Annotated in this window: 93 protein-coding genes and 3 tRNA genes; 46 read left to right on the forward strand and 50 right to left on the reverse strand. The window is 53.4% G+C overall.

Annotated features, from left to right (window positions below; all coding sequences use genetic code 11):
* Positions 1 to 416: 416 nt before the first annotated feature.
* Genes purT through Q4606_RS16850 form a run of 4 tightly spaced genes read right to left on the reverse strand, consistent with a single transcriptional unit; the run spans position 417 to position 2,983 of the window.
* Entirely contained in the window at positions 417 to 1,613 is a 1,197-nt protein-coding gene (gene purT, locus Q4606_RS16835; RefSeq protein WP_303597178.1) for a formate-dependent phosphoribosylglycinamide formyltransferase, read from the reverse strand.
* Positions 1,614 to 1,665: 52 nt separating this feature from the next.
* A complete protein-coding gene (locus Q4606_RS16840) occupies positions 1,666 to 1,848 on the reverse strand; it encodes a DUF1289 domain-containing protein (RefSeq protein ID WP_303608195.1) in 183 nt (60 codons plus the stop codon).
* Between the two features lie 12 nt (positions 1,849 to 1,860).
* A complete protein-coding gene (locus tag Q4606_RS16845; protein ID WP_303608196.1) occupies positions 1,861 to 2,388 on the reverse strand; it encodes a gamma carbonic anhydrase family protein in 528 nt (175 codons plus the stop codon).
* 13 nt (positions 2,389 to 2,401) lie between these two features.
* Positions 2,402 to 2,983 carry a CoA pyrophosphatase gene (locus Q4606_RS16850; RefSeq protein ID WP_303608197.1) on the reverse strand — a complete coding sequence of 194 codons (582 nt, stop codon included), beginning with the start codon at positions 2,981 to 2,983 and terminating at the stop codon, positions 2,402 to 2,404.
* 96 nt (positions 2,984 to 3,079) lie between these two features.
* On the opposite strand from Q4606_RS16850, the gene Q4606_RS16855 reads away from it, so the two are divergent.
* On the forward strand, positions 3,080 to 3,643 hold the full coding sequence (locus tag Q4606_RS16855; RefSeq protein WP_303597182.1) for an NUDIX hydrolase: 564 nt from the start codon (positions 3,080 to 3,082) through the stop codon (positions 3,641 to 3,643).
* Here the strand turns inward: Q4606_RS16855 and Q4606_RS16860 are convergent.
* Positions 3,638 to 3,949 (reverse strand): YqfO family protein, encoded by a 312-nt coding sequence (locus tag Q4606_RS16860; protein WP_303597183.1) that lies wholly within the window; start codon positions 3,947 to 3,949, stop codon positions 3,638 to 3,640. The two genes, Q4606_RS16855 and Q4606_RS16860, sit on opposite strands and share 6 nt — an antisense overlap.
* A gap of 415 nt (positions 3,950 to 4,364) precedes the next feature.
* On the reverse strand, positions 4,365 to 8,270 hold the full coding sequence (purL, locus tag Q4606_RS16865) for a phosphoribosylformylglycinamidine synthase (RefSeq protein WP_303608198.1): 3,906 nt from the start codon (positions 8,268 to 8,270) through the stop codon (positions 4,365 to 4,367).
* Positions 8,271 to 8,597: 327 nt separating this feature from the next.
* On the opposite strand from purL, the gene mltF reads away from it, so the two are divergent.
* Positions 8,598 to 10,079, forward strand: a complete 1,482-nt coding sequence (gene mltF, locus Q4606_RS16870; RefSeq protein WP_303608251.1) for a membrane-bound lytic murein transglycosylase MltF — start codon at positions 8,598 to 8,600, stop codon at positions 10,077 to 10,079.
* A 3-nt stretch (positions 10,080 to 10,082) separates the two neighbouring features.
* Here mltF and Q4606_RS16875 read toward each other — a convergent pair whose 3' ends face one another.
* A complete protein-coding gene (locus Q4606_RS16875) occupies positions 10,083 to 10,568 on the reverse strand; it encodes a regulatory protein RecX (protein WP_303608199.1) in 486 nt (161 codons plus the stop codon).
* Positions 10,569 to 10,776: 208 nt separating this feature from the next.
* On the opposite strand from Q4606_RS16875, the gene Q4606_RS16880 reads away from it, so the two are divergent.
* The gene (locus Q4606_RS16880) at positions 10,777 to 13,245 is read left to right on the forward strand and encodes a DUF349 domain-containing protein (RefSeq protein ID WP_303608200.1); all 2,469 of its coding nucleotides are present in this window, start codon (positions 10,777 to 10,779) and stop codon (positions 13,243 to 13,245) included.
* A 3-nt stretch (positions 13,246 to 13,248) separates the two neighbouring features.
* On the opposite strand, the gene Q4606_RS16885 is transcribed toward Q4606_RS16880, so the two are convergent.
* Positions 13,249 to 13,512, reverse strand: coding sequence for a late competence development ComFB family protein (locus Q4606_RS16885; RefSeq protein ID WP_303608201.1), 264 nt, complete (start codon positions 13,510 to 13,512; stop codon positions 13,249 to 13,251).
* A 209-nt stretch (positions 13,513 to 13,721) separates the two neighbouring features.
* Here Q4606_RS16885 and Q4606_RS16890 point away from each other — a divergent pair, with 209 nt between their 5' ends.
* From Q4606_RS16890 to Q4606_RS16905, 4 genes are all read left to right on the forward strand, one after another.
* Positions 13,722 to 14,930 carry an acetyl-CoA C-acetyltransferase gene (locus Q4606_RS16890; protein ID WP_303608202.1) on the forward strand — a complete coding sequence of 403 codons (1,209 nt, stop codon included), beginning with the start codon at positions 13,722 to 13,724 and terminating at the stop codon, positions 14,928 to 14,930.
* A 32-nt stretch (positions 14,931 to 14,962) separates the two neighbouring features.
* Positions 14,963 to 17,113, forward strand: coding sequence for a 3-hydroxyacyl-CoA dehydrogenase NAD-binding domain-containing protein (locus tag Q4606_RS16895; protein WP_303608203.1), 2,151 nt, complete (start codon positions 14,963 to 14,965; stop codon positions 17,111 to 17,113).
* 303 nt (positions 17,114 to 17,416) lie between these two features.
* A complete protein-coding gene (locus Q4606_RS16900) occupies positions 17,417 to 19,534 on the forward strand; it encodes a carboxy terminal-processing peptidase (protein WP_303597415.1) in 2,118 nt (705 codons plus the stop codon).
* Positions 19,534 to 20,322 carry a helix-turn-helix transcriptional regulator gene (locus Q4606_RS16905; RefSeq protein WP_303597190.1) on the forward strand — a complete coding sequence of 263 codons (789 nt, stop codon included), beginning with the start codon at positions 19,534 to 19,536 and terminating at the stop codon, positions 20,320 to 20,322. Before Q4606_RS16900 ends, Q4606_RS16905 begins: the two co-directional genes overlap by 1 nt.
* On the opposite strand, the gene mtnA is transcribed toward Q4606_RS16905, so the two are convergent.
* The gene (mtnA, locus tag Q4606_RS16910) at positions 20,311 to 21,414 is read right to left on the reverse strand and encodes an S-methyl-5-thioribose-1-phosphate isomerase (RefSeq protein WP_303608204.1); all 1,104 of its coding nucleotides are present in this window, start codon (positions 21,412 to 21,414) and stop codon (positions 20,311 to 20,313) included. The genes Q4606_RS16905 and mtnA overlap by 12 nt on opposite strands.
* Before the next feature lie 137 nt (positions 21,415 to 21,551).
* On the opposite strand from mtnA, the gene Q4606_RS16915 reads away from it, so the two are divergent.
* The 8 genes from Q4606_RS16915 to rdgC all read left to right on the forward strand — a co-directional run bounded on the left by Q4606_RS16915 (position 21,552) and on the right by rdgC (position 27,300).
* Positions 21,552 to 22,892 (forward strand): TRZ/ATZ family hydrolase, encoded by a 1,341-nt coding sequence (locus Q4606_RS16915; RefSeq protein ID WP_303608205.1) that lies wholly within the window; start codon positions 21,552 to 21,554, stop codon positions 22,890 to 22,892.
* 35 nt (positions 22,893 to 22,927) lie between these two features.
* Positions 22,928 to 23,644, forward strand: a complete 717-nt coding sequence (gene ubiG, locus Q4606_RS16920; RefSeq protein WP_303608206.1) for a bifunctional 2-polyprenyl-6-hydroxyphenol methylase/3-demethylubiquinol 3-O-methyltransferase UbiG — start codon at positions 22,928 to 22,930, stop codon at positions 23,642 to 23,644.
* Entirely contained in the window at positions 23,619 to 24,296 is a 678-nt protein-coding gene (locus Q4606_RS16925; protein WP_303597194.1) for an HAD-IA family hydrolase, read from the forward strand. The genes ubiG and Q4606_RS16925 overlap by 26 nt, the downstream gene beginning before the upstream one ends.
* Before the next feature lie 66 nt (positions 24,297 to 24,362).
* The gene (locus Q4606_RS16930) at positions 24,363 to 25,112 is read left to right on the forward strand and encodes a YciK family oxidoreductase (RefSeq protein WP_303608207.1); all 750 of its coding nucleotides are present in this window, start codon (positions 24,363 to 24,365) and stop codon (positions 25,110 to 25,112) included.
* Entirely contained in the window at positions 25,112 to 25,345 is a 234-nt protein-coding gene (locus Q4606_RS16935) for a glutaredoxin family protein (RefSeq protein ID WP_303608208.1), read from the forward strand. Before Q4606_RS16930 ends, Q4606_RS16935 begins: the two co-directional genes overlap by 1 nt.
* 13 nt (positions 25,346 to 25,358) lie before the next feature.
* Positions 25,359 to 26,129: a peroxide stress protein YaaA gene (gene yaaA, locus Q4606_RS16940; RefSeq protein ID WP_303608209.1), complete on the forward strand. Its 771-nt coding sequence runs from the start codon at positions 25,359 to 25,361 to the stop codon at positions 26,127 to 26,129.
* Between the two features lie 24 nt (positions 26,130 to 26,153).
* Positions 26,154 to 26,354: a DUF2788 domain-containing protein gene (locus tag Q4606_RS16945; RefSeq protein WP_303597198.1), complete on the forward strand. Its 201-nt coding sequence runs from the start codon at positions 26,154 to 26,156 to the stop codon at positions 26,352 to 26,354.
* Between the two features lie 19 nt (positions 26,355 to 26,373).
* Positions 26,374 to 27,300, forward strand: a complete 927-nt coding sequence (gene rdgC, locus Q4606_RS16950; protein ID WP_303597199.1) for a recombination-associated protein RdgC — start codon at positions 26,374 to 26,376, stop codon at positions 27,298 to 27,300.
* 45 nt (positions 27,301 to 27,345) lie between these two features.
* On the opposite strand, the gene Q4606_RS16955 is transcribed toward rdgC, so the two are convergent.
* On the reverse strand, positions 27,346 to 30,090 hold the full coding sequence (locus Q4606_RS16955; RefSeq protein ID WP_303597200.1) for a GNAT family N-acetyltransferase: 2,745 nt from the start codon (positions 30,088 to 30,090) through the stop codon (positions 27,346 to 27,348).
* A 158-nt stretch (positions 30,091 to 30,248) separates the two neighbouring features.
* Between Q4606_RS16955 and Q4606_RS16960 the strand changes: the two genes are divergently transcribed.
* The gene (locus Q4606_RS16960; protein ID WP_303597201.1) at positions 30,249 to 31,175 is read left to right on the forward strand and encodes a histone deacetylase family protein; all 927 of its coding nucleotides are present in this window, start codon (positions 30,249 to 30,251) and stop codon (positions 31,173 to 31,175) included.
* 35 nt (positions 31,176 to 31,210) lie between these two features.
* Here Q4606_RS16960 and Q4606_RS16965 read toward each other — a convergent pair whose 3' ends face one another.
* A complete protein-coding gene (locus Q4606_RS16965; protein ID WP_303608210.1) occupies positions 31,211 to 32,128 on the reverse strand; it encodes an OmpA family protein in 918 nt (305 codons plus the stop codon).
* Positions 32,129 to 32,335: 207 nt separating this feature from the next.
* Here Q4606_RS16965 and pyrC point away from each other — a divergent pair, with 207 nt between their 5' ends.
* Both pyrC and rnt read left to right on the forward strand, forming a co-directional pair.
* The gene (pyrC, locus tag Q4606_RS16970; protein WP_303597203.1) at positions 32,336 to 33,367 is read left to right on the forward strand and encodes a dihydroorotase; all 1,032 of its coding nucleotides are present in this window, start codon (positions 32,336 to 32,338) and stop codon (positions 33,365 to 33,367) included.
* A gap of 43 nt (positions 33,368 to 33,410) precedes the next feature.
* Entirely contained in the window at positions 33,411 to 34,067 is a 657-nt protein-coding gene (gene rnt / locus Q4606_RS16975; protein ID WP_303597204.1) for a ribonuclease T, read from the forward strand.
* 84 nt (positions 34,068 to 34,151) lie between these two features.
* On the opposite strand, the gene Q4606_RS16980 is transcribed toward rnt, so the two are convergent.
* A complete protein-coding gene (locus tag Q4606_RS16980) occupies positions 34,152 to 36,137 on the reverse strand; it encodes an SDR family oxidoreductase (protein ID WP_303608211.1) in 1,986 nt (661 codons plus the stop codon).
* A gap of 371 nt (positions 36,138 to 36,508) precedes the next feature.
* Here Q4606_RS16980 and Q4606_RS16985 point away from each other — a divergent pair, with 371 nt between their 5' ends.
* Positions 36,509 to 36,808 (forward strand): hypothetical protein, encoded by a 300-nt coding sequence (locus Q4606_RS16985; protein WP_303597206.1) that lies wholly within the window; start codon positions 36,509 to 36,511, stop codon positions 36,806 to 36,808.
* Positions 36,809 to 36,887: 79 nt separating this feature from the next.
* On the forward strand, positions 36,888 to 39,740 hold the full coding sequence (locus Q4606_RS16990; protein ID WP_303608212.1) for an insulinase family protein: 2,853 nt from the start codon (positions 36,888 to 36,890) through the stop codon (positions 39,738 to 39,740).
* A 9-nt stretch (positions 39,741 to 39,749) separates the two neighbouring features.
* Here Q4606_RS16990 and Q4606_RS16995 read toward each other — a convergent pair whose 3' ends face one another.
* Together Q4606_RS16995 and Q4606_RS17000 are read right to left on the reverse strand one after the other, a co-directional pair.
* Positions 39,750 to 40,391: a TIGR04282 family arsenosugar biosynthesis glycosyltransferase gene (locus Q4606_RS16995; RefSeq protein WP_303608213.1), complete on the reverse strand. Its 642-nt coding sequence runs from the start codon at positions 40,389 to 40,391 to the stop codon at positions 39,750 to 39,752.
* Complete coding sequence (locus Q4606_RS17000) at positions 40,378 to 41,085, reverse strand: TIGR04283 family arsenosugar biosynthesis glycosyltransferase (protein WP_303608214.1); 708 nt, start codon at positions 41,083 to 41,085, stop codon at positions 40,378 to 40,380. The genes Q4606_RS16995 and Q4606_RS17000 overlap by 14 nt, the downstream gene beginning before the upstream one ends.
* An 86-nt stretch (positions 41,086 to 41,171) precedes the next feature.
* Here Q4606_RS17000 and Q4606_RS17005 point away from each other — a divergent pair.
* Positions 41,172 to 41,248, forward strand: a tRNA-Arg gene (locus Q4606_RS17005).
* A 219-nt stretch (positions 41,249 to 41,467) separates the two neighbouring features.
* On the opposite strand, the gene Q4606_RS17010 is transcribed toward Q4606_RS17005, so the two are convergent.
* The gene (locus tag Q4606_RS17010) at positions 41,468 to 42,604 is read right to left on the reverse strand and encodes a hypothetical protein (protein WP_303597213.1); all 1,137 of its coding nucleotides are present in this window, start codon (positions 42,602 to 42,604) and stop codon (positions 41,468 to 41,470) included.
* A 280-nt stretch (positions 42,605 to 42,884) separates the two neighbouring features.
* Here Q4606_RS17010 and Q4606_RS17015 point away from each other — a divergent pair, with 280 nt between their 5' ends.
* Together Q4606_RS17015 and Q4606_RS17020 are read left to right on the forward strand one after the other, a co-directional pair.
* The gene (locus Q4606_RS17015; protein ID WP_303608215.1) at positions 42,885 to 44,678 is read left to right on the forward strand and encodes a sensor histidine kinase; all 1,794 of its coding nucleotides are present in this window, start codon (positions 42,885 to 42,887) and stop codon (positions 44,676 to 44,678) included.
* Positions 44,675 to 46,456 (forward strand): ATP-binding protein, encoded by a 1,782-nt coding sequence (locus Q4606_RS17020; protein ID WP_303608216.1) that lies wholly within the window; start codon positions 44,675 to 44,677, stop codon positions 46,454 to 46,456. The genes Q4606_RS17015 and Q4606_RS17020 overlap by 4 nt, the downstream gene beginning before the upstream one ends.
* 80 nt (positions 46,457 to 46,536) lie before the next feature.
* Here the strand turns inward: Q4606_RS17020 and Q4606_RS17025 are convergent, their stop codons facing one another.
* Together Q4606_RS17025 and Q4606_RS17030 are read right to left on the reverse strand one after the other, a co-directional pair.
* Positions 46,537 to 46,932 (reverse strand): response regulator transcription factor, encoded by a 396-nt coding sequence (locus tag Q4606_RS17025; RefSeq protein WP_303597216.1) that lies wholly within the window; start codon positions 46,930 to 46,932, stop codon positions 46,537 to 46,539.
* A 109-nt stretch (positions 46,933 to 47,041) separates the two neighbouring features.
* Positions 47,042 to 47,716 carry a response regulator transcription factor gene (locus Q4606_RS17030; protein WP_303608217.1) on the reverse strand — a complete coding sequence of 225 codons (675 nt, stop codon included), beginning with the start codon at positions 47,714 to 47,716 and terminating at the stop codon, positions 47,042 to 47,044.
* Positions 47,717 to 48,002: 286 nt separating this feature from the next.
* Between Q4606_RS17030 and Q4606_RS17035 the strand changes: the two genes are divergently transcribed.
* From Q4606_RS17035 to Q4606_RS17060, 6 genes are all read left to right on the forward strand, one after another.
* The gene (locus tag Q4606_RS17035; protein WP_303608218.1) at positions 48,003 to 48,410 is read left to right on the forward strand and encodes a YidH family protein; all 408 of its coding nucleotides are present in this window, start codon (positions 48,003 to 48,005) and stop codon (positions 48,408 to 48,410) included.
* Positions 48,407 to 49,144, forward strand: a complete 738-nt coding sequence (locus Q4606_RS17040) for a hypothetical protein (RefSeq protein WP_303608219.1) — start codon at positions 48,407 to 48,409, stop codon at positions 49,142 to 49,144. Before Q4606_RS17035 ends, Q4606_RS17040 begins: the two co-directional genes overlap by 4 nt.
* Positions 49,145 to 49,162: 18 nt before the next feature.
* Positions 49,163 to 49,546: a hypothetical protein gene (locus Q4606_RS17045; protein WP_303597220.1), complete on the forward strand. Its 384-nt coding sequence runs from the start codon at positions 49,163 to 49,165 to the stop codon at positions 49,544 to 49,546.
* 152 nt (positions 49,547 to 49,698) lie between these two features.
* Positions 49,699 to 51,135 (forward strand): anaerobic sulfatase maturase, encoded by a 1,437-nt coding sequence (locus Q4606_RS17050; protein ID WP_303597221.1) that lies wholly within the window; start codon positions 49,699 to 49,701, stop codon positions 51,133 to 51,135.
* An 81-nt stretch (positions 51,136 to 51,216) separates the two neighbouring features.
* Entirely contained in the window at positions 51,217 to 52,701 is a 1,485-nt protein-coding gene (locus tag Q4606_RS17055; RefSeq protein WP_303597222.1) for an arylsulfatase, read from the forward strand.
* 108 nt (positions 52,702 to 52,809) lie between these two features.
* Entirely contained in the window at positions 52,810 to 54,078 is a 1,269-nt protein-coding gene (locus tag Q4606_RS17060; RefSeq protein WP_303608220.1) for a bifunctional 2-polyprenyl-6-hydroxyphenol methylase/3-demethylubiquinol 3-O-methyltransferase UbiG, read from the forward strand.
* A gap of 23 nt (positions 54,079 to 54,101) precedes the next feature.
* Here Q4606_RS17060 and Q4606_RS17065 read toward each other — a convergent pair whose 3' ends face one another.
* The 5 genes from Q4606_RS17065 to Q4606_RS17085 all read right to left on the reverse strand — a co-directional run bounded on the left by Q4606_RS17065 (position 54,102) and on the right by Q4606_RS17085 (position 59,208).
* A complete protein-coding gene (locus Q4606_RS17065) occupies positions 54,102 to 54,833 on the reverse strand; it encodes an ABC transporter permease (RefSeq protein WP_303608221.1) in 732 nt (243 codons plus the stop codon).
* Positions 54,833 to 55,780 carry an ABC transporter ATP-binding protein gene (locus Q4606_RS17070; RefSeq protein ID WP_303597225.1) on the reverse strand — a complete coding sequence of 316 codons (948 nt, stop codon included), beginning with the start codon at positions 55,778 to 55,780 and terminating at the stop codon, positions 54,833 to 54,835. The genes Q4606_RS17065 and Q4606_RS17070 overlap by 1 nt, the downstream gene beginning before the upstream one ends.
* Positions 55,777 to 56,922 (reverse strand): ABC transporter permease, encoded by a 1,146-nt coding sequence (locus tag Q4606_RS17075; RefSeq protein WP_303608222.1) that lies wholly within the window; start codon positions 56,920 to 56,922, stop codon positions 55,777 to 55,779. The genes Q4606_RS17070 and Q4606_RS17075 overlap by 4 nt, the downstream gene beginning before the upstream one ends.
* A 33-nt stretch (positions 56,923 to 56,955) precedes the next feature.
* Complete coding sequence (locus Q4606_RS17080) at positions 56,956 to 57,828, reverse strand: ABC transporter substrate-binding protein (RefSeq protein ID WP_303597416.1); 873 nt, start codon at positions 57,826 to 57,828, stop codon at positions 56,956 to 56,958.
* A gap of 249 nt (positions 57,829 to 58,077) precedes the next feature.
* On the reverse strand, positions 58,078 to 59,208 hold the full coding sequence (locus Q4606_RS17085; protein WP_303608223.1) for an aminotransferase class V-fold PLP-dependent enzyme: 1,131 nt from the start codon (positions 59,206 to 59,208) through the stop codon (positions 58,078 to 58,080).
* Positions 59,209 to 59,585: 377 nt separating this feature from the next.
* Here Q4606_RS17085 and rnk point away from each other — a divergent pair, with 377 nt between their 5' ends.
* Positions 59,586 to 59,969 carry a nucleoside diphosphate kinase regulator gene (rnk, locus tag Q4606_RS17090; protein ID WP_303608224.1) on the forward strand — a complete coding sequence of 128 codons (384 nt, stop codon included), beginning with the start codon at positions 59,586 to 59,588 and terminating at the stop codon, positions 59,967 to 59,969.
* Positions 59,970 to 60,019: 50 nt separating this feature from the next.
* On the opposite strand, the gene Q4606_RS17095 is transcribed toward rnk, so the two are convergent.
* Complete coding sequence (locus Q4606_RS17095; protein ID WP_303608225.1) at positions 60,020 to 61,636, reverse strand: methyl-accepting chemotaxis protein; 1,617 nt, start codon at positions 61,634 to 61,636, stop codon at positions 60,020 to 60,022.
* A 193-nt stretch (positions 61,637 to 61,829) separates the two neighbouring features.
* Here Q4606_RS17095 and Q4606_RS17100 point away from each other — a divergent pair, with 193 nt between their 5' ends.
* Positions 61,830 to 62,492, forward strand: a complete 663-nt coding sequence (locus Q4606_RS17100; protein WP_303608226.1) for a hypothetical protein — start codon at positions 61,830 to 61,832, stop codon at positions 62,490 to 62,492.
* A gap of 3 nt (positions 62,493 to 62,495) precedes the next feature.
* Here the strand turns inward: Q4606_RS17100 and Q4606_RS17105 are convergent, their stop codons facing one another.
* Positions 62,496 to 63,119, reverse strand: a complete 624-nt coding sequence (locus tag Q4606_RS17105; RefSeq protein ID WP_303597231.1) for an L-threonylcarbamoyladenylate synthase — start codon at positions 63,117 to 63,119, stop codon at positions 62,496 to 62,498.
* Positions 63,116 to 63,502 (reverse strand): BolA family transcriptional regulator, encoded by a 387-nt coding sequence (locus Q4606_RS17110; RefSeq protein ID WP_303597232.1) that lies wholly within the window; start codon positions 63,500 to 63,502, stop codon positions 63,116 to 63,118. The genes Q4606_RS17105 and Q4606_RS17110 overlap by 4 nt, the downstream gene beginning before the upstream one ends.
* A gap of 137 nt (positions 63,503 to 63,639) precedes the next feature.
* On the opposite strand from Q4606_RS17110, the gene Q4606_RS17115 reads away from it, so the two are divergent.
* The 4 genes from Q4606_RS17115 to Q4606_RS17130 all read left to right on the forward strand — a co-directional run bounded on the left by Q4606_RS17115 (position 63,640) and on the right by Q4606_RS17130 (position 70,890).
* Positions 63,640 to 65,787: a DNA topoisomerase III gene (locus Q4606_RS17115; protein WP_303608227.1), complete on the forward strand. Its 2,148-nt coding sequence runs from the start codon at positions 63,640 to 63,642 to the stop codon at positions 65,785 to 65,787.
* A gap of 131 nt (positions 65,788 to 65,918) precedes the next feature.
* Positions 65,919 to 66,659: a response regulator transcription factor gene (locus Q4606_RS17120; protein ID WP_303608228.1), complete on the forward strand. Its 741-nt coding sequence runs from the start codon at positions 65,919 to 65,921 to the stop codon at positions 66,657 to 66,659.
* Entirely contained in the window at positions 66,652 to 68,289 is a 1,638-nt protein-coding gene (locus tag Q4606_RS17125) for a FecR domain-containing protein (RefSeq protein ID WP_303608229.1), read from the forward strand. The genes Q4606_RS17120 and Q4606_RS17125 overlap by 8 nt, the downstream gene beginning before the upstream one ends.
* 33 nt (positions 68,290 to 68,322) lie before the next feature.
* Positions 68,323 to 70,890 carry a CHASE2 domain-containing protein gene (locus Q4606_RS17130; RefSeq protein WP_303608230.1) on the forward strand — a complete coding sequence of 856 codons (2,568 nt, stop codon included), beginning with the start codon at positions 68,323 to 68,325 and terminating at the stop codon, positions 70,888 to 70,890.
* A 7-nt stretch (positions 70,891 to 70,897) separates the two neighbouring features.
* Here the strand turns inward: Q4606_RS17130 and Q4606_RS17135 are convergent, their stop codons facing one another.
* From Q4606_RS17135 to Q4606_RS17155, 5 genes are all read right to left on the reverse strand, one after another.
* Complete coding sequence (locus tag Q4606_RS17135) at positions 70,898 to 71,113, reverse strand: fibronectin type III domain-containing protein (RefSeq protein ID WP_303597237.1); 216 nt, start codon at positions 71,111 to 71,113, stop codon at positions 70,898 to 70,900.
* Between the two features lie 520 nt (positions 71,114 to 71,633).
* Positions 71,634 to 72,479 carry a hypothetical protein gene (locus Q4606_RS17140; protein WP_303608231.1) on the reverse strand — a complete coding sequence of 282 codons (846 nt, stop codon included), beginning with the start codon at positions 72,477 to 72,479 and terminating at the stop codon, positions 71,634 to 71,636.
* Positions 72,469 to 73,713, reverse strand: coding sequence for a hypothetical protein (locus Q4606_RS17145; RefSeq protein WP_303608232.1), 1,245 nt, complete (start codon positions 73,711 to 73,713; stop codon positions 72,469 to 72,471). Before Q4606_RS17145 ends, Q4606_RS17140 begins: the two co-directional genes overlap by 11 nt.
* Positions 73,713 to 74,348: a hypothetical protein gene (locus tag Q4606_RS17150; RefSeq protein ID WP_303597240.1), complete on the reverse strand. Its 636-nt coding sequence runs from the start codon at positions 74,346 to 74,348 to the stop codon at positions 73,713 to 73,715. The genes Q4606_RS17145 and Q4606_RS17150 overlap by 1 nt, the downstream gene beginning before the upstream one ends.
* Complete coding sequence (locus Q4606_RS17155; RefSeq protein ID WP_303608233.1) at positions 74,341 to 78,066, reverse strand: ATP-binding protein; 3,726 nt, start codon at positions 78,064 to 78,066, stop codon at positions 74,341 to 74,343. The genes Q4606_RS17150 and Q4606_RS17155 overlap by 8 nt, the downstream gene beginning before the upstream one ends.
* Positions 78,067 to 78,271: 205 nt before the next feature.
* Between Q4606_RS17155 and Q4606_RS17160 the strand changes: the two genes are divergently transcribed.
* On the forward strand, positions 78,272 to 78,505 hold the full coding sequence (locus Q4606_RS17160; protein ID WP_303597242.1) for a DUF2061 domain-containing protein: 234 nt from the start codon (positions 78,272 to 78,274) through the stop codon (positions 78,503 to 78,505).
* A gap of 124 nt (positions 78,506 to 78,629) precedes the next feature.
* The gene (locus tag Q4606_RS17165) at positions 78,630 to 79,055 is read left to right on the forward strand and encodes a GFA family protein (RefSeq protein WP_303597243.1); all 426 of its coding nucleotides are present in this window, start codon (positions 78,630 to 78,632) and stop codon (positions 79,053 to 79,055) included.
* 53 nt (positions 79,056 to 79,108) lie between these two features.
* Here Q4606_RS17165 and Q4606_RS17170 read toward each other — a convergent pair whose 3' ends face one another.
* The 12 genes from Q4606_RS17170 to pedF form a co-directional block, all read right to left on the reverse strand.
* Positions 79,109 to 80,857 carry a NahK/ErcS family hybrid sensor histidine kinase/response regulator gene (locus Q4606_RS17170; protein ID WP_303608234.1) on the reverse strand — a complete coding sequence of 583 codons (1,749 nt, stop codon included), beginning with the start codon at positions 80,855 to 80,857 and terminating at the stop codon, positions 79,109 to 79,111.
* Positions 80,841 to 82,004 (reverse strand): alcohol dehydrogenase-like regulatory protein ErcA, encoded by a 1,164-nt coding sequence (gene ercA / locus Q4606_RS17175; protein WP_303597417.1) that lies wholly within the window; start codon positions 82,002 to 82,004, stop codon positions 80,841 to 80,843. Before ercA ends, Q4606_RS17170 begins: the two co-directional genes overlap by 17 nt.
* A gap of 71 nt (positions 82,005 to 82,075) precedes the next feature.
* Entirely contained in the window at positions 82,076 to 83,833 is a 1,758-nt protein-coding gene (locus Q4606_RS17180) for a prolyl oligopeptidase family serine peptidase (protein WP_303608235.1), read from the reverse strand.
* A 97-nt stretch (positions 83,834 to 83,930) separates the two neighbouring features.
* Positions 83,931 to 85,088, reverse strand: a complete 1,158-nt coding sequence (gene pqqE / locus Q4606_RS17185) for a pyrroloquinoline quinone biosynthesis protein PqqE (RefSeq protein ID WP_303608236.1) — start codon at positions 85,086 to 85,088, stop codon at positions 83,931 to 83,933.
* Positions 85,085 to 85,378, reverse strand: coding sequence for a pyrroloquinoline quinone biosynthesis peptide chaperone PqqD (pqqD, locus tag Q4606_RS17190; RefSeq protein ID WP_303608237.1), 294 nt, complete (start codon positions 85,376 to 85,378; stop codon positions 85,085 to 85,087). Before pqqD ends, pqqE begins: the two co-directional genes overlap by 4 nt.
* A complete protein-coding gene (pqqC, locus tag Q4606_RS17195) occupies positions 85,378 to 86,133 on the reverse strand; it encodes a pyrroloquinoline-quinone synthase PqqC (RefSeq protein WP_303608238.1) in 756 nt (251 codons plus the stop codon). The genes pqqD and pqqC overlap by 1 nt, the downstream gene beginning before the upstream one ends.
* The gene (gene pqqB, locus Q4606_RS17200) at positions 86,130 to 87,065 is read right to left on the reverse strand and encodes a pyrroloquinoline quinone biosynthesis protein PqqB (protein WP_303608239.1); all 936 of its coding nucleotides are present in this window, start codon (positions 87,063 to 87,065) and stop codon (positions 86,130 to 86,132) included. The genes pqqC and pqqB overlap by 4 nt, the downstream gene beginning before the upstream one ends.
* Before the next feature lie 56 nt (positions 87,066 to 87,121).
* The gene (pqqA, locus tag Q4606_RS17205; protein WP_007153157.1) at positions 87,122 to 87,193 is read right to left on the reverse strand and encodes a pyrroloquinoline quinone precursor peptide PqqA; all 72 of its coding nucleotides are present in this window, start codon (positions 87,191 to 87,193) and stop codon (positions 87,122 to 87,124) included.
* 264 nt (positions 87,194 to 87,457) lie between these two features.
* Positions 87,458 to 88,978, reverse strand: a complete 1,521-nt coding sequence (locus tag Q4606_RS17210; RefSeq protein WP_303608240.1) for an aldehyde dehydrogenase family protein — start codon at positions 88,976 to 88,978, stop codon at positions 87,458 to 87,460.
* Between the two features lie 182 nt (positions 88,979 to 89,160).
* Positions 89,161 to 90,936, reverse strand: coding sequence for a PQQ-dependent methanol/ethanol family dehydrogenase (locus Q4606_RS17215; protein ID WP_303597251.1), 1,776 nt, complete (start codon positions 90,934 to 90,936; stop codon positions 89,161 to 89,163).
* A gap of 211 nt (positions 90,937 to 91,147) precedes the next feature.
* Entirely contained in the window at positions 91,148 to 92,101 is a 954-nt protein-coding gene (locus Q4606_RS17220) for an ABC transporter substrate-binding protein (RefSeq protein WP_303608241.1), read from the reverse strand.
* 76 nt (positions 92,102 to 92,177) lie between these two features.
* Complete coding sequence (gene pedF / locus Q4606_RS17225) at positions 92,178 to 92,630, reverse strand: cytochrome c-550 PedF (RefSeq protein ID WP_303608242.1); 453 nt, start codon at positions 92,628 to 92,630, stop codon at positions 92,178 to 92,180.
* 357 nt (positions 92,631 to 92,987) lie between these two features.
* Here pedF and Q4606_RS17230 point away from each other — a divergent pair, with 357 nt between their 5' ends.
* Positions 92,988 to 94,844, forward strand: a complete 1,857-nt coding sequence (locus tag Q4606_RS17230; RefSeq protein ID WP_303597254.1) for a methanol/ethanol family PQQ-dependent dehydrogenase — start codon at positions 92,988 to 92,990, stop codon at positions 94,842 to 94,844.
* 73 nt (positions 94,845 to 94,917) lie between these two features.
* Positions 94,918 to 95,571, forward strand: a complete 654-nt coding sequence (locus tag Q4606_RS17235) for a pentapeptide repeat-containing protein (RefSeq protein WP_303608243.1) — start codon at positions 94,918 to 94,920, stop codon at positions 95,569 to 95,571.
* Between the two features lie 35 nt (positions 95,572 to 95,606).
* Here Q4606_RS17235 and Q4606_RS17240 read toward each other — a convergent pair whose 3' ends face one another.
* Positions 95,607 to 96,263, reverse strand: coding sequence for a response regulator transcription factor (locus tag Q4606_RS17240; protein ID WP_303608244.1), 657 nt, complete (start codon positions 96,261 to 96,263; stop codon positions 95,607 to 95,609).
* Positions 96,260 to 97,489 carry an ATP-binding protein gene (locus tag Q4606_RS17245; protein ID WP_303608245.1) on the reverse strand — a complete coding sequence of 410 codons (1,230 nt, stop codon included), beginning with the start codon at positions 97,487 to 97,489 and terminating at the stop codon, positions 96,260 to 96,262. Before Q4606_RS17245 ends, Q4606_RS17240 begins: the two co-directional genes overlap by 4 nt.
* 216 nt (positions 97,490 to 97,705) lie before the next feature.
* On the opposite strand from Q4606_RS17245, the gene Q4606_RS17250 reads away from it, so the two are divergent.
* From Q4606_RS17250 to Q4606_RS17270, 5 genes are all read left to right on the forward strand, one after another.
* Positions 97,706 to 98,863: an ABC transporter substrate-binding protein gene (locus Q4606_RS17250; protein WP_303608252.1), complete on the forward strand. Its 1,158-nt coding sequence runs from the start codon at positions 97,706 to 97,708 to the stop codon at positions 98,861 to 98,863.
* A 42-nt stretch (positions 98,864 to 98,905) separates the two neighbouring features.
* Positions 98,906 to 99,880 carry a YVTN family beta-propeller repeat protein gene (locus Q4606_RS17255; protein WP_303597258.1) on the forward strand — a complete coding sequence of 325 codons (975 nt, stop codon included), beginning with the start codon at positions 98,906 to 98,908 and terminating at the stop codon, positions 99,878 to 99,880.
* The gene (locus tag Q4606_RS17260) at positions 99,877 to 100,602 is read left to right on the forward strand and encodes an ATP-binding cassette domain-containing protein (protein WP_303608246.1); all 726 of its coding nucleotides are present in this window, start codon (positions 99,877 to 99,879) and stop codon (positions 100,600 to 100,602) included. The genes Q4606_RS17255 and Q4606_RS17260 overlap by 4 nt, the downstream gene beginning before the upstream one ends.
* Positions 100,599 to 101,402: an ABC transporter permease gene (locus Q4606_RS17265; protein WP_303608247.1), complete on the forward strand. Its 804-nt coding sequence runs from the start codon at positions 100,599 to 100,601 to the stop codon at positions 101,400 to 101,402. The genes Q4606_RS17260 and Q4606_RS17265 overlap by 4 nt, the downstream gene beginning before the upstream one ends.
* A 271-nt stretch (positions 101,403 to 101,673) precedes the next feature.
* Positions 101,674 to 102,351 carry a response regulator transcription factor gene (locus Q4606_RS17270; RefSeq protein ID WP_303597419.1) on the forward strand — a complete coding sequence of 226 codons (678 nt, stop codon included), beginning with the start codon at positions 101,674 to 101,676 and terminating at the stop codon, positions 102,349 to 102,351.
* 7 nt (positions 102,352 to 102,358) lie between these two features.
* On the opposite strand, the gene Q4606_RS17275 is transcribed toward Q4606_RS17270, so the two are convergent.
* The 3 genes from Q4606_RS17275 to Q4606_RS17285 form a co-directional block, all read right to left on the reverse strand.
* Positions 102,359 to 104,638, reverse strand: coding sequence for a hybrid sensor histidine kinase/response regulator (locus Q4606_RS17275; protein WP_303608253.1), 2,280 nt, complete (start codon positions 104,636 to 104,638; stop codon positions 102,359 to 102,361).
* Positions 104,622 to 105,896 carry a nitric oxide-sensing protein NosP gene (gene nosP / locus Q4606_RS17280; RefSeq protein ID WP_303597261.1) on the reverse strand — a complete coding sequence of 425 codons (1,275 nt, stop codon included), beginning with the start codon at positions 105,894 to 105,896 and terminating at the stop codon, positions 104,622 to 104,624. The genes Q4606_RS17275 and nosP overlap by 17 nt, the downstream gene beginning before the upstream one ends.
* Before the next feature lie 124 nt (positions 105,897 to 106,020).
* On the reverse strand, positions 106,021 to 107,118 hold the full coding sequence (locus Q4606_RS17285; protein ID WP_303597262.1) for a porin: 1,098 nt from the start codon (positions 107,116 to 107,118) through the stop codon (positions 106,021 to 106,023).
* Positions 107,119 to 107,406: 288 nt separating this feature from the next.
* Between Q4606_RS17285 and Q4606_RS17290 the strand changes: the two genes are divergently transcribed.
* On the forward strand, positions 107,407 to 109,527 hold the full coding sequence (locus Q4606_RS17290) for a NosR/NirI family protein (protein WP_303608248.1): 2,121 nt from the start codon (positions 107,407 to 107,409) through the stop codon (positions 109,525 to 109,527).
* A 153-nt stretch (positions 109,528 to 109,680) separates the two neighbouring features.
* On the opposite strand, the gene Q4606_RS17295 is transcribed toward Q4606_RS17290, so the two are convergent.
* Positions 109,681 to 109,757 (reverse strand) — tRNA-Met (locus tag Q4606_RS17295).
* Positions 109,758 to 109,848: 91 nt separating this feature from the next.
* Positions 109,849 to 111,186, reverse strand: a complete 1,338-nt coding sequence (locus tag Q4606_RS17300) for an acetyl-CoA C-acetyltransferase (RefSeq protein ID WP_303608249.1) — start codon at positions 111,184 to 111,186, stop codon at positions 109,849 to 109,851.
* A gap of 235 nt (positions 111,187 to 111,421) precedes the next feature.
* Here Q4606_RS17300 and Q4606_RS17305 point away from each other — a divergent pair, with 235 nt between their 5' ends.
* Complete coding sequence (locus tag Q4606_RS17305; RefSeq protein ID WP_303608250.1) at positions 111,422 to 112,828, forward strand: 3-oxoacyl-ACP reductase; 1,407 nt, start codon at positions 111,422 to 111,424, stop codon at positions 112,826 to 112,828.
* Positions 112,829 to 112,870: 42 nt separating this feature from the next.
* Here Q4606_RS17305 and Q4606_RS17310 read toward each other — a convergent pair.
* Positions 112,871 to 112,946 (reverse strand) — tRNA-Val (locus Q4606_RS17310).
* Between the last annotated feature and the right edge of the window lies 1 nt (position 112,947).

Consider the following 112,947-nt stretch of genomic DNA (forward strand, 5'->3'; position numbering starts at 1 on the left):
ATTTGTTAAAGAGCGTTTGAGCCGTTGCTCAATCAGGAGGCGTATTCTACATCGTCTCGCCACCTTGTCAACCGTTTTTTCGATTTGTTTCAGAAGCTTTGCTTCTGAAATCACCGATACTCGCCGGCTGGTACTGCTTGTTTCGAGGAGGCGTATTCTACATCGAACCACCATCCTGTCAACCGTTATTCTAAAGAAAGATTAAATCGTTTTTCTTCAGTATTTTTAAACAGTTAACTCTCTTAAAGCACTCCGTTGTTCCGGTGCACCCCTCAAGCGAGATGCGCATTCTACAGACCTGAGTAATGGTGTCAACGGAGTTACGAAACTATTTCCAAATTGTTTCATCACTCTACTTTGTTGGGAAACACCACCCTGTGAAAAGCCCAGACCCGATGAGGCATCAAACCACCCAGTTATAGGTGGACATCAATCGTATTGGCTGCTGCGACGGCTTTAGCCTTGGCCTCTTCAATGTTAGCCCCCAAAGCCAGAGCAACGCCCATCCGGCGCCGGCCCGAAAGTTCCGGTTTACCAAACAGCCTCAGCTGTACATCCTGCTTGGAGAGCGCCACTTCCAAACCCGAAAATGACACCTCCTTGGAATCCCCCTCAGGCAGGATTACTGCAGAGGCACACGGGCCCAGCTGCCGGATTGCAGGAACCGGAATACCGAGTATGGCTCTCGCATGTAGAGCAAACTCTGACAAATCCTGGGATACCAGCGTCACCAAGCCCGTATCATGAGGCCTGGGAGACACTTCCGAGAAGTAAACATCATCACCATGAATGAACAATTCCACTCCATATACGCCATAGCCGCCGAGATTTTCCGTTATTTTCAAGGCAACTTCACGAGACCGCTCCAGCGCCTTGACACTCATCGGCTGCGGCTGCCAGGACTCGCGATAATCACCGTCTTCCTGGCGATGGCCAATGGCATCACAAAAACTGACCCCACCCGAATGCCTGACAGTCAGCAACGTAATTTCATAATCAAATTTTACAAATCCTTCTACAATAACCCTGCCTTTGCCCGCACGACCACCCGTCTGCGCGTAGTCCCAGGCTGCATCAATCTGACTCTTATCCGTTACCGTAGACTGGCCTTTGCCGGAGGAACTCATCACCGGTTTTACAACAACAGGCAAGCCAATCTCGTTGACTGCATCAATAAACAACTCTTTCGTGTCGACAAACCGATAAGGGGAAGTGCTCAGCCCAAGCTCCTCTGCAGCCAGGCGCCGGATCCCCTCTCTATTCATTGTGAGATCAACTGCTCTGGCCGAAGGAATGACTCTGTAGCCTTCCCGCTCAAGTTGAACCAACTCGGCTGTGGCGATTGCTTCGATTTCCGGGACAATAAGGTCGGGCTCTTCCAATTCAACAATGGCACGCAGCGCCTGTGCATCTAGCATATCGATCACATGGCTGCGATGAGCAATCTGCATTGCCGGCGCATTGGGATAGCGATCTGCTGCAATGACCTCAACCCCAAATCTCTGCAATTCGATAGCCACTTCTTTGCCAAGCTCACCCGAGCCACATAGAAGTACCTTATAGGCATTCGCTTTCAGCGGTGTGCCTATGGTTACACTGGCAACATTATTCAAACTATATCCTCCAGCAGGAGCCGATCCATATCAGGGATCTTCGCGCCTGATTCTAAAGTGCAATTTTCTGTTCCCGCTCAGCAACCTTTACAAGCACGGCTTTGCGCTCACAACTAGACATTGAGGTCCAACGCAAAATCTCGTCACTGGTGCGCTGGCATCCAATACATACATCATGCTCATCCAGAGCACATATACTCACACAGGGCGAGCGAACTTTATCTTCATCAGCCATATCGAGTCTGTCTCAGCTTTTTACGGGCTTCAGGCTTTTCACATAGCGGCTTGCATTGTGTACGTAATGTGCAGCGCTCAGCTCAAGCATATTCTGCTGCTGCTCTGAAAGCTCTCGCTTGATTTTGCCCGGAGCACCCATCACCAATGACCCATCGGGGATGACCATCCCCTCAGGGATCAAAGTGTTTGCACCTATCAGACAATATTTCCCTATTTTTGCGCCATTGAGAACCACGGCATTAATACCGATCAGTGAATAGTCCCCCACTTCACAGCCATGAAGCATGGCTTTATGGCCAACAGTCACACCTCTGCCCAGAGTTAACGGTATTCCCGGATCTGTATGCAAAACCGATCCGTCCTGCACATTTGTCTCGGGGCCAATTGTTATAAGCTCGTTGTCTCCACGGATCACAACGTTAAACCAGACACTGCTTTTATCGTGAAGGGCGACGTTTCCGATCACGGTTGCGTTATCAGCAACAAACTGGCGATCTCCGCATAATTCGGGTGCACGACCTTCGAGCTCATAAAGCATTGTATTTTCCTCATCAGGTTCGGGGTTCAAGCAAATCTATGCCGGTATCGTACACAGCATTCAAAAAATCGACCAGAACCACTGCAGACAGACCCCAGATCTCATAACGCTCCCACCGATAGCACGGAACATGAAAGGTATGGTTCTGAAAGTGTAAGGCATCTGTTCGCTCGCGACGGTCTTCGAGAAAGAAGGAGAGTGGTACACGAAACACACTTTCAATCTCATCCGGGTTAGGATCCAGCGGATGCGCCTCAGGCACAATACCAACATAAGGGGACACAAGAATGCCGTAACGTGACATCACTTGGCCAAGCGGCGCAATGAGTTCAACCTGATCCGGTGGCAGACCGATTTCTTCGTGGGTTTCACGCAGCGCGGTTGCAGCCAAAGACGCATCACCGGCGTCCCGCTTCCCACCTGGGTAGGCCACCTGCCCGCGGTGAGTACTCAGATTTGACGAGCGCAACGTAAATATCATTTCAGGATTGCCGGGGTCATCCGTAACAGGCACGAGAATGCCGGCTTCGGGATAATCGAGATCGATACTCCTCGGTGCATAGCCTGTTAAACGCTGAACAAGTAAGTCGCGCAAATCGGAACTCCTGAGCAAATCCGGTGTTGAATGAGACAGAAACAGCTAGGATCATTAAACTGAATGCTTTACCAATTCAAGTATACGGGGAAAATCATGAAGTACTGCAGCACATGCGGCCATCCGGTTACACAACGCATCCCCGAGGGAGACAACCGCCACCGCTATGTGTGCGTGAACTGCAGCACGATTCACTACCAGAACCCGCGCATCGTTGCGGGGACTGTGCCCGTGTGGGAAGGGCAGATTCTACTTTGTCGCCGAGCTATTGAGCCCCGATATGGATATTGGACACTTCCCGCGGGATATATGGAGAATTCGGAAACCACAGTGGAAGCTGCGGAGCGTGAAACCCTGGAGGAAGCTCTGGCCGACGTGCATATTGAGGGGCTTTACTCCATTGTTGATGTTCCGCATATAAATCAGGTTCATATGTTTTATCGGGCTACCCTTAAAGACGGACAGTTTGGTGCTGGTGAAGAATCCCTTGAGAGCCGCCTGTTTGCCCTGGATGACATCCCATGGGAAGACATTTCATTCCCGACGGTACGCAAGACTCTGGAATTTTTTATTAATGACCTGAAAAACAATTCATTCGGCGTTCACGTAAGTGCCATTCGGCATCCGATGGCAGCTACCCGAAGCAAGGACGATCTATAACAACTCCATCCGGTAAATCTCATATGCAGGCTCTTCGTAAGGGTGAGCCTTCTTGAGCGCAACAACTGCCTGACTGATCAGATCATTGCTGCAGACAAGTTCAACCTTGAACTCATCAACAGTCTCCAGCTCACCCTGTACTCCTAAAAAAGGGTCGCTTCCATCCAAGGGGCGAAACTGTCCTTGCCCGCGACACTGCCAAGCACAAGAGTCGTAATCGCCGATGCACCCGGCACCAACATCGAATAGCGCCTGTTTGGTTTTTTCCAGATGCGTCTCCGGGACGAAATAACAAATTTTGTACATGAAACCACCGTTAAAAGAGGATATTTTTTGTACAGATTAATAGGTTAGCTACTTACCCACAGAATCTGTGGATAACTCTGGGGAAAGTTTTAGGGAACCCCCCGCTAAACCCCGTATTTACTGCCCTCACGTTAAATTGGCGACAAATTCACCCGATATCTTTTTATAAACGTTTTCAATAGGTTATGCAAGACGATCAAAAAACGCACCCTTATGATTCTCATTGTTCACGGAACACACAGAGAAGCACCTGAAATGTGCATAAACAAATTGAGTCAAGGGCTATTTTTGCAATATGACGATTTTTTTCACTTGAAAAACCCAAAATTTTCCATTTCGCAGCCATAAAAAAACCGACTCAGGAAAGTCACCCTTTCAGGCCCCTCCAAAGTCGGCTTTTTCAGACAGGGTTCGGCTAGCCGAACCAACGCCTTGCATTCCTGAACATGCGAATCCAGGAGCCATCTTCCTGCCAGTCCTTCGGGCGCCACGAATGCTGAACTGCGCGGAACACGCGTTCAGGGTGCGGCATCATAATCGTGATGCGCCCATCGCGAGTGGTCGCCCCGGCGATACCATCCTGGGAACCGTTCGGGTTGTATGGATAACGAACCGTTACCTCGCCCCGGTTATCCACGAAGCGAAGCGCTACTCGTTCACTTTCTGCCAAATCCGCGGCAGACGCACTTGCCGGAAACTCTACCCTGCCCTCGCCATGAGCAACGGCGATGGGCATACGCGAACCTGCCATACCCTCGAGGAAAGCTGACGGTGATGGCATCACTTCAACCATTGCCAATCGTGCTTCAAACTGCTCAGACTGGTTACGGACAAAGCGTGGCCAGCCCTCGCTGCCAGGAATCAGTTCGTGCAAATTGGACAGCATCTGGCAGCCATTACACACCCCAAGGGCAAGAGTATCCTGACGATTAAAGAATGCTGCAAACTGATCACGAACACGATCATTGAACAGTATGGACTTTGCCCAACCCTCACCGGCGCCTAGCACATCCCCATAAGAGAATCCGCCACAAGCTACGAGGCTATTGAACGCTTCCAGGCTAACCCGACCGGACAGTAGATCACTCATGTGCACGTCAACAGATTCGAAACCGGCCCGGTCGAATGCTGCAGCCATCTCAACCTGACCGTTGACACCCTGCTCACGCAGAACAGCAACTTTAGGGCGGGCACCTTTGTTAATGAAAGGTGCAGCAATATCTTCATTTAAATTGTACGAAAGCTCGGCGTGAAGCCCCGGATCGTCTGCATCCAGCAGATTGTCAAACTCCTCAAGGGCGCAGTCAGCATTGTCCCTGATAGACTGGATACGGTAGCTGGTCTCTGACCAGATGCGCTGAAGCTCTGCCCGAGGGTGACCTACGACAGTCTCACCCCCAAACACCAAACGCAGACAATCCTGGTTATTGAGCGTTCCGATAACGCTGACATGGTCACCCAAGCCGGCACCCGAAAACTGCTGTAGCACAAAGTCGGTATCCTCTCTGCGCACCTGAATAACCGCACCCAGTTCTTCATTGAACAGTTCCCGTGCAAACTGACTGCGTTCGTCTGCCAGACCATCCAGCTTGATATCTGCACCGGTACGACCGGCGAAGCACATCTCCGCGAGCGTCACATAAAGGCCGCCGTCGGATCGATCGTGGTACGCGAGCAGCTTGTTATCTGTATTCAGCCCCTGAATGACAGCAAAAAACGCTTTGATGTCTTCCGGATCGTCAAGATCTGGCGCAACAGCGCCAACCTGGCTGTATACCTGAGCAAGTGCCGATCCGCCCAGGCGATTCTGCCCTGCAGCCAGATCAATAAGGATCAGGTCGGTTTCGCCTGCATCCTTGATTAGCTGGGGCGTTAGCGTACGTGAAACGTCGGTAACCGGAGCAAAGCCACTAATGATCAACGACAGAGGTGCGGTAACACTCTTCTGTTCTCCGTTATCCTCCTCCCACATGGTCTTCATGGACATGGAGTCCTTGCCCACGGGAATCGTAATTCCGAGTTCCGGGCACAGCTCCATACCAACAGCTCGCACGGTTTCGTACAGGTTTTCGTCCTCACCCGGATGGCCTGCTGCCGACATCCAGTTAGCCGACAAGCGAATATCGGACAGCTTGCCAATCGCCGCAGCAGCCAGGTTCGTAATTGCCTCGCCCACTGCCATCCGGCCAGAAGCCGGCGCATCAATGGTTGCTACCGGTGTGCGCTCCCCCATAGCCATGGCTTCACCCGCAAGCACATCGAATGAACTTGCAGTCACCGCAACATCGCTAACAGGAACCTGCCAAGGACCAACCATCTGGTCGCGGGCAACAAGCCCGGTAATCGTGCGGTCACCAATCGTTATAAGGAAACTTTTGGAGCCTACCGAAGGCAGCCGAAGTACCCGGCGGATAGCATCGTCAAGATTGACTTGAGTGGAATCAAAGACCGGCTTGGTGAACGATGACCGTTTAACACTCCGATGCATCCTTGGGGGCTTGCCAAAGAGCACTTCCATCGGCAGATCGACCGGTTTGTCATTGAAGTAGGAGTCGCTCAGTTCCAGATGGTGAGCTTCTGTTGCTTCACCAATCACGGCATACGGGCAACGTTCCCGGCGACACAGTGCGTCGAAAAGTTCCAGGTTTTCAGGAGCTACGGCCATAACGTAGCGTTCCTGAGATTCGTTACACCAGATCTCCAACGGAGACATGCCTGGCTCGTCGCTGGCAATATCCCGCAGCTCGAACTTTCCGCCACGACCACCGTCCTTGACCAGTTCCGGCATAGCGTTAGACAGGCCGCCCGCACCCACGTCGTGGATAAAGCACATGGGGTTTTTCTCCCCCATCTGCCAGCAGCGGTCAATCACTTCCTGACACCGGCGCTCCATCTCAGGGTTATCCCGTTGAACGGAAGCAAAGTCGAGATTTTCGTTACTGGTGCCCGAGTCCATGGAAGAAGCGGCGCTGCCCCCAAGGCCGATAAGCATGGAGGGGCCACCCAGCACAATGAGTTTGGCGCCCACTGGTATCTCGCCTTTTTCCACATGCTCCGCTCGAATATTACCAAGACCACCGGCAATCATGATGGGCTTGTGATAGCCCCGGACTTCATTACCCGCCGAGCCTGCAACCTTCTCTTCGAAAGTCCGGAAGTAGCCAGCAATATTGGGGCGACCAAATTCATTATTGAATGCTGCTCCCCCGATCGGGCCCTCAATCATGATATCCAGAGCGGAAGCGATCCGGTCAGGCTTACCGTAATTGATTTCCCAAGGCTGGGGGTCATCCGGCAAATTGAGGTTGGAGACCGTAAAGCCTGTAAGCCCTGCCTTCGGTTTAGAACCGCGACCTGTTGCTCCCTCATCACGGATTTCACCGCCAGAGCCTGTTGCTGCGCCTGCAGCCGGCGCAATCGCAGTGGGATGGTTGTGCGTCTCCACCTTCATAAGAATGTGGATGTCTTCCTGATTATAACCGTATATACCGGTTTCAGGGTCCGGGAAGAAGCGGCCGCCACGACTACCCCGAATAACTGATGCGTTGTCTTTATAAGCAGACAGAACGCCTTCGCTATTCATTTCGAAGGTGTTACGGATCATGGCAAACAGGGACTTTTCCTGGCCTTCGCCATCGATGTCCCAGGAAGCATTGAATATCTTGTGCCGACAGTGCTCAGAGTTTGCCTGGGCAAACATCATTAACTCAACATCGGTCGGATCGCGCTCAAGGCCAACAAACGATTTCACCAGGTAATCAATTTCGTCGTCTGCCAACGCAAGGCCCAAACGCCGGTTTGCATCTACCAACGCTTTGCGCCCACCCGCCAAAACTGAAACCCGCTCAAGGGGGCGCGGCTCTTCATGACTGAACAGCAGCTGGGCGCCACCCATTTCATGAAAGACTTTCTGAGTCATGCGATCATGCAGCAGGGCAGCAACTTTTTCGCGCTGATCCAGGCCGAGTTTCTTGCTGGCCTTGATATAAAAGGCTGTGCCGCGTTCGATGCGCTGAATCTGGCGCAACCCGCAATTTCGGGCAATATCAGTTGCCTTACTGGACCAGGGAGAAAGTGTTCCCGGTCGAGGCACAACGAGGAACAGTACGCCGTCCGGCTCTTCACTTGGCACACTGGGGCCATATGTCAGGAGTCGTTCAAGGATGGCCTGCTCGGAGTCAGAAAGTGAACCATCAAGGTCCACAAAGTGCATAAATTCGGCATAAACATGCTCAATCTCGGGCGCGATGGCCTGAATTCTGGCGTACAGTTTATGAGAGCGGAATGGCGAAAGCGCGGGTGCGCCGCGAAGTTCAAGCATGATATCAACCTGTATCGCGCGAAACGGGGAAGTCCGGGTGCATTCTGAGAAGGCGCATATCATACTTGAAAGCGATGCCGGGATACAGCTCGGAAACGTTATTCCCCGTGCGTACAATTGACATTGTTTTGCATAACAATTGATCAACTTTATTGACCCCCCTCTGCACAGCGGGGATTATTAGAGCGTGGACAAGGAGACCACACCCGAATAGACACCGGATGCCGCCAGCCAGTATGCGTGCATCCCGATGATCCAGCGGTAACGGAGAACAGGGACTTGCCCAGAATTCTGACTGCATATGGAGCAGCGACGGCATATACATCCATGCTCGCCTGCACACTGACCTTGACCCTGCTGACCCTGACCGGGTGCAGCCAGCCAAGTACGTTGCAGGAAATCCGTAACGAGGGCGTGTTGCACGTTATTACCCGGGTTGCGCCGTCTATTTATTATGAAGGTCGCAATGGACCAACCGGCTATGACTACGAGCTGGTCAAACTTTTCGCTGAAGAACTCGGTGTTGAACTGCGGCTGCGGGTGGCCGATGACAACACAGATGTGCTTTCTGTACTTTCGAGAGACTTCGCCCACATCGGGCTGGCAGGTCTCTCTGCTCAGCCATTGTTCGAACGTCAGTTCAAGGCCCTTCCTACCGGCATCGAAGCCCAGTCAGTCGTTGTTTACAATCGCGATCTAGAACGCCCCGAGGCCCTCGAAGATCTAATCGGTCAAACCCTGCACCTGGTTTCCGACAGCAATCACGAATACCAACTGCAAGCCCTCACAGGCGCAGTTCCGGATATTCTTTGGGAGGTTCATCCTGGTCTGGATGCCGCTGGAATTCTTGCTCGGGTGGAAACCGGCGAAGTTTCTTACGCAGTAGTCTCCTCCAACGAACTCGAGCTCAATCACGTATTTTTCCCCCAGGTTAAGCAAGCGTTTGCGCTGGGTGACGCCACGGAGCTGGCATGGTTATTCCCGGCAAACCAGGACGACTCGCTGGTCAATGCTGCAAAAACATTCTTTGAAAAGGTGACGGCAGACGGGACCGTTGCGCAACTGTCCGAACGCTTCTACGGTCATCTGGACCACTTGAACTACGTGGGTGCACGCACCTTCATGCATCATGTCGAAAACCGCCTGCCCGACTACAAAGCGCTGTTCATGGACAACGCCTCTGTATTCAACATGGACTGGCGCCTGCTTGCCGCCATTGGCTACCAGGAATCACACTGGCGCCCCAACGCGGTATCACCAACCGGCGTTCGCGGCCTGATGATGCTGACGCGTAATACGGCAAACTACATCGGGATCAATAACCGGTTAGACCCTGAAGAGAGCATTCAGGGCGGCGCCAAATATTTCCGTATGGTTCACGAGAGAATACCCGAACGCATTGCGGAACCCGACCGCACCTGGTTCGCTCTGGCCTCCTATAACGTGGGATACGGACACCTTGAAGACGCCCGCAAGCTAACCGAAGGCGCCGGCAAAAACCCGGATCGCTGGATGGACGTAAAGGAATTTCTGCCACTACTGGCACAGAAAGAATGGTACAAAAAAACCCGCTTCGGTTACGCCCGAGGGCACGAGCCGGTGCTGTATGTGCAGAACATTCGGCGTTACTACGATGTGCTCGCACGGATGATGGAGTCAACCGAAGATATAGCGGCCGCCACAGATTCACCATTCGTCGGCATAGAACAGGGATCTAGCGGGGATCAAGCAGACGGGCTGTCTGCAGAAGGTGCCGACATGCGAGCCAGCCTGCCGTCAGAGCTTGGAATAATACCACCAACGCTCTGACGCCTAGCCCTCCAAAGAGTCCGACTCGCTGACTGCAAGCACGCGATCCACTTGACCTCCAGTAAATCCGCGCCGAGTAAAAAACCGAGCCTGGCGTACTTTTTCGTCCCAGTCATCGGCCAGGTCAAAGAGGCCAAAGCGTTTTTCCCGCAGTAAAAGTGCATTGCGAACCCAGTCGGCGTCAGAGAGTTCATCAAGGCAACCGGGAGCCTGATGAATGCCACGCTGCTGCAGCTCCGACAAAATCCTCAAAGGCCCGTAACCCAGATCCATACGCTGCCGCGAGTATATATCCGCAAACCGGGCATCATCCAACCAACCCTCATTCTCATAGTCATCCAGAACCATCGAGATAAGCGAGCCATCAAGTTTGCGCTGCTTTAATTTCAGCGTTAGCTCCTGCCGACTGTGCTCGCGGCGGGCAAGCAGCCTTAAAGCGACCGAGCGTGCCTTATACTCCTGGTCGTCACTATTTTCCTGTTTTGCCATTCAACCCTTCCCGCAAACGCTCACAAAACGCTAGACTAGCCCCGATTTAATGCCGTCGGGGTCGATGCCTCAATCACCTAGACGACAGTATCCGGCTTTCTGATACCGGCGATGCAAATATGCCGATCGGATACAGAGCGCCGATGGCCGATGCCGGGTTCACTTTGCCCGACACCGTTGACTGGTTTCAATCCCAAAGGACATCTTCATGGCTGCATTCCTCCAGAAACTATTTAAATCCCGCAAATCCACTTCCGCACCCGACCGCAAGGCAAAAGCTCAGGCGCAACCAGTTGCTGCCCCGGTAGAGGATAAGCGAGCAGAACTGAGGGAAGAACAGCTTAAGGCATTAAACGCGGCACAGACTCAAGAAGCCGTTGCCGGCCTGGCGATTGAAGGCTTGACTGCGGACATCCGGCTCAAAGCCGTCAGCCAACTTGAGGACGCTGAGCTTCTTCAGCGCGTCCAAAAGCAAGCAAAAGGTCGTGACAAAGGTGTATACCAGGTGGTGCGGCAAAAGCTGCAGGTGATCCGGGATGAACAGGCTCGCCAGGAGGCAGTGTCCGAAACCATCGCGACACTGATCAGCAATGCCCGCGACCAGGCCAAAAGCGAAGATACAAAGCTCTATTCCGCCCGTCTGGACACACTTTTGAGTCAATGGGCGACCGTGGAGCCCGGTGCAACGCCAGATCAGCTCAGCGAGTTCCTTCAGTCGGTACATAGCTGTCGGGAGAGAATTGCCGGCATGAAGGCAGCCAGGTTGGAAGAAGAGCGACAACGGGAAAAACAACTTCAGCAGGAAGAAACTCTGGCACTTATGGCCCAGACCCTTGAAGACCTCCGCCATCAGCCTGCTGAAGAGATTGCCTCCCTTGCCTCACTTGACGCCCTCCAGAAAACCCAGGAAAACCGGTGGCTGGAAGCAACTCGCGATACTCAGGTCGAAAAGCAGCAGCAAAAGACCTACGAAACGTCCATGATGGCTCTGCGCAACTACATTGCTGCAATTCGCCATATCAATCAGGCAAAAGAGTCACTGCTCGCCCTATCGTCAGCTGTTGAGCAGGAAAAGGCCGGCCCCGAAGACCGGGAAAATGCCGTGGCCTTGCTGAAGGAAATAAACTGGCCCCAGGGCTTCCCTGCTCCGGAGTTGCTCGAGCCCGCGCGCAAACTGGCTGGAAAACCCAAGGCCCCGATTGAAAAAAGCGATGATCTTAAACAGCAACAGGCCTCAGCGGACAGCCTGCAAAAAACACTGGATCACCTGGAAGAGGCTCTTGAGGCCAAACAGCTTAAAGACTCCAGGCAACTTATGAAAACCGCACAGCAGCATTTCAAAGCTCTCGACCATCGCCTGAGCAAGGGCTTTCAGGCGCGTATGCAACTGCTTACCGCACAACTCCGAGATCTCACTGACTGGCAGGGATTTGCGACCGAGCCAAAACAGGTAGCTCTTTGCGAACAAATGGAACACCTCGCAGAGCAGCCCATTGAACCAGAAGTAAAATCCGAACGCATAAAAGAGCTGCAACAGGAGTGGCGAGACCTGGGCGGGTCTTCAGACCGCACACTGTGGTCTCGCTTTAAAAAGGCATCAGACAAGGCCTATGAACCCTGCAAAGCCTACTTCAAGGCCAAATCTGGTTTGAAACAGGCGAACCTCGAAAGGCGCAAAGAAATTTGTGCCGAATTGGAGCTCTTTGTTAACGGTGCAGACTGGAGCACGATAGATTGGAAAGCTGTCGATCGCATTCTGCAGACCGCCCGCCAGGAATGGAAAGCGGCCTGGCCCATAGAATTCCGGGACAACCGACAAGTACAAAAACAGTTCGACGAACTACTCAAAAAACTTGAAGCGCCAATTAACGAAGAACAACGGAAAAACGAGGCTCTGAAACAAGCAATCGTAGAGCAGGCTCAGGCGTTGACCGAACACCAGCCTCTGCAAGAGGCCATGAACAAGGCCAAGGCGCTGCAATCAGACTGGAAAGCCGTCGGAATCACCCGCCATCGGGAAGACCGCAAGCTGTGGCAAGCGTTCCGCAAAGCCTGTGATGAAATTTTTGCGCGCCGGGACTCTGAGCGCTCGGAGCAGCAACAGGCAACAAAAGAAGCTGACACAGCAGCAGAGGACGTGTTGCAACAAGTTGTCAGCGTGGATTCCGACCAAGACGCTGCAGCATTGGAGCAGGCGGCCGCCACACTACGTAGCCTTGATGAGGCTCAGGTTTCCGCAACAGTAAAAGAACAGATACAGAGGGAAAAACAGAGGCTTAGCCAGGCCGTTTCTGCACAAGAACTCAAAGCGGGCATTTCGGAATGGCAAGCGCTTGTGCTTGCACGGACAGACGCCACGGCTCCTGTACCTGGCTCGTTACCAGGCTCATGGGCCGGGCTCGCAGAAAGGCTGGGCGACCTGAACGATCAGGAACTGGTCATTCGAGCTGAGATCCTTGCAGGTGTGCCATCGCCTGAGGAAGATCAACAAAAACGCATGGAGATCCAGGTTCAGCGCCTGGCACAGGGAATCGGCTCGGGCGAAAAAACCGACAACGCCCTCCAGAGTGTTGAAGCTCTGGTCGCAAGTTGGTGCTCTCAACCAGCAGACCACCCAGCTGACCCGTCTCTCGCAAGCCGCTTGAGTCATGCCCTGGACAAACTGATCACGAACTGATCGTTATTCCCGCTGATGCTCTCTGACAAACTCCCTGGCGTCCCGAACGGCGACCAGGGATCTGTCTTTCATTCCCCTGAGCTCTTCATCCGCCAGATAAAACATCATATCAATGGTGTGCCTGTAATACCGGGGCGGTAATCGATTCAGAGCGACACACATAACATCGGTCAAGAAGTCCGCGGTATCACCCGGCTCTCTCGTCGCGTTGATAGCGTCCATCACCAGGCGTTCGTAAAAATTATCAATAGCATCTCTGAAAGACATGATTCTGCGCCTCCTCCATCAGCGCGGGAGCTGTAGATAAGCCCCTGCCATCTCTTAAACATAGAACTCCTGGCCTCGCCTGTCATTGCCCCTGAGCAATTTCGCCAATCCGATTGGCAGGCCGCGTCATTACACACAGTGCAGTCAAAGGGCTATGGTGGTGTTTCTATAAGATAAATCACAAAGCAACAATCACGAGAGGAAAAGCAATGACCACCGAGGCGTACATCTTCGACGCGGTCCGCACTCCGAGAGGGCGTGGAAAAAAAGACGGCTCACTTTACAGTGTCAAACCCGTTACGTTACTGACCACGGTGCTCAATGCGCTGCAGCAAAGAAATAACCTGGATACCTCCGAGGTAGACGATATTGTTCTCGGTTGTGTTTCAGCCGTTGGTGACCAGGGCGCAGATATCGCCAAAACAGCGGCGCTCGCAGCAGATTGGGACGAGAAAGTAGCCGGCGTTACTCTCAACCGCTTCTGCGCTTCAGGCCTGGAGGCCGTAAATCTCGCTGCTATGAAAGTCCGTTCGGGCTGGGAAGATATGGTTGTTGCCGGCGGCGTAGAATCCATGTCACGCGTACCTATGGGTTCCGATGGAGGCGCCTGGGCAATGGACCCACATACCAATATGCATACCGGATTCATGCCCCAGGGTATTGGCGCTGATCTTATCGCAACCCTGGAAGGTTTCAGCCGGGAAGACGTTGACGGATTTGCCGTAAAATCCCAGCAAAAAGCCGCAAATGCCTGGAAAAATGGGTACTTTGAAAAATCCATCGTCCCTGTGACCGACCAGAACGGCGTTGTCATTCTCGATCGCGATGAACATGTACGCGGCGACACCACCGTTGACTCCCTCTCCAGCCTGAAGCCCTCCTTCCAGATGATGGGCGAGATGGGCTTTAACAGCGTGGCTCGTGAAAAGTACCACTATGTTGAAAGGATCACTCACGTGCACCATGCAGGCAACTCCTCCGGCATGGTCGACGGCGCAACCGGCATGCTGATTGGCAGTGAAGCGAAGGGGAAGGCCCTCGGCCTGAAACCCCGCGCACGGATCGTTGCTACGGCGGTTACCAGCACCGACCCAACCATTATGCTCACCGGCCCGGCTCCAGCAACCCTGAAAGCACTGGGGAAAGCTGGCATGACCGTTGATCAGATTGATCTGTTTGAAGTAAACGAAGCCTTTGCCTCCGTGGTAATGCGCTTCCAGAAGGAACTCTCGGTTCCCGATGAAAAAGTAAACGTGAATGGCGGAGCAATCGCTATGGGCCACCCGCTCGGAGCTACGGGCGCAATGATTCTGGGCACCTTGCTGGACGAACTGGAGCGCCGCGAGCTGCGCTTTGGTCTGGCGACGCTTTGCGTCGGCGGCGGCATGGGTATTGCCACCATCATTGAGCGGGTCTGAAACCCACACTTTTTCTGACAGGAGAACCGATTATGAGTGCCATCCGTTACGAACTGGGTTCAGATCAGATTCTGACCCTCACTATCGATATGCCGGGCCAGTCCGCCAATACGATGAACAAGGCTTTTCGTGAAGCTCTCGAAAAGACCGTCACCAAGGTTAAGGGCGACCTGGAAAACATTCGCGGAATTATCGTCACCTCCGCCAAAAACACATTTTTTGCCGGTGGCGACCTCAACGAACTCCACAAAGTCACTCGTGACGATGCCGGTTTTTTTGAAGACATGGTCAACGGCATGAAGGCGCAGATGCGTGCGCTGGAAACCTGCGGTAAGCCAGTGGTCGCAGCCATCAATGGCACGGCGCTTGGTGGTGGTTTTGAAATTGCCCTCGCCTGTCATCACCGAATAGTGCTGGACAACAACAGCATTCAGTTGGGACTTCCGGAAGTCACCCTCGGCCTGCTACCCGGCGGCGGAGGTACTCAACGCCTGCCTCGCATGATTGGGCTTGAAGCAGCGTTCCCGCTTCTTATGGAAGGTAAAAAGCTTCGCCCTTCTGGCGCACTGAAAGCCGGTATTATTGACGAACTGGCCGATTCACCAGAAGACATGATGGCAAAGGCACGAGCGTTTATCGATGCAAACCCCAAGTGCCAACAACCCTGGGACAAGAAGGGCTTCAAACTCCCCGGTGGAGCTCCCCACCATCCGGCCATGGCACAAAAACTGGCGATTGCACCCGCAATGCTGAAACAAAAAACCAAAGGCTGTTACCCAGCGCCTGAGCGCATTATGGCCGCAGCAGTTGAAGGCGCCCAGGTAGACTTCGATAACGGCAGCTTGATTGAAACCCGCTACTTTGCTGAATTGGCGATTGGCCAGGTGGCCAAAAACATGACTGGCACTTTCTGGTTCCAGCTGAACGATATCAACGCAGGCGGAAGCCGCCCTGAAGGCGTAGAAAGAGAAACCTTCAAAAAGGTTGGTGTGTTGGGTGCCGGCATGATGGGAGCGGGCATTGCCTACTCCACTGCAAGTAGCGGTGTCGAGGTCGTACTTAAAGATGTCTCTCTCGAAAACGCCGAAAAAGGCAAAAACTACTCCGAAAACCTGCTGGCGAAAAAAGTGAGCCGCGGTCGTATGACCGAACAGAAAAAAATGGAAGTGCTGGGCCGAATCACAGCGACCGACTCTGTCGCCGACCTGGAAGGTTGCGATCTGGTGATCGAAGCTGTATTCGAGGATAGCAAACTAAAGGCCAGGGTTACGGCCGAGGCCGAACCAAAGTTGGTCAACAACGGTATCTTCGCCTCCAACACATCTACCATTCCGATAACTCAACTGGCAGAGGCCTCCGCCACGCCGGAAAACTTCATCGGGCTGCACTTTTTCTCACCCGTCGACAAAATGATGCTAGTGGAAATCATTGTGGGCGAAAAAACCTCCGATGAGACTTTAGCGCGCGCGTTCGATTACGTTCAGCAAATTGGCAAGATTCCGGTGGTTGTGAACGACAGTCGCGGTTTCTTCACTTCTCGCGTTTTCGGTACCTTCGTGAACGAGGGAATCAGCATGCTGGCCGAGGGAGTTCACCCCTCCAGCATCGATAATGCCGGTTTGCTCGCAGGCATGCCGGTAGGACCCCTTACGATCTCCGATGAAGTCAGCCTCACCCTGATGCAGCACATCCGCAGCCAGAGTAGAAAGGACCTGGAGGCAGCGGGTGGCACCTGGCAACCACACCCGGCAGAAGCGATCATCGATCAGATGGTTAACGATCACGGGCGCAAGGGCAAGGCTGCTGGTGCTGGTTTCTACGAGTACCCCGCCAAAGGCAAGAAGTACCTTTGGCCAGAGCTTGAAACACTCTATGTGGACAGCGAAAAAGCCCGCCGTGTGAAACTGCAAGATCTTAAAGACCGGATTCTGTTTATCCAGGCTATCGAAACCATTCGTTGCCTGGAAGAAGGCGTATTACGTACGGTGGAAGATGCCAACATTGGCAGTATTTTCGGTATCGGATACGCGCCCTGGACTGGCGGTGCCGTACAATTCGTCAACCAATACGGTGTGAAAGCCTTTGCTGAGCGAGCAACCGAGCTGGCTGCAGCCTACGGCGAGCGTTTTTCGCCACCGGCCCTGCTGCTGGAGCACGCGGAAACGGAAAAACCCTTCAGCTGACCTCTCTGAATGGCCGGGGGGCGAGCCCCCGGCTACGGAACAGAATTGCCTGCCAAACCGACACTAACATACTGATATTAAATATATCTTTAGCAGCAGCCCGCCGAATTCATGGACAGATTGTCACGAACCGATACGCTATGCCTATAGCAACGGGTGTAGCCCTTGCCTACAATAAATTAAACAGCCCACGGGTTAACCCGCTACAGCTACATCTGGCAGGTACCCAGCATCACCAGGTATGCCTATATGACCATCGCGGAAAAAACATCTGTCCGTCGCGCGCCAAACAAAGCTGGCAGAATGGGCGTGTGCAAAGCGCTTTCCATTGCATTGCTGCTGTCTGCACCGCTCGGAATACAGGCGAAAGTGGTCGAGCCAGAAGCCTATTCTCCGGTTGCGCCTACGATTGACCAGGCTCGAGCCAATATTCTTATAGCCAGGCAACTGCAGTTTACTCACTTCCGCGATCTCGGCATTAGCGACAAGCTTTCCGGTGATGTATTTGATGCTTATCTGAACTATCTCGACAGCCAGCGGGTCTATCTGACCGGCAATGATGTCCAGGCACTCGATAACGTGAGAAGTCGACTAGGGTCAGCCCTCAAAACGGGCCAGCTACAACCGGGGTTTGATATCTATAACCTGGTTCAGCAGCGTATTATCGAACGTCTTCAGTTTGCGCTGAAAACCATCGACGATGGCATTGGTAATCTGGACTTCAACACCGATGAAAGCATTCTGCTTGACCGCTCAGAAGCAGAATGGGAGCCTGACCAGAAAGCGCTTGATGAACTCTGGGTAAAACGCATCAAAAATGCAGTGCTCGCACAAAGGCTCAACGGCACCGACGACGAAGCAATCACCGACAGCCTGAAGCGACGTTATGAAGGTCAGCTCAAGCGCGCCTACCAGGCTCGTAGCGAAGATGCTTTCCAGGCATACATGAATGCCTTTACCGGCATGTGGGATCCACACACTTCCTACTTTTCACCGCGTACCTCCGAGAATTTCAACATCAACATGAGCCTTTCACTCGAAGGCATAGGTGCAGTGCTGCAGTCAGATAACGAGTACACAAAAGTCGTCCGGCTCGTTCCGGGCGGGCCGGCCTCCAAGCAAGGCCAGCTCCAGCCCGCAGACAGAATCGTATCGGTAATGCAGGAAAACGAAAAACCGGTCAATGTGATTGGGTGGCGCCTTGATGAAGTGGTCGATCTTATTCGTGGCCCACGCAACTCAGTCGTCACACTCGAGGTGGTTCCCGCCAGCTCGACGGATGAAACCCTCACCAAATCCATTGCCATCAGCCGCGACGAGGTCAAACTGGAAGAGCAAAGTGCCAGCAAAGATACCATCGAGCTTGAGCGCAATGGCGAGAAATACACCGTTGGTGTGATTACCATCCCTACCTTCTACGCGGACTTCCGCGCTATGCAGGCCGGAGACCCCAACTACAAAAGCACTACCCGGGATGTCCGGAAATTGATTGCAGAGCTCGAGGAAGATGGCGTCGATGGCCTGGTTATGGATCTGCGAAATAATGGCGGCGGCGCGCTGCACGAAGCCAACGACCTGGTAGGCCTGTTTATCGATACGGGCCCCACTGTGCAGATCCGCAATTCGAGTAACGAGGTTCAGGTTCTCAATGACGACGACGCATCGGTCGCCTACGACGGCCCTTTGGTCGTGCTCACAAATCGCATGAGCGCCTCAGCGTCGGAAATCTTTGCCGGCGCCATTCAGGACTATGGCCGCGGCCTGGTGGTTGGTTCGCAAACGTTCGGCAAAGGCACAGTTCAAGCCGTTCGACCGCTGAACCACGGCCAGCTCAAAATTACCCAGTCGAAGTTCTACCGTGTATCCGGAGGGTCAACCCAGCACAAAGGTGTGATCCCCGACATTGAGATTCCTTCACGTATTGATAAAACCCGTATCGGTGAAGATGCGCTGGATCATGCGCTGCCCTGGGATCAGATCGATGCTGTACCGCACACCCGGTATTTTGATTTCAGCGGCATTATTGACGAACTCCGCAAACGCCATGATGACCGGTTTGCCACCAACCCGGAATTCCGCCTTCTTCAGCAGGAAATCGATTTCCTCAAAGAGCAGCGTCAGAGAGACACCGTGAGCCTTAACCTCGGTGAGCGCACTACTGACCAGGAGCAGATCGAACGAACTCGCCTGACCATTGCCAATGCGCGCAGGGAACTGCGGGGCGAGGAGCTTTTTGAGTCTCTGGATGAACTTGAGGACTGGCAGGATCTCCAGGCGGCCGACCTCAACTCTACTGATGAGGAACTGGATTTTGTGATTCGCGAAGGTGGCCACATTATGGCTGATATGCTTGAGCTGGATAACCGCATGGCTTCCATTCTTTCACCACAACAATTCGCGGCTCAGGCTGAAGCTCGGTAATGGGCGAAAAAGACGCCAAGCAGGTCAGCAAAGACCAGGAAAGCCAGAACAAGGCACGCGCCCTGCAGGACATGTTGCTTGATGCGCTTCACGCTATGCGTTCGCTGGAAGAAGTTGATGACCTGCGCAAACCGACGGCGTCGGAAAAAGCACCAGAAGGCATCATTGACCGGCTCGCCAGCCTGACCGGGTCGGCATTTCGACTGGGAGCGCGTGCCACGGACACATCCTTGCGGGTAGGCAAGGCGCTGATCAACTCCCAGGAGCAACTCCGTGCCATGCTGGCAGCTGGCCAGTCTTTGAAGGACATACGGGAGGTTGCAGGGTTAACATTGTCGGAAATGAGCGACGCTCTCGATCTCCGCGACAAATCTGTACTTGAAGCTATCGAGAACGGTACCACCACGCTCTCTTTTGAGCTCATTCTCCGTCTGACAGCCCTGATAGCACGAAACGACCCCATTCCGTTCATCATGCGCACCACCCGGAATTACAACCCCGAGGTCTGGCAGATCCTGAACGATTGGGGCATAGCCAGAGTGCCCCTGCAATTCGAGCGGGAGCGGGAATTCATCAACATTTTCCGCCGTCATGATTCTGCGAGAACGCTTTCAGATGAAGGCTTCCGCAAGGTATTGGAGTTCACCCGGCAAAGTTTCGAAATGTCACTGCACTTCGTGGAAGATCAGGAAAGGCAGGTAGCGGAACTCCGCGCAAGCTTTGAAGAGAAACCGAAAGCGCTGCCGGAGAGCAAAGCCTCCACCGGAAAGAAACGATCACCCGAATAATGCATGCATCCCTTTGACATCCGGGTTCCGCACCACCCCCTTCTCCGTAACAATCAGATCAATCAGGCTTGCAGGTGTCACGTCGAAAACCGGATTGAAGACCGGCACGCCTTCCGGAGCCAAAGGAATACCACGTATCTCCCGGACCTCTGTGCCCTCACGCTCTTCGATGGGGATATCCGCACCTGATTGCAGCGACATATCCACGGTGCTGGATGGCGCTACAACCATAAATCCGACGTTGTGATAACGCGCCAGAACGGCAAGGCTGTAGGTGCCTATCTTGTTCGCCACATCGCCGTTGGCAGTAATTCGGTCTGCGCCCACGATGACCCACCGCACCTCTCCTGCTGCAAGAATAGCCGCCGCCGCACCATCGGCATTCAGTGTCACCGGAATGCCATCACGCACCAACTCCCAGGCGGAAAGCCGACTGCCCTGCAGCCAGGGCCGGGTTTCATCTGCATAAACCTTTGTGAGAAGGCCGTTTTCGTGAAGCCGGCGAATAACGCCCAGCGCCGTACCATAACCACCCGTCGCCAGCGCGCCGGTGTTGCAGTGGGTTAAAACCGAGATTGGAGCGGCATTCTCGAGATCTGCAGAAAGCCCCATCGCTTCAAGGGCGTGATCAGCCATTGCAAGGTTAGCTGCAAGATCCTCCTGATGAATCGCAACCGCCTCATTTGCCAACCGTGTCTGCGCGTCACTAAGCACACCACAGCCGTCGAACACCCGCCCCATGCGCTGTAAGGCCCAGAACAGATTCACTGCCGTTGGCCTTGAGGTGGACAATTCGCGGATAGCCTCTTTGATTTCGGTTTTCCAGTCACCGCCTCCCGCATGCCGTGCAGCAAGGGCAACGCCGTAGGCTGCACTGATGCCAATGGCTGGGGCACCGCGTACCACCATGTCCTGTATACACTGCGCAACACCGGATGCGCCTTCGAGAGTTATCCAGTGTTCCTCCGCCGGTAACAGACGCTGATCCAACAACTCGAGGCTGGCACCGTGCCACCGGAGGGCAACCGTGCCTGTTGAGCGGGGGCCAGATGAAGGGGTAGGTAAAGAACGGGATTCTTCGGAATTATTCATCGTATGGCTCCGCTTTCATAACGCTGAAAACGAGCAGTATAACGGTTATACTTCCCGGCTACATTCCATTGTCCGGCGGGCCTGCGCACGCTTTTTGTGCGCAATCGCTTTGTCGCCGGCACTGCAAGGCAGGGTTAATGACGGCAGATACCATCACCGCAGCCGATATTCGCATCAACGCCCGCTGGCTGATTCCGATTGAACCGTCCGGAGTTGTGCTTGAGCATCAGGCGGTGATTATTCAGGGCACCCGAATTGCGGCAGTTCTATCCGTCGCGGATGCGGATCGCAAATTCCGCACCCGGGAAACGATTGACCTGCCCCACCATGTGGTTATGCCCGGACTGATCAATATGCACGGGCACGCAGCTATGGCACTGTTTCGTGGCATGGCCGATGACCTGCCTTTGATGACCTGGCTGAACGATCATATCTGGCCAGCAGAAGGTCGGTTTATTAGCGAGCAATTTATTGCCGATGGTACCCAACTGGCCATGGCAGAAATGCTGAGGACAGGCACAACGACCTTCTCGGATATGTATTTCTTCCCGGAGATTGCGGCTCAGGCCGCCCACGACTGTGGCATGCGGGCGCAGATCTGCTTTCCTCTGCTGGACTTCCCGACGGCATGGGGCTCCGGTCCAGAGGAATACCTGAATAAGGGCGAGGCGTTGATCGGGGCATGGAGGGGCAACGACTATATAATGCCCGCCATTGGCCCCCATGCCCCTTATACCGTCTCTGACGGCCCCCTGAGCGAGGCTGTCGCGCTTTCTGAAAGAACAGGCGCCCGCATTCAGATTCACCTGCATGAAACAGAATTTGAAGTAGCGGAAGCTCTGGACAAACAAGGTCAACGCCCTGCTGAGCGGCTTGCCAGGCTTGGTGTTCTTGGTGCCAGAACCCAATGCGTTCACATGACCCAGGTCAGTGACTCAGACATCGCCTTGCTTGCAGACACAGGAACGCACGTTATCCATTGCCCCGAATCCAACCTCAAGCTTGCCAGCGGCCTTTGCCCTGCCCACAAGCTTATGGAGCATGGAATTAACCTCGCAATAGGAACCGACGGCGCCGCCAGCAACAACGACCTGGATTTATTTGGCGAAATCCGCACCGCAGCTATGGTGGCCAAAGTCGTTGCCAATGATGCCGCAGCGCTCTCTGCCCATGAAGCACTTAAAATGGCTACGCTCAATGGCGCCCAGGCTCTGGGCCGGGACAACGAACTAGGCTCACTGGTGGCCGGCAAGCTGGCCGACATTATCGCCGTTGATCTTGGCGATCCTTTTATTCAGCCGGTTTATGACCCAGCCTCTCACCTGGTTTACAGCAATCATGGCCGGGCAGTAACCCATAGCTGGATTAACGGCGTACCTCAGGTACAGGAAGGAAAACTGACGCGCATAGATGTTCCCGACCTTATGCTTCGTGTTGAGGGCTGGGCCAGGCAAATCCGCCAGCAGCAGGCTGACTAACCGAATTCCGACTGATTGATCAGGCAGAACGCAACATGACAAACCAGAACGTTGACCGTAATGAAATCGCTAAATTTGAAGCGCTGGCCAGTCGTTGGTGGGACCCCACCAGCGAGTTCAAGCCGCTGCACGACATTAACCCGTTGCGCCTGAACTATATCGACGAGCGTGTACCCCTTGCCGGAAAGCGGGTGGCAGACATAGGCTGTGGCGGCGGATTGCTATCCGAAGGCATGGCACTGCGCGGCGCTCATGTGACTGGCATAGATATGGGTGAAGCACCTCTGGCCGTTGCGCGATTGCATGGAATGGAAAGCGGGATCAAAGTGGACTATCAGCAGATTACCGTTGAAGAGCTGGCCCGCGACCCCGAGCATGCGGGTCAGTACGATGCCGTTACCTGTCTGGAAATGCTCGAGCATGTACCCGATCCAGCTTCTGTCGTCAAAGCGTGTTCTGCACTGCTAAAACCCGGCGGACATCTGTTTGTTTCTACCATCAATCGCAACCCTAAATCCTTCCTGTTTGCGATTATTGGTGCTGAATACGTTCTGAATATGCTTCCCAAGGGAACGCATGAATGGAAGAAGTTTATCCGACCATCGGAAATGTCGGACTACTTGCGTCATGCAGGCCTGGATGTACGCGAGCTGACCGGTATGACATATAACCCCGTTACCCGCTCCTATAAACTGGGCCGGGACGTGGATGTAAACTACCTTATGCATGCACGGGATATTCGTGAAAGCTGAACGGCCCTCCACCGTCCTATTTGATCTCGACGGCACATTGATCGACACAGCGCCGGATTTTATACGCTGCCTGAATGACTTGCGTCATCAACACGGGCTCCCGGCGCTTCCGGCCGATCACATACGCCGCTCCGTCTCCAATGGTGCTCGGGCCATGGTGCGGGTGGGGTTTGGCTTTGAACCAGAACACCCTGATTATCTCGACAGACATACGGCCTTTCTGGATCTTTACGAAGCAGGCGTAGCGGTTGAAACCCGCCTTTTCGACGGTATGGATGCCCTGCTCCAGTCGCTGGAATACCGGGGGATTCCCTGGGGCATTGTCACCAACAAGCCGGCACGTTTTGCCACCCCACTGGTTCAGGCGCTTGGCTTGGCGGAGCGCTGTGCATCGCTGGTCTGCCCGGATCATGTCACCGATCGGAAACCTCATCCAGAGGCCCTTTTCCTCGCCTGCAAGCAAGTTGGAGCAGATCCCGCCCGGGCGGTGTACGTAGGCGATCATGAACGGGATATCGAAGCGGGCCGCAATGCGCACATGAAAACCATTGCCGTGCGATACGGCTATATCGAAGAGCCTGAAACCGTTGATCTATGGCAAGCCGACATGGTCGCAGACACCGTCAACGATCTCGCAAAGCTGCTACAATAACGCGCTTCTGAAACCGACCAACTTTGACACACTCGGACATACCCCTACCGGGCACGGAGACAGGTTATGCAAGATTACCAGGCACCCGCTGATCTTCTTAAAGACCGCATCATACTGGTGACCGGCGCAGGCAGCGGAATCGGCCGCACAGCTGCCAAAACCTACGCCGCCCACGGTGCCACTGTAATTCTTGTGGGGCGCACCGTAGGCAAGCTGGAATCGGTCTATGATGAAATCGAAGCTGATGGACACCCGAAGCCGGCGATCGTGCCGATGAACTTTGAAGGTGCCGCGGTAAAAGACTATGAAGAACTGGCCATGACGCTGGAAGACAACTTCGGTAAGCTCGATGGGCTCTTACACAACGCCGGCATTCTGGGCGATCGAAGCCCGGTCGAAATGTATGACCCGGAAACCTGGAACAAGGTCATGCACGTGAACGCAACAGCGCCGTTCCTGCTTAGCCGGGCAATGATACCTCTGCTGCGCAAATCCGACGCAGCTTCGGTTATCTTCACCTCCTCAGGTGTTGGCCGTAAAGCGAAGGCTTATTGGGGCGCCTATGCAGTATCCAAGTTCGCAATCGAAGGCCTGAGCCAACTGCTGTCTGATGAGCTCGACGACGAACATAACAACGTGCGCGTAAACAGCCTCAACCCCGGCGCAACCAGAACGAATATGCGAGCTCACGCCTACCCGGCAGAAAATCCGCAGCAGAACCCGGCGCCGGAAGAGTTGATGCCGATCTACCTTTACCTGATGGGCAGTGACAGCGCCGGCGTAAACGGCCAGAAACTGGACGCCCAACCGAAATAATGGAACTGCTTTTTTATACGACGTCCCAATGCCACCTGTGCGAGCTCGCTGAAGCCCTGTTGGTGAGTACGCCTATGCCGGTTGCCATACCGGTTGACGTAGTGGATATCGCCCAATCTGAAGAGCTGGTGCGGCGTTACGGTACGCGCATTCCGGTGCTCCGACGCGACGATACTGGTCATGAGCTCGACTGGCCATTTACCCGGGAACAGTTACTTACGTTTCTGCAATGAGGAATTCACTGACATGTTGATGGTTATCTCACCCGCCAAAACCCTCGACTACGAGAGCCCGCTGGCAACGAATACCTGTACCCAGCCAGATTTTCTGGACGATGCCTGCGAACTGATTGACCAGCTCAAGGAGCTAGAGCCGCACCAGGTCAGCAACCTGATGAGCATCAGCGATAAGCTGGGCCAATTAAACGCCGAACGTTTTCAAAACTGGCACACGCCTTTCTCTCCAGAGAATGCCCGCCAGGCGATTCTGGCGTTCAAGGGTGACGTCTATACAGGGCTGGATGCGGAAAGCTTCAGCGAGCAGGATTTCAGTTTCGCGCAGAAGCACCTACGGATGCTTTCCGGCCTATACGGCATTCTTAAACCCCTCGACCTGATGCAGCCTTACCGGCTGGAAATGGGCACAAAGTTTGAGAACAAACGGGGCAAGGATCTCTACGCATTCTGGGGCGATCAGCTCACCCAGGAAATAAATCGTCTATTGAAGAGCGATGACGAGGTGCTGGTAAATCTGGCTTCGAACGAATATTTCAAAAGCTTGAAGAAGAAAGACCTTGAAGGACAGCTTATTACCCCCCAATTCAAGGATTGGAAGAACGGTCAGTATAAAATGATCAGCTTCTATGCGAAAAAGGCCCGCGGTCTTATGTGCCGGTACGCCATCCTGAATCGCATTACCAATGCGAACGACCTCAAGGGTTTTGACCTTGATGGTTACTATTTCAGCGAAGACCAGTCCGACAAGAACAACTGGGTTTTCCTGCGGGACGAACAGTAATCCAGATTGAACTTGGAGAAAATCATGAATGAAGCAGTTTTTTCGCAGATCGCCATGTTGGTGTTTCTGACGGGTCTTATTGGCTGGATGGGTTTTATCGTCTGGGATCTGGCCAAAAGATCACAGGCCGGAAAGTTCGGCACTCTCGCCCTGTTCACCGTACTGGGGGCTGGTGTCTTCGGTTTTATCATCAAAACAGTACTCGTAGAAGTCATCCAAATATGAAAGACAAGGATCAAACCTGATGTGGTTTCGCAATGCCCGCGTTTTCCGTTTTACCAAGCCATTTGATATCTCTGCTGAAGAGCTGGAAGAAAAGCTGAGCGGCGATGCATTCAAGCCCTGCGGCCCACAAGAAACCACTCGCCAGGGATGGGTTCCACCTCTTGGCAAGTTTGGTGACATGCTTGTTCACAGTGCCAATGGTTACCACCTGATTGCATTACGCAAGGAAGAAAAGATCCTGCCCGGTCCGGTGGTAAAGGACGCTGTTGAAGAGAAAGCAGAAGCCATAGAACTGGAACAGGGGCGCAAGGTTCGTCGCAAGGAAAAAGACGAGATCAAAGAGCAGGTTATGCTGGAGATGCTGCCCCAGGCATTTTCCCGAAACCGCCGCTGCTTCGCTTATCTGGCTCCGAAGGATGGCGTTCTGGTGGTGGATGCGGGCTCCGCAAAACAGGCGGAAGACCTGGCTTCTACCCTGCGCAAGAGCCTGGGATCCCTGCCCGTTCGGCCGCCCGTGGTAGAACAGGCTCCAGCTTTCACTTTTACTGGCTGGCTGAACGAAACTATCGATCTGCCGGGTGTCGTGGTGCTCGGGAACGAGTGTGAATTGAAAGATCCATCTGAAGACGGCGGCGTCGTTCGTTGCAAAGGGTTGGACCTGAAAGCAGACGAAATCCGCAATCACCTGGAAGCAGGCATGCAGGTCACCAAGCTGGCCGTAACCTGGGACGAAAACGTGTCCTTTATCCTGGATGAAGAACTGGGCATTCGCCGGTTGAAGTTCGGAGAAACACTTCAGGACCAGCTTGACGACGTAGATGTGGATGATGCTGTCGCAAAATTTGACGCTGCCTTCACCCTCATGACCCTGGAGCTGTCAAAACTGATTCCGGGATTGCTGGACGCCATGGGCGGAGAAGACCGTTCAGCCATCGTCGAAGAGTAAACTCTCAGGCACGTGAGCGCCGCTGGCACCTTTCACCGAAAGGTCTCAGTGGGCGCTCTTACCCAGCCGCTCCTTCTGCCAGTCTTTTTCCGGCTCGTTCAGCACAAGCCGCAGATCCATCACCTCTTCTTCAACGTTGTACTTGACCTCAAAGCCCATATGCTCCGCAAGCTGCAGCATCGGGCGGTTGTCTGCCAGAACGTTGCCCACCATTTCCACCGTACCGCGAGCCCGGCAGTAATCGATCATTTTCTGCATCAGGGCGACACCCAAGCCTTCGCCCTTCATTTTGTCGTGCACCATCACAGCAAACTCGCACTGCAGGTTATCGGCGTCTGTCCAGGTTCTTACGGTACCCAGGGTTTCATCGCCTTCACCGTCTTCTCTCGGCGCATTGGCGATGAAGACCATTTCCCGGTCGTAGTCGATCTGCACCATCTGCGCGACGTCTTCCCGGGAGAAGTGCTTGCGGTACTGAAAGAATCGGTAACGTATGGATTCGGGCGACTGCAGCTCATGGAACACTCGGTGTGACGGCTCATCTTCTGCAAGAGCCGGGCGGATAACGACCCGCCGACCGGATTTGGGAAGCACCAGCCATTCCTCAAGCTCTCTCGGGTACGGCTGAATAATCGGCCGGCCTGGCGTTTCAGAAAGATCGATTGCCACGCTAACGGCGACCGCACCCTGGTCATTAAACAGCAAAGGTGAAATCTCCAACCCACGAATCTCCGGGTTATCGATCACAATCTGGGAAAGGGTAACCAGTGTTTCCGATACCGCCCGGATATCGGATTCAGGCGCCAGGCTGTGCTCTCTGAGCAACTTGTACATATAGGTTCGGCGCAGCAGCTCGCGGGCAAGAACCATATTAAGCGGCGGCAACGCAATCTGCCGATCTGACATGACGTTTATATGGGCACCCGAGGCTCCACAAACCACGAGGGGGCCGAACAGGACATCTCTGGTAATTCCGACACTGAACTCAACACCACCAATGTGTTGATAGGAGCGCTGCATGGCAAAACCGAGAAATCCGCTGTCCGGGAAGTGCTTCAGATACTCTGTCATCAGGAAACGGCAGGCATCGATAATCTCGGACTCACTGTTCAGCTTCTGCATCGTACCCTTATAGCGACGCTGAGCAACGCTCAGCTTCATAAAAGGGTGGCAGGCTTCCTCATGAACAATAGTGACATCCACCATTCGGCGCTCTATCGAAAAAGCCTCGATGACTTCTTCAACATCGTCGCAATAGACCGTTTCAATCGCGCGGATGCCGTAATCGCGAATCACATCCCGGGCTTCCCGGCTCGACAAGTGTTTTCGACCAGAGCGAAGTGCGCTCATGACCATCCGACGGGTTTTCGTGTGGTCTGCAAAATGGTCGGTAAACGATTCCGGAGTCTCCGTCAGCAAGCGCTGGACTCGCTGATGCCGCACATGTTGCATAAAGGCAACGACCGCCTTCTCCGGATTGAAAAACGATGGCACACCGGCGCGATAGAACTCTTCTCGTGAATCCATCACCGTGCTCTGCCCAAGCCAGCAGGTAAAAATATTGAGCCGCGTACCTTTGGAAGCCTGCACGACGGCATCTGCAATCTGCAGGTTATCCTCCTTCAGACTGGGCGCGTACATCACCAGCACGTTCGCTACTTCAGGATCCTTGGCCAGAATTTTAATTGCCTTTCCATAAAGTTCCGGCGATGCATCGTAGTTAAGATCGATCGGGTTTTTTCGAGTCCAGTAAGGTGGCAAAAGCTCAGCGAGGGCTTTGACACTGGCTTCAGACAACTTGGCCAGCTCGCCACCCAAATCTGCCAGACGGTCAACAGCAAGAACGCCCGGCCCTACACCATTGGCCATAATGGCAAGGGATTCTCGGCGAAGCGGCCGCATACGGGTGAGAGTTTCCAGCGCATCAAACATCTGCCCCAGCCCATCAACGCGCAACACACCGGCGCGCTGAAGCATGGCATCGTATATAGGGTCACTGCGCACAATGCCATCCGGCAGCTCATGTGTTAACCACTCGGATTCCGGCACGCGCCCGGATTTCACAGCAATCACCGGTTTTGTTCTAGAGGCCACCCGCACAGCAGACATAAAGCGCCGTGCGTTTGGAATATTTTCGATATGAAGGAGGATCGCCCGTGTCTGGGTGTCCTGAGCAAGATAGTCGATCAGATCATCATGATCGATGTCCATGCCATCACCGAGGGTGAGGAAATAGGAGAAACCGACGCCGCGGGCAAATGCCCAGTCAATCACCGAACTTGCGACCGTGCCTGACTGGCCCACAAATGCCACGCGACCGGGAAGAACACCCATATGCGCATAGGTGGCATTCAGGCTTCTGGCCGGCACCATCAAACCAATCGTGTTTGGGCCTAAAACTCTGATACCGGTTTCCTTTGCCGCCTCGCGAACCGCATACATCAGCGGTTTTCCGGTTTTACTGTGAGTACGGGACATGCCGCCGGTCATCACGATTGCCGTACGTACCCCCGCCTCGCCCAGGCGTCGAATGGTCTTGGCCACGGTATCCGGTGGCGTACAGACAATGGCGAGATCCGGCGAAAACTCCATTTTGGAGACTTTTTTTACACAGGGTACGCCATGAACGTTGTCATACTCATTCTGGTTAACAACCAGAAGCTTGCCCGGATAACCGCCGCCCATCAGGTTTCGCAACACCATACCACCAAGGTTGTCTGCCCGCTCCGATGCCCCGATCACTGCAATTGACGCAGGATTGAACAGACTTTCCAGATACCGGGTGCTCAAGCTGACTCTCCTTCAGTAGGTGTTTGCCCTATCTTATGCATAGATGAACCGATGTGAAATGCCTATCGCCCCTATAAGACCAAAGAAACACAGCAACAGCAGGTTATCCCTGATAAAATCAAAAAGAATACAAGTATAGTCGGGGCGTTTAGAGATCTATGACCACCGCATTTTTTTCCCATGATGACTTCAAAAAACACGACATGGGGCCAGAGCATCCCGAGTGCCCTGAGCGTCTAGCAGCTATCATTAGCTACATTGCCGATACCGGGGTTGCCGAAAAGCTTGACTGGGTACGCCCGGAAGAAATCACCCGCGATCAGCTTCTGAACGTGCACCCGGAACGCTATCTGCAACAGCTCGACATGATGCAACCGACCCGTGGCAGAGTGTTTACCGACCCGGACACCGCCATGATGCCGGACACTCTGCGTGCCGCAAGACTGGCTGCCGGAGCCAACGTTCAGGCCGTAGACATGGTCATGAGCAGCCAGGTTACGAATGCGTTTATCTGTGCGCGGCCGCCCGGCCACCACGCGGAGCGCAGCAAGTCCATGGGCTTCTGTTTTTACAACAACATTGCGTTGGCTGCTATGCGCGCTCTTAACTTCCACCACCTCGAGCGAGTCGCCATCGTTGACTTCGATGTGCACCAGGGGAATGGTACGGTAGACATTGTGAGCGGAGATGAGCGCATACTGATGTGCTCCAGCTTCCAGCACCCCTTTTACCCCCACTCCCACGTTCATCGGCAGGCCGACAACATCGTCAACATCCCCATCGAAGCAGGCTGCTCCGCTGAGGACTTCCGAAAACGGGTGGAGTCCGGGTGGATCAAACGCCTGAATGCCTTCAAGCCACAGGTGGTTCTGATCTCCGCAGGGTTTGACGCGCACCGCCTCGATCCTATGGGCGAGCTTAATCTCGAAACCGAAGACTATCGGTGGCTAACTGAAATTCTGGCGGACGTAGCGGCAGAGCACAGTAACGACCGAATCATTTCAACACTCGAAGGTGGCTATCATCTGAAGGCTCTCGCCGAGAGCGTCAATGCCCATTTGGAAGTGCTGAGTTCGATCTACTGATTTGTCCAAGACAAGGAACCGGCAAGCCAGCAGCACTAACCCGCGGAAGCGCCGCCGTAGCCATTGGCTTGCTGCAGTTCCGGACGATCGCCCTCGCGCTGCAAACGGATAGTTGTGCGGCGATTTTCTGCAGCCCGACGGGACACGGGATATTGGTCTCCATGGGCTCTTACTGTGATCAGATCCGGATCTACGCCACGATTTTTCAGGTAATCCGCCACTACATTGGCGCGATCCTCAGACAATGCCCGGTTATCAATACGACTCCCGACACTATCACTGTGGCCATCGACAAAGACACGCTCGACCGTGGTGTCAGCCATAAGATAGGCAACGATGTCGTCCAGCATGTTCATATCAGCTTCCGACAGATTCCTGCTTCCGCTGGCAAACGCGACTCTCGAGCGCCCAATCTGATCAATATTCACCGGTAGTAGATTGGCCGCACAAGACCGATAAAGCTGATACTGGCCGTTAAAATTTATGTTCGACACCTGCACCCTGACCGGGCTCCCGTCGTACCAGGACGCGCGAGTAACGGTTGGGCGCATACCATCTAGCAGGCCTTGCGCAAGAACCACCGCCTGGCGCGTTTCAAGGGATACGGGGCGGCGCCCCTCGGAAATATTTACCGTACCCACAGGCCTGGGAGCCACCCCCGGCCGCCAGACGGGTGCCTCAACAACGAGCGCGCCACGCCCGGGCCGCATAAGGCGCGACTCAGACTCCAGAAAGAACGACAGGCTTTCACCAGCCCTGTGCCTGAAAACGGCACGACCATAGCCGGGGACTTCATGCACCAGAGAACATTCAAAAACGGATTCGGCAAGATACCACTGACTGTTCGAGATTCCTGCGCCATAGCTTCCAGCCAGGCCTGCCCCAGGAAAAAAAATGCCCAGCGCCAGAGTTCCCAGCAGTTTTCGCGATTTTCTGGAGAAAGCGAGTGCCATAACAGTCATACCGTTGTTTCACGGATATTTAGTGGTTTCCATGGTTAACGGCATCGGCGCGGTATTCTTTAATCTACGAGAGGAAAAACAATCACCGGCGCGTTCTGTTATAATCGCGCAAATTTTCCGGGCTAAAGCGCCGTCCAAATCAAACACGCTTCTCACGCCTTTTATTCAGCCCTTTGAAGGTATCGCGGAAATCAGCTCATGACCGAACAACTTACCCTTTTGCGCCCCGACGACTGGCACCTGCACGTTCGTGACGGCGATGTTCTCAAGGACGTCGTGCCGGCAACCGCAGCCTGTTTTGGGCGGGCGATCATCATGCCCAACCTTGTTCCCCCGGTTACAACTGCCGCAGCAGCCTCAGCATATCGGGAGCGCATACTGGCAGCGGCCCAAGGCACGGATTTCCGGCCATTGATGACGATTTACCTCACAGAATCCACCACCCGCGAAGACATTCTTGAAGCTCGTGCGGAAGGCGTAGTCGCGGCAAAACTCTACCCCGCCGGCGCCACCACAAATTCCGCTTCCGGCGTTCAGGACATTCGTAATATCTACCCGGTACTGGAGGCCATGTCAGAGTGTGGCATGCTGCTGCTTGTTCATGGCGAAGTCACCGACGCGGACATTGATATTTTTGATCGGGAAAAGGTATTCCTTGAGCGCGTGCTGGCGCCGACGCTGGAAGCTTTTCCCAAACTCAGGGTTGTGCTTGAGCACATCACTACCGCTGATTCTGCGGAATTCGTTCGGCAACACCAGGGCGACAATCTTGGTGCAACGCTTACGCCCCAACACCTGATGTACAATCGTAATCACATGCTGGTAGGCGGCATACGCCCTCACCTTTACTGCCTTCCAATACTGAAGCGCAACCGACACCAGCAAGCCCTGAGAGACGCCATTGCCAGCGGCGACAAACGATTCTTTCTGGGAACCGACTCTGCCCCGCACGCAAAGGATAAGAAAGAGGCGGCCTGCGGCTGTGCAGGTTGCTACTCGGCCTACGGCGCAATTGGACTCTACGCGGACCTGTTTGAAGAACTTGGCGTTCTTGACCAGCTGGAAGCCTTTGCGAGCATAAACGGGGCGGACTTCTATGGCCTTCCACGAAATACCGATACTATTACCTTGGTGAAGGAGCCCTGGGCAATGCCAAATGAATTACCCTTGGCGGATGGCACCATCGTTCCTCTGAAAGCTGGCGAAACTATTAACTGGCGCCTTGCTTAAACGTTCCACGACTTCCTGATAAACGGCCAAGACCGGAGCTTTAGTGACTGACGAAAACACACAATCGCACCCCATGTCCCGCAGATTCCGCGGCTTTTTACCCGTAGTTGTCGATGTGGAGACCGGCGGTTTCAATCCAGAACGCGATGCACTGCTGGAAATAGCTGCGGTGATGCTGACCATGGACGAGGACGGCCGCATACGCCGCGCCGAGACTCACGTGCAACAGATCGATCCGTTTGAAGGAGCCAACCTCGAGCAATCTGCGCTGGACTTCACCGGAATCGATCCCTGGAACCCGGAGCGGGAGGCAGTGCCGGAGCGCGAAGGCCTGAGCGAAATATTCAGTCCCATCCGCCGGGCGGTCAAAGCACACGATTGCAAACGCGCAGTGCTCGTAGGACACAACGCAACCTTCGATCACAACTTTGTATTTGCGGCGGCACAACGGGCGGAGATCAACCGGAACCCGTTCCATCCCTTCTCCACATTCGATACAGCCACCCTTGCGGGACTGGCTTATGGCCACACGGTTCTGGCCCAGGCCTGCAAGCTTGCGGGCATCCCGTTCAGTAACAAGGAGGCTCACTCTGCTGCTTACGATGCGGAAAAAACAGCCGATCTGTTCTGCGGGATCGTCAACCGCTGGCTCGACCTGGGCGGATTCCCGCCGCCGCTGATTCCGGATGAAACCGAATAGCAAGACTCCCTGTCGAAAACAGCACCCACAAAAAACCCGCAACTCAGTGCGGGTTTTTTGATTCAATGCTGCGACAAATGCTGCTTACCAGTGAATACCTCGCATAACGGCTGCAAATGCAACCTGCTCCGTAGATACCTTAGCCTTTTCAACAGACTTGCCGCCTACGCCCGGAGAGGAATCCGGGAACATCCGATACCCTGTATTCATTACTATTTCACCCATCTTCGGCGCCAATGCATGGAGAACCTGGGCAAAAATACCAAGACGTGTAGCAACACGCTTGGGACGTTCAACAATGGCGTTCGTCACCAGATCCGCTGCCTCTTCCGGTGAAAGAGTAGGCACTGAATCGTAGATCTTGGTAGGTGCAATCATTGGCGTTTTAACCAACGGCATATTGATGGTGGTAAAGGTTACATTACGGTCCGACCATTCAGACGCCGCGCATCGACTGAAGGCATCCAGCGCCGATTTTGAAGCCACATACGCTGAGAAGCGTGGCGCATTGGTAAGAACGCCAATGGAGGAAATGTTAACCACGTGACCACGGTGCCGCTCCAGCATGGAAGGTGCAAACCCCATGATCAAGCGAACAGAGCCGAAGTAGTTCAGTTGCATGGTGCGCTCGAAATCGTGGAATCTATCGAATGACAACGACAATGAACGACGGATGGAGCGCCCGGCATTGTTCACCAGAACATCAACATGACCGTGGTTATCCAGCACAGTTTTTACAAACCTGTCGCAATCTTCCATGTCGGAAAAATCACACTGGTAGGCATGCACATTGCCACCCCTGGCTTCCAGAGATGCTGCCACCTCGTCCAGTTTTTCCTTGGTACGAGCACCAATCACCAGAATAGCACCAGCTTCCGCCAGCTTCTCTGCCGTCGCCAAACCGATACCGGACGTTGCGCCGGTGATCACACAGACCTTGCCTTCAACCGTGCCCTTCAGCGTGTGGTCCCTGAACAGGTCCGGGTCGAGATGGCGCTCCCAGAAATCCCATATCACCGGTGCGTAACTCTCAAGGCGCGGAACCTCGATACCCGTGCCTTTCAGCGCGCGCTCGGTTTCACGAGCATCGAAGCGGGTGGGATAATTTATAAAAGACAACACTGAGCGTGGAATGCCCATATCATCCAGCACAGCGCTAGTGATTCGCTTTACGGGGGGCAGGTTTTTCAGGCTTTGGCGAATAAACGGTGGCACAAAACCAAACATGCGGGAGTCAATACGCATACCCATCTTGGGTGCGTGGCCGGCCTCACAGAATATGTTAAGAATCTCACCCACTTTGTAAGGATCAGAATCTACGAGGTGGAAGCAATTGCCGTCCTCGCCCTCCAGATGTGCGATGTGATCCAGAGCATTAACGACGAAGTCTACAGGGACAACGTTCAGGCGGCCCCCTTCAACACCAATCGTCGGCACCCATTGCGGTAGTGTGCGACGAATTTTCTGAATCATTTTAAAGAAATAGTAAGGGCCATCGACCTTGTCCATTTCGCCCGTTTCCGAGTGACCGATCACCATGCCCGGGCGGTATATACGGAACGGCACTTTGCACTCTTCACGAACTACTTTTTCAGATTCGTGTTTGGTCATCAGGTAGGGATGATCCAGCTTTTCAGCTTCTTCAAACATGTCTTCGCGGAAAATACCTTTGAACAAACCTGCTGCGGCAATAGAAGAAACATGATGAAAGTGTTTTGCTTTTATAGCATCCGCAGCATTAACTGCCGCTCTGGTGCCATCAATATTCGTAGCCTGCTGAGCCTCCTCATCTGCACCCATGTCATAGACAGCTGCAAGATGGAAAAAGTGATCAACCTTTCCTGTAAGCGATTTCAGGGCTTTGGCATCAATGCCCAGGTTTTCCCGGGTGAGGTCGCCGAACACGGCTTTGACACGGGACTCGTCAACACCCCAGCGTTCTCTGAGTGCGTCGAGCTTTCCCGCAGACTGCTCGCGCACAAGCAGGTGAACCGTGCCGCCCCTTTCCAGTAATTTTTCCACAAGAAAACGGCCAATAAACCCCGTACCACCGGTCAGGAAATAATTCATTGATAATCCACCCTGCATAATGCTCTGTTGTTGTCTGTTAACACCGACCTTATTAGACTAAAGTCTTATATTGGCCAAGTGAGGCGGCATTGTAACTAAATGCAGCTTTCATGTATCGGTCTTTATTAGAGCTTTTGCTCTGTAACCTGTTGTTTTAAATAGAGCAATTGCTCTAAAACCTTCTCGCTCTGCCTGTACTTTTTGTCGACATGAAGAACTTGAGATTAGCACAGTAATTCGGGCGTGCCCTCCTCATTGCCTAATTACCACAAAGCAATGAAACAGTCAGCCAGCAATGCGATAATCCGGAACTTGTTGCCGATTCAGGCGTCAATTCTTTTCACAGACCAGCGATATCCGGAAACCAGACAATGCAGAATGACAACCCGAATACTGAGCGCTACATCGCCATTGCCCGAGCCTGCCTGAAAGCCATCAACGACACGGCAGAGAACTCAGGTGACCGGGAGCAAAAAATTCAGGCGGTTTACGAGGCTATCGACACGGCGTTTCAGGCAGAGTTTGCCGATTACCGTCAATCCGTCGCGATCATGGCAACCGTGCTGGAACGAATCGCTTCGGGCCAGCTTGACGGCGAAAAAGCCACAGAACTCGCCCGCAAGACACTGGATCAGCAACCGGAGAATACCCGAAAGGCAATGATGCATTAAATTGAGCACTCCATTTCTGCGCCAGATCGTACATTCACAGACACTTTCCAGAAGCTCCTTAACGGATAACAGAGGCCCTATGCGAATTGGTATTTACTTGAATGCAAGAGTAAAGGTGCTAACGGCGAATGCATTTGCGCTTCTGTTGCTGTTATTCGTCAGCTCGCTTGCTATTGCGGCACAGACACCGGAAAAAAGCCCGAACGATAACAACCAATACCGCTTCATTGAACTGGATAATGGCCTGCGGGCCATTCTTGTCTTTGACAAAGACGCGGACAAAGCCGCTGCCTCCATGAACGTCGCAGTCGGAAGTGGCGATGACCCGAAAGAGCGGGAAGGCATTGCACACTTCCTGGAGCACATGCTGTTTTTGGGCACTGAAAAGTATCCAGAGCCAGGTGAGTATCAACAATTCATCAAAAGCCACGGCGGCAGCCATAACGCCTTTACCGCGTTTAGTAATACCAACTATTTCTTTGACATCCAGGCTGATTATCTCGAGCCGGCGCTGGATCGCTTTGCCCAGCAATTTGCGGCGCCCCTCTTTACAGCTGACCTTGTTGATCGCGAACGCAACGCCGTTCATTCAGAATTTAGTGCGAAACAAAAAGAAGACGGCCGCCGCTTCTATTCCGTCAAGAAAGCCGCCAGTAATCCGGAGCACGCTTTCCACCAGTTTGCTGTCGGCAACCTGACCACGCTGGAGAACACAGACACCAACCCTCTTCGGCCCGATCTGATTGAGTTCTGGAAAACCCATTATTCCGCAAACCTGATGACTCTTGCCGTTTATGGGCCGCAGCCACTGGACGAGCTTGAAGCCATGGTGAGGGTTCGTTTTGACGCCATTGAAAACCGTGACCTGGAACCAAAAGCTCACACCGAAGCGCTGCTGGACCCAACTGTCTTGCCCGCGAAAGTAACGGCAGAAGCGATCAAGGATGTTCGCAGCCTCACCCTGTCGTTCCCGATTTCATCTCAAAAAGACAATTACCGTACAAAGCCGGCCAGCTACATTGCCAACCTGTTGGGCCATGAAGGGTCAGGAAGTCTTTTTGATGTCCTCAAGAAGAACGGCCTGGCAGATAGCCTGTCAGCAGGCATTGGCATGGATACAGGCGAAAACGCCACACTGGACATCAGTATTGCGCTTACGCCTGAGGGATTGAGACGGCATGAAGAAATTCTGCCTCTGGTATTCCGGTACATCGACATTGTTCGTGAGCAAGGTATAAAGCAACAGCGTTTCGACGAGATGCAGCGGCTGACACAAATCGACTTTCGCTTTCGCGAACGGGGCGAGCCCATGCACGAGGTCATGCGGCTGTCGAGCCAACTCCAGGACTATCCCGCAGAGGATGTCCTCAGCGCGCCCTGGCTGATGGATCGCTACGCACCGAACCAGTACCAGGAGATTCTTTCCAGGCTGACTCCGGACAACGTCATGGCCTATTTGCTAGCCCCGCAGCTCGAACTGAAGAATCCGAATGTTACGCAGTGGTATGACACACCCTGGCAAATCGAACCTCTCGATACGGAAGCTCTGCGGACTGACGCCCCGAGCGCAATGGCAAAAGCCCTTCAATTACCCTTACCCAATCCGTTCGTACCGGAAAACCTGGCCATGGTGCCTGGCAAGACCATGAGCAAACCCGAATTGCTGGGCAACCAGGAGGGCATGGCTATCTGGTTTGCGCGGGACACTCGTTTCAATACGCCAAAAGCCAACGTGTTCTTCAGCTTGCGTACCCCCGCGGCTCGGGTATCTGCGCGCAGCCACGTGCTTACGAGGCTACTGGTGGACAGCATCAACAACAATCTCAACGCCTGGGCTTACTCTGCACGCCTCGCCGGGCTGGATTACAGCATCTATCCGCACCTGCGCGGTGTTACTGTGCGCGTTGGCGGCTACAGCGACAAACTGCATACGTTGATGAATCGTATCCTTATGCAGGTTTCGGCGCCGGATATCACCCGCCAGCGATTTGATATCGCCCGACAAAACATGATTGACGGCCTGAAAAACAAGGCCAAAGACCGGCCAGTTGAACAAACATCGGAATTCATTCAGACCGCCCTGATGGAAGACACCTGGAGCACCGAAGAAAAACTGCAGGCCGCCAGAGAGGTTACTCTCGATGAACTCAGGTCTTTCGCCGAGACGCTACTCTCACAAGTCGACCCGGTGCTCATGGCTCATGGAAATATTACAGAAGCCTACACACTCAACCTGGCACAACAGATTGATGCCATCGTTCTGGGCAAAAGCGACTTTGTAGAGGTTGAGCGCAGCCGCATGCGAAAGCTGCCCGCAGAGGAAATGCTGGTATCCCTGAACGTAGACCACCCGGACACCGGATACACACTTTATATGCAGGGCAAGAACACCAGCTTTGAAGAGCGCGCCCGCTTCCGTCTGTTGGCGCAGATTATCAGCAGCCCGTTTTATAAAGACATCCGCACCACCCGCCAGCTTGGCTACATTGTCTACGCCACACCCTTTGAAATGCTCGAAACTCCTGCTCTGGGTTTTATTGTTCAATCCCCCACTGCCACCCAGGAAACGATCGACCAAGCGGTTCGCGAGTTCACTGAAGGTTTTGAGGCGGACCTAAACGCACTGAGTGCGGAGCGCCTTGAGCGTGAAAAGCAGGCAGTAATCAGTGGCATACTGGAACAGGATCGGCAGCTGGGTGAGATTTCAGGGCGCTACTGGCGCGAGATTGATCGCGGCGCGGATGGCTTTGACTCCCGTGAGAAACTTGCAGAGGCCGTTGAGGCTGTAAACCTTGAAGAGCTGAAGGCCACTTTCAGGGATGCAGCGCTGAACAGAGAGCGGGCGCTTCGTGCAGTGACGGGAGGCGAAGGACTGAGCGGGAATGAAGCCCGCGACCTTGTCCTTTCTCAACCGCCGGTTACTGCCAAGTAGAGGCGGGCGTTACGTTCCGCCGGCCAGGCGCTGAAAGCGCGCCCAGTCTTCCGGCTCATCCACATCCCACCGGGGCTCCAGCAAAGCAACGCTGAGCCCCAGCTTTTTCAGCCGCTCACAAGTTTGCTCCAGAACGGCCTCAGTGCCCCAATCAATATCATCCAGCATGTGTGGAACCACCCGGCGAGCGCCAATCAGCACATAGCCGCCGTCATCTGAAGGGCCTAAAACCACATCGTACTCCTCCAGAGCGACCAACGCCTGATGCACATACCCGGGCTCAACCGATGGGCAATCACTACCGACAATCATCGCTAACGGGTGGGACTCCAGGGCATTGCCAAGCGCATTCAACATGCGATCACCCAGATTAGCGCCCTGCTGTACTTTCTGGATCAGGTTCCGTTGCTCAATCGTGCGGACAATGCTCTGCGAGTCACTCGGCACAGTCTCAACGCTCCTATCCCACCAGAACTGTACAGGGTGGCCGGAACCATAAAGGTTATCCAGCACCGCAAGCGTAAGTGTTATGTGCGCATTCAGCGCCCCGAAAACACCCAGCGCCGGAATAAGGCGGGTCTTTACCCGACCGGCTTCCGGCCATTTAGCGAATTGCATGACCAGTGCAGCAGAGCCTTCAATCTTTGGCATTTCGAATATCCGAACGGTAGGAATGAACAAGCGCTTCCGGTGATTCACCGCGCCAGTAACGCCAGCGTAAGCGCCACATAAGAAAAATCGTGCGCCAGACACCCTTTTGCTCCCAGCGACGGCTATCGGTGACGACCGGCTCGTGAATGCAGAAAGGGCGCGAAACCAGACGGAGCCTGCGGGAAAATTCAATATCTTCCATGATCGGCAAACAATCAAACCCGTGCAGATCCTCAAAAACCTCCCGGCGCATGAACATTGCCTGGTCACCGGTACAAATACCTGTTAACCGGGATCGCTGATTCATGAACCAGGCAATCACCGGAAACATAACGCCCTGGCCACTCAGGCTAACGTCGAAACGCCCCCAGTCTTTGTTGCTATGAAAAAATTCACTCAGGCAATCAGATGCATTAGAAGGAAGAAGAGTATCAGCATGCAAAAATAACAAAACACTCCCTTCGGCGACGGCTGCGCCCGCATTCATCTGAGCGGCCCTGCCTTTTCGAGACTGAACCACCCGATCCGCAAGCGGCCCTGCCAGCCTGGCAGTGCCATCCGTGCTTCCGGCATCTACTACGATCACCTCGTGCCCGGCTGAACGGAGCGGCTTCAGGGCCTCGAGTATACCGGCAATGCCCTCTGCCTCCATCCAGACCGGCATAACGATGCTTAACGAGAAAAGGTCAGACAAAGCACACTCCCATACAGATAGAAAACACGGTAACACCTTGAGCCGTAAGCTTCAGGCCGTTATCATACCGATCTTCTGAAAGAAGCGCCTTCGTAGCTCATCTGGATAGAGCGTCCCCCTCCTAAGGGGAAGGTAGCAGGTTCGAGTCCTGCCGAGGGCACCAGTTACTCTTCCCGCGACAGCTAATAAAAACCTCCAGCTCGTGATATCTCCGGCCTCCAGCCAGCACCGCACTGTTACGACACCTACTCAGGATTCCATTAATGCTCGGGGTAGCACTGGCCTTTATCCTGGCACAGCCCCCAATTCAAAGTGCCATGCCAAGGTCCGTGAATATCTTGATGAAGCTTTTGACTGGAACCCACTTAGGTGGTTAGCAGGCTCATACGAATATCTTCGCCAGCGTGGAAAGGAGTTGCAATAAGGGCACCTGGCTAAGCAAAACGGCAAGCCAGGGAATTGCGGTTGCAGTAATCAATGCGATAAAGGTTGCCCAACTAACAGGAACGGTATGGATAGACCGAATGGCTTCATACCCAGCAGACAGATCTGCGAGGCACGAAACATCCCATTCTGCTTCCGACGCCCGCGCCTTACGCGTAGCTACGGCACCGTAATCGATCAGCGCCCTTATTTTGAATTGATACAACGCGGGATAAAACAGTATCAGCGGACCGATAAAAACCACCAGAATGACAGCCATCCAAACACAAAACATGGCGCCCGCCCACTGGAGCGACGCGCCCGAATAGACAACATCCTGCAGAACTACGGCAGCAGTCACGCAGCTAAGCGCAAACACCATCATCGAAAATACAGTAGGAAACAGAGCCAGAAATCCAATACCTCCACACTTGTCCGGGTGGGTGGCAACCAAGCGCAATTTCAGTCGTGAAATATCTTTCAGCAATACCGTCCAGACAGAAAAGCGATAGATCCAGCGCAACATGAGAAACCAGACAAAAGGAAGGCTAACGAGCACTCCCCACCAACCGGCAAGTGTCAGTTGAAGGCTTCCATCAATAACCGCCCCAAACCAGGAGTCGCCCATAGTCGAGAGGTAAATTTGCGCTCCGTTCACCGACGCTACGAAAGCAAGTATCAACAGTAGAAACTCGACCCGGTTTGAACTGGAGCGCTCATCAGCTTTCTTTAATACAGAGCAGAAACGAGGATACTCATTATCATCGATAACCTCTCCGTTCAAAAACTGACGCAGCACTATGCCAGTGCGACGATCTGCAATCCGCTCCATAATCGTGAGCGTGAATACTGCGATAATAAACCGGGCATACTCACTGTAGTCTTGAAAAAAACCGCTACCGCCCGCCCCTTGGTTCCATCCAGATCCCTCGGCCACGGAAAGAAGCGCTAATGGTAACCAGACAATCCCTACAAAGATTGCAGCTGCAGCTGTCGACGGCAACAAGTCTTCGTCCAGAAGGCCGAGCTTCTTTTGCAATCGATAAAAAGGGCCGCCGATGACGAGAGAGAACGGCATGTCAGAGTTATTTTCCATAAAACGCTAACCTGCCAAACGCAGACATTTCACAGACTCTAGTCACCGGCCCGGTCGAAAGACATAGGACCTTGGTCCCACCGGAAAAGAAATGCTTGCCCCACCAGAGCCTACAGAGCCGCAAGCTGGCTTTGCTAAGGAAATGACAACTTGTCACGACTTGCTGAACTTTGGCCCGCAACGATTACATATAATCAGCTATATTAGGAGATGACATACAGGCGCGAGGGCTGACTGGCTAGAGATAGCCTTTTAGTCATGTTCCCCCAGGATGGACACTATGAGTGGATGGCTTGTCATCAGCCTTCAGGTTATAACGGGTTTTTTTATTCTCGCTGGAATTCAACATATCGGCCACTCCCTTTACGAGGGACGCGACAAGGTCCACGGCTTTCTCGGCCTGACTGCCCTGTCTGCCGCCTCCTTTGCCCTGTTCAGATTTCTGGCGCATACCGCTGAAACAGCCGAACTGCTTGTTCTGTTCAGAAAAGGCGAGGTAGTTAGCATCAGCCTTTTCTGCGTCTTCCTGCTCTGGTTCATTGTCGAATATACAGCATACAAGAAGCGCCCCCTGCTGTTTTTACTGACGGCCGGCTGGGGCTTGTTCATCATGATTAACGTGATACGCCCCTATGGACTGATCTTCTCTGAGTTGCCCCTCCTGTCTTCGCTTGCGCCGGCTTCGGGAAGCAACCTGGATTTACGTTCTTCTCTGAATGTCCCTTTGAATATTGCCCTGAGAGTCTACGTACTCACGACATTGGCCTACTGTGGCTACGCATGCATTCGTATAAAATCTTTCAGTCAAAGCTACAGAGCCCGCGTAGCACTTACCGCCTTGTCCTTGATGGCGCCTCTCTGCGCCCTGGACTTGCTAATAGACCTGGAATTAACCGGAGTTACGTTCCCCAGCGATTTCAGCTTTTTTCCTCTCGCCGCCATAATGAGTTTAAGCCTGCTAAAAGAAACAAATAATGAAAGAAATCGCATGATCACTATCCTCAACTTTCTCCCCGTTGGGCTGGCTATAAACGATTCCGATAACGAAAATGTATTTTCCAACAACGCTTTCAAGAAGCTTCAAGCCGACGTAATTGCGTCTGGACAGGTCGCGGCCATGGAAAGCGTCACGCAATTTCAAGCAAAGAGCCCTAACGTTACTAGAAGTCAAACCGCGACACAGAATGCGCACTTACACACCGTGCTTAGATGGCCCATCAATGGCAAAACTTCAATCTTCGAGATAACTCGCGTCCCTATCCTAAACAATAGAGAAACACGGGACGAAACAGCCATAATATTCAATGACATTTCAGAAAGATTACGCAAAGTTGAAGAAATAGAGAAACTCAATAAACATGCTAGCATCTCAAAAAGACTGGTTACTTCCAGCGTGTCGGTAAAGTCACTTTCCCATGAAATAAGGCAACCCTTGGCAGCAATTCTTAACAATGCCCAAGCTGGCTTGAATTTTATTAAAAACCCAAACTATGACATTAAAGAAATAGAAGATATATTTAATGATATTGTTCGTGATGAGAAACGGGCTGGAGAAATAATAAACGGATTGAGAGCAAGCTTGGAGGAGCAGGAAACACAATTTGAAATATTGAACCTATCTAAAACCCTGAACGAAGTGATTCAGGTTCTTGAAAATGACCTCACCCTGAACTCCATATACGTACATGGGGATGGGGGAAGAGAGCTTTATGTACAAGCCAATGAATCGCAGTTACAACAAGTGTTAATTAATGTTATCGAAAACGCCATAGATGCTATGTTTGAAAATTCGCCAGGTTCACGTCGATTGAAAATCGAAACCTCTCAACAAGAAAATCAGGCTGTTATTTCTGTAGCTGATACCGGGAAGGGAATACCTTCCAGCCAATTAGAACAGGTGTTTGAAGATTTCTATACAACAAAGCCCCAGGGTCTGGGAGTTGGCCTTGAGGTATGCCGTGCTATTATGGAACGTCACAATGGTAATATTTGGGCAAAGAAAAACAGTGATAGAGGAATGACTTTTTATATCTCAATGCCAATTTATTCGCCGTCACCAAACACGCCAAAATGAATAACATTCTGACGCCAGCATTGTTTCTCGTGGCCGGAGTGTCATTATTTTCTGCCCTCAGCCATCTGTTCATGGGTATCAATAAAAGGCGACGAATTCCACACCTGCTGTTTGGCATGGCATCATTAATGAGTTTCGGGTACATCATTGCCAGAGCTGCAGCCTATAACGCATCGAGTGTTGAGGAGCTGATCTGGCTTCGGCGCTTGGATGTAATGTTTATATGCCTTTTCTCCCTGTTTTACGTCGGTTTTATTGCTGCTTTCACTGGCTTTGTGTCAAAACTCTGGCTTTACCTGATGCTGATATTGACAGCCTTTCTGATAGCGGCTGATTTCCTGCTCCCCTACGGCATTCAATTTTCTGAACGGCCAACCCTTAATCTTTTTGAACTCCCTTGGGGTGAAATCGTTGTCGACATGCGTGTTAATGTGCAGAACCCATGGCATATAATATATTGGGCTTTAATCATTTCAGCATTTTCATATAGTTTTTATGGCACATATTTCCTCTATCGCCAAGGCTATAGAAAACGCGCAAACATATCTTTTATAGCGATCTCTATTTTCTTCCTATTTTCTATAATAAACACCTTAACCAACCATGGATTGATAAATTTTTTCCACACCAGTGATTTTGGTTTTACCGCCCTTATATTCATGATGAATATCGATTTTATATTTTCAAGAAAAAGAGAAAAAAATCGTTTAAGAACAATTTTAAACTCCCTGCCTTTTGGAGTTTACGCCAAAAACCTTAACGGTAAATACGTATTCTACAACAGAAATTTCGAGAAATTTTTTAATATTAGAAAGAAGTTAAACCACAACCTTCTTGATGAGGATGTATTTGACAGTAAAATAATCAGAATTATTTCCAATAACGAAAAAGAATCCATGGATAAAAGATCACTTGTAGAAACAGAAATCAAATATAAATCAAACAACAAAATTCATATTTATCATCTGCTTCATTTCTGCATACCGGGACCAGGAACTTCTGTCTCAGGTACTGGCTGCATAGTTATAGATTTAAGTCAGGACCGGGAGCAGGATGAGGAATTGCATTCTATACGCAACCAAGTCTGGTTTTCCGACAGGGTTATAAAGGCCGACACTATCGCAAGTTCACTGGCACACGAACTAATCCAGCCATTGTTTGCGATATTGGCGAATGCTCAGGCAGGGCAACACTTTATATCATTGGGAACGGCAGAAAAAACTGAAATTGAAGAGATACTGCGGGACATAGTCAATGACGGGAAACGCGCAGCTTCTGTCGTTAATGGGCTACGAACTATGCTGCAACACAGAGACATACCTCCCGAGAGTATTTCGCTCGATAAAAGCATTCGGGAAATTCTGGAGCTTCTCAATTCCGAGTTTGTCCAGAAAAGAGTCGCCGTAGAGACTCATATGGAAGACAACCTGTTAGTGCGCGCAATCAAAACACAGATCCAGCAGGTCGTACTCGATCTGGTTATAAATGCCCTTAATGTCATAAAACCCGCTGGAAAAGCCCGCCGGAAGATAAGTATCGATGCGAAAGTGAACCAGAACGAGGCCGTAGTCTCGATATCTTGCAGCGGTTTAGAGATTCGTCAGCAGACATCGCCCGAAACCTTCGAAAGCACCCAACTTTCCACGCTACATAGTCCTGAAACTGGTCTGGAGACCTGCAAAACTATCATTGAAGCACACGGTGGGAGGGTCTGGGCAGGCAAACATCGGGGGAATGGTGTCACCTTCTTTTTTTCGTTACCACTCGCTCGCGAGTAACTCTGCCAACCAGTAATTGCCACCCAGAAGGAAGCGCCCCTGGCAGCGATCTTCCGGACTCATAACTCTGTCATTGGCCCTTAAGGCTCATCTGGTTGTTCTTTGCGGGTAACCCAGTTAATCGCGTCAATCAAAGCCTGATCGTCAACGGGTTTACGAAGGAAAAACTTGACCCCCAAATCTCTCACTAACTTTTTCGTTTCTTCATCATCCTTGGCTGAGATCGCTATCATTGGTATAGCAATCCCATCTGCTTTCAGTCTGGCCGCCAACTCAAAGCCATTCATTCCGGGCATAGTAATATCGATAAGAATGCAGCCATAAAAACTTTTATAGTTCTGATTCAGAAAGCATTCCGAGCCATCATATGCTTGGCTTCGAATCCCCATCGAACGCATAAGCCGTGAAAGGCCTTTTCGCACTGATTCGTCATCGTCGATGATATGGACCATCAATGCATCGCTTGTCGGCGCCACGAATTCACTCTCAGTAGCCTAGTGTTAGTACGATGATTGACGTATCTGAACAACAGGAGCAATAGGCCCTTGGTCCCACCAAGAGAAGCGGCAACCCGGAAATTCGCTCTTAGTCGGACACCGGGTTGATGCCAATATTGACGTCGTGACACAAATGGACCAGCTCTGCCAGGGATCGCACCTCCATCTTCTCCATGACTCTGGACCGATGAACCTTAACCGTTTTTTCGGCGATACCCAGGTCATAGCCGATTTGTTTATTGAGACGCCCCTTCACCACTTCTTCAAGCACCTCTCTCTCGCGAGCAGAAAGCCTGCCCAGTCGGTCAAGGATAGAGGCCTTATAACGGTTTGCGGCCTCAATTGATTTAAAGCGCTCAAGCCCCAACTCGATAGCCCTGAATAGTTCAATATGGTCAATCGGCTTGATCAGGAAATCGATCGCCCCTTGTTTCATGGCGTTGACACTGACGGGGATATCGGCCTCACCGCTGAGAAATATTACGGGTAGTGAAATACCTGCCTGAAGAATGCGGGTTTGTAATTCAATGCCAGACATACCTGACATTCGAAAATCAAGCAGGATACAACCGGGGCCCGTAATACTGCGGCTGAGGAACTCAGCTCCGGAGGCAAAGACTTCGGCCCGGTAGCCTTCCGCGCAAACTAAGCGTTTCAAGCTCTTTCCGAAAGCCGCATCGTCATCCACGATATAGATGGTAATGCCTTCGGCGGCTATCTGTGCCGCTGTCGCTTCTAAAGCAGACATCCTTTCTGCAACCATATCTTCCATCCTAGTGTCGGAAAAACATCACTTACAAAGTTCGCTGTCATTTCCAAACCCTGCCACGTCGTGACTATTACCATAGCCCATACCTATAGTCGTCACCATATCCCTGAGTCGGAAAAAAAGCCGGTTTGGTCTCATCACGGTGGGACCAAAGCCCTATTTTATGCCTGCCTGACTGGAAGTACCTTCAAGGGGAGCCACGCTCGCACGAATAGTTAAACAAGGTCCTGAATGTATGCGCTACTCACCCAGAAGGCCTGATGTTAAAGGATAAGCGGATATGGAAATGACAGAACGCGTCAAAAAAACATCGGACGAATTATCACAGACCAGAACCGACCTCTCAGCGGGTCGAACGCTGATGTCAGCAGATCGATCGTTGATGGCATGGATTCGGACATCGCTATCGATGATTAGTTTTGGCTTCACAATTTACAAACTGCTACAGGGCTTCCAGCAGAGTGGTGGCGAACTTGCGCGGGATAACACACCCGTAACGATTGGGCTTTTTCTGACCGGGCTGGGCACCGCGTGCATAGCCGCGGGTATTTTTGAATACCTGCATCGAATGACACTGATACGCGATTTCTATCCAGTGAAAACCCTCCGGGCGCCCCTAATTCTGGCAATAATCATGTCATTGTTCGGTCTATTCTTTTTCCTCAGCATAATCATTCAATTGTTATGACGGCCACCATCATCAACAGCAGTGTTTTGCTTTCGGGTGCGGCGGCGCTGCTGTTCGCTGCCACCTTTATGTTTGGCGGGCACTTCCGTCCCTTTGGCAGGTTAATCACTGATCAACGCAGCCTCATATCTTTTGCAGCAGGATCCTCTGCAGCATACGTCTTTGTTCATCTGATGCCCGAGCTCGATGAAGTTAGGCACACCTTTCTGGAATCGGTCAAGTTCTCTATACACCTTGAGGGAGCGGCAATTTACTTTATCGCGCTGATCGGATTTCTGTTTTTTTACGGCCTGCAACATTTGCGTACTCGGTTTGCCGGCGGGGACAAGGGAGACCTGGACTTCAAAATCCATGTTGGCGGCTTCGCTGCCTATGTTTGGCTGGTGTCTTACCTTCTTGCAAACCAGCTAAAAGAAAGCGCCGACTCGATCCTGCTCTATTCCATAGCCATGGCCCTGCACTTCCTCTCCATCGATTATGCCTTGCGGGAGGAGCATGACCGCAACTACCAAACAAAAGGAAGGCGATTGCTCGCGGGCATGGCTATCTTCGGCTGGGGAACGGGTGTCCTTTTCGCTCTCTCAGAAGGATTTATTGCCGCGCTGACAGCGTTCATATCGGGCGCCATCATTATGAACAGCGCAGTCTCGGAGTTACCACAGCAAAAGGACGGGCGCTTCATGCCTTTTCTTCTTGGAGGCGTTATTTACGCTTTGATCCTTTTACCTCTTTAACGAGACCGGAAACCTGTTATGGAAGACATGCTGATACGCGTTGTTGAAAACATGACTGACCGGGTTAGCGGTCCTCTCCATTTCAGACTGGTACTCCAGCCCGTTATGGCCATCATCTTTGCTGTCTTGTCCGGAATCAACGATGCAAAAAACGGAAAGTCGCCCTACTTCTGGTCTCTCTTCACCCGCCCAGAACATCGTAGGGAGATGCTAAAGGATGGGTGGAAGAGTATCGGGAAAGTATTTGTGTTGGCCATGATACTCGATGTGGCCTACCAGTTTATCGAGCTGGGTTTTGTCTACCCAGGTGAAGTCGCTATCGTCGCCTTTGTTCTCGCCATTGTTCCCTATTTGATCGTGCGAGGCATAGTCACCCGGATTATTCAGGCCGTGCAAAAATAGTCCCGGTGGAGCTGAACCAACCCGGCAAAACCTTTCGGTGGGACCAAAGCCCTATAGAGGCAGCCCTATCACGAGCTTATTCTGAATTTATCAAATAGTGTTAAAAAACAATATTGGCGTTTCGCTGATTCAGAATAACGCAGGAGACATGGATGGCCACTCTTCCCGATGATGCTGCAACGCAAACCCCCTATCCGGTTGACGCGCCACCGGGATTCCACTTGCTCGCAAAGCCCAGTGGATCAACATGCAATATTGATTGCACCTATTGCTTCTTTCTCTCGAAGGAAGCGTTATACCCAAATGCCAAAAGCCGGATGTCCCAGGAAACACTCGAAGCCTACATTCGCCAATTACTCGAATCCCACCGTACGCCTCAGGTTACTGTTGCCTGGCAGGGGGGGGAACCAACACTGATGGGGCTTGATTTTTTCCAACATTCCCTCGACCTGGTGGAAAAATACCGTCGCCCCGGCCAGGACGTTCAGCACACCTTTCAAACCAACGGCATCCTGCTCAACGACGAATGGTGTGCCTTTTTCAAAAAGCACAACTTTCTTGTTGGTCTCAGTGTTGACGGGCCTCGTGAACTACATAACGTTTACCGGGTAGACCGACATAAAAAGAGCACCTTCGACAAGGTTATGGATGGTTGGCGCTGCCTGCGCAAACACGATGTGGATTTCAACATTCTCTGCACAGTGAATGCAGCCAATCAGGAGCACGGCCGGGAGGTCTATCGGTTCTTCCGGGATGAACTGGGCGCCAAATGGATGCAATTCATCCCTATTATCGAGCGTGCCAGCGAGCAGACCCTGGACATCGCCAACCAGGGCTGGAGTGCTCCGTCTGACAAAAAGAACAAACGCTTGCTTTATACCCAGAGTGGCAATCTGGTTACAGAACGTTCCGTAGGTGGTGAGCAATATGGACGCTTCCTGATCGACATTTTTGAGGAATGGTTGCGGCGGGATGTTGGCCAGGTATTCGTGCAAATGTTCGACGTCACCCTGGAGGCATTTTTCGGTCGCCATATGCTGTGCATTCACGCCCCTACCTGTGGTTACGGCCCGGCACTGGAATACAACGGTGACCTATACTCCTGTGACCACTATGTAGAACCAGACTACAAGCTGGGCAATATCCACGAAACGCCGATGGTTAATCTGATTGCCTCCACAGCCCAACGCCAATTCGGGCAAGCCAAGATGGATTCACTGACTGAGCAATGCCGGGAATGCAAAGTCAGGCATTTATGCAATGGCGGCTGCCCCAAGGACCGTTTCTCCCGTTCTAACTCAGGTGAAGCCGGGCAGAACTATCTCTGCCCGGGGCTTGAACTGTTCTACATGCATACAGGGCCGGCATTTAACTACATGGCACAGCTTTTCCGGATCGGTCGCCCACCCTCAGAAGTAATGGATTGGGTTGCGGACGAGGACAGGAAACGCGACCCATACGCACCTTGCCCTTGCGGCAGCGGCAAGAAGTTCCGCTTCTGTCACGGCAGTGAACCCGATAAAACATTTTCAGGTGTCGACGCGCCGCCGAGCCGGCAAACGGAAATTCCGGTAACAGTAGTGACATAACGTGACTGCATGTATACCAGAGTGATGGGCACTTCCAGCGCCCAAAGAAACGGAGTTTATTAAACGTGAGGAGTGTTAATCATGGCAGATAAAAAACCCAACATCCTGATCCTCTGGGGTGACGATATCGGCTGGTGGAACATCAGCTATAACAGCCGGGGCCAGATGGGCTACCGTACCCCTAACATCGACCGCGTTGCCAATGAAGGCATGGCGTTCACTGATTACTATGCCCAGCAAAGTTGTACGGCTGGCCGTGCTGCATTTATAACCGGCCAGAATCCAATCCGTACAGGCCTCACAAAAGTGGGCATGCCCGGGGCTGACGTGGGTATGCCTGACGAGGATCCCACGATTGCCGAACTGCTCAAGCCTCACGGCTATGCCACCGGCCAGTTTGGCAAGAACCACTTGGGCGACAAGGACAAGTTCCTGCCGACCATGCACGGGTTTGACGAATTCTTCGGCAACCTTTACCACCTTAATGCCGAAGAAGAGCCGGAAGATATCGATTACCCGAAAGACCCGGCATTCAAAGAGAAATACGGCCCCCGCGGAGTACTGCACTGTTGGGCGGATGGAAAGGGAGGCCAAAAGGTCGAAGATACCGGCCCATTGACCAAGAAGCGCATGGAAACCATTGATGATGAAGTCACGGGGCATGCTCTGAGATTTATCGATGACGCACACAAAGCGGGTACACCCTTCTTTGTATGGTACAACACAACAGCCATGCACTTCCGGACTCACGTTTCCGAAAAGAACGTGGGTAAGAGCGGACAGGGCTTCTACAACGACGCCATGGTTCACCATGATGAGAACATCGGCATCATGCTCGACAAGCTTGACGAACTGGGCATTGCCGAGGACACCATTGTCATGTACTCAACTGACAATGGTCCACATTACAACACCTGGCCGGATGCAGGCATTACACCCTTCCGAGGAGAAAAGAACACTAACTGGGAAGGCGGTTGGCGAGTACCTGCCTTTGTGCGCTGGCCAGGCAAGATCAAGGCCGGTTCCATAAGCAACGATATCGTCTCCCACCAGGATTGGTTGCCAACGATTCTGTCCGCCGCCGGCGAACCAGACGTATCGGAAAAATTGCTGAAAGGTCACAAGGCTGGCAACAAAACCTTCAAATGTCATATTGACGGTTTTGACATGCTGCCTCACTTCACCGGAAAAGCAGAAAGCCCCAGAAAAACGTTCTTTTATATCAGCGATGATGGAGACATTCTCGCCATCCGTCACAAGGACTGGAAAGCAGTGCTGATGGAACAGCGGGAAAAACAACTCATGTGCTGGTTTGAACCGTTTGTGAAGTTGCGTGGACCCAAGATCTTCAATCTTCGCCAGGACCCGTTTGAGCGAGCTGACCACAATTCCAACACCTATTGGGATTGGTATATCAGCCGTGCTTACCTGCTATCCGGAATGCAGGGGCTGGTCGCTGAAGAGATTGATAACTTTGTCAAATTCCCGCCGCGCCAGAAACCCGCTTCGTTCAACCTGGACGCAGTAATGAGTCAGCTTGCGGAAGCAGGCAACGCAGCTACCTAAGCTCAAAGCGGCTTAACCTGAAAGAAACCGCGTCCGTTTTTTAAACGGACGCGGTTTCCCGCCAAACACAAGATCAGCATTGTCTGTCCCCCCATAGAAGACAGGTTTATGACCGACGCCGTTAGACCAAATCCCGATGTCAGCACCACCACTAAGGAAGTGAGCGATTTCTACGAACGCCACCCCTACCCTCCTCCCGTGGACAACCTGGATCGCTACGACAAACGTTGGACAGATGAACGGCGTCGCACCGATTACCATCTGTTCTGGCCCTCCCAAAGCTACCGGGATGACTTTACTATTCTGGTTGCCGGTTGCGGTACGTCCCAGGCCGCCAAATACGCACTGCGCTGGCCCAAAGCACGGGTGACCGGAATTGATGTCAGCGCCAACAGCATTCAACACACCGAAGCCTTAAAGAAAAAATACAAACTCAACAATCTGACCGTCTTAAAACTGCCCGTAGAAGAGGCGGGCAAACTGAGTCAACAATTTGATCTGATTGTCAGCACGGGCGTTCTCCATCACCTGCCCGACCCGGATTCAGGATTACGATCCCTGCGCGACGTGTTACTACCCCACGGCGCCATGCAGTTGATGGTGTACGCACCTTACGGCCGTGCAGGCGTGTATTTACTTCAGGATTACTGCCGCAGGCTTGGTATCGGAACCAGCTCCCGTGAAATTCAGGACCTTGCGACAAGCCTGCAGGCTCTACCGCCAGACCATCCTCTGGTCCCGTTGTTACAGCATGCCCCTGATTTTAATGATGAGGCCGGTATTGCCGACGCCCTGCTTCACCCTCAGGACCGAGCCTACTCAGTGCCGGAATTCCTGAATTTTCTGTCCAGGGCCGACCTCAAGCTTGGCCGCTGGGTACGGCAAGCCGCCTACCTGCCTCATTGCGGCGCACTGGCCTCATCGCCGCATAACGCTCTGCTGGAGAGGCTTCCTCTTGCAGAACAATACGCTGCCATAGAGGACTTCCGCGGCACCATGGTGCGGCACAGTGCGGTGGTCTATTCCAAAGACCAGGCCAGGGACCAGGTCGTCTCGTTCACCGGATCTGGCTGGTTGGATGCTATTCCCTTAAAGCAACCTGACACCATCGCAGTGGAAGAGAATTTGCCACCGGGAAGCGCCGCCGTATTAATAAACCGGAGCCACACCTACACGGATATCTACCTGCCCATAACCCAGGGTCAAAAGGCGCTTTATGATCAAATTGATGGCAAGCAGAGCATCCGCCTGATTATCGAGCGCATTGCCGGACAAACTCACAATGAAGTCCTGCATGAAAATGTCCGGCGTTTTTTCGAACAACTCTGGCGCTACGACCAGATTCTGCTCGATAACTCCAAAACCTCCGGTTGCTAAAAGCCAACGCCCTGCCTCTGAATTCAGGCTGAAAAAGCCCGGGCCCAGGTGCGCTCGACGGCCTCAAACAGGCTGTCGGTGGCCAGCGCCAGCAGCCCTATCAGGATTGCACCTTGCAGAACGTAGGCGGTATTACCATTAACCAGCCCCGCAATCACAGGGTCTCCCAGCGTGCGGGCACCGATGGTTGAGCCGATCGCAGCGGTTGCGATGTTGATGGTGACTGAAGTTCGGATGCCGGCCAGTATCACTCGCCCAGCTAAAGGAAGCTCCACCTTCAGCAAAACTTGCACGGAAGACATACCCATGCCTTTGGCGGATTCAAGCACCGCCGGGTTAATACCGTTCAGGCCTGCCAGGGTATTCCGCAGAATTGGCAGTAATCCATAAAGCACCAGTGCAAACAGCGTCGGTTTTTCGCCAAACCCCATGAGGGGCACTGCAAGCGCCAGTACAGCAACGGGCGGCACGGTCTGGCCGATGGAAGCTATCTGGCTGACCAGTGGCAGGAACTCCCGACCGGAAGTGCGGGTCACAAAAATGCCGGCAGAGACAGCCACCAGCGTGCCGATTGCGGCGGAAACCAGCACGAGCCATATGTGACTCTGCAATAGCGTTAAAAAACTGTCTCTTTTGTAAATCAGGTTATCGCTGCCGGGTTCCACCCATGAAAAAAACGGCGTCATTGTGGGCAGCCAGGCTGCCAGCAAACATAATGAAGCAATCAAGACCAGCGGTGCTAACCAGACCCGCATTACGCACCGCCCTGCAGGAGCTGTTCACGTGTTACCGTACCAACTTCTTCGCCGGCTTCACTATTTACCGGCAGTCGTGATGCATTCTTCCAGACCATAACCGATAGTGCGAAGCGTAAGCTATCGGCCTCCTTCAGACCGTCCGCATTAGGTTCCCGTTTGCGAGGCTGAGGGTACCGTTCCATCAACTCGCCCACCGAGCGCAAAGCCAGAAGTTTCAGCCCGCGATCACCCTTGCCTATCAGGTTTTCCACAAAGGCGGATGCAGGCCGTCGAAGAATCTCCTCTGGTGTATCGTGTTGAATGATTTTCCCCTTATCCATTACTGCGATACGGGTAGCCAGCTTCAGGGCTTCATCAATATCGTGGGTCACGAATACGGTGGTTTTATTCAATTGCCGCTGGATCCGTAACATCTCCTGCTGCAGATTTTCCCGCGTGATGGCATCCAGCGCGCCAAAAGGCTCGTCCATCAGCAGAATATTCGGGTCGCCCGCCAACGCTCGCGCCACTCCCACTCGCTGAGCCTGGCCACCGGAAAGCTGGTGGGGGTATTTAATCGCATCGGTTTCCGGATCGAGACCCAACAAGATCAGCAGCTCATCAACACGCTCATCGCGTTTGCCGGCTGGCCATTTGAGCAGGTCGGGCACTACACCGATATTGCGTGCGACAGTCCAATGTGGGAACAACCCGGTGCTTTGTATGGCGTAGCCCATATTCAGCCGCAGAGCCTCGGGGTCGGCTTTGTTGATATCCTCGCCATCCACAAGGATTTCGCCGCTTGTACGGGGTAAAAGACGATTGATCATCCGAAGCGTGGTGGACTTGCCGCAGCCCGAACTGCCCACCAGAACGCAAACCTCGCCGGTTTCTACAGTCAGATCAATATCATCAACCGCCACGGCATCACCGAAACGCCGAGTGACGCTTTTCAGCTCAATCACTTTGATGTCTCCTGAAATTTCAATGCCGACAAAATGGCATCGGCCGCCAGTGCCAGAAACACCGTGGGCAAGGCACCGAGCAGTACCAGATCCATCGCGGCCTGGCCCAGCCCCTGAAATATGAACGTGCCAAAGCCTCCAGCGCCAATCAGTGCGGCGACAGCGGTCAGGCCAATGGCCTGTATGGTGGTAATCCGCACACCTTCAATAATGACTGGCAGCGCGAGAGGAAGCTTTACCTGGCGGAATATCTGTCGCTCGTTCATTCCCATGCCACGCCCTGCATCAACAACAGACTCAGGCACCTCCATCAAAGCAACATAGGTGTTGCGCACCATTGGCAGCAGGCTATAGGCTATCAGTGCCAGCAAAGCCGGCGCCCAGCCAATGCCGCGTATGCCCAGCGTCTGAAGGAAAGGAAAGGCATCCGACAATGCCCCCAAAGGCGCAATCAGAAGCCCGAAAAGCGCCAGACTGGGGATGGTCTGCATAAAACTGACCAGCCCCAGCAGCGGTCGCCGCATCCGCTCCCGTTTCACCATGGCAAGCGCCAGAGCGAAGGCGAGCACAGCACTGATGGCAACGGCGCCCAGCGACAATGATAAGTGCACGGTTAGCGCCTGGAAAAACTGATCCGAACGATTGGTGTACTCACGGATAAGCGCCAGGCTGGACAATCCCTCACGGCTTGCGCAGAGCCACCAACCAGCCACAATCAGAAGCACTGTTGATAACTGAAAACGGCGTGAGGCTTTGAGTTGGCCAAGAGTTTCCAGCAGCATCAGGGCAAGAAGAAACGCCAAACTCCAGAACCCTGCACCTACACCAATCCTGGCATAGCCGGAATCCTCCGGAAGCTGGCGTAGCGCTAATACCTCGAGCAACAGCGGTAAAATCATCAGGGCGACCGTCAGCAAGACCGCCACCACCTGAAAGCGTTTACGGGCTGGCCTTGTTGCGAGCACAAACACAACCACTAGCAGAGATATTACAGCGCCCGTCCCAAGCCAGCCGGTCGAAGCATAAAGGCCGTAGCCGGTTCCAGACACAATGCGGTTGGGCTGAACCACACCCAGATCCAGCAGCCACACGCATCCCAGCGCAGCCAGTGCTAACGCTTGCACTACACGATTAGATTTCACAGGGTTCGGCAGTGTCGTGATTAAAGGCACTGGTTAGTCCAGACTAAGGCTTTCCAGATAATCCCGGGCTACCGCTTCCGCAGGAGCGCCTTCAACTGCAACCTTCGCATTCAGCGCTTGCAGGGTTTCCAGGTCGAGCGATTCGAAAACAGGCTTGAGCAATGGGCGTATTTCAGGATAGGCCTCCAATACGCTTGCTCTGACAATGGGTGCCGGTTGGTAGACCGGCTGCACACCTTTGGTGTCTTCCATCACCTTCAGGCCGAGTGCGTTGAGGCCACCATCGGTGCCATAGGCCATGGCCCCGTTAACATCATTTGAATTGATTGCTGCTGCCCGCAGGGTTGCTGCGGTATTTCCGCCCGACAGAATAAGCAGCTGATCAGACCTCAAGGTAAATCCGTAAGCTTTCTGGAACGCCGGCAGGGCGCTGGCCGACTCGACAAACTCGGCACTGGCGGCAAATTCAAACGGCTTGCCAGCGTTTATGTAGTCCGCCAAATCTTCGAGGGTTGCCAGGTTGTTTTCCTTCGCCAAATCGCCCCGAACACTCATCGCCCAGGTGTTGTTGGCGTTCGCAGGGGTGAGCCAGACAATGCCCTCGGCTTCGCGGTCAAGCTCGGCTGCCATTTCGTATGCCTTTGCGGCATCTTTCCATACCGGGCTATCCGCCTTGTTGTAGAAGAAGGCAGCGTTGCCGGTGTACTCAGGGTAAAGATCGATTTCTCCGGCCTTGATCGCACTACGTACAATGCTGGTGCTGCCAAGCTGCAGCCGGTTTTCTACGGGAACGCCTCCACTTTCCAGGCGCTGCAGAATCATCTGACCAAGAACCCCACCCTCCGTATCGATTTTCGAAGAAACCACCACGGGGTCCTGCGCCGAAACCGAACCGGACACACACATCAACGCAAGAGCAATACATTTCACCAATGATTGCGAGATCCCACGACACGCTCTGTTCTGGGCCAGAGCTTTATATTGGCGCGTAACTCGACTTATTCTGAAATTTGGGAGAAGCACGGGTATTCCTCTTTGTCATTGGGCTGCTTTCACCAGCCCGGGTTTCAATGAGTTTGACAGCACTACTATATCTATATCGTAGGTCAAAAAGTCCAATTCGCTCTTGAGTACCTATGCCTTCCAAACCTCTTCTCAGGCTTGAATCGCTTCCAAAGCCACTCTCAGGTTCTCCACCGTCCGATCCACATTATTCAGTTTTTCCAGTCCAAACAGCCCCATGCGGAACGTACAAAAACTTTCGGGCTCACCACACATCAAGGGCACTCCCGCCGCCGTCTGCAAGCCCTGCTCACGGAACAGGCTGGTATTGTGAATATTAATATCGTCGGTATGCAGAACCACAACGCTAGGTGATGCAAACTCCGAAGCGGCTACGCTTTTGAAGCCGGCACCGTAAAACAGTTCACGCACCTGCTTGCCAAGTTCTTCCTGGCGTTTGTAAAGCAGATCCGGCCCAGCTTTCAGCGTCTCGAGCATGGCATCACGAAGAATCACCAAGGTGTCAGTAGGCATGGTTGCGTGGTATGCATGGCTCCCGGACTCATAGGCCTGCATAATTTGGGACCATTTGCGCAGGTCTCCCGCGAAGCTGCTGCTGGTGGTTTCCTCCATGCGTGCGATCGCCCTTTCACTCAAAGTAATCAGAGCTGCGCAGGGTGAGGCGCTCCAGCCTTTCTGCGGCGCGGTAATAAGAACGTCTACGCCGCAGGCTTTGGTGTCAACCCATAGGGCTCCCGAGGCTACGCAATCCAGTACAAACAGGCCACCAACCTCCGTTACTGCGTCACCTATAGTTTTCAGATAGTCATCTGGCAGCACAATACCTGCGGCGGTTTCCACATGAGGAACAAAGACAACTGCGGGTTTTTCCGTTCTTATGCGCTCCGCCACCTCTTTGGCTGGAACAGGTGCGTATGCTGCCTGTGGCGAATCATCCAGAGCCCGGGCTTTTAGTACGGTAATGTTGTCAGTGATTCGTCCAGCTTCCAGTATCTGTGACCAGCGGTAACTGAACCAGCCATTACGCACCACAAGACAGCTCTCTGCGTTGGCAAACTGACGGGCAACAGCCTCCATCCCGAAGCTACCGCCTCCCGGGACAATAACCGCGCCTTCCGCGCTGTACACCTGTCTCAGGATGGCAGAAATATCCCGCATCACCTTTTGGAAGGGTGCCGACATGTGATTCAGCGAGCGATCATTGAAGACCACGGAGTATTCGAGCAATCCGTCGGGGTCAACAGAAGGAAACAATCTGGACATGGAGGGAAACCCCTTACTGGTGAAGTCTGTGGATGAATAAGCTATATCGCCAGTCTAACAAAACTGGCGTTCCGCTTTTTATTTCTTACGTTTTCCTCGGGCCTACTTGTGGAAACCGACAAAAGCTTATAACTTGATCATAGTGACTATTTTGTCGCTTTCTCCTTTAGTTATCAGAAACAACGCATCAGGTGAGCCTGTGAGAACGCTTTTCTCAGAGACCATTCCTCTTTACTGTTTCGGTGCCCGCTCACAGGCAGGCACTGCTGGCGTGTTGTCCGCCTTTCTCTTTTCTCGCTGAATCCGCTTTTAAAACGCCGGATTCGGCGTCTGAATCCTGAAATCCCGAGTTATTAATCTATTTTCTGGAGATTACTATGGCTGATATGCCGGCAATATTGGTTGCTGAAGAAGACTTCAACCGTTTAAACACCCTGATCGAAAAACTGGGTGATTCGGATGCTGCAGATGGTCTGGATGATGAGCTGAGCCGGGCAACGCTTGTCCCGCTCGCGGAAATGCCGGCCCACGTAGTAACAATGAATTCCAGCGTTCGCTTCAAGAACGAGGATAGCGGTCAGGAACAGGAGCTGACTTTGGTGTATCCGCACGAAGTGGGCACAGGAGAAGGTAAAATATCTATTCTTGCGCCAGCGGGCTCTGCCCTGCTCGGCCTTTCGGTGGGCGATTCAATCGAGTGGCCAATCCGTGGCCGCAATAATATCCATCTCAAAATCATTCACGTTACCCGGAAGGGCTGATCACCGGGTAAGAGTTGCGGGTACGGCCTGACAAGGCCGTCCCGACACGGCTAGTCTTTGCTCAAACGGAACTGGTCAATGGTTTCTCTGAGCGCCTCGGCCATCACAAGCAAATCACCTGCAATATCCGCCGTTTCCTGAGCATCCGTTGACGTCTGCTCTGCAGATCGGCTGATTTCAATCACGTTCTGATTAATAGCCTCTGACACATCGCTCTGCTCATTCGCCGCGCTTTCCATTTCCTGGTTGAGTGATGTAATTTCACGAACGGCTGCTGCAATACTCTGCAACTCAGACTCTACCTTCAAAATGGCCTCTACCTGATGCCCCGCCATGTCTGAGGCATCGCGCATGGTAGCCACGCAATCGACCACCTCGCTTTTGAGCCCGTTAATCGTCTTGCGGATTTCCTCTGTGGACACCTGGGTACGTGACGCCAGTGCACGTACTTCATCTGCAACCACAGAAAAGCCACGCCCCTGTTCCCCGGCTCTGGCCGCCTCAATCGCCGCATTCAACGCCAGCAGATTTGTTTGCTCGGCAATATTGGAGATCTCCTCCAGCATGCTCGCCATCTGGCCGGTGCGCTGGTTCAGATCCTCGATTCGTCTTGCGCCGCCCTGCACTTCAACATTGAGCGCTTCAATACCCTCTACTGCGGTCCTTGCCAGACGTTCGCCGCTGTTCGCTGACTCGGCTGTTTCTGCTGATCGGCGAGTAGTGTTGTTGGCGTTTTCGCGCACCTGAATTGCCGACGCAGCCATTTCCGTGGTTGCACTGGCGACCTGGTCCGTATTGTTCTTCTGGGCCATTACTTCATCACCGGTAGTTTCCGCTTTTGCAGAGATGCGACGAGCTGCCTGCTCCACCTGCGCAGCGTTATCCATGACCGTATGCATACTATCCCGGATTTTTGCCATCATGCGATTGAACGCCAGGGATACCGAACCAATTTCATCGTTGCGGGAAACGTCCAACTCAACCGTAAGATCAGAGTTTCCGGAGATCTCATCCATACTGGCCTGCAGCCGACGCAACCTGGAGAAAACCAGTCGGTTCAACGCCAGGGCTGTCAGGAAGAAGGCTGCAATGAAGAAAACTGCCTGAATGCCGCCGCTGGCAATTAATTGCTGCTGCAGGCTATCGTCACTCTCTGCAAGGGAGTAGTCGACGCGAATGGCACCCAACACATCGCCTTCCCTTGCCTGATGGCATCCCAGGCAGTTCACACCCTGGTAGTCTTCCCGGGCAATGACCGGTTCAATCAGTGTATAAACGCGACCGTCATCGTTGCTTGAATAGTGTTCAATCCGCTCGCCCGCCAAGGCCCTTTTATCCGCGGCGTCACGCGTCTGCTCTGCTTTCGTACCGCCACCAAACATCCGGTTCAACTGATCACTGCGGATCACCCTTACATCCAGCACATCTTCCGGGGCCATAACCTTGTCACGAAGCACTTCGCGGTTACTGATCGTGCCGGTCACCATCATGGTGTTCAGACCATCAAAATAGGATTTGGCCAGACCATCTACGTATTTATGGCTGAACTCCTCCATATGGTCACGTTGGGCATCGGCGCTGTACAACAAGGTGAAAACCAGAATGAGTGAAAACCCGGCTGCCAGAGCAGCGAGTAATAGAAAGCGTATGGAATATTGTTTTTTCATAATAAACCGGATTTCCTCAGAGACTCCCTGTATTGACGGCAAAGTGCCGGGTAACTTTATAGATATGCGTCAATTTTTTACTGACATAGATCAGAATGACGCATTTCCTTCGACTGGCCCGAAACGTGCTTATTAACGTTCTAACGAGCATTTTTTGGCGCGCCGGCTGCGAGCCAATGGAGGAAAACGTACCATGTCACTGCTGTCATCCCTTATACAGGCAAGCACTCGCTTCCAACAAACTCTGGAAAACCGTCCGTCAGCAGGCGCAGAGGAACAACAAGCAAAAGGCGCAGGCAGTGTAGAAGCCGTGTCTCCTTCAAGACCTGGCGATGATCGTTTCACACCATCGGGGGACTCCCTGAGCGACACCAGTCGGCAAAGATCACAGAAGCTACCCATCGCGGACTACAAGCAAACCGTTGGGCAGGACCTTGCCTTTATAAAAGAGACAATGCGGCACAAACTTGCCGAATACAGCCTGAATCCAGCCACGGCAATCAGCGTTAATAAAAATGATAGTGGTAAAATTGAAGTGGGTGGCGCAGTGGCAGAAGAAACCCGCACGCGCATCGAAAATGACCTGAACGTCAATAAAAACTTTGCAGATGCCTTCAACCGGCTGAGCGTCAACGAACCGACGCTGCACTTTATGGATAACGCCCTGAGGCTAAACCAGGCCTATGGTGTAAATAATCCACTGCTGGACACACTGGTTAGTGAAAACCAGCAGTTCAACGGCTTGCAGGATCTCGTGCACCGCTACGATACCCTGCGCCGCTCAGTCCCGGCCGATCAGATTGAAACTGCAGCAAATCGAGGTGCCTACGCCTTTAACCTCAACACCCGCGCCTGAGCATCAGGTTTCGAAGGGAGCAGGATCACCTTTCCCGACCCTTGTAACAGTCGGCACATCTCCAGTGAAATTGACCACGGTTGTTGGCTCCATGCCACAAAAGCCGCCATCAATAATCAGATCCAACTCATGCTCCAGGGTGTCCCGGATATCATAGGGATCCGTCATAGGGTCAGACTCGCCTGGTAAAATCAGGGTGCTACTCATGATTGGCTCGCCAAGCTCTCCCAGCAGGGCCTGTACAATCGCATTGTCGGGAACCCGAACGCCAATAGTGCGCCGTTTGGGGTGCAGCAACCGCCTTGGTACTTCACTGGTCGCATCCAGAATAAACGTATAGGGCCCGGGCGTGAACGTCTTCAGCAACCGGTATTGGGTGTTGTCCACTTTGGCATAAACCCCAATATCTGAAAGATCCCGGCACACCAGCGTGAAGTTGTGTTTTTCATCCAGCCGGCGAATCCGCTTGATTTTGTCCGCCGCAGGCTTGTCACCCAAATGACAGCCCAGGGCATAGCCCGAGTCGGTGGGGTAAACCAGAACACCACCACTGCGAAGGATCTCCACCGCCTGTTTGATCAACCGCTTTTGCGGGTTCTCGGGATGTACTTGAAAAAACTGGCTCATAAATGCTCTCCGCCCTGATTTTCAGAACTTGTTTTTTGAGCGCTTGAAGCCGCGGGCTGCATATCCGCCTTTGAACCGCCCATACAATTTGGTGATGCTGGCGCTTCCTGCCCGGTCGCTTCCCACTCCTCAGGAGAGTATAGGTGCAACGCCAGCGCATGCACGCCTCCGGCCATCTCCAGCTCTTCGGAAAGCACCTTATAAATTGTCTGGTGCCGCTTCACCTTCATCTGGCCCGCAAACTCTGACGACACCATCGTTACCTTGAAGTGAGTTTCCGAGTTTGCCGGCACACTGTGTTTATGACTTTCGTTTTCAATCTGAAGAATACTGGCGTCAAACGTATCCTTCAGCTTGGCTTCGATTGTTCTCTGGATTTTCATGGTTTATTTCCCCATATCCGCTTCTACATTGGCGAACAGTCTACTACAGAAGAAGCGAGCTGCCCGAACCTTGACACCCAACCACCAAACCGCCACATTCCACTCCCATCCAACCCCTACAAAATCGTAGCCGAATCATGCTCCTGTATATCGCCGAAAAACCAAGCCTCGGCAGAGCCATTGCTGCCGCTCTCCCTGGCCCCTATCAAAAAGGCCAGGGGTGGGTCCGCTGCGGCACAGGCGCTGAAGCCACTACCGTAAGCTGGTGCATCGGCCACCTCCTGGAACCTGCCGAACCTGCCAGCTACAACCCGGCCTGGAAAACCTGGCGCCAGCATGATCTCCCCATGTTCCCGGACAAATGGCAGCTTAGCCCCAAAGACAGCGTTCGCCACCAACTCAAAGCTCTGGAATCCCTGATAAGACAGGCCGACACCATTGTGCACGCTGGCGACCCGGACAGAGAAGGCCAACTGTTGGTAGATGAAGTCATTCGCTATTTCGGAACCAGAGCGCCCGTAAAGCGGATACTCATCAACGACCTGACCCCGGCCGCGGTGGCTAAAGCCATTCAGCACCCCAGAGACAACCATGAATTTCTCAGGCTCTCACACTCTGCGCTGGCCCGGCAAAGGGCCGACTGGCTTTACGGCATCAACCTCACACGCTATTACACGCTGAGTTACCAGCAACAAGGAGAGAAAGGCGTTTACTCTGTTGGCCGTGTTCAAACGCCAGTGCTTGGCCTTGTGGTTGAGCGGGACAACGCCATCGAGGACTTCGAGCCCAGGCCTTACTTTCGCATCGAAGCACGCTTCCGGGCACAGGAAGAAGAGGCAGATCAGCAGCCTTTCACTGCCCGGTGGCTCCCGGACGACCAGTTCCAGGACCACCTGGACGACGAAAACCGCCTACTGGATCGCGCAACCGCAGAACAAATTGCCGCCAGTATTCATAGCCGGCCTGGCTCAATTCTGGAATCCCGCTTTCGCGACAGGCCCGAAGCACCTCCCTTACCCCTGTCGCTGTCAGCCCTGCAGATAGAGGCTGGGCGCCTTTTCCGCATGGGCGCAAAAGACGTACTGGATACTGCTCAAAACCTTTATGAGCGCCATCAACTCATCACCTACCCCCGTTCCGACTGCCGGTATCTGCCCGAAGGGCATTATGCCCAGCGTGAACAGGTCACGGGCGCGATTGGCAGGGTCTCACCAGAGCTTGCGGAAGCCTGTAGCAAAGCCGATTTCAGCCGCAAAACCGCTGCCTGGAATGATAAAAAAGTTGATGCTCACCACGCTATTATACCGACCAGCCGTACTGCACCCAGCAGCAAACTCACTGACGCCGAACAAAAAGTCTACGGTCTTGTCAGCCGCTATTACCTGATGCAATTTGCAGCGGACGCCATACATCGCGAAGGCCGCCTTACCTTGCGTGTAGCAGAGCACCGCTTCCGTGCGACAGAAACCGCTGTGTTCAAGCCGGGCTGGAAAGCACTGGAGCTGAAGCTTCGGGATAAACAGAAAGAAACAGAAAAGCCTCCCCTGCCTCGTCTGGACAAGGGGGAGCCGGTATTCTGCGAAGACAGCACCGTAAGCGAGCGAAAAACGCAACCGCCCCAATACTTCACCGATGCCAGCCTGCTATCGGCAATGACTAATATTGCCAGATTTGTAACCGACCCTGAGCTGCGGAAAACCCTGCGTGAGACCGACGGTCTTGGTACAGAAGCAACCCGTGCGAACATCATCGACACGCTGTTCAAAAGGGACTACCTGTATCGTGACAGCCGCCACATCAGAGCCACCGATAAAGGTAAAACCTTGATCGGCGCCCTGCCGGACTCCGTTAGCAAGCCAGACCGGACCGCGGTGTGGGAGGCGACCCTGGAAAGTATTCGCAGGGGCGAAGATGACCCGCGAAAGTTCCTGCAGAAACTGAAGACTGAAATCCGTGGCTTCATCCACCCAACCGCGGATGGGCGGGGCGCAGTACCGCAAACCAATATCCCCAACTGCCCCAAATGCCGAGCCCCGATGACAGAAAGGGACGGCAAGTTCGGTCGTTTTTTTGCCTGCACCCGCTACCCGGATTGCCGCGGCACCCGACCCGTTGAGGATACGACTCCGGAGGATGGGTCCGGGCAAAAGCCCATACCCTGCCCCCACTGTTTTTCACCTCTGGTCCGGCGAAAAGGAAAAAAAGGTTGGTTCTGGGGCTGTAGTAATTTTCCTGCCTGCCGACAAACACTGGATGACGATGACGGAAAACCTGTAACTCCTTAACGCAAGGCTACATAACGAAACGGAATGCCGAGAAGCATTTTGTGATAATTGCCTGATACGACAGGACATCCTGTATCGCGCGCAGCGAAACAGATTTGCGAAAAGACATCATCTACTCCAGGAGAGGCGCAATGCGCATTGCTCTGCTTGAAGACCAACAGGAACAGGCTCAGCACATTCAGTCTATTCTTTCCGAACGCGGCCATCACTGCGACAGTTTCCCGACCGGGCAGAGCTTTCTCAGCGCGGTGCTGCACCGAAGCTATGATTTGATGATCCTTGACTGGCAAATTCCTGACATGACCGGCATTGATGTGCTGAAAAGCGTCAGAGCACAAATTAACTGGCCAGTCCCTGTGGTATTTCTCACCCAGCGCGACAGCGAATCCGATATTGTTGAGGCCCTGGACGCGGGAGCGGACGATTTCCTGGCGAAACCGGCGCGCGCCGCCGAACTGGTAGCCCGAATCAATGCTCTTGCGCGTCGTGCCAACCCCGACAACGAGAAAGAAGTCCTTAAATACGGACCTTTTGAGGTTAACACCCAGCACCGAACTATTTCTCTCCATGGTGAGGCCCTCACCCTGACCGATAAAGACTTCGACCTGACGTTGTTCCTGTTTCAGAACCAGGGCCGTCTGCTTACCCGAGAAGTACTCCTGGAGCGGGTTTGGGGACTAGCCAGAGATATCAATACCCGGACGGTAGACACCCATATGAGTCGCCTGCGGCGTCGACTTGGTCTGAACCCGGAAAACGGCTTCCGTATCAAGACGATCTACCAGCGCGGTTATCGCCTTGAAGCCATGAAAGCCGAGGCTTCAGATGGGGAAATGGCAGAAGCCCAGGAAGTGCAAATACCGAATGACTGAACACCGTATGGCTTCTACCACCAAAGTATTCCTGTTGCTGGCTCTGCTGGCGCTGGGCATGCCTGTGTGTGCAGAGCTCTCTATTACTCGTGGCTCAGCAATACCGGCAAAAAGTGGCAGCAACAATGCCTCACCTGAGTGGATTTACACGCTCAAACCCGGTGAGAGTTTTACGGAAGTGGCCAGCGACCTTCTGGTAAAAAGCTACGGTGTCGCCCGACTGCTTCAACACAACGCCATTGAAAACCCTGCAACGCTTGGAGAAGGCGACCGCATTCGCATTCCCCTGTCCTGGCTGAAAAGACAGCCCGACCCTGCTCGCGCCACCTCGGTCTCTGGCAACGTTCAGCTTATCTCGGGCATGAATGGACAGAAAAAACCGCTGACCCAGGACACCCTGATACGAGTAGGCGACGAGGTGCTTTCCGGTGCCGGAGCTGCAACTATCACCCTGGCTGATGGTTCGGAAGTGCGCCTGTCTCCGGATTCACGCCTGATTTTTAACCGCCTGACTCAGTACGGCAAGTCCGGCATGATAGATACGCGCTTGAGGCTCAATCGGGGCGAAGTGCATACCCGGGTCAAGCCAGTCATCGAAGGGGGCGCCCGCTTTGAAATTGAAACCCCATCTGCCGTTGCCGCCGTTCGCGGTACCGCATTTTCACTGCAAACCGGGCCAGAAGGTACCAGCGTACAGGTAACGGAAGGCGTGGTTGACTTCGGAGCTCGAAACCGCGCTCAGCGAATTCCTGCCGGCTACAGCGCAACTATTTCCAGTATCAGTCGCAACGAACTGAGCATCCGCAAAATGCCACCCGCGCCAGAAATCAACCCACTGGCCTCGGTACTCAACCAACTACCGGCAGAGATGACGTGGAAGCCAGGCCCGATTCCAAACTATCGCCTGGATATCTTTGAAACAGACAGTGGTCGCTGGATTGAAAGCCGTGAAATCAGCGGTAACCGATTCGATATCAGCCGCCTGGACAATGGCCAGTATGAGGTTCACCTGGCAGCGTTTGACCAGCAAGGAATGACAGGGATGCCCGGGATACTGCCAATAGAAGTTGATTTGCAGGCCCGAACAGCCAGCCTGCTGACACCGGAAAGCGAGGGCAGCGTAAATGACGACATGCCCGAATTCCGCTGGACCCTCAATGGTGAAAACGAACTTGCCAGGGTAGAAATTGCCGAAGATGAAGCCTTCCGGAATCTGGTGGCAACCAGTGAATGGGCACCTGGAACAACCGCCCTTCCTTCCCGCCCCCTGAGCCCTGGCCAGTATTACTGGCGCGTTGTGACAGAAGCCGGTGGGAACTCCGTGGCGACAACCCAGCCGCGCAAACTGATCGTAAACGGGACGCTCCCGCCGGTTCGCATTATCAGCATCAATTACATCGACAGCCAGGTTCGTGTGTTCTGGGAGAAGGTGGATACAGCGGCCAATTACCGGATGCAGCTGGCAGAAGAACCGGGCTTCAACAACATCATAAAAGAAGCTACTCTACCGGATACCACAGCGGCCTTGCGTCTTATTCCCGGAAGGCGGTATTTTGTGCGCCTTAAAGCTCTTTCTGATGGCCCGTTACAAAGCCGCTGGGGACCAGGGAGGGAGTTGTACCTGGAATAACATTTTGGACGACCAACAAGCACAGCAGGACTCATGACCCGGGACTGGTTTCCAATTAAAACGACTCCATGGACGCTCGGCCTGGCACTCCTGCTGATGTTTCTTCTCGCAGAAATGACAGCTCTGCCGCAACGCGTTGACTACTGGCTGCTTGACTCCGCCATGCTCGCAAGCCCGGCGTCCGCATCCCCCAAGGTATCAATCGTCGCAATTGACGACCTCAGCCTCGCCCAACACGGCCGCTGGCCCTGGCCACGAAGAACTCACGCTGCTCTTATCAGAAAGCTGCATCAGGCCGGTGCCGAAACCATTGTATTTGACGTACTGTTTACCGAACCTTCTCCGGACGACACTGTGCTTAAGCGCGCCATGCAGGCCCATGGCAAGGTCATTTTGCCGGTGCACATCTCACCACCAAGCTCACGCCTGTTGTTGAGTGAACAATTCCCGGCACGCGAATTGATGACCGCCGCTGCAGGCCTGGGACATGTGCACGTCGAACTGGATCACGACGGTATCGCCAGAGGGCTCTACCTGTTCAACGGTATGGCCCGCCAGCTGTTGCCAGCTCTCGCGCTGGCAGCCTCTGATGTCAGTTCCCGACAACCTGAATCAAATGGTTCACCTCCATTTGTAAACGTACGGGACGACTATCGGATTACCCCCCTCGCAGGTGGTGCTGGCACGCTGCCCACATTCTCCTACAGCGATGTACTCAACGCTCCTCCAGCTTCGGACGTGTTTAGTGGTAAGACGGTTTTTGTCGGCGCCACAGCAGCCGGACTGGGAGACGTCCTGCCAACATCCTTCTCTGGCCTGAGCAGGCCGATGTCCGGTGTTGAATTTCATGCCAATGCATTTTCTGCGCACCAACAAGGACTGCTTATCAAGCCGGCGCCTGGATGGGCCGGCATAGCTGTAGCTATGATAACACTCGTATTGCTGGCCATTCTGTTGCCACGCATGCGCCCAGCCCGAACCCTTTTTGCCTGCATTACTGTGGCCGGAGCTATTTTTGGCCTGTCCATCTTTATGCTGACCGTATTCAAGGTGTGGCTTCCCATGGCTCATGCTCTGATCATCCCCCTGCTCGCGCTCCCTACAGCCAGCGGCCTGCGCCTCGCAATGACCAATCGGTTCCTCAACCGACAACTGGATGAATTGGCCCGCACGCCAAGGGTGAATTTGCCTGAGCTTTCCAAACGCCCCCTGACGCAGCTTCTCGAACATTTTCAGGCACTGTTTCAGCCACGTGGCTGGTTACTGATGGAAGATAACAACATCCTTTCCAGCCGCAATCTTGGGCTAGCCGACATTCCTGAAAATCTGGAGCCAGGGCTTTGGCAAAATGACGGAAACCTGAGCTGGATTCAGCTGAATCGCGGCAACAGCCAATACACGCTGGGCCTGACGTTGCCCAACGATCTGAGCAAGGACGCAATACAACGCTACCTCAGGCGATTAAAACTTTCAGACTCCGGCATGGCAACAGCAAAGTTTCAACCGAGCGAAAACATCTCAGCACGCATCGAGCGTGTAAAGGTAGCCACTGATCGCCTGAACCACATGCAGGAGTTTATCCGCCGTAGCTTCGAGCGCATGCCCGACGGCATCATCGTGACCGATGAACTGGGCATCATCCGTTTTGCCAACGGGCATATCGAGGAGTGGTTCGGAGAGCCTATGCCCAGCCTTGGCGGGCTCCCACTGACGAAACTGCTGGAAGGTCATGATCCACGCGAAACCCCGCCCTGGCATGAAACGGTTTCAGAAACCCTCACACTGCTGCAAAGCCGGACCGTAGATCTGAACATCCGGGATAAGGACTTCCTTATCCATTTCGCGCCCTTCGCACTTCCCGATAGCAATCAATACGGAATTATTGCCAATGTATCCGATATCTCCGAGCTTCGTGAACAGCAGCGCCAGCACCGAGAGGCCATTGACTTTATCTCCCACGATGTTCGGTCACCCCTGGTGTCACAACTCGCTCTCATCGAACAGCTGAAACGCGACCCTACTCACATTGACCAAAGCCAGCTGGATCAACTGGGGCGGCTGGCAAGACGGAGCTATCACCTGGCTGAGGAGTTTGTTCAGCTGGCGCGGGCGGAACAGCTGACCGAGACCCGCTTCTATGAGTGCGAATTTCTCGCAATTGTTGAAAATGCGCGGGACAGCGTGAGCGAGCAGGCACTGGAAAAAGACATCTCATTGCAGCTACAAGGCACAGAAGACCTCTGGTTAAGAGGGAATGCAGAACTGCTTGAGCGCGCTGTTATCAACCTTCTGACCAACGCCGTTCAGTACAGCCCGGAAGGCTCAGCTGTCAGCCTCCAGGTGTTTCGTGCAGGGCACCAGGCATGCCTGACCATTGCAGACGACGGCTCTGGCATAGACCCGGAAGAACTCCCCCATCTGTTTGATCGTTACCGTCGCCAGAAAAGCAGCGAACTGGCAGGCATCCATGGTACCGGGCTTGGGCTTTCGTTTGTGAAAACAGTGGTAGAGAAACACCGCGGCGAAATCTATGTGGTTTCGAGCCCCGGAGAAGGCTCATCTTTCACACTTAAACTTCCAATTACAGATCCGATGTCGTGAGCCTTCGTCAGGATTTGATTTCCTTGTCAACGACTGCGGACGGTGCACTCAACAAACCATTATTATCCTGAACCAGAATTGTAAAATACCAGGTCCCAGTGTCCAGACCGCTCACTTCGTGTGTCATCCGGGCATCCACCTGAGCATCGTAAATTATAACTTCCCGGTCCAGATTATCGGCATCCTGGCCGTAGCGGATAATGTATTTATCCAGCTCAGCCATTTTGATCCCATCACCGTTTACACGGCTCTCAGGTGCACTCCAGCTCAGGACAGCGGATTTCTCCTGGGACGGAAAAGCAGGCCGATTGACGGTACTCTCGGTGTCGCTACTCGCGGAGCTTGAGACAGAGTCTGAGCTGTCAGAATCAGAACCACCGCCACAACCTGTAAGCAAAACTCCAAAGGAAAACGCGGCTATCCATGCCACTGACACTTTAATGACGCGCTTCATAGTATTTTTACACCAATATATCGTCGAATTTCCTGAATGATACAAAACGCGGACGATTATCAATGTGAGGCTTGTCATCTATCCAGTTAATAAATCGTCAATATTTCGTCAGGAAACCGTAATAAAGCAACCGGATTGACGCGAGTCACTGAGTGTCCGGGCAAGTTTTTGCCCGGCATTTATTGGAGAAGCAAAAATAGTAGATCATTAAGAGGGGCCGCATTGCGCGACTAAAAAAGGTGTGAAATGATTTCCGGCTGAGGGGCTACTTAACAACTGCTCAATCTTCTTAGCGCGTAATGGAGAGTGCTACCAATGGCATTTGCCGCCGAGTCAGGTGCTCCTGCATCACCGCAAGCTCCTCATTCGCCATATGTTCCGCGATGGCACGAAGCTCTCCGGCGGCCAGGCCTTTCAATCTTTTGAGGGCAACTGACTGCTTGTGATGGACCTTTGGCTGATTGAACGGTGTGTACCTGCTGAGTTCGCGCCATTTAACAGGCACCAGGGTACTTCCCTTGCCTTGCTCAAGTGCCAGTGCGAGCCCAGCGGGATCAAAGTCAAAGAACCAGGCGAGTTTGTCTGCGGGCTGTTTGCTGACGATTTCAACAACATTACGAACGTTTTCCCGGTGGCCCCGGTATAGAATCACCGAATCCTGCCAAGCGCCTGGTAGTTGAAGTTCAGCCCAAAAGGGCATGACACCACCATTTTCAATGATCACGAGGTTACGGGTTTGAAGGTCATCGATATCGAGATGATCCGGTAGGACACTGCACACACTGCCCCGGGGAGTCTGGAAGTTTTCGCCGTTCACCCTTACCGTCGTATTGCCGGCTGTTGCAAAAACAATCAGCTGGCCAAAAACTGAATCACTGCTGAGCTTTTCACTGGCATTCTGAAGCGCCATAGCCATCCGACCACCGACACGGGAATCGTATTGTGGATCTATCCCATACTGGGACCGGACATACTCCCTCAGGCGCTGCTTCTCGTCGGCAGTAAAGTGAATATCTCTGCCGATGACCCGCCCTACTCCATTCTCTTCGCAAATCCGTTCCCACACCGGGCTACGCTTAACCTTCAGTCTGGCTGCCTTTAACAGACGCTCAATGGCAGCGACCTCAGCTCGCATTGTTATGCCTCAGCGTCAGATCAGAAACCATGACATTATCCGAATACACCTTGTGCGGAGCCTGATGGTAAATCACTTCGATGTGCTGCTGATCTCCATCTGGCAATGATTCAATCTCCGAGACAATGGCTTGCAGCCAGTCGGCTTTATCAATCCCCAGGCCTGCACTGGCAAGTGCCTCGGAGGCCAGGATGGTTCGCTCACCCAGAACGCCATCTACGACCAGTTGAATCAGCTCTTCGATGGCTTCCTCTACCGGATCATCTTCCTCAGCTTCGGTTTCACCCGCAACGTCAAAGCTAACGGTATCCACATCGTCCGGTACAGGCTTGTCTTCGATTTCGACGGGAAGGGTTCGGGCCCTCGCAGCGAGCTCGATAAGTTCAAGATCGTCAGATGAATCATAGATATCCCCGAAGCCTCGTATCTGGAAAGGGGCTACCGTATTGAGGAAGTCAGGAACTCGCTTGAGGTCCAGGTGATCAATGGAGGGTTCAAATCCCCGATTGTTAATAAAATGCGCCTCAAAAGCGCCAACCATCCGGCTTAGCCGCTGGTCTTCGCGCATGCGTACCAGCATCTTGCGCAGCTGGTTAAGTGCGTAAGAAAGGTTCTTCTGCGAGGATTCCAGGGTAGCAGGCAGGTGCCTCAGCAAAAGACGTTTCAGGAAGGCGTCGGAACCTGCTTGCTCCGCCAGCTCAGGAATGCGAAAGCTCTCGAACAGGGTAATCAGCCGACCTGCCCGCTCGATGACCCGCTCGTTTTCACGGATGCGTAGATTCAGGTCTGTGATATAGGCAAAGCCGGTGTTGATGTAGGTTGCAAAAGCGTCCGTTGCATTCCTGATATCTTCGATCACATCCGCAAGGCATTCCTTGATTTCACCTTCAAGCCGATCGATATCGGACAAGGCTGAACGTTTCTTGGCTTCTTTGTATTCCTGGAACAGCTCACTAAGCTGCTGCCACAAAATATGTACCTGAGCACTGGCGTAGCGGCGCCTTTCTGACTCGGTGATATGATCAAGGAACTGAACCAAAACCTTTTTCAACTGCAGATCTTCGGATTCACCAATGCGCCACACAAGGCGATGGTGCTCAAGGGTTTCAATCAGGCTGAGATTGTCATCCGAATCCGGAATCCGGTTGCCGTTCCGAAGATGAGCCTCCAGAATGGCTTCACCGTATTTGGCCAGGGCCCGGAGCGTTCCGTGAGCATCTTGAGCGCGTGCCATCAGTGCAGCCTCATTTGCTCGGACTCGGCATCATCAGCTCCCTGAATGCCTTCATGGGTCTGGATAAACGTCATGGCATCGTACAGCCAGCTCCATCGGCCAGTGGCGCGGTATAGGCTCCCGCTGGTGCCGATTGGTTTCAGATACCCCATTTTCTCTAGGCTGGAGAGCACCGCACGAATCTGTCCTGCCGAATCCGAACGCTTAGTGTGAAACACCTTTTTTTCCGCCAGCGATCTCAGCTTTGATTCCAACGCCGGTGCCGCAGCAATACGGTCCAGTATGGCGCCTTCCGACAGCTTGTCTCCCGGTAAAACCGGGCGGTCATTGGCTTCCAGCATCATTACGAGCCGAAGAAATTGCACAAACGCCTCAAGATTATTGGCAACATCCCGGAACTGATGGCGGATAGCATCTTTGGTTTCGGTATCCGAGGTATCCAGGTACGCACACACGAAGGCGTCATGGGCACTGGTCTGGCGAAGCGTTCGGTTGATCTGACCCAGGAAACGATTGACGGAGTCCTGATTGGCCGGCAATAGCAGGTAGTTATAGAGCTCATCATCACTGACCTCACAGATAACCCGCTCCTGAAGCAGGGCCGTGACGGTTCTCTCGAATAAGGGGCTACTCATGGCTTACGCCCTCCTCTGCTGCCTGCCCATCGTGGCTTACACTGGCGAACATTTGTGCATGCCTGTCATTGCGCACGGACGATTCGTAGGTATGAATCCGCCCTTCCTTCAGTGAGATCTTGTTCTCAAAGAACTTGCGCAGACTTCTGTCCAGTTTCGGGCAAGCGGAGATCATGGTCAGGTTGTTAGCTTCCAGCATATCTGCAAGGTGAGAGATGTTGTTGGGGCTGAGCGTGGCCAGCTCATCAATAGGCCAGGTAATACGAGTATTCAAATCCGGGCACAGGTATCGGGTGAGCCCCATGAACACGGTCATGATTGCCAGGTAGGTCAGGCCAGTAGAGCTGGCAGAGAGGAAATCCGCGTCGGTGCGAATCACCACCTGCCGGTCGTTCTCTTTCATCTCCAGGCGCATGTCGATCATCGACTCAACGCTGTCTTTCACTTTGGCGTCACTAAGCGTGTCGGTAACCAGCTTGAAGCGCCTCAGCACTGCGTCGCTGGGTAGTGAGCGGCGGTTCATGTGAATCCAGGTTTGCCACTGCGCCACGAATTCCTTTAACGGCTGCCAGGTTTCGTCCTCATAGACCCTGGGTTCAAGCACAACCTGAATATCGCTCAGGCTTTCAATCTGCTGGTCCGTATTGATCTTGCGCTTCAAGAGGCTGGAAACAGCTTTTACTTCACGAGCCATCACTTCCAGGCTGTCGAAATACTTCACCAGACTGCCCGCTTCGGAAATGAACTGATCGATCAGTGCATCGCGCAACTGGGGGATATCGGTATCCAACAGCTCTCGCAGATCCGGAACCCGCGCCAGCTTGAAGCTCTCTTCATAATCCTGAACATCGCCGGTCATCTGGCCACGCCGGTGGGCTGACAGCTTTTGCCACGCCTGTTGTATCTGGGTGTTGTCATACCGGTTCAGGATAGCGGTTGCCTGATCAAACGTACCTACCACCGCTTTACGCAACTGCTCCAGTTTCTGGTAGGCGCTCTGAAGCTCCTGAGTAAGATCGGAAATATGCCCCGGGAAGCCTTCCGAGAGCGTCTGCCCCTGGAAGTGTTTGAGAAGGCTTTCCGCCGCTTCTGTTTGATCCCGCAACTCTTTGATAGCACTTTGATGTTCTGCAATCGAGATTTTTAGTTTGCTGTCCTGCTCCTTCCACGAACGCTCCGTTTCCTCCCGCTTTCGAACCGCAGTCTCGCGCAGCATCCTGGCCTGGTTCGCTTGCTCAGTAAGCGCCTCAACCTTACGCCATTCCTGTTCGCGCCACTTGCGATATCCGCGCACCAAATCCTCAGACGCCACAATCTTTTCGACTGTTTCTGAGAGTTTAGCCAATGTGTCTCTTGCTTCCTGAACCACTCTCGGATCAATACCTTCCTCAGAGAGACGCTGGTCGTATATCTGGCGCTTTTTCTTGAGGCGCGCTTTGTATTCCGACTCGGCTGATGCAATCGACTCCGACGATTGCTCCACGCTGGCTTGAAGCTCAGATTCCTGTTCCGCCCAATGCCCTCGAATATCAAGAATCTGCTGCTGAAAGCCGGATTCGACATCCCGAATACCATCGCCCGTCTGCTCGTCGAAGGCCTTAAGGCTGCTCTGGACAGCTTCCAGATCTTTTGTGATCTTGGCAATCCGGGCGGCCTGCGCTTCCTTGACTCGCAAGCGCACATTGCCCAACTTGTTCTGGGCGTTGCTACGAGTACGCTCAAATAGAGAAAATTCTGTTTCCAACCTATCAGCAGCTTCCACGCGATCTTTGTAGGCGTCATGCCGTCGTTGCGCCTCTCGCTCGGTGTCTGCCCGCTGCTTGATGGCAGCCTGGCGGTCGGCATCTATGCTTCGGCTGCGCTCCAATAGAGCTTCTTCGGAGGCCGCAAAATCGGGTGTTGGCAGATTATCCAGTACGAGTTGCCAACCCATAACAGCGTTGCCACTGGCATCGGGGTCGAGGATGGGCGCCAGATCTTTTCTGTGCAGTAACTGAGGATTAACAACTTTTGCCAGACGGCGTCCCCACTCCGGGTCCTGAGCCCGTAGCTGAGACAACCAGGTACCATCTTCCGGAGCAATCTGCCTCTGAAGTTCGTTAAACCGATCTTCCAGCTCCTGGACTTTTACGTCCATCTGCTGAACCTGTTCCTGCGCGGATTTCCAGTCACGATCAGCCTGGTCCCGTTTACGGCCAGCTTCCAGACGGTTCTCGTGTGCCTGCGTGACCTGCTCGGCCGCTTCTTCGGAGGCTTGTTCGGCAACAGCAATTTCTTTCTGCTCCGCTTCGGTCTGCCCGGGGCTTTGCCGGAGTGCGGATAGGCGGGCTTGCTCACTCGCGAGTTCAGATCGTTCTGAAGACCGGCTGTCTTTGTAGGCTGAAACCGCCGTCACCTGGTCTGTTCTGACAGCATTCAATTTCAAATCATAAGCATGTTTCGCTGAGGTAAGCGCATCACTCGCCTCTCGCAAGCGCTGCTGGCGCTGAGCCTGCTGTTTCTCATGTTCGCGTTGGATCGTCTGCTTCTCAAGCTCGTACTCGCCCTCAATTTCAGAGGCCTTGCCTGTAAGACTGTTGTAGTCGGCCTGTGCCGTCTCCAGGCGCTGGCGATAATCGGGCAGGTTGTCGAAGCTCTGGGCCAGGTCAGACAAACCATCGGCTTCATATCTGTCGTTCTGCTGGTGCAGAGCCGCAACTTGCTCATCAAGCGTTTCAAAGTTGGCGTTATGATCAGTAACCTGGCGGGCAAGCTGGCGATCCGTATCTTCAAACTCCGCGCGCAGGTCTGTTCGCTGGCCCTCAAGCCGTTCTTTCTGCTGGCCCAGTTCACTCGCTTTCTCCCGGGCTTCCTCTACGGTCACACTTAAGTTGGCAACTGTTTTATCAGCCTGCTCCAGAATAGCCCTGCGCTCCGCATCCTTTCTGAGGCATTCACGGATTTTCTCTTCCTCATCCGCAAAGGCAGAAAGGCTCTGGATATCGGCAATCAGATCTTTACGGTCAATAGCCCGGGGCTTGGCGTGCTGGTGGATGTTCTCAAACTGCGTTTCGCAGATCATCGCCTTGAAACTGCTAAGGAGGCGATGTTTGTTCAATACCACGTGGGTCAGCCGCTCAATGTTAGTCATTTGAGTGTTGCTGTCACCCAGGCCAAATTCAGCAGCCAGTGCACGCAGTGATCGGGCATCTGCAGGCAAGCGTTTCAGCAGCTTTTGATTGCGCTGAATGATTGCCCGGTAATTGGTTATCGTGTCCACCATTTTGGAAACGGTTACGCCCCGTTTGCGGAGAGCGGCAAACACATCGTCGGCACTGGCTCCCGCCTGGAGAATCTCTTTCACCTCTGACGAAAAGAAAGTTTCTTCCGCCGAACCAGCCACAAAACGGTAGCAGGGCTTTCCTTGAGCATGCCGGTACATCACTGCGCAATAGAGCCCTGTATGTCGCCGGTACTCAAAAATGATAAGGCTTTGAAAGGTCGGCAGGTAGTAGTCCAGGAAAGACAGCTTACCCGAGGCCTTGGTAACGATTCGCTCCGGCTCTTCCCCAAAAAAGGCTGGAACAAGTGCCAGAACAGACGTTTTACCGGCCCCGTTTACGCCCCCAAGGTGCGTTCGTTCACGACAATCTATTTTAATGGTTCGTCCCTTCACTTGCTTGAAGGAGTGGTGCAGGACGATGCTTTCTAATCCGTAGCTTACAGTCTCGCCAGACAAACTGATTTCCCCGTAACGGCAGGTCGTTCTTGATACTCGCAGTATACAGGGAATGGTTTACGGACATAGCCAGAGGTCTGGCGCACGGAAGGCTGATCGGCCGGACTGATATAGAAAAACTATCAAAAGCATTAAAACAAAAAGATTTAAGCTTTAATGATATTGGTTATCATTATCGAAACCACAGCAGTCAGGAAACAATGTCATGTACATTAACGTCGCCAAACACAGAGACCTTATCAAAACAGCCACCTTTGCTGTAATGCACTTCAGCGTCGCATTTCTGGTTACATGGGGATTAACCGGCGACATCCTGATCGGTAGCCTTGTCGCCATGGTTGAGCCTGCGGTCAATACGGTAGCGTTTTATTTTCATGAGAAAGTATGGCGTTGCGCTAAAGGAAGCGACGGAGCCTTACGCTTCCAGCCGCAAGGATAATCAGCTGTGCCGAGACGGAGGGGGCCGGCACTAAAGTCGCCGTCAATTAATAATTTGGTCCCATGTACAGCATCGCCAGTGTTCTGAGATCGTGAAGAACAAACAACAATACGAGGGCGAAGCTATGAACCAGTATCAAGGTAAGTGTTTTTGCGGCGCAGTACAGTTCGAGGTCCGTGGCGTTCCGGAAGCAATGGGTTATTGCCATTGCGATTCGTGTCGTCGCTGGTCAGCTGGGCCAGTGAATGCCTTTTCACTATGGCCTGCAGATGCCCTTCAGATACTGGCCGGTTCCGACCAAATAGACGAATTTCACCTGACAGAACAAAGCCACCGCAAATGGTGCAAGCAATGCGGTGGTCATATCTTCAGCGATCATCCGGCCTGGGGTTTGGTTGACGTCTATGTTGCAAACCTGCCGCAACTGACGTTTGAGCCAGCGCTTCATGTGCACTATCAGGAGTCGGTATTACCAATTCGTGATGGCTTGCCAAAGATGAAGGATATGCCGGCGGAAATGGGCGGCTCAGGGCAAACCCTGCCGGAATAAAGTGCTAAACGTGCCACATAATGCCCCTGTCACAAACGATGGGGGCCATCCTGTTAACTCGTTGACAGCAAGCTCGTCAATAGTGCCCGAAGACGATTGGGCTTTACCGGCTTGTTCAGAATAGGCAGATGCTGCGCTCGCATCTGCCTGCGCAGTTCGTCACTACAATCTGCAGTCACCAGAGCTGCGGGCAATCGCGTACCCAGTAACTTGCGGACGGCCTCAATGGCCTGCCAGCCTGTTTTTCCACCATCAAGATGATAGTCGGCCAACACCGCTGCCGGCATGGTGTTTGTCTCTCGCAAATAATCCAATGCCCGATGCTCGTCGGTACTGGTAATTACCAGACAACCCCAACGCTCCAGTAACAATTTCATGCTCGCAAGTATGGCCGGCTCGTTATCAATCACCAAAATCTGAATACCGGCAAAGCCTTGCGCAAAGCCGGGCACGCCCTGAACGGCGGGCAAAGCGGCCTTGCGGGCTGCGTTCATGTCCACAGGCAGCACCACGGAAAATCGGGAACCTCTACCCGGGCGTGAAGCCAACTCTATCCGGTAACCCAACACCGAGACCATGCGCTCAACAATAGCCAGCCCGAGCCCGGCACCCTGTCGGCCACCGCTGCCTTGCGGCAATAGCTGATGAAACTCAGTAAAAATATCCCTCAGTTTGCTTTCCTCAATGCCTACACCTGTATCCCACACTTCAATTCGGAGGCTGTCGCGTCGCGCTCTCAGTGCCAGTAGAACGCGGCCACTGCGAGTGTAGCGAAAAGCATTACTTAAAAGGTTACGTAGAATACGGGTGAGCATGCGCTGATCGGTTTTTATCAGCGCCGGAATGGTACGAACATGGAATCGCAGACCAGCGTTGGTCGCTACGGCTTCGAACTCTTCACCCAGGCCTTTCGCCAGGGCAGCGACATCCGTCAACAAGAGATCGGGCACCATGGCCTGTTGGTCCAGTTTTGATATATCCAGCAAGTCCGCCAGCAAATCTTCGGCGCCCTCAAGCGCTCGGTGCACCTGATGCACCATTCTCGCTTCTTCCGCCGGCAACGCACTTTCCTGCAGCGCCGATATCGTTAGCCGCGCTGCATTCAGGGGCTGCAACAGGTCATGGCTGGCGGCCGCCAGATACTTGTCTTTACTACGGTTGGCGTCGCTTGCGACCTTTGCGGCAACCACCAGTTCGCGTTCGACTTTTTCCCTTTCTTCAATCTGAAAGTGCAACCCGGCATTTGCATCCTGCAGCGCCTTGGTACGGTCTTGTACGCGCTGTTCCAGGTCTGCATTCATCTGTACCAACTTCTGCCGCGCTTGCACCCTCTCAGTGATATCCGCCACAAAAGCCTCGACCACTTCTGGACCCAAATCCGGCCGCCTGAGCAAAGTTATAGCCACATTAACCGGCGTGGCGTCGGCACGTCGCAAGCGAATTTCACGGGCACTCAAACTACCGTTGTTGAGCAGTTCCTGACGCAACACATCGAATTCGCTGGAGCTACAAAACAGCTGTTCACGTAAACGAATAACGCGGGTTTTCAGATCTTCGGGGCTTGCATAGCCACAAATCTTGGCCATTGCGGGGTTACAGGCCAGGAACCCACCTCGCAAGTTAGCCTGGAAAATACCGTGCAATGCTTTTTCAAACAGCCATTTGTAACGGTTTCGTTCCTGCTCCAGCTCCTCGATGCGCGCCTGCAAAGCCGGGTAGTAGTTCTTACGAACCGATTGGCTACCCAGGCCAAGAAGGTCAACAACTTCATAACCGTCTGCGCGGTCAGAGGGCTTCTTCATAGACAACCTGAACATCGCGGAGTGTTGATTTGCGCGGATTGGTTAAAATACACGGATCCTGCAACGCAAATCCGGAGAGAGACGGAATATCAGACACACTGACACCCAACTCCGACAACTTGGCCTCTAGCCCAACAGCCCGCTTAAGTTGAATAATACGGTTCATCAAGCGCTTCTGGATCTCGGCCTGGCCCATACCTCTGGTGTCGATACCCATGGCTTCGGCTACACGGCGAAATCGATCTTCCGCAGAGCGAAAATTATACGCCACCACGTGCTCCAGCAGCATGGCGTTGCACAAACCGTGGGGCAAATCCAGAAACCCTCCCAGACTATGGGACATCGCATGAACCGCCCCCAGGATGGCATTGGAGAATGCCAGGCCGGCTTGCATGGAGGCCAGCATGATTTGCTCGCGTAAATATCCATCAGCGGTATTAGCGACAAGCGGCTCCAGGTTACGGTTAATCAGCCGAATCGCTTCCAGTGCGTTGGCATCGGTTAGCGGCCCGCTACCTGTGGACACGTATGCTTCTATTGCGTGAACCAGCGCGTCAACACCGGTACAGGCCGTCAGGTAGCTACTCATGGTTTCGGTCACTTCAGGATCAATCAGCGACACATCCGGGACAATCGCTTTGCTGATGATGGAAAACTTGAAGCGACGCGCCGGATCAGAAATGATCGCGAACTGTGACACATCGGCCGAGGTGCCTGCGGTGGTGGGAATCAAAATCATCGGTGGCGGCGGGTTTACTATGGTATCCACCCCCTCAAAATCCACAATGTGACGGCCATTGCTCACGACAATAGCGATGCCCTTGGCACAATCCATAGGGCTGCCGCCACCAATTGCGACGATGACATCGCACTCTGACGATTTGTAGAGTTCAGCGCCAGCCATGACTTCATCAACCCGCGGATTGGCAGAAACCCCCGTATAGACCGTGCTACCTATTCCAGCATCGGTCAGCAAGGTGACGATTTCGTCCACCCAGCCGGCGGCGGACACGCCAGGATCAGAAACGAGAAACACCTGTTTCGCACCAAAATTACTGGCAAAGTTGGCAACCGACTTTCTTGATCCGGCTCCGAATACGATCTCTGGAGAGACAAATTTTCTTAAAGCGGATAGGTCGTGACCCATGATCATGCACTCGACACTGGTTTTGTTTTTATAAGCAATACCCGACAGTTTAACTCAAGCTTTGGCTGCATTCATCCGATGGTTCGCAGCCGCTGTTGATAAAAACTGTAAAGTGCCTCAAGCATGGCGGCCTGGTTCACCTGCTTTAAAATGCCATGGCCTTCATCCGGGAACCAGTGCAGCTCAGGTTTCAGACCCGCCTGCTGCATCGCCTCGACCATCATACGGGTCTGTTCGGGCACCACCACTTTGTCCTGCCCGCCCTGAAAAAAGATCACCGGCGAGGCGATCGTTGCCGTGCGCAGCCGAGGTGTGCGCTCCTGCCAGCGTTGTGAATGGTCTTCGGGGTTGCCCAACAACCAGTCCAGATAACCGGATTCGAAGCGGTGAGTCATTCGCCTTAGCTGCAAGGGGTCGGTAACACCGAACTGACTCGCGCCGGCCTCGTAACGCTGATCCTGACTCAAGGCCATCAACGCCGTGTAACCACCGGAACTGCGCCCCTGAATAAATGTGCTCTTCCCATTCACGTAACCTGCGGCTTTCAGAAATTCTGCAGCTCGCGCCATGTCTTGCACATCAATATCGCCCCAACACTCTGCCAATGCCAACCGGAATGCCCGACCATACCCACTGCTGCCACGATAATTCACCTCTGCCACCGCAAAGCCTCGCTGGCACCAAAACTGAATCAAAGGGTTGAATACGGGATACGCTGCCGACGTCGGCCCGCCATGAACAACCAGGATCAACGCCAAGGGTTCAGCATTCGGTTTCAGCGGTAAATAAAGGAAACCCTCTGGCGGAGTACTTTCCTGCCCAAGAGCCGGCACCTGAAACACAGTGGGGTGCGCCACCACATGCCCGGGCAAAGCCGGCTCACCTCCGGCAACCACCACTATGCCCGCATTTGTTGGATCTATCCTGAGCACAGCGTCCAGATGATCAGGCGAGCGCCCAATGGCATACAAAAAACCTCCGCAGGCACACAAACTACGAAAGTCACTAAACTCGGGTGCCACCCGCACGGGTTTTGGGTGTTTGCTTCCAGACAGCCATAATTCGCCACGACCTTGGTGATAATGGGTTCTAGCCCAGCCGCCACCTGGTAACGGGCAATGGTGAACCTCAGCTAACTGCCAAGGCGCATTGGCGTGGTCGCGATCCGGCACTGAGGCTTTTTCCCAAGGGCTGGCCGGGCTCTGCAGGTCAAGCTTCCAAGGCTGCCACCAACCGTCATGGTCAGACAAAACCCAAAGCTCCTGCCCTGAGAATACTGGCTGCTGAATTGATGCAGGCCGCGGTGCAGGTTGCACACGCGGCCCCTCAAGTGTGCCATCGGGTGACACCCTTGCCGTCCAGAGCCGGGTCTGTATCCAGGGCATGTCGGGCAGCTGCCAGCTGATCCAGGCAATATGGCGACCGTCGTCTGAAAGTGCTGGCGCGCCGTAAAAATCCTCACCCTGGTGTAGCACTTTCAGCGAGCCATCGCGACCGACTGAAACCAGTTGTTGTCGGCCATCGATTACTCCTTGCCCGGTTTCACGTACTGCCAGTACACGGCGCCGCAAGGGGTCAGCCACCAGACCGCCATAGGCAGCTGTGTCGGTAGTCAATGTCTGGCTCCGCTGCCCTGCCCCGTGAGCAAACAGGATGCTCTGATCATCACTGACCACAAACACACCATCCTGTGTAGCTGTCAAAGCACCACCACCGTACCCGTTGACTCGGCTGCGAACACTGCCAGGAAGATTGCTCAGCGCCGCCGCCTCGCCATCCCCATTCAGCATCCACACCTTATTAGCGCCGGTTTCGGGATCGCTCTGCAACCAGAAAACACCGGCGTCTGAGGCGCATAAGCCGCTGCGCTGGACGTAACCAGCGCAAGCTTCAGCAGCGCTCAGCAGGCTTTCGGCGGGCGGCTGTTCAGCCGCGAAAGAACATGCGGGAGTTACCGGTGTTGCGATAGGTCAGCTCCTCAATACCTGCGGTGGCATGGTCGGCCGCCTGACGTGCGGCCAGAATACGGTCGTGGTGAGCCGATTTACTGCACACCGGGTCGGCGTTATCGGCGTTGCCGGTAAGCAGAAAGGCCTGGCAGCGACAGCCACCAAAATCCTTGTCTTTCTCATCACAGGAGCGGCAGGGTTCCGGCATCCAGCGATCACCGCGATAGTGGTTAAAACCGGGGCTGTCGTACCAGATCTGCTTGAGGCCTTTGTCGCGAACATTCGGGAAATCAATGGGCAGCAAGCGCGCACTATGGCAAGGCAAAGCCGTGCCATCCGGTGCCACTGTCAAGAACAGGTTGCCCCAGCCATTCATACAGGCCTTCGGGCGCTCTTCGTAATAATCCGGGGTGACAAAAATCAGCTTCATTTCTGAGCCGGCTTCCGCCTGGCGCGCGCGATACTCATTCACTTCGCGTTCGGCTTTCTCCAGTTGTCTTCGCGACGGCATCAGCCCTTCACGATTTTTGAACGCCCAGCCGTAATACTGGCAGGTGGCCAACTCTACATAGTCCGCTCCCAAACGATCACACAGCACCATTATGTCGGTCATTTGGTGAATATTGTGCCGGTGAATTACGAAGTTCAGCACCATGGGGTAACCGGCCTCTTTCACCGCTCTGGCCATCGCCAGCTTTTGTTCAAAGGCCTTGCGCGAACCCGCCACGGCATTGTTCAGCTCAGGATCAGAAGCCTGAAAACTAACCTGAATGTGGTCCAGCCCGGCACTGGCAAACGCCTCAACTTTGCTTTCGGTCAGGCCCAGACCCGAGGTAATCAGATTGCTGTAGTAACCGAGGTGTCGGGCTTCGGCAATCAGCTCTTGCAAATCTGACCGCACGAGAGGCTCACCGCCGGAAAACCCCAGTTGAGCCGCCCCCATATCTCGCCCTTGCCGCAAAACCTTGACCCAGTCATCAGTACTGAGTTCTTGTTGGGTCTGGGCAAAATCCAGAGGGTTTGAACAGTAGGGACATTGCAACGGGCAGCGATAAGTCAACTCGGCCAATAACCATAATGGTGGACCGACATTGGTTGCCTTGTCGCCATCTGGCGCAGAGGTTGGAGCAGTCATGACAAATCAATCCAGTGTTGTTCGCGGGCATGCTGCAAAAACTCGTTTACATCACCAGCCAATGGCCCAGCCTCAGGAAAGGCGCGCTCCAACGCACTTACGATATCCTGCACCGAGCGCTGGCCATCGACTTCACGCAGTATCGCACCAGCGCTTTCATTCAGTTTCACCATGCCTTCGGGATAGAGCAAAACATAGCCGTTCTGAACCGGTTCCCACTGAAACCTAAAGCCTCGACGCAAACGGGGGATGCTCCCCGCTGTTTCGCCCAACGATGCCAGGTTCGCCATCACAACCCCCTGTGCCAGACTTGCTGATCGGTGACTGTATGGAACGGCGGCGTTTTGTGGCTATAGGCCATGGTGAGGGAGTCCAGCAGGCTCCAGAGAATATCCAGCTTGAACTGTAAAATATTCAGGGCGCGAGCCTGGTCAGCGGCCGTATTGAAATGTTCCAGGGTAATCGCCAGGCCGTGCTCGACATCACGACGAGCTTCAGACAGACGTTTGCGGAAGTAGCTATATCCGGCCTCATCAATCCACGGATAATGCTGAGGCCAGCTTTCCAGGCGGGACTGATGAATTTCAGGTGCGAATAACTCGGTTAACGAGGAGCAGGCAGCTTCCTGCCAGGTAGCGCGGCGGGCAAAGTTCAGGTAGGCATCAACCGCAAAACGTACACCAGGCAACACGTGGCGCTGATCAATCACTTCTTCGCGGGTCAGGCCCACGGCTTCAGCCAGACACAACCAGGCTTCAATACCGCCTACATCGTCATCATGACCGTCGTGATCCAATATTCGCTGCAACCATTGTTTGCGCACGCCGGCATCCGGGCAGTTCGCCATAATGGCGGCGTCTTTGCGCGGGATCATCACCTGGTAGTAGTAGCGATTGGCCACCCAGCCACGAATCTGCTCCGGGCTGCATTGACCACAATACATGGCCTGATGATACGGGTGATGGATATGGTAAAGACGGCCTTTATCGCGTAACGCGCGCTCAAAGTCCGCACGATTCAGGGTGGTGTTCACAATGGCGTTCATGGCGTCCCCGACAGATCAAGATGCATTCCGTCCCAGGCCACTTCAATGCCGTGTCGGGCCAACTGAGCCCGCTCGGCTGAGTCCTCATTCAGGATCGGATTGGTGTTGTTGATGTGTATCAGAATCTTGCGCTTGGCCGGAATGGTGTCGAGCACCTCTATCATGCCACCGGGACCATTCTGCGCCAGATGCCCCATCGCCTGGCCGGTTTTTGTACCGACCCGCTGGCGGATCATTTCATCGTCGTGCCATACAGTGCCATCAACCATCAGTACATTGGCCCGATGCATCCACTGCAGAATCTGCGCATCCGGCTTGCCCAGACCTGGCGCGTAAAGCAGGGTGTGACCCGTACGGGTGTCTTCAATAAATACACCAATATTGTCACCGGGATGCGGGTTATCCCTGCGCGGCGAGTAAGGTGGTGCATTGCTCAATAAGGGTATGGCGGTCAACTTGAGATTTGGCACACTGGGTATTACAAACGCTTCTCCCGCTCCATCACCAAGGGGGATTTCACGCCAGCGCAAGCCACCATTCCAGTGCTCAAGCATCGGGAACAGTGGAAACCCACTACTCAGGTCTTCATGTACCTGAGCAGTGCACCAGACGTCCAGTGGCAAGCCTTCCCGTAAGGTCAACAAACCGGTGGTGTGGTCTACCTGGCTATCCATCAACAGTACGGCTTCAATACCTGTGTCGCGCAACGCCCGGGCGGGCTGCATGGCAGGGAAAGATGAAAGCTGGGCGCGAATGTCCGGAGACGCGTTAAACAGAATCCAACGCTCGCCATCTTCACTGACCGCGATGGATGATTGTGAACGGGCGTGGGCGTTAAGAGTGCCTTTTCGGAAACCGTCACAGTTTGCACAGTTACAGTTCCACTGTGGGAAACCGCCACCTGCCGCTGAACCAAGAACCTGAATGTACATAAATAGAAGCTCCGGAAGTAAAACGGCCAGCGCCATAGCGCTGACCGCTTCAGGCTTCAGCGGTTGGCGAAGTACATAGTGACTTCGAAACCGATACGCAGGTCTTCATAAGCTGGTTTTGTCCACATAACACTTACCTCTTATTGTCGTGATTGCTTACGTGTCAGGAGAATTACGGCACTTCTGCCACATTCCCAAAACCATCCTAAAGGCAGGCGCCAAACACCAATATGGTACTTTCGCACTGTTTTAGGGGCACCTTTAGTTGCGTTCGGGGAACGACTCTTTCAGCCAAAAAAAACCCTCAGCAGACGCTGAGGGCAAAAAGGTGCACACCCGGTGCGCAGTTCCACCATCAAGCCCGTGTGGAGAGCAAGACGGTGGCGTCATCGTCAGAAAAAGCCTAGAGGATTGATGTCGTAGCTGGTCAGCATGCACTTGGTTTGCTGGTAGTGATCAAGCGCCAGTTTGTGGGTTTCGCGGCCAATACCCGACTTCTTGTAGCCACCGAAGGCCGCATGAGCCGGATAAGCGTGGTAGCAGTTCATCCAAACCCGACCAGCCTCAATGTTGCGACCCATGCGATACGCCACATTGGTATCCCGGGACCAGACACCAGCGCCCAGACCAAACTCAGTATCGTTGGCGATTGCCAGCGCTTCTTCCTCAGTTTTGAAGGTTGTCACACCTACGACAGGGCCGAAGATCTCTTCCTGGAACACCCGCATCTTGTTATCGCCCTTGAACAACGTGGGCTGAATATAAAATCCGTTAGCGAATTCACCTTCCAGGTGTTCGCGATCTCCACCAGTCAGAACCTCTGCACCCTCCTGCTTCCCGATTTCAAGGTAAGACAGGATCTTGTCAAACTGTTCTTTACTCGCCTGAGCGCCGACCTGTACATCGGTGTCCAGTGGGTTGCCACGCTTGATTGACTTGGTGCGGGCTACCACTTTTTCCATAAATTCTTCGTACATGTCTTCCTGCACCAGAGCGCGGGACGGACAGGTGCATACTTCACCCTGGTTAAAGAACGCCAGAACCAGACCTTCTACACACTTATCGACGAACTCGGGCTCTGCCTTCATCACATCCGAGAAGTAAATATTGGGTGATTTTCCGCCCAGCTCCACAGTGGAGGGAATGATGTTTTCAGCCGCGCACTTGAGAATATGTGATCCGACCGGGGTTGAGCCGGTGAACGCAATTTTGGCAATGCGCTTGCTCGTAGCCAGCGCCTGACCGGCTTCAATGCCGTAGCCGTTGACCACGTTAAGAACACCCGGTGGCAACAAATCACCGATGACTTCCATCAACACCAATATACTTGCAGGTGTCTGTTCGGCCGGCTTCAGCACTGTACAGTTACCAGCAGCCAGACACGGGCCCAGCTTCCAGGCTGCCATCAATATCGGGAAGTTCCAGGGAATGATTTGTCCCACCACGCCCAGCGGCTCGTGAAAATGATACGCCACTGTATTGTGGTCAATTTCGCCCATATGCCCTTCCTGGGCACGAATGCAGCCCGCAAAATACCGGAAGTGATCGGCTGCCAGTGGGATATCGGCATTAAGGGTTTCACGAACGGCCTTGCCGTTATCCCAAGTTTCGGCGACCGCCAGTTTTTCCAGGTTGGCTTCGATGCGGTCAGCAATCTTCAACAGAATATTCGAGCGCTCAGCCGCCGAAGTACGCCCCCACGCCGGAGCTGCTTTATGGGCTGCATCCAGTGCCAGATCAATATCCTCTGCGGTTGAACGCGGAATCTCGCAGATCACTTCGCCTGTCACCGGCGAGATGTTTTCAAAATACTGCCCTTTTACCGGGGCAACCCACTCACCGCCAATGTAGTTTCCGTACTGGGACTTGAAAGAAACGACCGAGCCTTCCTTTCCTGGTTGTGCGTAGATCATGGTTCTAACCTCTTTTTGTGTTTGTTGCTCGCCAAGGTGGGCTTTCGCATTTACGGAATCAATATAGGCACTAACGGCTGTCTGTTGAATGCTGCGATAGAGGCGAAAAACTCCTCCCTTGGTAGTAGGCGCCAGAGCTATTCATTGTTGCCTCTGGCGCCCACGCTCATTGCATTTGGGCGTTACTGGCTGGCAACGCGGTCCTTCGGCAGCCTGAACGTCCACACCATACCGCCCTGGTTGAAATCTTTAACTACCTTGGCTACTTCGCCACCCCATAGCGGAACAGCCCCACCCCAACCCGACGCAACGGAAACATATTGCTCGCCATCCATCGTCCAGGTTACTGGCGTACCTACCACACCAGAGCCAGTGTTGAACTTGTATAGTTCCTCACCAGTCTTGGCATCAAACGCTTTCAGGTAACCTTCCGGAGTACCGGTAAACACAAGATTGCCAGCGGTGGCCATTACCCCACCCCACAAAGGTGCGGGGTTTTCATAGCGCCACACTTCCTCTCCGGTTTTCGGGTCCACCGCCCGCAGGACACCGATGTAGTCATCATTCGCAGGTTTAATGGTGAAGCCTGCCCCCAGATAAGCCCCACCCTTCTTGTAAGACACCGGCTCATTCCAGATATCCATAGACCACTCGTTCGAGGGTATATAAAAGAGGCCTGTGTCCTGGCTAAACGCCATTGGCATCCAGTTTTTACCACCCAGGAACGCCGGCTGTGCCAGAACTGTCTCGCCTTTTGCACCATCTATTGATGACGGATCACCCGGGCGCCCACCCTCTGCATAAATAGGCCGGCCGGTTTTCGGATCAAGCCCTGTAGCCCAAGTGATCTTGTCGACGAAGGGAAAACCGCGAATGAAGTCGCCATTCTCACGATTAAGAACATAGAAAAAGCCGTTACGGTCAGCTGTGGCCGCTGCCATCACTTTTTCGCCATCTTCTTCGTAGTTGAATGAAATCAGCTCGTTCACACCATCGTAATCCCAACCGTCGTGGGGCGTGGTCTGGAAGTGCCATTTGATACTTCCGTCGTTAGGGTCGATAGCCAGACGCGAGGATGAAAACAGGTTGTCGCCCGGGCGCAGGTGCGAATTCCAGGGTGCAGGGTTACCTGTGCCGAAAAACAGCGAATCTGTGTCCGGGTCGTAGGTCCCACCCAACCAGGTTGCGGCACCACCGTTTTTCCACAGATCACCCGGCCAGGTCTTACCGGCTTCGCCACCAGAAATACCGTTCTCGACGGCCTTGCCGTCTTTGTAGACATAGCCCATGTGGCCTTCAACCGTAGGCCGTGTCCAGATCAGGTCACCGCTTTCGGGATCATAGGCTTCTACTTTGCCCACCACACCAAACTCACCGCCCGACACCCCGGTGATCAGCTTTCCCTTGACCACAATCGGCGCAGCCGTGATGGCGTAACCTGCCTGATAATCGGCAACCTTTTTAATCCACACAGGCTTGCCGGTGTCTTTGTTCAAAGCCACCAGCTTGGCGTCGAGAGTGCCGAAATACACTTTATCGCCGTACAGGGCAACGCCCCGGTTAACCACGTCGCAACAAGGCATAATGCCGTCCGGCAAGCGAGCATCGTATTGCCAAAGCTCTTCACCAGTGCGCGCATCAATGGCGTATACACGGGAATAAGACGCGGTCACATACATCACCCCATCTTTGATCATGGGCTGGGATTCCTGGCCACGCATTTTTTCGCTGCCAAATGAAAACGCCCAAGCCGGCTGCAAAAAGCGGATGTTATCGGTATTCAAGTCTTCAATGGTGCTGAACCGTTGACCTTGAGTACCCATGCCATAGCTGACGATGTCCTCTGGTGTGCTGGCATCGTTAAGGATATCGTTGTCGGTGACGGCCTGGGCGCCGCAGGACACAGCCAACGCCAGGGTGCTGACTGCAATGCGAATGCCGAATCTGTTGGGTCTCATGATTGCGTTCTCCGAGTCTCTTGTTGTCGGTTTTCGGTAAGCCGGGAAGTTTTCCCGTCTGTTAGCAGATTCTTCGCTTTGCCCACGCAATCAACAATGCCACCGCGGATGTGGTTTTCTCATCACTTGGTCGTACTACCCAACAAAAAGCCCGTGCCAAGTGCACGGGCTTCGGTTAGATCTACAGTTTGAAAATGCTCACCAGAAGACGTCAGTTGCTACCTTCAGCCCGGGCAATGGCCTCCTCACTCAGAAATTCCCGGTAGTATTGCGGCAGGCTGTAGCGCAAACGCTGCTCAGCGAACAAGGTGTCCAGATCGCCCGACTTCACCAGGGTTCCAATAATCTCTTCCAACGCGTAACCCAGCTGACGATGGGTGTGCTTGATAGCCATACCCACATCCCAAACCTGCTTGCCAATGCCCGGAAATCCATTGCCGGCCGCCTTGAAATTGCTGTTTTCTTTCTTGGCCAACTCATGATCAATTTCGGCACGCATGCCCATAACAGCGCTGACCTGGCCATCGTGCATAGCACCAAACGCCTCTTGAACGTTGGCATAGTGGCGTACTTTGTCGCGAATACGACCATTCAGCCCCGAGGTCAGGTAAAAATCTGGCAGGGTGTCAATTTCCACGCCTATCGGGTGGTATTGAAACATCGCGATGGTGTCGACCGACTCCATCTTTTGCGGATTGTAGGCAATCTGCCAGGTCTCCTGCTGGTAGGGCCCGAACAGGACAACCTGCTCATTCATGTATTCGCCTGTGGAGTCTTGCATATAGGCGTATTTTTTATCGTATGGCACCCGCATCATCACGTCCGCCAATCGTCGCTTGGCAAGATAGTGTCCTTTCCACACATTGTTGCGAAGGTCATCACCCAGGTTTTCATCGGGCACTATCCAGTGCACTTTGAACTCTACGCCCATCTCTGCCGCAATGCGCTTGCCCAGTTCGACATCAATGCCTTGCGGCTCCCCATCGGCCATATAGGAATACGGTGGGAAGTTCTGATAAACGCCAACTTTCAGGTACCCGGATTCAAGAATGATGTCGTAGGTGCGCTCCGCCGGGCGGTTCAGAAGCATATCGCCGTCGTCTACCTCCTGTGCAACGCCCGCTTGAAACACCAGCATCATCAAACACAGAAATAGCGCTTTCATTATTTTCTCCCCAACGGCAAAGGGCCAGCGCGACGCCAGCCCATTATCGAACATGTTTTTTTGACACCAAAGCCGTTCACTCGGGCTTGGGCAATGATTCGACGTAGGTTTTTATTGCCCAGATGGCGTTTTGATCCAGGGTAGTTTTCCAGGAAGGCATACCACGGTCGGTGCCGTTCTGAACCCTCGTCATGTAGTACTCGTCGTCCCACTCTGAGAGTTCGCGCAAATCCGGAGTCAATCCACCCGACATTGCTCTGATACCGTGACAGGCAGCGCAATTGCCAGCGTATGCACTTTCCCCGATCTCTACCGCGAGTGACTTTGCATCGGCGTGGGAGCCGCCTTCACGGAACGGGTTTTCATACAGTACCTCTTCGCCCAGTACCGGGAGGTCGCCGGTATCAACAGCCTGGGGGGTCACGTTGCCATGCGCAACAACTAAGCCCGCAGCGCTTAAAAAGGCCGCCGTTGTCAGCGCTCTGACGGGTAACAAGCGTAAAAAGGAGAGTGAAAAGGAGCGTGCCATGATTCTTACCTCTGTTGGTGCCTGATGCTCTGGCTGTTGGATTTATGAGCTGCCAGCAACTGCAACCAGTGTAAGAACACCCCCAGAAAATCCGAATGCCACTTTCGAGGTCTCGGCTTAGTTCCTTGGTAGTAGACAGTAGGAGCGAAGCCCAAAGCACGACAGGCATATCTGCCCGCCGTAAAGGGACCATTTATCAGGCACAAAGAGGGCGTACGGGCATTTTTCCCGGTTTTTTATGGCTTTTTCCCGATTCTCTAATGGGTTTTGCCGTCGCTGTGGGCGGCGACTCAGGCCAATACTCAGTGCGTCGAGTACAACAGCGAAGACGTCACAACAATAACCTGAGGAACGAATATGAACATCATAAGCAAACAACGCCCATTAATACGTGGAATCGGTCTGGCCTTGCTTTTGGGTACCGGTAGCGGTCTGGTCGCAACGCAAAGTCACGCTGCAGGAGTAACCTGGGACGATATTGCCAACGATGCTGAATCCGTGGAGAACGTGCTGGGTTACGGAATCGGCCCAAAAGCCCAGCGTTACAGCCCGATGACCACCCTGAACAGGGACAATGTGGAGCGGCTGGTTCCGGCCTGGTCCTTCTCGTTTGGTGACGAGAAGCAGCGCGGACAGGAGTCCCAGGCGCTGATTCACGACGGCGTGATTTACGTTACCGCATCTTACTCGCGCATATTTGCCCTGGATGCAAAATCCGGCAAACGTCTATGGGAGTACACGCACCGTCTGCCCGAGGGCATTCGCCCCTGCTGTGACGTGGTCAACCGCGGTGCCGCGATTTTTGGTGACAAGGTGTTCTTTGGCACCCTGGATGCTGGCATCGTTGCCCTGAATAAAGATACCGGCAAAGTGGTTTGGCGCGAGAAGTTTGGCGATCACGAAGCGGGCTACACCATGACGGGAGCCCCGACTCTGGTCAAAGATCAGAAATCCGGCAAGGTTCTGCTGATTCACGGGTCTTCCGGCGATGAGTTCGGCGTTGTAGGTAAATTGTTTGCCCGAGACCCTGAAACCGGTGAAGAAGTCTGGATGCGCCCTTTCGTGGAAGGCCATTTCGGACGTTTGAATGGAGAGAAGAGCACCCCGACCGGCGATGTAAATGCACCGAGCTGGCCTGATGACCCCAACACTGAAACCGGAAAAGTAGAGGCCTGGAGCCAAGGCGGCGGCGCCCCCTGGCAAAGCGCCAGCTTTGATGCTGAAACCAACACCATTATTGTTGGCGCTGGCAACCCGGCACCCTGGAATACCTGGCATCGCACCTCTCCTGGTGGCGACCCCGCCGATTATGACAACCTGTATACCTCTGGCCAGGTGGGTGTAGACCCAACCACCGGCGAAGTTAAATGGTTCTATCAGCACACCCCTAACGACGCCTGGGATTTCTCGGGCAACAACGAGTTGGTGCTATTCGAATACACCGAAGACGGCGAAACCGTAAAAGCTACCGGCCATGCGGACCGGAATGGCTTCTTCTACGTAGTTGACCGCGCCAATGGCGAGTTCAAAAAGGGCTTTCCATTTGTTGACAACATTACCTGGGCCTCTGGCATTGGTGATGATGGGCGCCCGATGGAAAATAAAGGCCAACGCCCACCACCGGTCAAAGAAGGCGAAAGCCGCGGCGAGTCCATTGAAGTGTCACCACCATTCCTGGGTGGCAAAAACTGGAACCCGATGGCCTATAGCCCTGACACCGGCTTGTTCTATATTCCAGCCAATCACTGGAAAGAAGATTACTGGACAGAAGAAGTCACCTACAAGAAAGGTGCGGCTTACCTCGGACAAGGTTTCCGTATCAAGCGCATGTACGATGATCATGTCGGCATTCTCAGAGCTATGGACCCGGTCAGTGGCGAGATTGAATGGGAACATAAAGAAAATATGCCACTTTGGGGCGGCGTGCTCACCACAAAAGGCGGACTGGTGTTTACCGGTACAGGTGATGGCTACCTGAAGGCCTTTAACTCTGAAACTGGTGAGGTACTCTGGCAATTCCAGACAGGTTCCGGAATTATCTCCTCGCCCATCACTTGGGAGATGGACGGTGAGCAGTACGTTGGCGTGGCCTCTGGTTACGGTGGAGCAGTTCCCTTGTGGGGTGGTGATATGGCCGAGCTAACCAAGCCGATCTCACAAGGCGGTTCATTCTGGGTATTCAAGCTGCCCTCCTGGGCGCAGGCTTCCCGTTAAGTTCCAAGCCATCCGGGCCTGGTGTGAACGCACCAGGCCCTTTTCCTGAGCACATAACTGTAGAGTTTACATTATGAAACTGCTTATCAGCGCTTCGCTTTTACTGCTCACATCCCCCCTTATGGCCGGCGACTACATGGCCGGACAAGACCAACCACCGGTGCTCAATGGCTGCGTTCTGGAGCAAAACGCCAAATGCGAAGGCGTTGACCTGCAAGGCGCTGACCTATCGAACATGGATTTGCGCGGTGCCAATTTCAAAGGCGCCAACCTCAGCGGTGCTAACCTGAACCACACCAGCTTGCGCGGCGCCAATCTCGACGGCGCTAACCTTGATGGTGTCAGCGGTTATCGTCTGCAGGCTTACCGAGCCACGATGCGCGGCGCAAAGGTGCGCGACGCAAAGCTTCAGGGAATGCAGGCCGAATACCTGTTTGCCCAGGGTGCAGACTTCAGCGAGTCAGACCTGACCGGTGCCAATTTTTCCTTTTCCAGATTTTCAGGCGCCAGGCTACAAGGCAGCAACCTGTCTTTCAGCAATTTCGAAATTGCCTGGCTACCCAAAGCCGATTTCCAGGGTGCCAACCTGCATGGGGCTAACCTGCAGGAAGCAAAGCTCGGGCTGGCCAATTTGGCAGACGCAAACCTGACCAACAGCAGAATTCACTACGCAACCTTCGAAGGGACTTATATGGAGGGCTGCACAGGATGCCCGTTTGATTGGTAACCGGAGTCTCACAGGGTTGTCGTCAGGAGCCGGTTTCAGGATCTTTGGCCAGCACCTCGCTGGCCATAACGCACCAGGCCCGCGTCTACTGCAAGATGTATCAGTTCCACGGAGGAACCAACCTGTAATTTGCTTTTCAACAGCGCCAAATGATTGGACACGGTTTTGCTGCTGATACAAAGCTGCTCTGCAATACCCGAAACGTTGTCGCCCCGGGCATACATCAACAGAACCTCCATTTCTCTCTGGGTCATATCTTTCAGACGATAATCAACAGGCCGTTCGCTATTCATTGCCAGTCGTGTAGCAATGGCATGCTCAATGTAGGGCTGACCAGACGCCACTCGCTTGACGGCTTCTGCCAGTTCCTCCGGCGCACAGCTCTTGGATACAAATCCCATACTGCCCACATCCAACGCCTGGCGCACCAGAGGCAGTTCATCGTGCATAGTAAAAAACAGGATAGCGGCCCCCTGCCAGCGCTGGCGAACACGTCGCCCAACCTCAAGCCCGGAGATATCCGGCAGCCCCATATCCAGTAACAACACATCAGGCCGACACGGGCCATATTGGGTGACAGCCTGCTGACCGTTCTCCGCCTCGGTGACCTCGATGCCAGGAATCATAGAGCGAAGCAAATTCGCAATGCCTTGGCGAACCACCTGGTGGTCATCCACAATCATCAGTTTCATAGTAGGCTCCCAAACGCACAGGACGGATGCAGCGGAACGGCTAACTGTATTTTGGTGCCCTCGCCAACCTTGCTCAAAAATCGCACACGCCCCCCCAGACAACGAGCTCGCTCGTGCATCGAGCGCAGTCCCAATCCGGCTTTTTCAGGAAAATTGTCGGTACCTGCGCCATCGTCACGCAGTTCAATATGCAGCTCACCTGCGTTCTGGGTGACCGCAAGCGTGGCGCAGGTTGCGTTCGCATGACGCGATACATTATTCAGGGCTTCCTGCAGAAATCGATACAGGTGCGTTTGTTGCTCTCCGGACATGTCTGCCAAGTGTTCATCCATCGTCAGCTGGCAATTCAGACCGCTCAGGTGCTGCCACTGCTCGGCCAGGTGCTGAATGGCACCTGCCAGGCCCAATTGTTCCATCGCTAACGGATGCAAATCCTGTAGCAGGTGACGAAAGTGCCGCTGAACCGTTTCACAATGCCCAGCCAGGTCCCGGGCTTGCTGCTTCTGGCGCTCGTTCAGTTCCGGGTCATAAACCCAACTTTTTGCCTGGGCGCGAATACCCGTCAGGTACTGGCCAAGATCATCATGCAACACCCGGGCAATGTGCTCCCGTTCCCGGTCTTGCAGCTGCAACAACTCGTTGAGCAGACGGCTAACGGTTTGCTGCTCGTTCTCAAGTGCTAAAACCATATGATTGAAGCGCTGCGCCAGGGTGTCCAGCTCCATAACCCGCTGGCTTGGCAAACGCGACGCCAGACAACCGTCGGCAACGGCAGCCATAGCAGAGGAGAGTTCGGTCAACGGCCGCACTCCCTGCTTTACCATCCAGAACAGCGCCAAAAAACACAACACCATCCCCACCGCGTAGGAAGCCGATATCAGCACAAAGCCCTCCCAGACTTCCTCCACTTCGTCCGCTGGATCTATACGCCAGCCGTTCACCACCTCAAAAGCACGTTCGCCAGTAACGATGCTAGCAAACCAGAAAGGCACTTCATGATTGACAGCTGAACCGGAGCCCTGTGTGGGGCGCATGTGACGAAGGGACTGAACCACATCCGGAGGCAAGGTTTCCGCTGCCCCCAAAGATTGAGCAACGCCGGATACCGCCGCCAGTTCCCGACCAATATCGTACTGAGCCTGCTGCACATACAGTACTGCACCCACGCCATAAATAGCGGTAAACAGGAGCAGCATCAGCAGGGAAATCTTCCGGAAAACCGTCATTTTCAGTGCTCGATAAAGTGCATGGAAAGCCAGCACGTATGCTTGTATCCCATGCTAAACAAGCTGTCCGGGAGCGGAATAGTCCTTTAGTACTGGCAGTTTCCTACTTTCTGAATATTCCCGGGACTTTTTCCCTTCACTAAGCTGGTCACACAATAAAAACCGGAGAGCGCCATGCTTCACTATGTGTTTCGTTTAAGGTTCCGACCATCACTTATGGTCGTCACTTTTCTACTCGCCGCTCTGACCGTACTACCCGCCACTGCGGCAGACCCGCTGAATGTGCGCATCGGCTACCTGCAATGGAAACCAGATACCGGGCCGGTGCTATCCAATGTGTTGCCCGAACCGAAAGATGCCGGCTTACGCGGTGCTGAACTGGCCATCGCCGACAACAGCACTACGGGCAAGTTCATGGGGCACAACTATGAGCTAACTACCCAGGTGACGGATTCGGAACAGGCAGCCATTACTGAATTTGAGGCGCTACAACAGCAGGGCGTTCAGGTGTTCGTGGCCAACGTGCCTGCCAGCACACTGGCTGCCATGATGAACAAAGCAAACGCCGACACTCTGGTTTTTAACGCAGGTGCCGCCGACGACACGCTGCGAACCCGGGAGTGCAACAGCAACCTTCTGCACACCATCCCCAGTTACGCCATGCTCACAGACGCCCTTAACCAGTGGTTACAACTGCGGCGCTGGAGCTCGGTATTTCTGATCACCGGCCCCACCGCAGAAGATCTTGCATGGGCCGACGCCTTTCGCCGTTCAGCCAAGCGTTTCGGAGTGAAAATTATTGAAGATAAGCCCTGGACCTTCGATGCAGACCTGCGTCGCACTGCCGCCAAGGAGTTACCACTTTTCACCCAGGCAAAAGACTATGACGCGGTAGTGGTGGCGGATGTGCGCGGCGACTTTGGCGAATACGTGCCTTTCAATACATGGCTGCCACGCCCCGTGGTTGGCACTCAGGGCATGTCACCGGTGGCCTGGCATCGAGTTGTTGAAAGCTGGGGTGCGGCGCAGTTGCAAAGCCGTTTCCAGGAACTGGCCGGCCGTAATATGAACAGCGCCGATTATGCCGCCTGGACGGCCGTTCGCTCAGTGGGCACCGCGGTTACTCAAACGGGACAAGCTGATGCCAGCAGTATCCGCCAGTTTATCTTCAGTGACCGCTTTCAATTGGCCGCTTTCAAGGGCAGAAAACTGAATTACCGGCAGTGGAATGGCCAGCTACGCCAACCCATTCCCCTGATACATCCGAGAGGTTTGGTGGCAACTGCACCCTTCGAGGGTTTTATTCACCCGCGCACCGAAATGGACACCCTCGGCTTTGATGAGCCGGAAAGTAATTGTCGTATCAACGGCTGACCGCCTGCGCGCTCGCCATTCAGAACAATAAGGAGTTTACCGATGAAATCGCTGCTCAGAAAAACCGTTTTGGCCTCCCTTATCGGGTTGTCCGCACCTGCAATGGCAAGTGTTGCCTACGTGTCCAACGAGAAGGACAACACCTTGTCGGTGATTGATACCGCAACCATGGAGGTCGTCGAAACCATTGAGATTGGTGCCCGGCCGCGGGGCATTCTGCTGTCCAAGGATTACACCAAGCTATACATCTGCGCGAGCGATGACGATACCGTTCAGGTGCTGGACTTGGCCAGCCGCAAAATTATAGACACCCTGCCCTCGGGTGAAGACCCTGAGCAGTTCGCCCTGCATCCGAACAATAAACACCTGTACATTGCCAACGAAGACGATGCGATAGTAACCGTGGTCGACGTCTCCACCAAGGTTGTTCTTGCCCAGATTGATGTCGGTATAGAACCCGAAGGCATGGCCGTGAGCCCGGATGGCAAGTGGGCTGTGAACACCTCGGAAACCACCAGCATGCTGCACTGGATCAACACTGAAACGTTTGAAATCGACAAGAACATTGTGGTGGGCCAGCGCCCGCGACATGTGGAATTCAGCGAAGACAGCAAGATCGCCTGGGCTTCAGCGGAAATTGGCGGCACCGTTCATATCATTGACGTGGACAAACTCGAGCAGATTCACGAAATGTCCTTCAAAGTGCCGGGGGTCAATCAGGACCGGGTGCAACCCGTTGGCATTGAGCTGACGTCTGACGGCAAATATGCATTTGTCGCACTTGGCCCCGCAAACCACGTGGCGGTGGTGGATGCCAAAACCTACGAAGTGCTGGATTATCTGTTGGTTGGCAGCCGGGTGTGGCAGCTGGACCTGAACAAGGATCAAACTCAGCTTTACACCACCAATGGTGTTTCCGGCGATGTGTCAGTGATTGATATAGAGGACATGAAGGTTATTAAATCAATCAAGGTGGGACGCTACCCCTGGGGCGTAGTGATCGACCCTAACTCATGACACTGACCGCCAGGGATATCGGTTTTCGCTACGGTAGCCAACCGGTACTCACAGACATCAATTTTGCTCTCGACAAGGGGCGTTTTCACGCCCTGCTCGGACCTAACGGGGCGGGTAAATCTACCCTGTTTGGTCTGCTGACACGCCTGCTCGCTTTGCAGCAGGGCGACATTCTGCTCGCCGGGCGATCCCTGAAGAAGCACCCCGCCGAGGCCATGCGCCAGATCGGTGTGGTGTTTCAGCAAAACGCACTGGACCTGGATCTGAGCGTACGCCAGAACCTTATGTATCACAGCGCTCTGCACGGACTCTCACGTAAGCAGGCGCGACGGCGCGGGGACCGGGAGCTGGAACGGTTTGATTTAATGGACCGGGCCAACGACGCGGTAAGAACACTTAATGGCGGCCACCGGCGACGGGTAGAAATTGCCCGTGCCCTGCTGCACCAACCCACATTGCTGTTGCTGGACGAGCCCACCGCAGGCCTGGATATCGCCAGCCGAAATGCCCTGAACGAACATGTTCGCCGGCTTTGCCGCGAAGACAAACTCACGGTACTTTGGGCTACCCATCTGATTGAAGAAGTACAAGAGCACGACCGTGTAATGATTTTACACCTTGGCCAGCTGATGGCTGACGACTCCGGCCACGAGCTATGCAGACAGACGGCCACGGACAGTCTCGCGGAAACCTTCAAATCACTTACCGGAGTGAGTTCGTGAAACTCATCGCTTACTGGCATTGTTTCGCCGGTGTTCAGACTCGTGAATGGCTGCGCTTTTGGCAACAACGTACACGGTTTGCCAGTGCGTTAGTGCGGCCACTGCTATGGCTGGTTGTGTTTGCCGCCGGTTTTCGCGCGGTTCTTGGAATATCCATTATCCCGCCCTATCAGACCTATATCACCTACGAAACCTACATTGCACCAGGGCTCTGCGGCATGATCATACTCTTCAACAGCATGCAGGGAGCGCTATCGATGGTTTACGACCGCGAGCTGGGCAGCATGCGGGTTCTCTTGATGAGCCCCCTACCGCGGCCTTTTCTGCTGGTAACAAAGCTGCTGGCTATGGGCTCGGTGTCGGTGGTTCAGGTGTATATCTTCCTGTTTATCGCATTATTGGTGGACGTAAAGCCACCGATGTGGGGCTATCTGGCCGTAATGCCGGCGCTGATTTTAACAAGTTTAATGCTGGGTGCACTGGGGTTGCTGATTGCCACCTGGATAAAGCAGCTGGAAAACTTTGCAGGGGTAATGAACTTTGTCATTTTCCCGATGTTCTTTCTCTCCTCGGCACTGTACCCGCTATGGCGTATGAACGAAGCCAGTCCCTGGCTGTACTGGGTGTGCCAGTTCAATCCCTTTACCCACGCAGTGGAAACTATCCGTTTCTCGCTTTATCTGCAGTGGAGTCCTTTAGCCTGGGGAGTCAGTACAGGCGTTACAGTCATACTCGTTATTTTGGCCACAACCGGCTTCCGGCCACAGAGAACCAAAATTCTGGGCAGTAAACCAGCATGAGCATGCCCAGGCTGGCACCGGCAACAACCCGCCAAAATAGTACTTTAGTGCCAGTTTTTTGGTGCGATGGTCTCGTTCTACTGAACTCCGATATGGCGTGTAATGAGGCCGACACAATAATAACGAGGTTCCGCGGTCTTTACTTGTCGCCGGAAACCTTCAACAGGAGGTTGCCATGCTTGATGAACCCCATGCCGCACATACTCCCGAAACCCGCTATGATGGTCCGGTCACGACCCTTGATGCCGAAAACAAACAGGTAGAAACACTCATGGAGCCCGCATACAAGATACTGATAGCCGATGACCATCCACTGTTCCGCGAAGCGATTATCAGTGTTATCGAATCCGGCTTTGAAGGCAGTGAAATTCTTGAAACGGACGACCTCGATAGTGCGCTGGCAATCGCCAGGGAAAACGATGATCTGGACCTTATTCTGCTGGACCTGAATATGCCTGGCATGCACGGGTTGAACGGGCTGATCACGCTACGAAACGAAGCTCCAACTATTCCGGTCGTGATTGTTTCAGCGGAGGAAGAAAAGCAAGTGGTGCTCCAGGCCATCACTTACGGCGCGATAGGTTTTATTACAAAATCATCGCCGCGTGCACAAATGACGGAAGCCATCCAACAGATCCTGAACGGCAACGTATATCTGCCCTCAGACATCATTCGCACGGGAAAAGAAAGCGCTGGCCGTCGCAGGCGCAACGATGACAACCCAATTTCACCGGAATTGCTCAACTCCCTGACCCGACGCCAGCTGCTGGTGCTGGAACGGATGTCAAAAGGCGAATCGAACAAACAGATTGCCTACAACCTGAACATTGCTGAAACGACGGTGAAAGCCCACGTATCCGCAATACTGCGCAAACTCAGTGTGCATAACAGGGTGCAAGCTATTTTGTCTGCCAGTGATGTAGATTTCAGTCAGTACCTGAAACGCTAAGCTTTTATCAGTGAGGCGCGCGAGGGTGGCCAGAGATCATGTGGTTAAGCGTACTTCTTAGCTTTAATGGCTTAACCGGCTTGTTCATCAGCACATAACCAAGCTCGCGAATGTGCTGCTTGAGTTCGTTGGTGTAATTTGCCGTAATCATTACCACCGGAACCGGATTTTGACGCCGTTTATTAATGCTGGCCACAGCGTCTACACCTGTCTCATCATTGTCCAGATGATAATCTGCAAGTATCAGATCCACGGGGCTGACAACCGGATCTAACTGACGCTCCAGTTCGGCCAGCGACGTGGCAGCTGTCACCCGGCACTCCCAGCCTTCCAGCAATATTCTCATGCCTTCACAGATAGCGTGATCATTGTCGATCACCCATATCCTCGCACCGCCCAAGCCATGATCCGCGGCCACATCAAGTGTCTTTTCGGTGGTTGCCCGTCGCGGCATCAGCTTGCCTAGCGGTACCCTGACACTGAATACCGAGCCCTTGCCTTCAACAGACGAAACGGCGATCTCGTGGCCAAGCATACGTGCAATTTTATCAACGATAGCAAGCCCCAGGCCCAGACCCTTATCAGGACGCGAACCCTCAGGTCGTATCCGTTTAAATTCCTGAAAAATCTCACTGAGTTTGTCCTGTGGAATGCCGGGGCCGGTATCCCATACCTGCAACACAACGTGGCCTGCCTGACGCCGACAGCCCAGCAAAATACGCCCACTGCTGGTATAACGAATGGCATTGGTCAGAAAATTCCGGAGTATGCGCGCCAGTAACTGGGAATCAGACACCACAATTGCTGAAGACGCCACAAAGTCCAGCGAAAGATTCTCTGCAATCGCCATCTGCTGACACTCGCGGGCGATGTTATTCAGCAGGTCGCGGAGGTCAAACGCGGTGACATCCGGCTTTATGACACCGGCATCCAGCTTTGAAATATCTACCAGGGTACCCAGCAAACTCTCTACGTCGTCCAGCGACGTACTGACCGAATGCACCAGCCCCTCCGCTTTAGGGCCAAAAGACTGCTCCAGCAATGCGCTGGTAAACAACCGGGCAGCGTTCAAGGGCTGCAACAGGTCGTGGCTGACCGCTGCCAGAAACTTGGTTTTCGACAAGTTTGCTTTCTCAGCTTCCTGCTTGGCCTCCTGCAACCGGGCCTCCGCCGAGGCGCGCTCACTGATTTCCTGGCGTAGCTGATTGTTCACCTCAGTCAGAGCCGAGGTCCGTTCCTCAATTCTGCACTCGAGGTCGTCGTAGGCCTGCTCCAGAGCGAGCGCAGTTTTGCGCCGTTCCGTAATGTCTCGAATGAGCACGAAAAAGCCGATAACGTCGCCTTGTTCATCGAAATTCGCAACATAGGAACGCATCATGTGGCGGACCTGACCCTGTCCATCCATTTCTTCAAATTCGAAGTTGACGTTGTTACCGGCGAGCGCTTCCAGCATCTGCGGCAATAACCGATGATATAGTTCTTCTGAATGCACATGCTCAAGGCGCTTGCCCAGGGGCGACTCGCCATTCAGGCCATACCAGGCTTCGTATACCTGATTGCAGAACTGAATACTCAAGTCGGCGCCAACGTAGGCAATCAGTGCCGGCACATGATCCGTTACCACGCGAACCCAACGCTCGCTCTCTTCAAGCGCTTTGATTCGGCGAGCCATTTCGCTGTTTTTTACATCTGTGATATCAGAGTAAAGAACCACCAGACCACCTTCACGGGTAGGTCTTTCTGTCATTTGTACCCACCGGTCATTGGAGAGCAGGAGCACCACTCCATCAGAATCTGGCTCACGATGTTCTTCGACAATCAAACCCGACTCGAGCGCCAACTGCCAAACCGTGTCGATATCAGTGCCCGGAGCAGGTATCTCAACACCGGCATAGCGCCAATAACTACGAAAGCGGCTATTGCTCTGAATCAACTGGTGGCAATTATCAAAGAGCACAAAGCCATCGGCGATACTCTCGATAGCATCGCTCAGCCGTTGGCGGGTCGTTTCTTCTTCTTCACGGGCTCGGTTAAGCGCCTTGTTACTGTCGCGAAGTTCCTCCATCGCCTGACTCAAGGCTTCTGTGCGTTCTCTTACCTGTTCGGCCAGGACTACCGAATGCTCAAATGCGGCATAAGGTTCAGGCTTCTGGGCCGCTCCGGACTCCACGCGTACAATCAGTGCGTCACAAATTTTACGCAGGCGCTCGTTATCCGCCTCAAGCGTATCAACACGCTGAAGCAACGAAGTTTCCGACTGCGACTGTTCGTTACGGGGAACCGGCATCAGGCTGGCCAATGACTACCCCCGTGAATGTCTGATTAATATGTATGCCGTCGAACTGCTCGCCATAAGTGTTGAAACCAACCACCTTATGTTCGCGCAGAAAATCCGAGAGCGCCGCCGCTTTACCCGTCAGTTCAGCTTCAAGGCGCCTTAAAAAGCAATCACAGCCAATGGTAACCAGCGGCGAACCTACAACATCTTCGGATATTTCAAGTTGTTGCTGCACTGTTTCGAGCAAGGATCCAGGGGCCATCGCCGTCATTACAATGCCGGTCTCCACCGCGCAGTAAAAGGTCAGGCTCTTATCCGGATTGACACGCTGTATGGACCGCACAAAGTAATGGCCGCCGATCTTTACACCCAGAGGCCGCAATGCGAACACCGTGCTGTCCAGTTCATCAGCCGCAACACCAACAGCACGGGCATAGGCATCAGCCGCCGGTTCTGCATTCAGTTCATAAACTGTTCGACTGTCAGAACAGGCATTAGTGACAACCAGCTTCTCATCGCCTCCCATCATGTGATGGCATGAAAATACACGGAAATCCAATGGGGTGTTCACCAACAGAACAGTTGCCGCCCCAGCGTAGAAACGCCCGTTGTAAAATACATGAGTGTTTGTCAGGCGCTCGTCATCGCCCGCTGACCCACCAAACTGCGGAATACTGCCCAGCGCGGCATTCAATGTTGAAAGCACGAGTTCTTCACGACTGGAAAGACCGTCCAGTAGCGTGATCGCAAAGGTGTTGCCTTTAATGGGTGCCAGTCGTGCATTGCGACAATTGTTTAACAGGCGATCAATCAGGCTTTGAGCGTCATGCAGTGAAAACTGATCCATTTCACGAATCAGAGCACATTCAATCGAAAAGAAACGGCTGTCGAAGCCGATAGCGGTGATACTACCCCGGTCATAGCCCCGGGTGGTTATCTCTCCGGCCGAGGTACAACCCGAAAGACGCACATTCGGAAATGCTTGCTCAAGAGCCGGGCCCAAAGATGCAAGGTCGTACTCTGCAGAACAGAAAAACAGAACACTGCCGAGATAGGAATGATTGAGTTCACTGGCAAGTTTCTTCGCCGCCAGGACCGGATCACGAAGGCAAGTGCTGGCGACCTGGGCGGGAGGCAAGTCCGTTACTGATGACATGGAGAGCACTTCCGCAGAACGAGAACGTTCCGCCCATTGTACAGCCTCGGCGCAACCCGCCAATGCGACTTGAGTGCTCTTTACAGGTGCGCCGAAATGATCGTAAGTCATTGATCAGACTACCCCGGTATCAGTACCCGATGTTACTACATAAGAAAAACCGGCACTTTAGTCCTAGGCCATAAAGTCGGGCGGACGGCTGGATACCCATTAAACCGTCCGCCGCAAGTACCGATCAGAAGGTAACGATTGCGCCGAGCGCAATTGTATCGATGTCAGAACTGGTTACGTCAGTTGTCCGATTCTTCCCTTCAAACATGTTGTACTCTGCTACGAGTTTGAAATGGCTGTTCACATCATGAAAGAAACCAATCGTTGTGCTTTCCGTTTCAAGATTCAGAATCTCGGCGTCGGTCTCACCGTAAGACAAGACCAGACGGTTGGGCCCAAAGGTGTAGGAGCCCTGAACGAGATAACCGTCAGCATCGTCTTCTGTTACTGGACCATTGGAAATCAACACCGGATTGTCACCCTTTGAGGTAAATCCCGACGCGGCCAGAGTCAGCCCCTCCAATGTGGCCTTGATGCCGTAGCCAACACCTGTACTGTCGATTGTAGTGCCGGCATTTTCCGCCGACTGATAGCGGCCGTTGACCCAACCGGTCAACCCCAATCCGTTCACATCGGTGCTGTAGGTTATTTCCGACTCAAACCGCGGAGCTGAGTTCTCATCGTTTGCGCCGGTCACTGTGTCCGCTGGGTCAAGTACACCAACCGCAATATTGAAACCAGACATCTCCGGAGCACGATAGGTTATCTGAGCGGATGGCGTCGGATACGCATAGCCGGCGCCAATGTTGCCGAAAGATACGCCACCGGGCGCGCCCGGCGAACCGAAGCCCATCAGAATTTCATCGAGGAATATATTGGAGCGCGCATAAAGGCCAAAATCTTTACCAATCAACACTTGCCCGAAGCTACCATCAACGGTTGCGTAGAACTGGCGTACATCAATGGAGGTGTCGGTCGGTGAATCCAGACTGTCATTGATCGAGGTCCAGAAAGACGAGCGCCCTCCCAGAGTCAGGTCACCCATTTCTTTGCTGAAATTAAAGCCAATCGTGTTTGGCAGAAAGCCCATCTTGATACGGGAATCCTGCGTGTCAGCCAAATCGTTGTCTCGATTAACATAGAAAGCGTTGAAGTAGCCATCGACTGAAAATGTTGTGCCATCTTCGTTATACAGCTCTACCGCGGCGTTTGCCCCAGTACTGGCACCCATTGCAGCTGCCATTGCCACTACCAGTCCAGATCTTCTGATTTTGTTATTCATATTTCCCCCGGAACATTAAAGACATTATGGGTATGGCCCCTGTTGCAGGTGCCACAAGCGTGATCTTTCGCTTGAATTCCATAATCGGCTAATACAGAAACCCGAGATATCGGCCGAGGGAGTCGGTTTTATGGTTACTTGGAAGGTATTGGAAACAGCACTTTGGGATTAAGACGTAAAATAAGGCCAACCATAAAGTAGCAGGTGACCGGTTCGGAGGTCGCATTGAGTCCGCATACAAACCCCATAGCATGAGAGCTCCTACAAAAAAAATATCAGGGGTAATCCATGGCCGGGCGCGCAATGCTCGTTTTTATCTGCATCTTTATGTTTCTCCCAGGCGCCCGGGCGGAACTTTCCGAGCAGAAGACAGCCCTCATTCAACAACTCTTTCCATCAGCAACGGTTATTGAGGACAAACTCTCCGATTTTCCTGTCTATCCGGTGTACCAGCTCCAGGAGCTGTTGGGTTATGCGTACGAATCAGTGGATCTTAGCCCGCTTCAGGGTTTTGCCGGCAAGCCCATCAGTATGTTGATAGGGCTGGACACACACGGCCGATTTACCGGGGTAAAAGTGCTGCACCATCACGAGCCGGTATTTCTGCACGGGTTGGGTGAGGCGCCACTTTTTGAGTTCGTTGATCAGTATGAGGGCAGATCACTGCGCAAACAGATCATCATCAACACCTCTAATACAGGAAGCTCCGGGCGATCGGCTGACAATGGTGACACCGTGTATTTTGACGGCGTCAGCAAAGCCACGGTTTCGGTTTTGATCATTAACGACACCGTACTTTCGTCGGCTTTGCAGGTAGCGCGCAGAAAACTTGAAGGCTTCGCACAGGCCGCACCAACAAAAGCAAAGACCGATTTTTTTCAGCCTCTGACATGGCAACAATTGCTCGAACGCGGCTACATAGGGCAATGGGAACTGAGCCATGAGGAAATTGAATCTGAGCTGGGAAGACCCTTGGCAGACTATCCCCGGGATTTTGGTGATACCAGTGATGGGCCTTTCACTCAACTCTTCTTTGGCTATATTAACTCTCCCATGGTGGGTCGGAACCTGTTGGGAGACGATGCTTATAACACGCTGAAAGAGAGACTGGACCCGGATGTCCAGGTAATGATCGTTATGTCCAGGGGGGACTACCCCCACGTATCCGAGAATTTCACCCCCGGCAGCAATCCTCAGCGCCTGAGCCTCAAACAGAACGGGTTGGCCGTAGAAATGCGTGATTTAAACATATCCGCCGAGGACCTGAACTTACAGGCGACCAATATGCCGGACCTGGTCGCACATAACTTCTTTCGCGTTGGTGGGAGCGCTGGCTTTAGCCCCGGCACAGAGGCCACGATGGATATCAACATCGAACTTTCCCGCAACCATTTGGTAAAAGACCGGGTCGTAATGGAAGTGCCTGTCCGCTTCAATGAGGACCTCTTTGAAACGGTAGATGTGTCGTCATTAGAGATGAATGAGCGCGAGCCCGTCTGGGTGGGCCTTTGGAAACAGCGCTGGTGGCAGATCGCTATTGTTTTAACCGCGCTTACTGTGTTGACGGTATTCTTTGCACGCCAGAAGACATTCAGCCAATACCCGAAACTGGTTCACCGATTCCGTTGGGGCTTTCTGTTTTTCACTCTGTTTTTTATCGGATTTTTTGCTCAGGGACAGCTGTCGGTAGTCAATATTTACACGCTTCTCATCGCAATATGGGATGGCTTCTCACTGAATGTCTTTATGCTTGACCCCATTATTTTTATTTTATGGATATACACGTTTATCAGCCTATTCGTGTGGGGTCGCGGCCTGTTTTGTGGCTGGCTGTGCCCTTTTGGTGCTTTGCAGGAAATGGCAGCCTGGCTGGGTGAAAAGCTTGGCCTGCGCCAGATTAAAGTGCCGGAACACTGGCATCGCCGCCTGATTCTTATTAAATACCCCATTCTGATCGGTCTGGTGGGCACGGCTTTCTATTCCCTGACACTGGCGGAAAAGCTGGTCGAGGTGGAGCCCTTCAAAACCAGCATCACTCTGTTTTTCGTGCGCCATTGGCCATTCGTTGTTTATGCAGTCGGCCTACTGGTAATCGGAATGTTCATTCACAAATTCTATTGCCGCTACCTGTGTCCGCTGGGTGCCGGATTAGCAATTATCGGCCGGCTGAGACTCTTCAGTTGGCTGGATCGAGTGGACTTGTGCGGCAGCCCTTGCCAGCACTGCAAGAATGCTTGCGGCATTAATGCCATCCGTAAAGACGGTGAAATTGACTACGACGAATGCATCCAGTGCCTGGAGTGCGTGGTCATACTGAACGACGAAACTCAATGCGTTGACAAGCGCCTACAGAATAAAAAACGGCAGCGACAGGCAAACATATTGGCCACAGATGCCAGTCTGCCCTGACAGGCACTCGTGCATCCGCATGGCCGCAGGGAGCGGATAGTCCTCCGCTCGGCGCTAGCCAGCTTTCTGCCTCTTTGAATACTTCAAGCTTTTCTATGACTCAAAACGCAAAAAAGGCAGACCAGTAAGTTACTGATCTGCCTTTCTTTTATATGGTAGCGGGGGCAGGATTCGAACCTACGACCTTCGGGTTATGAGCCCGACGAGCTACCAGACTGCTCCACCCCGCATCAAACTGGTTGGTAACCTCTCGATCACCGAGGTGCGCATAGTACGGAGCCCGACCCCATCTGTCAAAGACTATTCCGAGTTTCCAGTAACTTATCGCTCCAGAATTGCCGTTATGCCCTGGCCACCCGCGGCGCAGATAGAAATCAGACCGCGCCCACTGCCCTTCTCCTCCAAGAGCTTCGCCAGGGTGGCCACAATGCGCCCGCCGGTCGCCGCGAAAGGGTGGCCGGTGGCAAGGCTACTGCCTTTCACGTTCAGCTTGTTGCGATCAATGCTTCCAAGCGGTTTGCTCAGGCCCAGCTTGTCTTTGCAAAAAGCTGGGTCTTCCCAGGCCTTGAGCGTTGACAGAACCTGTGCTGCAAACGCTTCGTGGATTTCGTAAAAATCGAAATCCTGCAGCGTAAGACCAGCTTTTTCCAGAAGACGCGGCACCGCATAGGTCGGAGCCATCAGAAGACCTTCTTTTTTATCAACAAAATCAACTGCCGCCACCTCCGAGTATGTTAGCCAGGCTTTTACTTCAAGGTTATGGGCTTTCGCCCAGTCTTCACTGGCCAGGAGCACGCAAGAGGCGCCATCCGTTAGAGCGGTACTGTTCGCCGCTGTCATAGTGCCCTTCTCGCGATCGAACACTGGCTTCAGGGTTGCGAGTTTCTCAAGCGTGGTGTCAGGCCGCAGAATATTGTCCTTCTCAAGCCCGGCAAGCGGTGTTATCAAATCATCAAAGAAACCTTCTTCGTAGGCCTTTGCCAGTTTCCTGTGGCTTTCCCAAGCCAGCAGGTCTTGCTCATCCCGGGGTATAGACCATTCATGGGCCGTCACCTGGGCATGCTCACCCATGGACATGCCTGTTCGGGGCTCTCCGTTCTGCGGTAGATTTGGTTTAAGGTGGCTGGGGCGAAAGCGGGTAAGAATCTTCAACCGGTCACCGGTTGTCTTGGCCCGATTCAGATCAAGCAGGATCTCCCGTAACCCTTCACTCACGCCGATTGGCGCGTCAGATGTAGTGTCTGTACCACCTGCAATGCCGCACTCAATTTGCCCAAGAGCAATCTTGTTGCCAACCAGAATCGCCGCTTCCAGCCCTGTAGCGCATGCTTGTTGAACATCGTACGCCGGCGTCTCGGGCGCCAGACCGCTACTCAGTGCTGCCTCACGGGTCAGGTTAAAATCGCTGGAGTGTTTGATCACAGCGCCAGCAACCACTTCACCCAGGCGCTTCCCCTGAAGGCCGAAGCGATCAACAAGCCCGCGCAAAGCGGAAGTCAGCAATTCCTGATTGCTTACTTTGCTGTAAACCGTATTGGAGCGGGCAAAAGGAACCCGGTTGCCACCAATAACAGCAACGCGACGAACGCCACCGACACCCTTCGCATCCGGTTTTGGAGCCGCGGGTTTACTCTGGTTGGTCTTCTGAGCCTGTGCCATGATGATATCCTTTCTTTACAAGTTCCAGGGTTCAAGGTGCAAGGGTATGAAGGCGAAGCTTCATACCCTCAAACTAGAGCGAGCAAACTATGAAAGCAGTCTAGCGCCAACAACTATCATCTCATTGGCATGCCTGACAAGACCTCAAAGGCCTTGAGTCAATCACTTAGCTGGCGGATTCTTTACTCTGTTAATCAACATGCTCCACACATCATAGCAACGCAAGGACGAAGCCATGTCTGACATCTACTTTAAACTTGTTAACACTCCGGTTGGTAAAACCGCCGCACAGTCCCTTGGCCTGCCCTCACCGGTGCCGCTGAACCGGCTCAAACGGGCGGATCAGCCTTTTATTGAAGGGAATGTGCTGGTTGGTGCCGGCATTGGCGGCAGAGCCATTGCAACGATTGGCGGCGTTCTCGGCGCCAGTGCCGCGACTCTTTATCATGCAAGCGGTAAAGCATCCCTGGAAGACTCATCGAAAGCCGGTAATAAAGCTCAGGCGCTTGAGCTGGGCTCAGATATTGAAACAAAGTTTTCAGCACTGGTATTCGACGCCTCCGGCCTCAAGGGTCCTGAAGACCTTCGCGCTCTGTACGACTTTTTTCATCCCACCATCAAAAAGCTCGGAGCCAACGCTCGTGTTGTAATCGTAGGCCAGGATCCGGCAACCTGCAGAAAAGCACCTCAGGCTGCCGCACAACAGGCGCTGGAAGGGTTTACTCGCAGTATTGGTAAAGAAATTGGCAAAAAAGGCGCAACCGCTAATCTTCTGTGGATGGCGCCAAACGCCGAAAAGCAGCTGGAATCCAGCCTCCGCTTCTTCCTTTCTGCACGATCTGCATATGTTTCAGGCCAGGTTGTACGAGTTGGCAAAAGCGCCAGCGCGCCGACGATCAACCCGGTCGCTCCGCTCACTGGAAAGGTTGCACTGGTCACAGGTGCCTCACGGGGTATTGGCGCTTCAATTGCAGAAACTCTGGCACGGGATGGTGCCACGGTAGTCGGTCTTGATATCGAGCCTGCAATGGCAGACCTCGAAAACGTGATGCGCGCGATCAAAGGTAAAGCCCTCTCCTGCGACATTACTGCTCAGGAAGCGCCTGTCAAAATCGCCGATTTTGTTGAAAAGCATTTTGGCGGTGTGGATCTGGTCATCCACAACGCAGGTATTACCCGCGACAAAACTCTGGGCAACATGCCTGAGCATTTCTGGGATATAACCATCGCCGTGAACCTCACTGCAGAGGAACACATCAATGATGAACTTATGAGCAGGGAACTGCTGCGCGAGGATGGCCGTATTGTCTGTATATCCTCCATCAGCGGTATCGCCGGGAACTTCGGGCAGACCAATTACTCTGCCGCAAAATCCGGTGTAATCGGCTATGTGGAAGCTATGGCCAAACAGGTTAAGAACGGCATTACTATTAACGCCGTAGCGCCGGGCTTTATTGAAACCCAGATGACAGCAGCCATGCCCCTGACATTGCGCGAAGTCGGGCGACGCATGAACAGTCTTTCGCAGGGCGGCCAGCCGGTAGACGTTGCAGAAACCATTGCCTGGTATTGCAGCCCGGCTTCTGGTGGCGTAAACGGGAACGTTGTACGGGTGTGCGGTCAGTCACTGATCGGCAGGTAATAAAAAAGGGCAAGTCCAATGGACTTGCCCTTTTTCGGAATCTGGTGGGTGGTACTGGGATCGAACCAGTGACCCTCGCCTTGTAAGGGCGATGCTCTCCCAGCTGAGCTAACCACCCA

The organism is Marinobacter sp. 1_MG-2023 (genome assembly GCF_030549045.1).
GTDB lineage: Bacteria > Pseudomonadota > Gammaproteobacteria > Pseudomonadales > Oleiphilaceae > Marinobacter.

Coding starts and splice junctions, on each gene's coding strand:
- Q4606_RS16840 (WP_303608195.1), bottom strand. CDS start 1,848: ATGGCTGATGAAGATAAAGTTCGCTCGCCCTGTGTGAGTATATGTGCT.
- Q4606_RS16845 (WP_303608196.1), bottom strand. CDS start 2,388: ATGCTTTATGAGCTCGAAGGTCGTGCACCCGAATTATGCGGAGATCGC.
- Q4606_RS16855 (WP_303597182.1), top strand. CDS start 3,080: ATGAAGTACTGCAGCACATGCGGCCATCCGGTTACACAACGCATCCCC.
- Q4606_RS16860 (WP_303597183.1), bottom strand. CDS start 3,949: ATGTACAAAATTTGTTATTTCGTCCCGGAGACGCATCTGGAAAAAACC.
- purL (WP_303608198.1), bottom strand. CDS start 8,270: ATGCTTGAACTTCGCGGCGCACCCGCGCTTTCGCCATTCCGCTCTCAT.
- mltF (WP_303608251.1), top strand. CDS start 8,598: ATGCTCGCCTGCACACTGACCTTGACCCTGCTGACCCTGACCGGGTGC.
- Q4606_RS16875 (WP_303608199.1), bottom strand. CDS start 10,568: ATGGCAAAACAGGAAAATAGTGACGACCAGGAGTATAAGGCACGCTCG.
- Q4606_RS16880 (WP_303608200.1), top strand. CDS start 10,777: ATGGCTGCATTCCTCCAGAAACTATTTAAATCCCGCAAATCCACTTCC.
- Q4606_RS16885 (WP_303608201.1), bottom strand. CDS start 13,512: ATGTCTTTCAGAGATGCTATTGATAATTTTTACGAACGCCTGGTGATG.
- Q4606_RS16890 (WP_303608202.1), top strand. CDS start 13,722: ATGACCACCGAGGCGTACATCTTCGACGCGGTCCGCACTCCGAGAGGG.
- Q4606_RS16895 (WP_303608203.1), top strand. CDS start 14,963: ATGAGTGCCATCCGTTACGAACTGGGTTCAGATCAGATTCTGACCCTC.
- Q4606_RS16900 (WP_303597415.1), top strand. CDS start 17,417: ATGGGCGTGTGCAAAGCGCTTTCCATTGCATTGCTGCTGTCTGCACCG.
- Q4606_RS16905 (WP_303597190.1), top strand. CDS start 19,534: ATGGGCGAAAAAGACGCCAAGCAGGTCAGCAAAGACCAGGAAAGCCAG.
- mtnA (WP_303608204.1), bottom strand. CDS start 21,414: ATGAATAATTCCGAAGAATCCCGTTCTTTACCTACCCCTTCATCTGGC.
- Q4606_RS16915 (WP_303608205.1), top strand. CDS start 21,552: ATGACGGCAGATACCATCACCGCAGCCGATATTCGCATCAACGCCCGC.
- ubiG (WP_303608206.1), top strand. CDS start 22,928: ATGACAAACCAGAACGTTGACCGTAATGAAATCGCTAAATTTGAAGCG.
- Q4606_RS16925 (WP_303597194.1), top strand. CDS start 23,619: ATGCACGGGATATTCGTGAAAGCTGAACGGCCCTCCACCGTCCTATTT.
- Q4606_RS16930 (WP_303608207.1), top strand. CDS start 24,363: ATGCAAGATTACCAGGCACCCGCTGATCTTCTTAAAGACCGCATCATA.
- Q4606_RS16935 (WP_303608208.1), top strand. CDS start 25,112: ATGGAACTGCTTTTTTATACGACGTCCCAATGCCACCTGTGCGAGCTC.
- yaaA (WP_303608209.1), top strand. CDS start 25,359: ATGTTGATGGTTATCTCACCCGCCAAAACCCTCGACTACGAGAGCCCG.
- Q4606_RS16945 (WP_303597198.1), top strand. CDS start 26,154: ATGAATGAAGCAGTTTTTTCGCAGATCGCCATGTTGGTGTTTCTGACG.
- rdgC (WP_303597199.1), top strand. CDS start 26,374: ATGTGGTTTCGCAATGCCCGCGTTTTCCGTTTTACCAAGCCATTTGAT.
- Q4606_RS16960 (WP_303597201.1), top strand. CDS start 30,249: ATGACCACCGCATTTTTTTCCCATGATGACTTCAAAAAACACGACATG.
- Q4606_RS16965 (WP_303608210.1), bottom strand. CDS start 32,128: ATGGCACTCGCTTTCTCCAGAAAATCGCGAAAACTGCTGGGAACTCTG.
- pyrC (WP_303597203.1), top strand. CDS start 32,336: ATGACCGAACAACTTACCCTTTTGCGCCCCGACGACTGGCACCTGCAC.
- Q4606_RS16980 (WP_303608211.1), bottom strand. CDS start 36,137: ATGAATTATTTCCTGACCGGTGGTACGGGGTTTATTGGCCGTTTTCTT.
- Q4606_RS16985 (WP_303597206.1), top strand. CDS start 36,509: ATGCAGAATGACAACCCGAATACTGAGCGCTACATCGCCATTGCCCGA.
- Q4606_RS16990 (WP_303608212.1), top strand. CDS start 36,888: ATGCGAATTGGTATTTACTTGAATGCAAGAGTAAAGGTGCTAACGGCG.
- Q4606_RS16995 (WP_303608213.1), bottom strand. CDS start 40,391: ATGCCAAAGATTGAAGGCTCTGCTGCACTGGTCATGCAATTCGCTAAA.
- Q4606_RS17010 (WP_303597213.1), bottom strand. CDS start 42,604: ATGGAAAATAACTCTGACATGCCGTTCTCTCTCGTCATCGGCGGCCCT.
- Q4606_RS17015 (WP_303608215.1), top strand. CDS start 42,885: ATGAGTGGATGGCTTGTCATCAGCCTTCAGGTTATAACGGGTTTTTTT.
- Q4606_RS17020 (WP_303608216.1), top strand. CDS start 44,675: ATGAATAACATTCTGACGCCAGCATTGTTTCTCGTGGCCGGAGTGTCA.
- Q4606_RS17030 (WP_303608217.1), bottom strand. CDS start 47,716: ATGGTTGCAGAAAGGATGTCTGCTTTAGAAGCGACAGCGGCACAGATA.
- Q4606_RS17035 (WP_303608218.1), top strand. CDS start 48,003: ATGGAAATGACAGAACGCGTCAAAAAAACATCGGACGAATTATCACAG.
- Q4606_RS17040 (WP_303608219.1), top strand. CDS start 48,407: ATGACGGCCACCATCATCAACAGCAGTGTTTTGCTTTCGGGTGCGGCG.
- Q4606_RS17045 (WP_303597220.1), top strand. CDS start 49,163: ATGGAAGACATGCTGATACGCGTTGTTGAAAACATGACTGACCGGGTT.
- Q4606_RS17050 (WP_303597221.1), top strand. CDS start 49,699: ATGGCCACTCTTCCCGATGATGCTGCAACGCAAACCCCCTATCCGGTT.
- Q4606_RS17055 (WP_303597222.1), top strand. CDS start 51,217: ATGGCAGATAAAAAACCCAACATCCTGATCCTCTGGGGTGACGATATC.
- Q4606_RS17060 (WP_303608220.1), top strand. CDS start 52,810: ATGACCGACGCCGTTAGACCAAATCCCGATGTCAGCACCACCACTAAG.
- Q4606_RS17065 (WP_303608221.1), bottom strand. CDS start 54,833: ATGCGGGTCTGGTTAGCACCGCTGGTCTTGATTGCTTCATTATGTTTG.
- Q4606_RS17080 (WP_303597416.1), bottom strand. CDS start 57,828: ATGTGTGTGTCCGGTTCGGTTTCGGCGCAGGACCCCGTGGTGGTTTCT.
- Q4606_RS17085 (WP_303608223.1), bottom strand. CDS start 59,208: ATGTCCAGATTGTTTCCTTCTGTTGACCCCGACGGATTGCTCGAATAC.
- rnk (WP_303608224.1), top strand. CDS start 59,586: ATGGCTGATATGCCGGCAATATTGGTTGCTGAAGAAGACTTCAACCGT.
- Q4606_RS17095 (WP_303608225.1), bottom strand. CDS start 61,636: ATGAAAAAACAATATTCCATACGCTTTCTATTACTCGCTGCTCTGGCA.
- Q4606_RS17100 (WP_303608226.1), top strand. CDS start 61,830: ATGTCACTGCTGTCATCCCTTATACAGGCAAGCACTCGCTTCCAACAA.
- Q4606_RS17105 (WP_303597231.1), bottom strand. CDS start 63,119: ATGAGCCAGTTTTTTCAAGTACATCCCGAGAACCCGCAAAAGCGGTTG.
- Q4606_RS17110 (WP_303597232.1), bottom strand. CDS start 63,502: ATGAAAATCCAGAGAACAATCGAAGCCAAGCTGAAGGATACGTTTGAC.
- Q4606_RS17115 (WP_303608227.1), top strand. CDS start 63,640: ATGCTCCTGTATATCGCCGAAAAACCAAGCCTCGGCAGAGCCATTGCT.
- Q4606_RS17120 (WP_303608228.1), top strand. CDS start 65,919: ATGCGCATTGCTCTGCTTGAAGACCAACAGGAACAGGCTCAGCACATT.
- Q4606_RS17125 (WP_303608229.1), top strand. CDS start 66,652: ATGACTGAACACCGTATGGCTTCTACCACCAAAGTATTCCTGTTGCTG.
- Q4606_RS17130 (WP_303608230.1), top strand. CDS start 68,323: ATGACCCGGGACTGGTTTCCAATTAAAACGACTCCATGGACGCTCGGC.
- Q4606_RS17135 (WP_303597237.1), bottom strand. CDS start 71,113: ATGGCTGAGCTGGATAAATACATTATCCGCTACGGCCAGGATGCCGAT.
- Q4606_RS17140 (WP_303608231.1), bottom strand. CDS start 72,479: ATGCGAGCTGAGGTCGCTGCCATTGAGCGTCTGTTAAAGGCAGCCAGA.
- Q4606_RS17145 (WP_303608232.1), bottom strand. CDS start 73,713: ATGGCACGCGCTCAAGATGCTCACGGAACGCTCCGGGCCCTGGCCAAA.
- Q4606_RS17150 (WP_303597240.1), bottom strand. CDS start 74,348: ATGAGTAGCCCCTTATTCGAGAGAACCGTCACGGCCCTGCTTCAGGAG.
- Q4606_RS17160 (WP_303597242.1), top strand. CDS start 78,272: ATGTACATTAACGTCGCCAAACACAGAGACCTTATCAAAACAGCCACC.
- Q4606_RS17165 (WP_303597243.1), top strand. CDS start 78,630: ATGAACCAGTATCAAGGTAAGTGTTTTTGCGGCGCAGTACAGTTCGAG.
- Q4606_RS17170 (WP_303608234.1), bottom strand. CDS start 80,857: ATGAAGAAGCCCTCTGACCGCGCAGACGGTTATGAAGTTGTTGACCTT.
- ercA (WP_303597417.1), bottom strand. CDS start 82,004: ATGGGTCACGACCTATCCGCTTTAAGAAAATTTGTCTCTCCAGAGATC.
- pqqE (WP_303608236.1), bottom strand. CDS start 85,088: ATGACTGCTCCAACCTCTGCGCCAGATGGCGACAAGGCAACCAATGTC.
- pqqD (WP_303608237.1), bottom strand. CDS start 85,378: ATGGCGAACCTGGCATCGTTGGGCGAAACAGCGGGGAGCATCCCCCGT.
- pqqC (WP_303608238.1), bottom strand. CDS start 86,133: ATGAACGCCATTGTGAACACCACCCTGAATCGTGCGGACTTTGAGCGC.
- pqqB (WP_303608239.1), bottom strand. CDS start 87,065: ATGTACATTCAGGTTCTTGGTTCAGCGGCAGGTGGCGGTTTCCCACAG.
- Q4606_RS17210 (WP_303608240.1), bottom strand. CDS start 88,978: ATGATCTACGCACAACCAGGAAAGGAAGGCTCGGTCGTTTCTTTCAAG.
- Q4606_RS17215 (WP_303597251.1), bottom strand. CDS start 90,936: ATGAGACCCAACAGATTCGGCATTCGCATTGCAGTCAGCACCCTGGCG.
- Q4606_RS17220 (WP_303608241.1), bottom strand. CDS start 92,101: ATGAAAGCGCTATTTCTGTGTTTGATGATGCTGGTGTTTCAAGCGGGC.
- pedF (WP_303608242.1), bottom strand. CDS start 92,630: ATGGCACGCTCCTTTTCACTCTCCTTTTTACGCTTGTTACCCGTCAGA.
- Q4606_RS17230 (WP_303597254.1), top strand. CDS start 92,988: ATGAACATCATAAGCAAACAACGCCCATTAATACGTGGAATCGGTCTG.
- Q4606_RS17235 (WP_303608243.1), top strand. CDS start 94,918: ATGAAACTGCTTATCAGCGCTTCGCTTTTACTGCTCACATCCCCCCTT.
- Q4606_RS17240 (WP_303608244.1), bottom strand. CDS start 96,263: ATGAAACTGATGATTGTGGATGACCACCAGGTGGTTCGCCAAGGCATT.
- Q4606_RS17245 (WP_303608245.1), bottom strand. CDS start 97,489: ATGACGGTTTTCCGGAAGATTTCCCTGCTGATGCTGCTCCTGTTTACC.
- Q4606_RS17250 (WP_303608252.1), top strand. CDS start 97,706: ATGGTCGTCACTTTTCTACTCGCCGCTCTGACCGTACTACCCGCCACT.
- Q4606_RS17255 (WP_303597258.1), top strand. CDS start 98,906: ATGAAATCGCTGCTCAGAAAAACCGTTTTGGCCTCCCTTATCGGGTTG.
- Q4606_RS17260 (WP_303608246.1), top strand. CDS start 99,877: ATGACACTGACCGCCAGGGATATCGGTTTTCGCTACGGTAGCCAACCG.
- Q4606_RS17270 (WP_303597419.1), top strand. CDS start 101,674: ATGGAGCCCGCATACAAGATACTGATAGCCGATGACCATCCACTGTTC.
- Q4606_RS17275 (WP_303608253.1), bottom strand. CDS start 104,638: ATGCCGGTTCCCCGTAACGAACAGTCGCAGTCGGAAACTTCGTTGCTT.
- nosP (WP_303597261.1), bottom strand. CDS start 105,896: ATGACTTACGATCATTTCGGCGCACCTGTAAAGAGCACTCAAGTCGCA.
- Q4606_RS17285 (WP_303597262.1), bottom strand. CDS start 107,118: ATGAATAACAAAATCAGAAGATCTGGACTGGTAGTGGCAATGGCAGCT.
- Q4606_RS17290 (WP_303608248.1), top strand. CDS start 107,407: ATGGCCGGGCGCGCAATGCTCGTTTTTATCTGCATCTTTATGTTTCTC.
- Q4606_RS17300 (WP_303608249.1), bottom strand. CDS start 111,186: ATGGCACAGGCTCAGAAGACCAACCAGAGTAAACCCGCGGCTCCAAAA.
- Q4606_RS17305 (WP_303608250.1), top strand. CDS start 111,422: ATGTCTGACATCTACTTTAAACTTGTTAACACTCCGGTTGGTAAAACC.